Origin of the sequence: Pseudoalteromonas piscicida, assembly GCF_000238315.3 — a bacterium.
Classification (GTDB): Bacteria; Pseudomonadota; Gammaproteobacteria; order Enterobacterales; family Alteromonadaceae; genus Pseudoalteromonas; species Pseudoalteromonas piscicida.
The window spans coordinates 3,402,501-3,517,843 of record NZ_CP011924.1 but is presented as its reverse complement, the minus strand read 5'-3'; the positions used below and the strand labels follow the sequence as shown (position 1 = coordinate 3,517,843).

General features: G+C 45.0%; 72 protein-coding genes, 2 rRNA genes and 3 pseudogenes (2 of these 77 cut by a window edge). 37 read left to right on the top strand and 40 right to left on the bottom strand.

All coding sequences use genetic code 11. The annotated features are described in order from the left end of the window. The 4 genes from PPIS_RS16000 to tesB all read right to left on the bottom strand — a co-directional run. On the bottom strand, positions 1-346 hold the 5' portion of the coding sequence (locus tag PPIS_RS16000) for a DUF799 domain-containing protein (RefSeq protein WP_010374489.1). Its footprint begins 311 nt before the window's first position; 346 of the gene's 657 nt are visible here — the first part of the coding sequence; it begins with the start codon at positions 344-346; the stop codon falls past the left edge of the window. Between the two features lies 1 nt (position 347). Next, the gene (locus PPIS_RS15995; RefSeq protein ID WP_010374488.1) at positions 348-692 is read right to left on the bottom strand and encodes a DUF4810 domain-containing protein; all 345 of its coding nucleotides are present in this window, start codon (positions 690-692) and stop codon (positions 348-350) included. Positions 693-728: 36 nt separating this feature from the next. Continuing rightward, positions 729-1,397 (bottom strand): CsgG/HfaB family protein, encoded by a 669-nt coding sequence (locus PPIS_RS15990; RefSeq protein WP_010374486.1) that lies wholly within the window; start codon positions 1,395-1,397, stop codon positions 729-731. Positions 1,398-1,731: 334 nt separating this feature from the next. Further along, entirely contained in the window at positions 1,732-2,589 is an 858-nt protein-coding gene (gene tesB, locus PPIS_RS15985) for an acyl-CoA thioesterase II (RefSeq protein WP_010374484.1), read from the bottom strand. A gap of 153 nt (positions 2,590-2,742) precedes the next feature. On the opposite strand from tesB, the gene PPIS_RS15980 reads away from it, so the two are divergent. Next, positions 2,743-3,204 carry an EVE domain-containing protein gene (locus PPIS_RS15980; RefSeq protein WP_010374483.1) on the top strand — a complete coding sequence of 154 codons (462 nt, stop codon included), beginning with the start codon at positions 2,743-2,745 and terminating at the stop codon, positions 3,202-3,204. On the opposite strand, the gene PPIS_RS15975 is transcribed toward PPIS_RS15980, so the two are convergent. Both PPIS_RS15975 and PPIS_RS15970 read right to left on the bottom strand, forming a co-directional pair. Continuing rightward, entirely contained in the window at positions 3,201-3,383 is a 183-nt protein-coding gene (locus PPIS_RS15975; RefSeq protein WP_010374482.1) for a hypothetical protein, read from the bottom strand. The two genes, PPIS_RS15980 and PPIS_RS15975, sit on opposite strands and share 4 nt — an antisense overlap. After that, positions 3,383-4,462: a potassium channel family protein gene (locus tag PPIS_RS15970; RefSeq protein ID WP_010374481.1), complete on the bottom strand. Its 1,080-nt coding sequence runs from the start codon at positions 4,460-4,462 to the stop codon at positions 3,383-3,385. The genes PPIS_RS15975 and PPIS_RS15970 overlap by 1 nt, the downstream gene beginning before the upstream one ends. 122 nt (positions 4,463-4,584) lie before the next feature. On the opposite strand from PPIS_RS15970, the gene PPIS_RS15965 reads away from it, so the two are divergent. From PPIS_RS15965 to PPIS_RS15945, 5 genes are all read left to right on the top strand, one after another. Next, on the top strand, positions 4,585-5,529 hold the full coding sequence (locus PPIS_RS15965; protein ID WP_010374479.1) for a chemotaxis protein CheV: 945 nt from the start codon (positions 4,585-4,587) through the stop codon (positions 5,527-5,529). A 145-nt stretch (positions 5,530-5,674) separates the two neighbouring features. Beyond that, complete coding sequence (uvrD, locus tag PPIS_RS15960) at positions 5,675-7,840, top strand: DNA helicase II (RefSeq protein WP_010374477.1); 2,166 nt, start codon at positions 5,675-5,677, stop codon at positions 7,838-7,840. Beyond that, entirely contained in the window at positions 7,818-9,887 is a 2,070-nt protein-coding gene (locus PPIS_RS15955) for a GNAT family N-acetyltransferase (protein WP_010374475.1), read from the top strand. Before uvrD ends, PPIS_RS15955 begins: the two co-directional genes overlap by 23 nt. Further along, positions 9,868-10,962, top strand: coding sequence for an ABC transporter substrate-binding protein (locus PPIS_RS15950; RefSeq protein ID WP_010374474.1), 1,095 nt, complete (start codon positions 9,868-9,870; stop codon positions 10,960-10,962). Before PPIS_RS15955 ends, PPIS_RS15950 begins: the two co-directional genes overlap by 20 nt. A 44-nt stretch (positions 10,963-11,006) precedes the next feature. Beyond that, a complete protein-coding gene (locus PPIS_RS15945) occupies positions 11,007-11,855 on the top strand; it encodes a CZB domain-containing protein (RefSeq protein WP_010374472.1) in 849 nt (282 codons plus the stop codon). Between the two features lie 106 nt (positions 11,856-11,961). On the opposite strand, the gene typA is transcribed toward PPIS_RS15945, so the two are convergent. Next, the gene (gene typA / locus PPIS_RS15940) at positions 11,962-13,782 is read right to left on the bottom strand and encodes a translational GTPase TypA (protein ID WP_010374470.1); all 1,821 of its coding nucleotides are present in this window, start codon (positions 13,780-13,782) and stop codon (positions 11,962-11,964) included. 381 nt (positions 13,783-14,163) lie between these two features. Here typA and PPIS_RS15935 point away from each other — a divergent pair, with 381 nt between their 5' ends. From PPIS_RS15935 to PPIS_RS15870, 14 genes and pseudogenes are all read left to right on the top strand, one after another. Continuing rightward, complete coding sequence (locus PPIS_RS15935; protein WP_010374468.1) at positions 14,164-15,918, top strand: ABC transporter permease; 1,755 nt, start codon at positions 14,164-14,166, stop codon at positions 15,916-15,918. 29 nt (positions 15,919-15,947) lie between these two features. Then, complete coding sequence (locus PPIS_RS15930; protein ID WP_010374467.1) at positions 15,948-16,607, top strand: FtsX-like permease family protein; 660 nt, start codon at positions 15,948-15,950, stop codon at positions 16,605-16,607. Positions 16,608-16,649: 42 nt separating this feature from the next. Beyond that, a complete protein-coding gene (locus PPIS_RS15925) occupies positions 16,650-18,011 on the top strand; it encodes a sigma-54-dependent transcriptional regulator (protein ID WP_010374463.1) in 1,362 nt (453 codons plus the stop codon). Then, positions 17,998-19,293 carry a sensor histidine kinase gene (locus PPIS_RS15920; protein ID WP_019647420.1) on the top strand — a complete coding sequence of 432 codons (1,296 nt, stop codon included), beginning with the start codon at positions 17,998-18,000 and terminating at the stop codon, positions 19,291-19,293. Before PPIS_RS15925 ends, PPIS_RS15920 begins: the two co-directional genes overlap by 14 nt. A 148-nt stretch (positions 19,294-19,441) precedes the next feature. Further along, positions 19,442-20,692, top strand: a complete 1,251-nt coding sequence (locus tag PPIS_RS15915; protein WP_248694169.1) for an efflux RND transporter periplasmic adaptor subunit — start codon at positions 19,442-19,444, stop codon at positions 20,690-20,692. Positions 20,693-20,715: 23 nt separating this feature from the next. Continuing rightward, the gene (locus PPIS_RS15910; RefSeq protein ID WP_010374457.1) at positions 20,716-21,438 is read left to right on the top strand and encodes an ABC transporter ATP-binding protein; all 723 of its coding nucleotides are present in this window, start codon (positions 20,716-20,718) and stop codon (positions 21,436-21,438) included. A 26-nt stretch (positions 21,439-21,464) separates the two neighbouring features. Then, the gene (locus PPIS_RS15905; RefSeq protein WP_010374455.1) at positions 21,465-23,921 is read left to right on the top strand and encodes an ABC transporter permease; all 2,457 of its coding nucleotides are present in this window, start codon (positions 21,465-21,467) and stop codon (positions 23,919-23,921) included. 643 nt (positions 23,922-24,564) lie between these two features. Continuing rightward, positions 24,565-25,431, top strand: a pseudogene (locus PPIS_RS15900) (glutamine synthetase beta-grasp domain-containing protein); the annotation flags it as partial. 378 nt (positions 25,432-25,809) lie between these two features. Further along, positions 25,810-27,216 carry a glutamate--ammonia ligase gene (glnA, locus tag PPIS_RS15895; protein ID WP_010374454.1) on the top strand — a complete coding sequence of 469 codons (1,407 nt, stop codon included), beginning with the start codon at positions 25,810-25,812 and terminating at the stop codon, positions 27,214-27,216. Between the two features lie 265 nt (positions 27,217-27,481). Further along, a complete protein-coding gene (locus PPIS_RS15890; protein ID WP_026345584.1) occupies positions 27,482-27,988 on the top strand; it encodes a DUF4124 domain-containing protein in 507 nt (168 codons plus the stop codon). A gap of 538 nt (positions 27,989-28,526) precedes the next feature. Then, on the top strand, positions 28,527-29,609 hold the full coding sequence (gene glnL, locus PPIS_RS15880; RefSeq protein WP_010374448.1) for a nitrogen regulation protein NR(II): 1,083 nt from the start codon (positions 28,527-28,529) through the stop codon (positions 29,607-29,609). Then, positions 29,606-31,003, top strand: a complete 1,398-nt coding sequence (gene ntrC / locus PPIS_RS15875) for a nitrogen regulation protein NR(I) (protein WP_010374447.1) — start codon at positions 29,606-29,608, stop codon at positions 31,001-31,003. Before glnL ends, ntrC begins: the two co-directional genes overlap by 4 nt. A gap of 316 nt (positions 31,004-31,319) precedes the next feature. Next, a complete protein-coding gene (locus PPIS_RS25165) occupies positions 31,320-31,496 on the top strand; it encodes a hypothetical protein (protein ID WP_019647418.1) in 177 nt (58 codons plus the stop codon). Between the two features lie 160 nt (positions 31,497-31,656). Beyond that, positions 31,657-32,118, top strand: a complete 462-nt coding sequence (locus PPIS_RS15870) for a cyclic nucleotide-binding domain-containing protein (protein WP_010374445.1) — start codon at positions 31,657-31,659, stop codon at positions 32,116-32,118. A gap of 33 nt (positions 32,119-32,151) precedes the next feature. Here PPIS_RS15870 and PPIS_RS15865 read toward each other — a convergent pair. After that, positions 32,152-32,466 (bottom strand): annotated as a pseudogene (locus PPIS_RS15865) (aminotransferase class V-fold PLP-dependent enzyme); the annotation flags it as partial. Positions 32,467-32,489: 23 nt separating this feature from the next. On the opposite strand from PPIS_RS15865, the gene PPIS_RS25160 reads away from it, so the two are divergent. Together PPIS_RS25160 and PPIS_RS15860 are read left to right on the top strand one after the other, a co-directional pair. Then, positions 32,490-32,666 carry a hypothetical protein gene (locus tag PPIS_RS25160; RefSeq protein ID WP_019647418.1) on the top strand — a complete coding sequence of 59 codons (177 nt, stop codon included), beginning with the start codon at positions 32,490-32,492 and terminating at the stop codon, positions 32,664-32,666. A 160-nt stretch (positions 32,667-32,826) separates the two neighbouring features. Next, the gene (locus PPIS_RS15860; protein WP_010374445.1) at positions 32,827-33,288 is read left to right on the top strand and encodes a cyclic nucleotide-binding domain-containing protein; all 462 of its coding nucleotides are present in this window, start codon (positions 32,827-32,829) and stop codon (positions 33,286-33,288) included. 33 nt (positions 33,289-33,321) lie between these two features. Here PPIS_RS15860 and PPIS_RS15855 read toward each other — a convergent pair whose 3' ends face one another. The 8 genes from PPIS_RS15855 to PPIS_RS15820 all read right to left on the bottom strand — a co-directional run bounded on the left by PPIS_RS15855 (position 33,322) and on the right by PPIS_RS15820 (position 45,300). Next, a complete protein-coding gene (locus tag PPIS_RS15855) occupies positions 33,322-34,557 on the bottom strand; it encodes a cysteine desulfurase-like protein (RefSeq protein ID WP_010374444.1) in 1,236 nt (411 codons plus the stop codon). 9 nt (positions 34,558-34,566) lie between these two features. Then, entirely contained in the window at positions 34,567-35,199 is a 633-nt protein-coding gene (locus PPIS_RS15850; protein WP_010374441.1) for a 2OG-Fe dioxygenase family protein, read from the bottom strand. A gap of 245 nt (positions 35,200-35,444) precedes the next feature. Further along, positions 35,445-38,042 (bottom strand): bifunctional aconitate hydratase 2/2-methylisocitrate dehydratase, encoded by a 2,598-nt coding sequence (acnB, locus tag PPIS_RS15845; RefSeq protein WP_010374439.1) that lies wholly within the window; start codon positions 38,040-38,042, stop codon positions 35,445-35,447. Between the two features lie 310 nt (positions 38,043-38,352). Continuing rightward, on the bottom strand, positions 38,353-39,402 hold the full coding sequence (locus PPIS_RS15840) for an OmpA family protein (RefSeq protein ID WP_010374437.1): 1,050 nt from the start codon (positions 39,400-39,402) through the stop codon (positions 38,353-38,355). 151 nt (positions 39,403-39,553) lie between these two features. After that, positions 39,554-41,332, bottom strand: coding sequence for an ABC transporter ATP-binding protein (locus PPIS_RS15835; RefSeq protein ID WP_010374436.1), 1,779 nt, complete (start codon positions 41,330-41,332; stop codon positions 39,554-39,556). After that, positions 41,333-42,754, bottom strand: coding sequence for a protein adenylyltransferase SelO (locus PPIS_RS15830; protein ID WP_010374434.1), 1,422 nt, complete (start codon positions 42,752-42,754; stop codon positions 41,333-41,335). Between the two features lie 18 nt (positions 42,755-42,772). Beyond that, positions 42,773-43,453, bottom strand: coding sequence for a DNA-3-methyladenine glycosylase I (locus PPIS_RS15825; protein WP_026345583.1), 681 nt, complete (start codon positions 43,451-43,453; stop codon positions 42,773-42,775). A gap of 212 nt (positions 43,454-43,665) precedes the next feature. Beyond that, the gene (locus PPIS_RS15820; RefSeq protein WP_010374430.1) at positions 43,666-45,300 is read right to left on the bottom strand and encodes a cyclic peptide export ABC transporter; all 1,635 of its coding nucleotides are present in this window, start codon (positions 45,298-45,300) and stop codon (positions 43,666-43,668) included. Positions 45,301-45,399: 99 nt separating this feature from the next. Between PPIS_RS15820 and fhuF the strand changes: the two genes are divergently transcribed. From fhuF to dhbA, 6 genes are all read left to right on the top strand, one after another. After that, positions 45,400-46,149 (top strand): siderophore-iron reductase FhuF, encoded by a 750-nt coding sequence (fhuF, locus tag PPIS_RS15815; protein WP_010374428.1) that lies wholly within the window; start codon positions 45,400-45,402, stop codon positions 46,147-46,149. 85 nt (positions 46,150-46,234) lie between these two features. Continuing rightward, entirely contained in the window at positions 46,235-47,449 is a 1,215-nt protein-coding gene (locus tag PPIS_RS15810) for an isochorismate synthase (protein WP_010374426.1), read from the top strand. Then, a complete protein-coding gene (locus PPIS_RS15805; RefSeq protein ID WP_010374423.1) occupies positions 47,436-49,052 on the top strand; it encodes a (2,3-dihydroxybenzoyl)adenylate synthase in 1,617 nt (538 codons plus the stop codon). The genes PPIS_RS15810 and PPIS_RS15805 overlap by 14 nt, the downstream gene beginning before the upstream one ends. Before the next feature lie 9 nt (positions 49,053-49,061). Beyond that, on the top strand, positions 49,062-49,928 hold the full coding sequence (locus tag PPIS_RS15800) for an isochorismatase family protein (RefSeq protein WP_010374421.1): 867 nt from the start codon (positions 49,062-49,064) through the stop codon (positions 49,926-49,928). Then, positions 49,928-51,232: a condensation domain-containing protein gene (locus tag PPIS_RS15795; protein WP_010374419.1), complete on the top strand. Its 1,305-nt coding sequence runs from the start codon at positions 49,928-49,930 to the stop codon at positions 51,230-51,232. The genes PPIS_RS15800 and PPIS_RS15795 overlap by 1 nt, the downstream gene beginning before the upstream one ends. Beyond that, positions 51,222-51,986 carry a 2,3-dihydro-2,3-dihydroxybenzoate dehydrogenase gene (gene dhbA, locus PPIS_RS15790; RefSeq protein WP_010374416.1) on the top strand — a complete coding sequence of 255 codons (765 nt, stop codon included), beginning with the start codon at positions 51,222-51,224 and terminating at the stop codon, positions 51,984-51,986. Before PPIS_RS15795 ends, dhbA begins: the two co-directional genes overlap by 11 nt. On the opposite strand, the pseudogene PPIS_RS15785 reads toward dhbA, so the two are convergent. The 7 genes and pseudogenes from PPIS_RS15785 to PPIS_RS15750 all read right to left on the bottom strand — a co-directional run bounded on the left by PPIS_RS15785 (position 51,961) and on the right by PPIS_RS15750 (position 77,820). Beyond that, a pseudogene (locus PPIS_RS15785) lies at positions 51,961-53,304 on the bottom strand (PepSY-associated TM helix domain-containing protein). The gene dhbA and the pseudogene PPIS_RS15785 sit on opposite strands and share 26 nt — an antisense overlap. 53 nt (positions 53,305-53,357) lie before the next feature. Next, positions 53,358-55,418, bottom strand: coding sequence for a TonB-dependent siderophore receptor (locus PPIS_RS15775; protein ID WP_248694168.1), 2,061 nt, complete (start codon positions 55,416-55,418; stop codon positions 53,358-53,360). A 102-nt stretch (positions 55,419-55,520) separates the two neighbouring features. Further along, positions 55,521-59,477 carry a non-ribosomal peptide synthetase gene (locus PPIS_RS15770; protein ID WP_010374408.1) on the bottom strand — a complete coding sequence of 1,319 codons (3,957 nt, stop codon included), beginning with the start codon at positions 59,475-59,477 and terminating at the stop codon, positions 55,521-55,523. A gap of 88 nt (positions 59,478-59,565) precedes the next feature. Continuing rightward, positions 59,566-62,676, bottom strand: a complete 3,111-nt coding sequence (locus PPIS_RS15765) for an amino acid adenylation domain-containing protein (RefSeq protein WP_010374405.1) — start codon at positions 62,674-62,676, stop codon at positions 59,566-59,568. Positions 62,677-62,691: 15 nt separating this feature from the next. Continuing rightward, positions 62,692-63,753 carry a TauD/TfdA family dioxygenase gene (locus PPIS_RS15760; protein ID WP_010374403.1) on the bottom strand — a complete coding sequence of 354 codons (1,062 nt, stop codon included), beginning with the start codon at positions 63,751-63,753 and terminating at the stop codon, positions 62,692-62,694. A gap of 226 nt (positions 63,754-63,979) precedes the next feature. Next, entirely contained in the window at positions 63,980-73,060 is a 9,081-nt protein-coding gene (locus tag PPIS_RS15755; RefSeq protein WP_010374401.1) for a non-ribosomal peptide synthetase, read from the bottom strand. Between the two features lie 143 nt (positions 73,061-73,203). Beyond that, on the bottom strand, positions 73,204-77,820 hold the full coding sequence (locus PPIS_RS15750) for a non-ribosomal peptide synthetase (RefSeq protein WP_010374399.1): 4,617 nt from the start codon (positions 77,818-77,820) through the stop codon (positions 73,204-73,206). Positions 77,821-78,014: 194 nt separating this feature from the next. Here PPIS_RS15750 and PPIS_RS15745 point away from each other — a divergent pair, with 194 nt between their 5' ends. Then, the gene (locus PPIS_RS15745) at positions 78,015-80,180 is read left to right on the top strand and encodes a TonB-dependent siderophore receptor (protein WP_010374397.1); all 2,166 of its coding nucleotides are present in this window, start codon (positions 78,015-78,017) and stop codon (positions 80,178-80,180) included. A 65-nt stretch (positions 80,181-80,245) separates the two neighbouring features. Here PPIS_RS15745 and PPIS_RS15740 read toward each other — a convergent pair whose 3' ends face one another. The 4 genes from PPIS_RS15740 to PPIS_RS15725 form a co-directional block, all read right to left on the bottom strand. Continuing rightward, a complete protein-coding gene (locus tag PPIS_RS15740; protein ID WP_010374395.1) occupies positions 80,246-82,666 on the bottom strand; it encodes a penicillin acylase family protein in 2,421 nt (806 codons plus the stop codon). Positions 82,667-82,790: 124 nt separating this feature from the next. Continuing rightward, positions 82,791-87,182 carry a type I polyketide synthase gene (locus PPIS_RS15735; RefSeq protein ID WP_010374393.1) on the bottom strand — a complete coding sequence of 1,464 codons (4,392 nt, stop codon included), beginning with the start codon at positions 87,180-87,182 and terminating at the stop codon, positions 82,791-82,793. Between the two features lie 3 nt (positions 87,183-87,185). Next, positions 87,186-92,411: a non-ribosomal peptide synthetase gene (locus PPIS_RS15730; protein ID WP_010374391.1), complete on the bottom strand. Its 5,226-nt coding sequence runs from the start codon at positions 92,409-92,411 to the stop codon at positions 87,186-87,188. A 148-nt stretch (positions 92,412-92,559) separates the two neighbouring features. Then, on the bottom strand, positions 92,560-92,763 hold the full coding sequence (locus PPIS_RS15725; protein ID WP_010374390.1) for an MbtH family protein: 204 nt from the start codon (positions 92,761-92,763) through the stop codon (positions 92,560-92,562). Positions 92,764-93,047: 284 nt separating this feature from the next. Here PPIS_RS15725 and PPIS_RS15720 point away from each other — a divergent pair, with 284 nt between their 5' ends. Next, the gene (locus tag PPIS_RS15720) at positions 93,048-93,560 is read left to right on the top strand and encodes an RNA polymerase sigma factor (RefSeq protein ID WP_010374388.1); all 513 of its coding nucleotides are present in this window, start codon (positions 93,048-93,050) and stop codon (positions 93,558-93,560) included. A gap of 294 nt (positions 93,561-93,854) precedes the next feature. On the opposite strand, the gene PPIS_RS15715 is transcribed toward PPIS_RS15720, so the two are convergent. Beyond that, positions 93,855-94,295 carry a tellurite resistance TerB family protein gene (locus PPIS_RS15715; RefSeq protein WP_010374385.1) on the bottom strand — a complete coding sequence of 147 codons (441 nt, stop codon included), beginning with the start codon at positions 94,293-94,295 and terminating at the stop codon, positions 93,855-93,857. A gap of 54 nt (positions 94,296-94,349) precedes the next feature. On the opposite strand from PPIS_RS15715, the gene PPIS_RS15710 reads away from it, so the two are divergent. After that, positions 94,350-94,724, top strand: coding sequence for a hypothetical protein (locus tag PPIS_RS15710; protein ID WP_010374383.1), 375 nt, complete (start codon positions 94,350-94,352; stop codon positions 94,722-94,724). Positions 94,725-94,935: 211 nt separating this feature from the next. Here the strand turns inward: PPIS_RS15710 and PPIS_RS15705 are convergent, their stop codons facing one another. The 6 genes from PPIS_RS15705 to fabR form a co-directional block, all read right to left on the bottom strand. Beyond that, the gene (locus tag PPIS_RS15705) at positions 94,936-95,496 is read right to left on the bottom strand and encodes a hypothetical protein (RefSeq protein WP_010374381.1); all 561 of its coding nucleotides are present in this window, start codon (positions 95,494-95,496) and stop codon (positions 94,936-94,938) included. Between the two features lie 121 nt (positions 95,497-95,617). Next, complete coding sequence (leuD, locus tag PPIS_RS15700; RefSeq protein WP_010374379.1) at positions 95,618-96,217, bottom strand: 3-isopropylmalate dehydratase small subunit; 600 nt, start codon at positions 96,215-96,217, stop codon at positions 95,618-95,620. Next, positions 96,214-97,617, bottom strand: coding sequence for a 3-isopropylmalate dehydratase large subunit (gene leuC / locus PPIS_RS15695; protein ID WP_010374377.1), 1,404 nt, complete (start codon positions 97,615-97,617; stop codon positions 96,214-96,216). The genes leuD and leuC overlap by 4 nt, the downstream gene beginning before the upstream one ends. A 15-nt stretch (positions 97,618-97,632) precedes the next feature. After that, positions 97,633-98,709 carry a 3-isopropylmalate dehydrogenase gene (leuB, locus tag PPIS_RS15690; RefSeq protein WP_010374375.1) on the bottom strand — a complete coding sequence of 359 codons (1,077 nt, stop codon included), beginning with the start codon at positions 98,707-98,709 and terminating at the stop codon, positions 97,633-97,635. Continuing rightward, complete coding sequence (leuA, locus tag PPIS_RS15685; RefSeq protein ID WP_010374373.1) at positions 98,706-100,253, bottom strand: 2-isopropylmalate synthase; 1,548 nt, start codon at positions 100,251-100,253, stop codon at positions 98,706-98,708. Before leuA ends, leuB begins: the two co-directional genes overlap by 4 nt. 377 nt (positions 100,254-100,630) lie before the next feature. Then, on the bottom strand, positions 100,631-101,254 hold the full coding sequence (gene fabR, locus PPIS_RS15680; RefSeq protein ID WP_010374371.1) for an HTH-type transcriptional repressor FabR: 624 nt from the start codon (positions 101,252-101,254) through the stop codon (positions 100,631-100,633). Positions 101,255-101,379: 125 nt separating this feature from the next. Between fabR and PPIS_RS15675 the strand changes: the two genes are divergently transcribed. Both PPIS_RS15675 and sthA read left to right on the top strand, forming a co-directional pair. Then, positions 101,380-102,507, top strand: coding sequence for an acyl-CoA desaturase (locus PPIS_RS15675; RefSeq protein WP_010374369.1), 1,128 nt, complete (start codon positions 101,380-101,382; stop codon positions 102,505-102,507). A gap of 35 nt (positions 102,508-102,542) precedes the next feature. After that, positions 102,543-103,979: a Si-specific NAD(P)(+) transhydrogenase gene (sthA, locus tag PPIS_RS15670; RefSeq protein WP_019647413.1), complete on the top strand. Its 1,437-nt coding sequence runs from the start codon at positions 102,543-102,545 to the stop codon at positions 103,977-103,979. Positions 103,980-104,029: 50 nt separating this feature from the next. Here the strand turns inward: sthA and PPIS_RS15665 are convergent, their stop codons facing one another. Together PPIS_RS15665 and PPIS_RS15660 are read right to left on the bottom strand one after the other, a co-directional pair. After that, entirely contained in the window at positions 104,030-105,271 is a 1,242-nt protein-coding gene (locus PPIS_RS15665; protein WP_010374364.1) for a hypothetical protein, read from the bottom strand. After that, positions 105,252-105,899, bottom strand: coding sequence for a methylamine utilization protein (locus PPIS_RS15660; RefSeq protein ID WP_010374362.1), 648 nt, complete (start codon positions 105,897-105,899; stop codon positions 105,252-105,254). Before PPIS_RS15660 ends, PPIS_RS15665 begins: the two co-directional genes overlap by 20 nt. Before the next feature lie 201 nt (positions 105,900-106,100). Here PPIS_RS15660 and PPIS_RS15655 point away from each other — a divergent pair, with 201 nt between their 5' ends. Both PPIS_RS15655 and PPIS_RS15650 read left to right on the top strand, forming a co-directional pair. Further along, on the top strand, positions 106,101-108,134 hold the full coding sequence (locus tag PPIS_RS15655; RefSeq protein ID WP_026345582.1) for a glycoside hydrolase family 97 protein: 2,034 nt from the start codon (positions 106,101-106,103) through the stop codon (positions 108,132-108,134). Positions 108,135-108,249: 115 nt separating this feature from the next. After that, complete coding sequence (locus PPIS_RS15650) at positions 108,250-108,450, top strand: hypothetical protein (protein WP_010374359.1); 201 nt, start codon at positions 108,250-108,252, stop codon at positions 108,448-108,450. A gap of 125 nt (positions 108,451-108,575) precedes the next feature. On the opposite strand, the gene PPIS_RS15645 is transcribed toward PPIS_RS15650, so the two are convergent. After that, complete coding sequence (locus PPIS_RS15645) at positions 108,576-109,988, bottom strand: glycosyl hydrolase family 18 protein (RefSeq protein WP_010374357.1); 1,413 nt, start codon at positions 109,986-109,988, stop codon at positions 108,576-108,578. A 281-nt stretch (positions 109,989-110,269) separates the two neighbouring features. On the opposite strand from PPIS_RS15645, the gene PPIS_RS15640 reads away from it, so the two are divergent. Next, positions 110,270-110,923 carry an XRE family transcriptional regulator gene (locus PPIS_RS15640; RefSeq protein WP_010374355.1) on the top strand — a complete coding sequence of 218 codons (654 nt, stop codon included), beginning with the start codon at positions 110,270-110,272 and terminating at the stop codon, positions 110,921-110,923. 34 nt (positions 110,924-110,957) lie between these two features. On the opposite strand, the gene PPIS_RS15635 is transcribed toward PPIS_RS15640, so the two are convergent. Next, positions 110,958-112,130, bottom strand: a complete 1,173-nt coding sequence (locus tag PPIS_RS15635) for an MFS transporter (RefSeq protein WP_010374353.1) — start codon at positions 112,128-112,130, stop codon at positions 110,958-110,960. Positions 112,131-112,210: 80 nt separating this feature from the next. Between PPIS_RS15635 and PPIS_RS15630 the strand changes: the two genes are divergently transcribed. Then, positions 112,211-113,023 carry an AraC family transcriptional regulator gene (locus PPIS_RS15630; protein WP_010374351.1) on the top strand — a complete coding sequence of 271 codons (813 nt, stop codon included), beginning with the start codon at positions 112,211-112,213 and terminating at the stop codon, positions 113,021-113,023. 317 nt (positions 113,024-113,340) lie between these two features. Here PPIS_RS15630 and rrf read toward each other — a convergent pair. Beyond that, positions 113,341-113,454, bottom strand: a 5S ribosomal RNA gene (gene rrf / locus PPIS_RS15625). A gap of 166 nt (positions 113,455-113,620) precedes the next feature. Next, positions 113,621-115,343, bottom strand: a 23S ribosomal RNA gene (locus PPIS_RS15620); it runs 1,162 nt beyond the window's last position.

The window sequence follows — 115,343 nt, the reverse complement described above, 5'->3', positions numbered from 1 at the left end:
CTTGAATCTCTATGTATAAAGCAGCGTCGGCAGCAAAGATTTCATAGAGCTTGTCTATCGCAACATTGTGAACATCCTGAGCCACAGTTAAGCCGTTATTTTTAAAAGTCTCGTTTACCAAAGATACTGGAAAAACATAATAGCCAGAGTCTGCAAGTGGCTTTACAACCGTCGCCATAACCCCAAAAGGTGCAACAATTTCATTGGAGTTATTGATAGGCGGTAACACCAGTATCGACTTAGGATCGCTTTGGATAAAGGCACTATAATCCTGTTTAGGTGCTGTCGCACAGCCATTCAATAAGGCAAAAGTCAAAAGCACCAAGCTCGCTTTAATCCATTTCATCTTATTCTCCCTGTGCATTTTTTAGTAAAAAGTCGATATATTGTCGAGACTCAGGATATAGTTGTTTTTCCTGTTCAAAATACGCAAACCCTTTGCTGTCATCCCCTTGCATCAAATATAAGTAACCGAGATGCGCATACATGCCTGGTGCTGGACTGATCTGAGTTGCTTCGGCGCGCGCTATGCTTGACTCTAACTGACTGATCTGCTGCTCAAGCGACTGCCCATCACCTCGAAAGAACTCATAGAGATTACGTTCGTAAGAACCGTAATAATATTGTGGTGTCGTACTCTGACATCCAGACAATATCAATAGTAAAGTCGCCACAAATATCGTTTGCTTCATAATTTACCTGAGGTTTAGATTAGCTGTGGGGATTGTCTATAATGGCTTCCAATCGCCTTTCTCGATGCCGCTAACCAAGTTATTAACGGCCTCACGAATGGCTAAATCAAGTACCTTGCCGTTTAGCGTTGAGTCATACCCTGCAGTGCCACCAAAACCAACCACTTCGCGATTAGATAAGCTGTATTCTCCAGCACCTTGCACCGAGTAGACGACTTCTGAACTAGTCACATCAACGATATTCAGATTTACCTTAGCGTAAGCAATTTGCGATTTTCCTTTACCTAGGATGCCGAATAATTGTTTATCACCTACTTCTTTTCGGCCAAACTCAGAAACATCTCCCGTGATCACAAAGTTAGCACCCTTAATACTTTGTTTTGCGCCAGCAAATCCAGCTTCTTGGGCGATCTCTGTCATGTTTTCTCTATCTAAAACAATAAAGCGATTACTCTGCTGTAAATGGGTGGTCAGAATAGTTTTAGCCTGAGAGCCCAAGCGGTCCGGCCCAGAACTAAACACACCATTGTGAAAAGCTGAACGGTTTTGCAATTTACCAACCGCTAACTGACTTTTTGGCCCATTGTAAGCCTGATTATATGAGGCCACTTTTGGTGCTTCTACCGTTCTTGATGCTTCCGTTGCGCAACCCGCGGTTAATCCGACAAACGTCAATGCAATTACAGTGGCGAGCGGTTTATTCATTATCATTCTCCTAGAGTCATATGCGCCTTGCTGTGACGCGACGATTCGTTTTGTAAATAACAATGTAGATAAATTTAGCTGACTTTAGTGTTAATTTTTGTTTGGGAAAAATGCAATAACGCTACATCTAGATGGAATTTTAAAGATAGTGCAAAATCAAACCGAGTACAGCACCGGAAAAAGTAGTGCAAACGACTTTAGAAGCGGCCATCAATAAACAGGAAAACCCTCTGTAAGCAATGGCTTATGATTTTATAAGTTTATACTTTGCTTAGTGCTGCACAAAGCACCAAGCAAGATTACTGTTAAAAAGCGCCATACACTTTCCAACAAATTAGCGTTGACGCATCACGCCTTCTTGAATAGTCGACGCAACTAACTCACCTTGACGGTTGAAAAATTGACCTCGTACTAGGCCTCGGCCATTAGACGCGCTCGGACTATCAACGCTATATAAAATCCATTCATCCATTCTAAACGGACGATGGAACCACATCGCATGGTCAATTGTCGCGACTTGCATATTTGACTGCATAAACGACAAACCATGTGGTTGTAGTGCTGTTGGTAAAAATTCAAAATCTGAGGCATATGCCAGCAAATAGTTGTGGATCCTTCTGTCGTCCGGCATCTCACCATTGGCTTTAAACCAAACATTTCTCACCGGGTCCTGTTTTTTAGGTTTAAATGGATTTTGAAAGTTTACAGGGCGCATATCCAGCGGCATTTCTTGCGTAAATTTCGCTCGAAGTGATTCTGGAATGAGGTCCGCATGTTCTTGATAAAAGTGGAGTGATGACTTTAACGTTTCAGGCTCTGGCACATCCGGCATCAAAGATTGATGAGAAACGCCCGGCTCATCCCCTTGGAAAGAGGCAGTCATGTAAAATATCGGCTTACCATATTGAATGGCACTGATCCTACGAGTGCTAAAACTGCGACCATCACGAATGTTTTCGACATCGTAGACAATGGGTTTGCTCGCATCACCAGGACGCAAAAAGTAAGAATGCAGCGAGTTAACAAAGCGCCCTTCTGGTAAGGTGTATTTTGCTGCGGACAACGCTTGCCCCATCACCTGACCTCCAAACACTTGAGGAAAACCAAGGTCTTGGCTTTGACCTCGATATATCCCTTGCTCAATTTCTTCAAGGCTGAGTAAATCCAACAGATTTTGTAACACTTGACTCATGTTGCACTCCGAACGTCTAGTAGAACTGGCGATAGTCGTTATAATGAGATAATACTTTTATCAAATCCAAGTAAGACTCGGACTGATAGCAAACCAAGTACATTGCTCAAATGAGTATAATACATCATAACTCAAACTATTGGACTAACCCATATGGCTTATTGGCTGTTTAAAACAGAACCCGATGCATTTTCCATTGATGACTTAAAAAACGCGCCTGAGCAGCAAACTTTTTGGGAGGGAATTCGTAATTATCAGGCAAGAAACTTCCTGCGCGACGAGGTTAAGGTGGGTGACTCAGTGTTTATTTACCACTCAAGCTGTAAACTGCCTGCGGTTGTCGGTATTGCCAAAGTGGTGAAGGCAGCAGAGCCAGATCCACACCAATTTGACTTAAGCAGTGATTATTATGATGCCAAATCAAGCACCGATAACCCTCGCTGGGTAGGCGTCACGCTAGCATACGAGCAGCACCTACGCCCGGTGACCCTGCAGGCGATAAAAGCTAACACTGCGCTCACCGAGCTGGCTTTAAAAAAAGGGGGGCGATTATCCATCATGCCCATCATCGAACTTGAGTGGCAGGTTATTTTAGAGATGTCGGGGCAAAGCTAACGTTTTGCTTTGCCTTTTTGTCGCCCGTGCTTAGGCACTATGCTGATATATAGCAGCAAAGCGACCCAAGAAAACAGTAGCGTTCCTATCAGCCAGCCGTTTTTTTCATGCCCTTTGCTGCGCTTGCTTCCTGCAACCAAAGCGACAGGAAGTAAGTAAGCGCACACAACAGCAATCATCAAAAAGAGTTCTTCGAACATAGTGATGACCAGTCAACCTCTGATGCAAGCACTCGCTGTGGTGCAATATAGTGCAAAATATCTCCCCCTGTGATGTTGTAATCCAGAGGTGGGTTTAGATCCATATTTAGCGCATTTATATCGTGCGCAACACCGAGCAGCGTCGCATCATGATGCTGTTTAAAATAACCAAAAATATCACCAAAGGTTAAACAGCTTACCTCTGCAGGTAAGGCTAAGCTAAATTGCGTATCGCCGTGTAGCGTCGACAGCAATTCCTCTTGTACTCGGCTTGAGCCTGGGTCTTGCATGGCTCGCACTAAGATTTCCGCAGACATAGATGCTGAGCATTCAACATTTTTACAATGCTCTCTTAAAAGTAGTGCTTTGTTATCGTCCAAGAAGTGCGCGCTAATATGTGCTTCGGGTTTTACTACCCGACTAAGCTTTAGCGCGGTGGTAAATGTCTGGTTATCATCATCGCCATCAATGATGATTTTGTCAGCCCGCTCAATGTTAATCCGACTTAGCTGTTCGTCATCAGTAAAGCTGGTTAAACGCGCAAATGCGACTTCCGGATAACTCAACAGCGGATGCTCCATGGCCTCAGTGACGGCCAATACGATTTTTCTATCTTCGCGTTTATTGTCACCTAAAATGTAGTCCACCATTTTTTTCGTTCTCACATCATGCCAACCAAAAATTACGATGTGGTTTTGCAAATGTGCAAAGTCTTTTTCCCCTGTCATGCCTCTTCTCACCCAATACGTCACAAATTGTCCAGCTTTTCCCAATAACACACCAAATAGCGCAAGGCCAAATGGGATCTGTATAATGGCAACGACTAAACGGCCAAAATCCGTTGTTGCACTAAAGTCTCCGTAGCCAACTGTTGAAGTCGTCACTACGTAGTAATAAAAGAACGTGCTCAGTGGCAATAATGCCGATTCATTGCTGAGCCATAACAACCCCCAAGTCACCGACATATGAATGAGCGTTGCCATAAATAACAGTTGCCAGCTGGCCTTATCCACATGAGCCCGCATCAAAACAACTAAACGCTTAAAAATTATAGGCATATTGCTTCCCTATCAAATACATACTGCTACCTTACTGCAGATTTTAGCCAAAAAACAACACGACATATCGACTTCTTTGATATAGTCTTAGAAAAGGTTACAAGAAGTAATGAGGGGTTAACATGGCTGGCGTATTGGCCTCAGTAGATCAACGTACACAACTGGTGGGTGAAAACCGCCTTGAGTTGCTATTGTTTCATCTTCATAGCCGCCACTTTTTTGCGCTCAACGTCTTCAAGGTAAAAGAAGTTGTTAAGCTCCCTCATCTCAATAAAATGCCCAATGCACACCCTAAAGTATGTGGCGTAACCAATATTCGTGGCGAGTCTATTCCGGTTATCGATTTACGACAAGCGATATGCATGCCCCCATGCGACCGAGACAAAGACTGCAACCTTGTGATCACAGAATACAACCGCTCAGTGCAGGCCTTCTTAGTTGGTAAAGTTGACCAAATCGTCAATACTACGTGGTCCGATATTATGCCAACCCCTAAGTCTGTTGGCCGCAATCACTACCTCACCGCACTGACTAAAATCAAACGTGACGGCGTTGAACACATCGTTGAAATTATCGATGTAGAAAAAGTACTTGCCGAAATCGTTGAGTACAAAGTTGAGATCCCGCAGGACATTCTAGATAAAGATATCATCAACGAGTTTCATGGCCGCAAAATTCTACATGCCGATGACTCGCCGACCGCTCGTCGTCAAGTTGCCGATACCTTGGCACAATTAGGCATAGAAATCATCCCAGCAACTGACGGCCAAGAGGCGCTCAATGTGTTAAAGCACTGGGCCGACGAAGGTATCGACGTACAAAAAGAATTACTTGCGGTGATCACCGATGCAGAAATGCCAGTTATGGATGGTTATCGACTCACCTATGAAATTCGCAATGACAGTCGCCTGAAAGACCTTTATGTCATTCTCAATACCTCACTCAGTGGCAGCTTTAACAATGCCATGGTCGAAAAAGTGGGTTGTAATGCGTTTCTATCAAAATTCCAACCCGATTTATTGGTAACAGAGGTACAAAATCGGTTGAAGGACGTTTTGCAAAAATAAATATAAACACTGTATAAAAAACCAGTTTATGTTTCTTTATAAATCATAATGTTACCTTTACTCGGTTAGGTTTGCTTTGCGATATGCTGGGATTTACGGCAACGACTCGGTATACTTGCCATCATTTGAGCAAATAGGCAAAGCAATGGACGTATCAGAATTACTCGACGGCCTCAACGACAAACAGCGCGATGCAGTCGCCGCACCTCTGCAAAACATGTTAGTGCTCGCAGGTGCGGGGTCAGGTAAAACACGAGTACTGGTTCATCGTATTGCTTGGCTTATGCAAGTTGAGCACGCCTCTGCATTTAGTATTTTCGCGGTAACCTTTACCAATAAGGCAGCCAAAGAAATGCGTGCTCGTGTTGAAGCGACGCTCAATGGCCCTGTTGGTGGCATGTGGATAGGCACTTTCCACGGCCTAGCCCACCGCATGTTACGCGCCCATCACCGTGAAGCTAAATTACCAGAATCATTTCAAATTCTAGATAGCGATGATCAGCAACGAATGATCCGCCGTTTGCTCAAAGCCATGAATATCGATGAGAAAAAGTGGCCACCTAAGCAGTTAAGCTGGTACATCAGCGCGCGTAAAGACGAAGGATTAAGACCCAAAGATATTCAAGCATACGATGTCAATGAACAGCTGATGTTGAATGTATATAGTGCTTACCAAGATGCCTGTGATAGAGCCGGTCTTGTTGATTTTGCCGAGATCCTATTGCGCTGCTACGAGCTATTACAGCAACAACCTACCTTGCTACGTCACTATCAACAACGCTTCCGCCATATGCTAGTGGACGAGTTCCAAGATACCAACAGCATTCAATATTTGTGGTTGCGCCTGCTTGCAGGTAGTGACAACAATATCATGATCGTAGGGGATGACGACCAGAGTATTTACGGCTGGCGTGGTGCAAAAATAGAAAACATCAAACGTTTTCTGGACGACTTTAACGCCGAAACCATTCGCCTTGAACAAAATTATCGTTCTACCGCAACCATTCTAAAAGCATCCAACGCGCTCATTGAAAACAACGCGGAACGAATGGGTAAAAGTCTCTGGACTGACGGAAACCAAGGCGAGCCAATTTCAATTTATGCCGCTTTTAATGAACTTGATGAAGCACGCTTTGTGGTTGGCAAAATTAAATCTTGGCTACAGGCTGGCAATGCACTTAGCGACAGCGCCGTACTCTACAGAAACAACGCACAGTCCCGGGTGTTAGAAGAAGCCCTACTTCAAGAAGGGTTAAAATACCGTATTTATGGCGGTATGCGCTTCTTCGAACGCCAAGAGATTAAAGATGCCCTGTCTTACCTTCGTATAATCAGCAATCGCAATGACGACGCGGCATTTGAGCGTGTAATAAACACGCCTGCCCGTGGTATTGGTGATAAAACGTTAAGTCATATTCGCGACTGTGCGCGTCACGAATCACTCTCACTTTGGGATGCAGCCAAAGCTGTGCTTGCGCAAAAGCATTTAGCTGGAAGAGCTGCTACGGCGGTGACAAAATTTATTGAATTAGTCGAGCAGCTCGACGATAAAATTGCCGAGCTTGAACTGGTACAACAAGCGCAGACAGCCATTGAGCAGTCAGGTCTCATGGCAATGTATCAAGCCGAAAAAGGCGAAAAAGGCCGCGCTCGAGTGGAAAACTTGGAAGAATTGATCAGTGCTTGTGGTCAGTATGAGCTGCCTATCGATGAAGATTTTACTTCACCATTACAAGGCTTTTTAGCCTATACCTCTTTGGAGGCAGGCGAAGGCCAGGCTGACGAGCACGAAGACGCGGTACAAATGATGACGCTGCACTCGGCCAAAGGTCTCGAGTTTCCATTGGTCTTTATGGTTGGGGTCGAAGAGGGCATGTTCCCATCGCAGCAAAGTAATGAAGAGTCGGGCCGCTTGGAAGAAGAGCGCCGTTTGTGCTACGTCGGTATGACGCGTGCCATGGATAAGCTATACATTAGCCACGCAGAAAGTCGCCGCTTGTATGGTCAAGAAAAACATCACAGCCCTTCAAGGTTCTTACGTGAAATTCCTGAAGACTGCATGGAAGAAATCCGGATTAAAACGCAAATATCTCGTCCGGCTAACTCGGGCCGATTCAGTCCATCAATCAGTCACGCGACCTTTGAAGATAGCGGTTTTAATTTAGGCCAGCGTGTCCTCCATGCCAAATTTGGTGCAGGCACAGTGCTTAACTATGAAGGTGCGGGTGCTCAGTCACGCATCCAAGTTAGCTTTGATGATGTTGGTAGTAAGTGGTTAGTTACCGCCTATGCAAGACTTCAAGCACTCTAATCTGCAACTATTACGTTCTCAGCTTGCCGATGCCCGCCATCGGCAACTCTTGCTTATCACTGGCAGCCAAACTTGGTGTTACACGCAGTGCCAGCAGCTATTAGCAAACTCAAACGATAATCTAATCCTAAGTAGCAGTAAGACATTAGAAAATGCCGTTTGGCCCGAGCATTTACACCAAATACTCGGACAAGAATTTAGTAATCTAGTCTACGATGGCTTTAGCGGTATTGTGCCTAACAAAATCGCAGCTGCTGCGGGCACGGTAAAGGCAGGCGGCTTACTCCTACTGTTACTTCCCGAGTTAGATGAACTCGACCCCTGGCTAGACCCTGCAATTACCCGCTGGTGCTCAGAGGGGCAAACGCCCATACGTAGCTACTTTTTAAAAAGGTGGCAACAACTCTGGCAGCAACAACCAGCTTGGCATATCAGTGAGCACTTTGGGGTTCAACTGCCCTTAGCGTATCTTGCTGCAAGTTCGGCGGTTTGTGGTATTGAGGAGCAACAAAACGTACTGACACAACTCTCCACAGCATTGGAAAACCAGCAAACACCTGTATTACTAAGCGCTGACAGAGGCAGGGGAAAGAGTGCGCTATTAGGCCTCTTGGCATCAAAGCATCCTACGCAACAATTTGTTATTTGTAGCCGTCACCTTCATGCTCTGCATAGTTGCTTTAGCATGCTTGCTCAAGCACTCAATACCGAGGTTGATGTAAAAACGAAGAAGCTGGCTAATCTCAGCTATGTGGCACCAGATGCGTTACTACAACAAGCCTCTGCACTTGATAGCAATACGGTTATTTTGGTAGATGAGGCAGCCGCCCTGCCAGTTCCATTTTTAATACAAGTCGCTCAACTTGGCTTTCGCTGCATTTTTTCCAGCACCTTAGTTGGTTATGAGGGTAATGGTAGAGGCTACACCTTACGGTTTAAACGCTACTTAGAATCACATTACCCAAGTTATCTTGATTTCACCTTATCGACTCCTATTCGTTACGCATCGAATGATCCACTGGAGCAGCAGATCAGGGATTTATTTGTACTCGAGTGTAAAGCGACATCACCCATACTCACTTCCTCAACCACAATGCGTGCTATTTCCCAGAGTGAGTTGATAGAAAATAGCTCGTTACTTGAGCAAGTTTTTTCACTGCTCGTATTAGCCCATTATCAAACCAGCGTGGATGATTTAAGGCAATTATTAGATGCACCCGATCTGCATTTACGAGGTGCATTTTGCAATAACGAGCTAATAGGAATTTGCCTTGCTGTTATCGAAGGCGGACTCGCTTCAGATCTCGCAGAAGATATTCTAGCGGGAAAGCGAAGACCCGCAGGCCATCTCATGGCGCAGCAGCTAACAACAAGCTTTGGTGATAGCCAGTTTGTCACCGAAAAAAGCGTAAGGATCGTTAGAATAGCCGTGCACCCGGATGTACAACAGCAAGGGATTGGCCGCCGCCTACTGGCGTTCTTTGAAACCACATTACCAGAAGATATCTGTTACATAGGAACCAGTTTTGGCCTTACAGCGCCATTGCTTTCGTTTTGGTCACAACATCACTATCAGCCAATGAAACTGGGTTTTAAGCAAGATAAGGCCAGTGGTGAGTATGCGGTTTTGATGTTCAAAAAAGTCCGAGGCGACATAGGCAACACCTATACTCGAATATTTAAACAAGCTTTTTTCTATCAGTTACGCTCGCACTATCAACAACTAGATACTGAGGTGGTGAGCGCACTATTAGCGACCTTACCCTTTGAACATATAACTAATGAGCAGCTGGATTATTTGCACTATTTACGTAACAGCAATCCGGTTGAGCAACAAGTATGTCCTTTTATATGGCAGCTGATCACAACCGATCCTCGATTACTTAAAAACTTAACTAAAGTTTCCAAAGCATTAGTAATTCGTCTAATATTACAGCAACATTCGACCCAAGTCGTAATTAATCTGCTTGGATTATCTGGTAAAAAGGCCCTCACCACAACGCTAAGAGAGACAGTGCAGCAAGTATATGAGTATTTTCGGTGTTAAGTTTTTACTATTCGTTTTTGCTTCTGCTGTACTGAATTTTACAGTATCTGCTCAATCTGTGGTGAAAGTTGGCATGTCTACTGCCCTTTCAGGGCCCGCAAAAGAGATCGGTCAACAACTTAAAGCGGGTGCCGAACTACACTTTAACTTTTATAATCAGCACAAAGCGAATGGTGCTGCTGCGATTGAGTTGCAGGTATTGGATGATGGTTATGAGCCACACAAAACCGTAACCAATGCGCGTAAGCTCGTCTACGAAAATAAGGTCGATGCATTGTTTGGCGTCATGGGCACCCCCACATCTTATGCCATAAAGCCGATTTTAGAGCACTCTAAGGTTCCCTTTCTTATGCCATATACTGGCGCTGAGTTTCTTCAAGAGCCACATACATTTAATGTCTTCAACCTCCGCACTAGCTACAATAAAGAAGCACAAGATATCATCCGCTACTTTATTGATGAACAAAAGCTAAAGCGGGTGGGTTTACTCATTCAAGCCGATGAATTTGGTCTAACCGTAGAAAAAAGCCTTACTAGAGCGCTTGCGGAACGTGGATTAAAACCCGTTGTGATAACGCGTTTTAGACGTAATACCGATGATATTGAACGAGCCCTTGAACAAGCACAGCAGCATAAAATAGAAGGCTTCGCGATGGTAGGCACCTACACGCCACTGTCTAAGTTTATTAATCGTGCCATGGAGGTTGGCCTTGAAACACAATACGCAACGGTTTCATTTGCTTCCTCAAATGAGCTATTTGCTAGACTCAAAGGCAAACCCAAAGTTTTAGTCACCGAAGTTGTACCCGATCCTGCGATTTGCAAGGGCAAGCTTTGTGATACCTTTCGCGAGGCAGTTCGCAATACCACACTTTCCCATAACGAACAGGTTTTTGAGGGCTATCTCAATGCCTACTTATTGACGACTGCTATCCAGCAATGTGAGCTGCCCATTGATAGCGATTGTCTGCTAAACGCATTACAACAGGAGTTGGAGCATAACACCGTTATTCGAGAGGTATTTATGCTCCAACCAGCGCAAAAGAAATTGCCAGTTTACCGCTCCTTTTTCTAATAATGTTCTATGCTTAGTTGATACTGACCATATGCGAGGCTGACATGGATTTAATTAACTTTCGCGTCGGGAAAAAAACAATATCACTGCAAATCCTCGATATTCTATTAACTGAACGCTACGAAGAAAATTTAACCGATTTACCCAATGACAACCCCAGCTTTTTGGGTGTTAAAGATTACATGGGCGCACCTACCCCTATTTTTGATTTAGGGATCATATTGAACAAGTGCTCGTCTTACGAAACCAATCAAGAATTGGTCAGCATGCTAAAGCAGCGAGAGCAAGATCATAAAGAATGGCTTGTCGCACTCGAAGCAAGCATTTTTAACGATGTCCCCTTCACTAAAGCCAAAGATCCAAAACAATGTGCTTTCGGGCAGTGGTATTACGGCTTCAAAACTGACAATGACGACCTCAAAGCGCTTCTAAAACGCTTCGAAGAACCGCATGCAAAGCTACATTCATTAGCAGATAGGCTATTAGTGATGTGCGCACAGGGACACAAACAAGAGGCTATAGATGCGCTCGCTCGTGAAAAGAGCACCACTTTTAATAAACTCATGCGATTATTTGAATCCGCTCGTGATCAGATCATGCTCGACCATAAACCAATCATCGTCTTTACCACTCAAGATGGCCAAAGTCCGCATATCGGTTTGCTTGTCGATAAGGTAGAAGATAACGTTCACTGTGATGAAAGCGATATTAAATCACTGCAGGAAATGACCAGTATTGGTTTTGAAATAGATGCGCAAACCAAAAAATTGATGAAAGGCTTGGTCAAGATGGGAAAACGCCACAGCGTATTGATTGACCCTAGCGCCATTTTCCGCCCTGAGCATCTACAAAATTATGAGCCAGAAGAAACGGAAGAGTACGGCTTGTTTTAGAGTTAGTAAATGGAGCACAAAAAAACGCCGCAAAAATTGCGGCGTTTTTTGTATTCTAAGTAACCTGCCTTCGAGATAAGTTGTTATCTCAAGTCCAGGTCAATTATTATTTAGCTTGGCGGCTAGCGCGTTTACGCTCGCTTTCAGTCAATAATTTCTTACGAATACGGATGCTTTCAGGCGTTACTTCTACAAGCTCGTCGTCATCGATGAACTCAAGTGCTTGCTCTAAAGACATAACAACAGGTGGCACAAGGTTTTGTGCTTCATCAGTACCAGATGCACGTACGTTGGTTAACTGCTTACCTTTAAGCGCGTTTACCGTTAGGTCGTTATCACGGCTGTGAATACCAATAACCATACCTTCGTACACTTCAACACCGTGACCGATAAATAGGCGACCACGCTCTTGTAGGTTAAATAGTGCGTTTGTTAGCGCTTTACCTGCTGCGTTAGCGATTAGTACACCGTTCTTACGCTGACCGATGTTACCGCCTTTGTGTGGACCGTAATGTGAGAACGTGTGGTACATCAAACCAGAACCAGACGTTAACGTCATAAATTCAGTTTGGAAACCAATTAGACCACGTGCAGGCATCATGAAGTCCATACGCACACGGCCTTTGCCGTCTGGAGACATGTCAGTCATTTCTGCTTTACGCAGACCAAGCTGTTCCATGATAGAACCTTGGTGCTCGTCTTGACAGTCAATTGTCACTGTTTCGTACGGTTCTTCTAGCTGACCATCAACATGGCGCAAGATTACTTCTGGACGAGATACTGCAATCTCGTAGCCTTCACGACGCATGTTCTCGATAAGAATACCTAAGTGAAGTTCACCACGACCAGATACACGGAAGCTATCTGGGTTATCTGTTTCTTCAACGCGTAATGCAACGTTGTGCACAAGCTCTGCTTCTAGACGCTCAAGGATATTACGAGAAGTTACGTATTTACCTTCTTGGCCTGAGAATGGTGACGTGTTTACAGAGAAAGTCATTGTTACTGTTGGTTCATCAACAGATAGTGGTGGTAGTGCTTCAACATTATTCTGACAACAGATAGTGTCAGAGATCTTCAGCTCACCAAGACCTGTGATTGCGATGATATCACCCGCCGTTGCTAGCTCAACTTCGTGACGGTCAAGACCTAAGTAACCAAGTACTTGGCCAACTTTACCGTTACGCGTCTTACCATCAGCACCCACGATAGTCACTTGTTGGTTAGGTTTAACTGAACCACGCGTGACACGGCCAACACCGATAACACCAACATATGAGTTGTAATCAAGCTGAGAAATTTGCATCTGGAACGGACCTTCAGGATCCGCGTTAGGCGCTTCAACTTCGTCTACGATAGCTTGGAACATTGGTTCCATGTTGTCAGACGGCTCATCTAGGTCAAGTGTCGCCCAGCCGTTGATTGCTGATGCGTAGATCACTTTAAAGTCTAGCTGTTCGTCAGTTGCACCTAAGTTATCAAATAGATCGAAAACTTGGTCCATTACCCAATCAGGACGAGCGCCCGGCTTGTCAATTTTGTTGATTACAACAATTGGCTTAAGACCCTGAGCAAACGCCTTTTGCGTTACGAAACGCGTTTGTGGCATCGGACCTTCTTGTGCATCAACTAGTAGTAATACTGAGTCAGCCATCGAAAGAACACGTTCTACTTCACCACCAAAATCGGCGTGTCCCGGAGTATCTACGATATTGATACGGTAGTCGTTCCACTTGATTGCGGTATTTTTTGCAAGGATGGTGATACCACGCTCTCTTTCAAGATCGTTTGAGTCCATCACTCGCTCTTCATTACCACCGCGCTGCTGTAGTGTACCTGATTGCTCAAGTAGCTTGTCTACAAGCGTTGTTTTACCGTGGTCTACGTGCGCGATAATCGCGATATTTCTTAACTTTTCGATGCTCATATTATTACTCAGTGAAGTTGGCCCTCAGTGATCCTAGTCGATCTACGCAAAAATGCGCGTTGAGATTGCCCGATTGAGAATTAAAGGTCGCGTATTATCTACTATTAATGTGACAGATGAAAGTTTATCCAACATTTTTTTCAATAATCCTGAGCGGTGCGCGCATAAATCAACACCCAGTGTGGCTTCTGCACGGTCTTATGCAGCTAGAGTCCATTTATGGTCTTTTATCGTCCGATTATGGACTGAACACTTGTAAATGAAATACAAATATTATTAATATCAATAAGGTAAGTTTGGCATAGGCGTTGCTATTTCCCTATAGAGGAGAATAACTATCACAACATACCAATACACAATGTGAGCGGATTTGGAGTAAATATGGTAACGCATTCACTTAAAATGGCCTGGCAAAAACTTCGCTGCCATATCAGTTACACCCTAACAATAACAATTACCCTAGCGCTGACACTCGGTGCGCTAGTGGCAATGTATAACCTAAACTACCAATTGCTCGCAGCTCCGCTCCCATACCCAGATGCAGAACGCTTGGTATTAATGCGTGGCGCGTTAGTAGATGACAATAATGAAGTGAAGCAACGCAATTTTATTCCTCATGCAGGCAGTATAGAGGCGTATGACAAGCAAGCACAATTTTCCGATATCGAAGTGATGGCCATTCAGAATATCAGTATTGATGTTGAACAAAGTTTACCGAGCAGCCCAACATTTAATACTGGCGCGATCACCCCTGAGTTTATGTCGATACTCAATGTACCACTGGCACTGGGACGGTACTTTTCAGTAGATGAAGGGATGGATAGCCAACAACCTGTCGCGATCGTTTCGTACCAAGTGTGGCAACGTTATTTCGGCGGAAATACAAACGTTTTAGACCAAACATTGGTATTTAAGGGGGTGAGTTTCAAAATTGTTGGCGTCACCGACGAGCGATTCATTGAACCGATATTATCCACACCTAACTGGCACACCGATGTATGGATCAGTTATGACTATAATGATTCTCCAACGCCAACATGGCAAAGGAATAATATCCAGACATATCAATTGCTAAAGTTGCATGATGTGCAACATGCACGTCGCGCAAAGCTTTCTCTCGAAAACTGGCTTAATGAACAACTACAACAACAAACCGCAGGCGAGCAAACTTTCGCTAATAGTAAAGTACAACTCGAATTTGTACCGATAAAAACGCGCATTATTGGTGAAGCATCACAAGTGAGTATAATGATGCTACTCGGAAGCACAGTATTACTATTAATCGCATTAAGTAATATTTGTAATTTAGTGCTTTCTCGTGCCGCCGAGCAACAAAAAAGCTTTGCCGTTCAGGCTGCCTTAGGTGCCAAGCCTAATCATCTATTTTTTCACATTACGATAGAGTTGGGGCTGTTATTTATCAGCGCAGCAGCATTATCGCTTTTAATCGCTGAGGGGATCATAGGGCTACTAAAATCAGGGATTGTCGGCCCGCTCGCTCGGTTACAAGAGCTACAACTCGAAGCGCATACTATTGCTTTCGCCTTTACCGTCAGTACCTTATTATGTTTATTACTTTCTTGGATAGTAAGCCGTCAACTTAACTACCGTCATATTATTCAACAGCTGCAAAGCAGTGGTAAAGGCACTGGCGTTCAGATTTCCGCGATGACCCGCACTTTATTAATATCATTCCAATTATTTGTTTGCCTGTCACTGCTCACTATTTGTCTTGGGATATTCCAAACAAGCTGGCAAAACTTGCAGCGTGATACAGGGATACGAGAACACAATACCTATCAAGTAGCACTAAACTTAGGTACTTTGCTACAGCAGATGAGCCGCGAGGAGCGTTCACAACTGCTTTTATCTGCCGTTGACTCGTTAGCAAAGTTACCGCAGGTAACCAAAGTAGGCATTGGCGGCTATCCCCCTTTTTCCTATTGGCTGCCGGGCTTTTCAAATCGTCAAATGCAATTTGAACCGGGTATAGAAAAAAACACGTTTGAATATCAAAGTACAGCTGGTACTTGGCCATACTTTGACACCTTTGGGGCAAAACTTATCGACGGTAGGGCTTTTACTCATGAAGAAGCCATTAATAATGCCCCGTTGTCATTGTCAATCAAACCCTAGCTGCGCAATTACGCCAGCAAGGACAAGTATTGGGCGCTAAACTATATCCCCGAAATGGCCAACAAAGCGTTGAGGTGATTGGTGTTGTAGAGGATATTTATCTTCCCAAACAATCTAATATTGCAAGGGTTTTTATCCCCTCAGTGCCAACTGGTTACCCCTTTGTGTTAATTGAAACTCAAGCACATGCCGCAATTAGTCGAGCGGAAATAAATCAGGCACTCACAGGTATCCACCCGCAAATGCGCGTCTATAACTTTCAGTCCACGACCATGCTTTTAGCTACGCACTTACAGCAAGCTCGTGTCATTAGCATGTTCACTTTGATGCTATCGATATTTGCACTTGCGCTTGCGGCACTTGGTATTTACGGTGTATGTAAGTACAGCGTAGCGTTACGTCGGTTTGAGTTAGGCGTGAGAATGTCAGTTGGTGCAACACCGGTTGCCGTATTTAAACTGGTATTACAAGATAATTTGCGCCCCGTTATTGCAGCAGCGTGCGCTTCTATCTTGGTGTTATTGAGTATTTCGATACTTCAAGACACGCTTGTACCTATTACAATAGATAGCGCTATCCACTGGTTAATTTCACTAGCCACTGTTATCACCTTAGTCACAGGTGTTACGCTACTATCTTCAAGAAATATTATTGCCCGCCCCGCATTAAATGCACTTCGCGGAGGGTAATGTAGTGACTGGGATGATAATAATAAATCAAGGAAGCTTACTGTGAGTGCTAAACCACAAATATTGCTAATAGAAGACAACAGAGAAGTAAGATTAGCTGCGCGATTTGTATTGGAAGATTTAGGTCTAGCCGTCGAAGAAGTCGAAAATCCAGTGCAAGCACTCAGCCTTCTTGAACAGCACCAGCCTAGCTTGATCCTACTCGATATGAACTTTGAGTTAGACTCTACATCGGGGCAAGAGGGACTCAGGTTTCTACGACAGCAACAGCAACTTGGCAATACCACCCCTATTGTCGCTATGACGGCATGGTCACATACTGAGCTTGTAGTTCAAGCCATGCAACTGGGCGCGGCAGATTTTCTCGAAAAGCCATGGAAAAACCAGCGCTTTGAACAAGTTATTAGAGGCCAGTTACAACTCAATAAACTAAAAAATAAAAGCCAATCTTTTCAGCATGCGCTCGCTGGAGATGCTAAACCTGTGTTATGGCGCAGCAAAGCCATGCAACACCTGATGACGCAATTAGAAGTCATGGCTCCCACGGATGCCAATATTCTGTTAACCGGAGAGAATGGAGTTGGCAAAAGCTTAATAGCCCAGTGGATACATCAACACTCGCTGCGTGCAGCGCAGCCATTTATTTCCGTTAACATGGCAACCATCCCTGAGCAACTGTTTGAGAGTGAGCTTTTTGGTCATACCAAAGGCGCATTTACTGACGCCAAATCAGACCGTGCAGGACGGTTTAAATTAGCGGATCTTGGTACCTTATTTTTGGATGAAATCGGCACTCTCCCGCTTGCACAACAAAGTAAGTTGCTGCGGGTGCTAGAGTCTCGAGAATATGAAGCAGTCGGCTCAAGCGTCACTGAAGTCGCTGACGTGAGGCTCATCAGTGCAACGAATGCAAAATTAGAGCAGTTAATCGCTCAAGCAGAATTTCGCCAAGATCTTTTCTACCGCATCAATACCTTTACAATCGAAATCCCCCCCTTGCGAACACGTCCTGAAGACATTGAATTATTAGCGGAGCACTTTATCAAAACCCATGGTCAGCGGTATGGAAAAACACAATGTTGGCTTACACCCACAGCGCTAAATCAGCTAAAACTTTACGATTGGCCAGGTAATACCAGAGAACTTGGGCACTTGCTCGAACGCGCCGTGCTACTAACACAAACGGGTGAAATCGGCCCCGAGCACTTACATATGAGCACGCCTTCACAGCCAAGTGCGAATAATTCCATGTCGCTGCCACTCATCACATTGGAGCAAGCAGAACAACAACTGATTACTCAAGCTTTGACTAATACGGCAGGAAACAAACAACAAGCTGCTGAGTTACTGGGGATCACTAAGCAATCACTCTACCGACGCCTTGAAAAATATGCACTTATTTAAAGAACCCTTGGCGCGCTATTTCGTAGGTAAGTTTTTGCTACTCATCGCCATTGAAATTGCGGGAGTGTGTGTCGTCAGTTGGCAAATGGGGATTCGCATACCTATTTCCATGCCTCTACCTACCTTACTCTTAATCGTTGGCCTGATTGCCTGCCAAGGATTATTACTAAAACAGCTTTACAATCGCTGTAAGCTATCGTTTGAACGCTGTGGTTACCAAGCCGAAGCGTGGCTTAAGCGCGACTTTAGCCTAAAAGCCAAATCGACATTTTCTTCGGGCGTTGTCGCCCAGCTGCACAATCAGCTGAATGCGCTCTCCGATATGCTACAAAGTGAAAAAACCGATGAAGATATGCAATCTTTCCTCGTTGCTGAACTGATCAGTGTGTTAAATACCCCGATGCTTATTTTCGACCAACGTATGCAACTGTGCTTTGGCAATGACGCCTGCTTTCAACTATTTCAAAGGCCATGGCAAACCCTACGATATAGCCACCCAGAGGCGATAGGGTTAACTCCTTCTCCACAGTGGCATTTTATCGATATACAGAACAACAAGCGCTGGCAAGTTAGACACAGCACCTTTACTCAGCAGAGTCAGTCATATCATCTTGTCGTCTGTATCGATATTCAGCAAGCACTGCGCGATCAGGAGCTTCAAGCTTGGCAACGCTTGATCCGAGTGATTAGCCATGAAATAAGAAATTCCCTCACCCCAGTGTCCGCCATACTGGAACGCCTACAAACTCGCGCAAAAGACCCAAGGGATCACGAAGCATTTAATATCGTACTTGAGCGGTGCTTCCATTTGCAGGATTTTATCCATAAGTACAGCCAGCTCAACCAACCAATAAAAGTAGAGATAAAACGTCTGTCGGGGTTAGAAGTAAGCAAAACCGTTCAAGGCCTTTTCACCGATGTAGCGTGGCAAATTGAACTTTCTCCGGTCTACTTCCATGTTGATCCGACCTTATTTAATCAAGTGCTAATCAATATCATCAAGAACGCCATAGAAGCGAGCCCCGCGGGCTCTGTGATTACACTGAAGCTATATACCAAAGACAATATTGCTATCTTGGAGGTGCTTGATGAAGGTACCGGCGTTGCCAACCACGACAACTTATTTGTACCATTTTACTCCACCAAACAAACGGGGGAAGGTATTGGCCTATACCTTAGCCGCTATTTTGTCGAGCAAATGTCTGGCTCCATTAGCCTAACCAATCGTCAGGTTAAACAGGGAGCGATTTGCCAACTCGCCTTTCCTGTGCCACTAAACTGACCCAATATGCTCAGTCCAGTTTTTGAATTCTCACGTCCACTATCGGACCTTTCGGTAAAAAAAAACATTAAATACCAATAAAAACAAAAGGATAAAATTTGGCATATCGTTTGCTCTCATTGGTTAACCGATTAAAGCAAGGTAACTGATGATGGACGTAATAAAACAAAAACAAGCGAAGCCGCTACATAAGCTAGGACTTGTAATCGCAATCCCCCTAGTGCTGATATTCGCTTGGCTTAGCCTTAAGCTATTCTCAACATCGGACGAGTTCAAATTACCAAGACAAGCCATCATTGTTGGACAAGTTAAGCAAGGTGATTTAGATGTTAGCGTTGACGGCTATGGTGTGCTTCGCTCTAATAAACAAAAACTGATCACCACCCAAGATCCTGCCACCGTCTATGAAATATTAGTACGCCCCGGTGGTGAAGTTCAGCCTGATACCATCATTTTGAAGATGCAAGACCCTGATCTCTTGCAGCAATTAGAAAGTGCTGAAATGGAGCTAAACCGTCAACAAGCAAACTTTCGCAGACAAAAACTCGCAAACCAGCGAGAGTTATTAATGGAAGTCGCCACCCTTGCCGAACTTACCAGTGAGCATCAATCGCTAGTCATGCGCCGAGAAGCTCAGCAAACCCTCAGAGACCAAGGAGTTGTTCCCGCCATTGATGTAAAAACCGCAGAGCTTGAAGAGCAGCAGCTGTCAGAAAGAGTACAGCTCCAACAACAACGTATAGAGCAGCTAAAGCTATTACATTCGGAAGATTTAACCATCTCGCAAGAACTGATCAACCAAGCTCAGTCTCTTTTCGCCCGGTTAAAAGAAAGAGAAGCGAAACTAACAGTCCGAGCAGGTACAGAAGGCGTGTTGCAACGGCTCGCAGTTGAACTTGGACAAAGTGTTGTGGCCGGCCAAGAACTTGCTCAAGTTGGCAGTACCAACGACCTTCAAGCGCTGGTCAGAGTATCTCAGTCTAAAGCAGAACAAATTCAGGTAGGTCAATTTGCTATGGTCAATACACGCCGCGAACAAGTGCCAGCAAAAGTCACAAGGATCAGCCCGCAAGTACAAGAGGGCACCATTGAAGTTGAGCTCACTTTTGTCAATGGCGTTCCTGATTCTGCGCGTCCAGAACTTAACGTAGATGCGCAAATTAGTACACATCAGCTGAAGAACGCACTGTATGTTGAGCGTCCAAGTAACACTCAATCACACAGCCAGCAAACGCTCTTTGTGTTAGACAATGACATCGCAACCCCTCAGATAGTGTCATTTGGTATTGATGCAGGCAAATTCTTGCAAATTGAAAGCGGTGTCACCCCAAATCAGCAAATTATACTCTCTGATACAAGTACTTATAAAAACGCTAAACAAGTACGGATCATTCAATAATAAATCATCATTAGGATACGATTATGAAAGAAACTATTTTAACCATGTCAGGGATCACCAAAGTTTTTAGTACCGAAGAAATGGAAACTCATGCATTGCGTGGGATTGACTTGGAAATATATAAGGGTGATTTCGTGTCAATTTGTGGCCCTTCTGGATGTGGTAAATCTACCCTGCTGTCAATTCTTGGTCTGTTAGACATGCCAACAGATGGTAGCTATAAAATTGAAAATCTTGAGGTTAGCCAATTAACTTTAGCGGCGGCTGCACATATTCGAAACGAAAAAATTGGCTTTATCTTTCAGTCATTCAACTTAATTGATGAGCTGACAGTCTACGATAATATCGCGCTGCCATTGCGTTATCGTAAAACCCCGATGAGTAATGCCGATATTGATCACGCAGTAATGAGCTGTCTGACAAAAGTAGATATGGCACACCGCGCAAAACATCGCCCAAACCAGCTTTCAGGTGGTCAACAACAAAGGATTGCTATTGCCCGCGCACTCGTCGGCAACCCCGCATTACTGCTTGTTGACGAACCTACAGGTAACCTTGACTCAAAAAATGGTGATGCCGTTATGGACATGTTGAAAACGCTAAACCTAGAAGGGACGACATTATGTATGGTGACGCACGACCCTAGATATGCCGATATGGCGACACGCAAACTACACCTTCTAGATGGCAAAATACTGGCCCCTCAATCACACGCTAACGCCAACGCAGTCGTTGACACGTTTTAGTCCATGATGGAAACGAGGAAAGTAATATGCTTGTCAAAGACATGAGTGCCAGTCTGTACTCTCTGAGTAAAGTAAAGGTATTTACCATCACGATTATCTCTACGCTAGCACTCACACTAGGTACGCTCGTGGCGATGTTTAATTTAAACTTTACTATTCTCTCTGCGTCGTTGCCTTACCCCAATGCTGAGCAGCTTTACGTTTCAAAAGCAGTGCACTATATCAAGGATAGAGTGGAGTTTGATGATTTCACTCCGATACCTATGCTGCTTGAGCTCTATGAAAATGAAAAAACGCCGGAGTCACAAACCGCCCTATTTGGCTATTCCGAAGAGGTGATTAGAAGTAAAGTTGAAACGCCGCAAGTCAATACTACTTACACAACCCCTGAATTTATGCCGATGCTAGGATTTACTTTTCACTTAGGTCGTGGACCGAGCGCAGACGAAGGCCTTCATTCAATGCAGCCAGTCGCGGTATTGTCCTATCAAGCTTGGCAAAAATATTATGGTCAAGCAGCCGATATCGTCGGTCAATCGATTCAAATAGACCAAGTGAACTTTAAAATCATTGGTGTGCTATCAGAGCAAAATCGCGAACCTGAAATGCTTACTCCGGGTCGTCTGACTGACGTATGGTTACCTTGGGATTATTATTCATTCCAACGCCGCGATGCTCAGCACTGGGGGATCACAGGTCCTAATCGACACGTGTTGATTAAAAAAGCGGGGGCGGTAGACATTCCCACTATCAACCACCAGTTATCCACGCATTACAATAGCCGTTTTAAAACCCAAACAGCCAGCTCTTCTTTTTTTGATGATATGACCATTACGTTGGAGCTGTTACCGCTGCGAGAAAAAATCCACGGTGATAGTGCCAGCAAAACTATTTGGCTACTGTTAGGCGCACTTTGCCTGCTACTCATTGCTTGTGCCAACATTGCTAACCTTATTCTAGCCAGAGCGGTAAATCAGCAACGTGATATGGCTATCAAAGCTGCACTTGGCGCTGGACGCGGCCACTTATCTCGGGGCATATTTATCGAGCTCTTAATCCTCACAAGCTGCGCCGCAATACTTTCCTTCGCGGTGAGTGAATTATGCTACTACTTACTTAGGCTGGTGGCTGCAGATAGCCTACCTGGCGTACTCAACCTCAGCACAAATTTCATCACGGTTGCCTTGTGCTTAATTCTTGCCGTGTTATTGGCATCGCTCGGTGCATGGCTTGTGAGCAAACGCATTAACTTTAAGCAACTCAATAGCCAACTTCAAAGCAGCGGAAAAGGCACCGGGATCCAAATCAAAACAGAAACCCGAAAAGCCTTAATTTTTAGCCAACTATTTCTAGCCAGCCTATTATTACTCGCTTGCTCGCAAACTTTTATCAATGCATGGGGATTACTCAACCAATCACCTAATTTCTCAACCTCTGAACGCTATGAGGTTGAACTCAACCAACTTGTAGAGCAACGTCCAGCCCGTGAACAAAGAGATGCATTTTATGCCGAGCGCAGACAACAATTACTAGATGTTACCGCTGCGCTCAAACAAAACCCACAATTCAAAGCGGTCAGCTTAACTACTGGCACACCGATTGAATTTGGACTCAGTACCTTTCTTGCAACTGATTCAGGATTCCAGACGCAGTATTCAGTGTCTGGTAACATCGTTGATGAATCTTACCTGCCACTGATGGAGATTAGTCTGCTACAAGGCCGCAATTTCACCACTGAAGAAGTGAATAGCCAATCAGCTGTGCTTATTGTTAATCAAGCCTTTGCAGAACAACTTGCGCCACAAGGAGACGCTATAGGTAAACGCTTTTATTGGCTCAATGGCCGTCGTCATGTTCAGTATGAAATCATAGGTATTAGTGAAAATTTAGCCATTCCAGATAAGCCTGATACCGCTCGCATGTGGGCTGTGGACAGACTGTCAGCCTATACACCAGCGTTTATTATTCAAACGCACACAGGGCAGCAGATACTTCCCCAATCCATAAACCAGACCATGGCGCAAATATCTAAACGCTGGCGCGTTGCTGAAATTCAACCTTTGTCTCAACAGCTATCTAACTCGCTCGCAATTCACCAAGTTGCAGGTTGGGCTGCGCTATCTCTGGCAACCATCACCTTACTTATCGCACTAATTGGCATATATGGCGTACTCAATTACGGTGTTTCTATGCGTCGCTATGAACTCGGAGTGCGTATGGCAATTGGTGCGTCGCCAAAAAGTATTGTACTTGGATTACTAGGAGAAAATACTAAAGTTATCTTTACGGCTCTTGGATGTGCGACATTTGCAACCGTTGCAGCGATGGCATGGCTGGCAAACTCGGAGGTCATGTTTAGTGTCTCCCTGCTTGGATTCGTATTACCACTGTCGCTTATCATCGGAATTACCGCTGCAACAACTGTATTAGCCGCCAGCGGGGTTATTACTAAGCCCGCGTTATACTCGCTGAGAAGTAACTAGGGCCTGTTTACCTTTCAATTTTGTTTTTGCAGCAGTTTGATTGGTATTTGTACAAGGCAGAGCCTGCGTAGCATAGTTATTCTATGTGAGTCAGGCGATAACACAGTAGAAATGCTAATCAAGCGCTGCCCTTTGGGTTCACCTGAGTGCGCTTTGTTCATTGTTGCTCAACTTTTGCCTAGATTACTAGGCGGCAAGTCGAGCGTCGCGACCAAAACACACTCAGGAGAACAAAAATCAAACAGCAAAGATCAACAGGCCCTAGCCTGAGCTTCGATAAAGTCAACTCCCTGAAGGCATGGCGTCTCCCTCAAGGCGCCTTGCTTTTTTATTAAAACACGACCCCTGATCCCAGCTATCGCATTAAATTAATTTTTGCTTTGTTGCACTTCATAATCTATACCAATACTCCAAACACTTACTCGAAGATAAAGTGACTATCACAGGGAATCGCTTGCACCAACATTGCGCACCATAATGAAACATTTACGCACCAAGTTAGTGCAACAAGCTAATCCCTAAATTTCCCAAAAGTTAAAAATCAATACTTATCAAAAACTTAAAAACATGGCACAGATCAAGCTTATCTGTGTGCAATTGCAGTACATTGCAGCAAAAAATAACCCAACGAGTCGGAGGACACATGTCACAATCGGTTTTAGATTTTATTAAAGAGCACGACGTAAAATTTGTTGATTTACGTTTCACAGATACAAAAGGTAAAGAACAACACGTATCGATCCCACATCATCAAGCCGATGAAGACTTCTTTGAAGACGGCAAAATGTTTGATGGCTCATCTATCGCTGGTTGGAAAGGCATCAACGAATCTGACATGGTACTTATGCCTGATGCAGAAAGTGCAAAGCTAGACCCATTCGCAGAAGAAACAACGCTTATCGTTCGTTGTGACGTGGTTGAACCAAACACACACCAAGGTTACGAGCGTGACCCACGTTCAGTAGCTAAACGCGCTGAAGAGTTCATGCGTTCAACAGGTATTGCAGACACCGTATTATTTGGTCCAGAGCCAGAGTTCTTCTTGTTTGACGATGTTAAATTTAAAACTGACATGTCTGGCTCTATGTACAAAATCGATGCTGAAGAAGCAGCTTGGAACTCAGACAAGCACTACGAAGGCGGCAACACAGGTCACCGCCCTGGCGTAAAAGGTGGTTACTTCCCAGTAGCACCGGTAGACTCGTCTAATGATTGGCGTGCAGCTACTTGTTTAGTACTTGAAGAAATGGGCCACGTTGTTGAAGCGCACCACCACGAAGTAGCAACTGCTGGTCAAAATGAGATTGCGACTCGCTTTAATACGATGGTGACTAAAGCAGACGAAATCCAAGAGATGAAGTACGTTATCCACAACATGGCTCACCTATACGGTAAGACAGCAACCTTTATGCCTAAGCCAATCGTTGGTGATAATGGTTCAGGCATGCACTGCCACCAATCACTTGCTAAAGACGGCAAGAACATCTTCGCAGGCGACAAGTACGGCGGTCCTGAGCTTCGATAAAGTCAACTCCCTGAAGGCATGGCGTCTCCCTCAAGGCGCCTTGCTTTTTTATTAAAACACGACCCCTGATCCCAGCTATCGCATTAAATTAATTTTTGCTTTGTTGCACTTCATAATCTATACCAATACTCCAAACACTTACTCGAAGATAAAGTGACTATCACAGGGAATCGCTTGCACCAACATTGCGCACCATAATGAAACATTTACGCACCAAGTTAGTGCAACAAGCTAATCCCTAAATTTCCCAAAAGTTAAAAATCAATACTTATCAAAAACTTAAAAACATGGCACAGATCAAGCTTATCTGTGTGCAATTGCAGTACATTGCAGCAAAAAATAACCCAACGAGTCGGAGGACACATGTCACAATCGGTTTTAGATTTTATTAAAGAGCACGACGTAAAATTTGTTGATTTACGTTTCACAGATACAAAAGGTAAAGAACAACACGTATCGATCCCACATCATCAAGCCGATGAAGACTTCTTTGAAGACGGCAAAATGTTTGATGGCTCATCTATCGCTGGTTGGAAAGGCATCAACGAATCTGACATGGTACTTATGCCTGATGCAGAAAGTGCAAAGCTAGACCCATTCGCAGAAGAAACAACGCTTATCGTTCGTTGTGACGTGGTTGAACCAAACACACACCAAGGTTACGAGCGTGACCCACGTTCAGTAGCTAAACGCGCTGAAGAGTTCATGCGTTCAACAGGTATTGCAGACACCGTATTATTTGGTCCAGAGCCAGAGTTCTTCTTGTTTGACGATGTTAAATTTAAAACTGACATGTCTGGCTCTATGTACAAAATCGATGCTGAAGAAGCAGCTTGGAACTCAGACAAGCACTACGAAGGCGGCAACACAGGTCACCGCCCTGGCGTAAAAGGTGGTTACTTCCCAGTAGCACCGGTAGACTCGTCTAATGATTGGCGTGCAGCTACTTGTTTAGTACTTGAAGAAATGGGCCACGTTGTTGAAGCGCACCACCACGAAGTAGCAACTGCTGGTCAAAATGAGATTGCGACTCGCTTTAATACGATGGTGACTAAAGCAGACGAAATCCAAGAGATGAAGTACGTTATCCACAACATGGCTCACCTATACGGTAAGACAGCAACCTTTATGCCTAAGCCAATCGTTGGTGATAATGGTTCAGGCATGCACTGCCACCAATCACTTGCTAAAGACGGCAAGAACATCTTCGCAGGCGACAAGTACGGCGGTCTATCTGAAGAAGCGCTTTACTACATTGGTGGTATCATTAAGCATGCTAAAGCAATCAATGCATTCACTAACCCAGCAACAAACTCTTACAAGCGTCTAGTACCAGGGTTTGAAGCGCCAGTTATGCTTGCATACTCAGCACGTAACCGCTCAGCATCAATCCGTATCCCTGTGATCCCATCAGAGAAAGGCCGTCGTATCGAAGTACGCTTCCCAGATCCTGCGGCTAACCCATACCTAGCTTTCGCAGCCCAGCTGATGGCTGGTCTTGACGGTATCCGCAACAAGATCCACCCTGGTGATGCAATGGATAAAGATTTATACGACCTACCAGCGGAAGAAGCAGCAGAAATCCCAACTGTTGCAGCATCACTTGATGAAGCGCTTGCTTCTCTAGATGCTGACCGTGAGTTCTTAACTCAAGGTGGCGTATTCACTGACGACCTAATCGATGCATATATCACACTTAAGTCGAAAGAAGTTGAAAAATTAAACATGACAACTCACCCAGTTGAGTTCGAAATGTACTACAGCGTTTAATCGCTAACCGACTACTACGCTCAATACTGCCGTATTGAGCTTGTAGAGCCAAAACTCATTATGCGTTTCTGGCACTCTTAATCATATGTGTTCTCAAGCCCGTTGTTACGGGCTTTTTTGATGCAATTCAAAGCTTAAAGAAAGTCGCCTTTATGTTGTCATTATGGGAATTATTCATTTGCAACTCGCAATTCCAACTGCGCTATACTACAGTATGAACAGTAGTTTGCTCTGGAGATTTGTGGTGCGTCAGTGGTTTCTTATAATGTCGGTTAGCATGACGCTAGCCCTAACAAGCATTGATGCTGCAGCAGAGTCCAATCCAAAAATCTATCGCTGGAAAGACAAAAACGGCCATTGGGTCTATTCGGATGTACCGCAACCTGGCTCGAAAGAAGTCAAACTCAATGCCAGCGCCTTAACCATGCCAAGTGTTGATACTAAAATTCTCGAGCAAACGGATACAACACCAACGATTCAATATACAGCTAAAATCACTTCCCCAGCGCATGAGCAAACAATCCGTGATAATAGTGGCAGCGTATATGTGACGGGCACCATTGAGCCTAGATTTACCCAAGGTTTAAGCGTGCAACTCTTTCTCAATGGAACAGCCACAGGGCCAAAGCAAACGAATACTCAGTTTGCTTTGCGTGGCATTGATCGCGGCGAACATTCTGTGGTTATGAAAGTGTTTAATCAAAAAGGTATGTTAGTCGCCCAAAGCGATGCTCATAAGTTCTTTTTGCACCGCAATACCGTGAATAATTAAAGCAATATTGCTTACCTACACTGACTTTCAACCAGTAGTTGCAAACATACTGTGCTCATTTCCTCTGGTATTGAGGAAGCCAAATTCGACATGTCATTGTGTTCAATCCACAACCTTTGCTCACCAACCTGAACTTGATAGTAGACCTCGGCCTTTGTTCGCAATAAATATTTATCTCGCCAGTTAGGTTGGACGACCCGCATCACACCTGTAAGGGTGGCTTTCTCGCCATTCGTAGCTCGATGTACACTCGCAGCTTGAGGAGGAAAGCAGTCACCCTGTTCGGTAACATACTTAGCGCTTTGAAAGTCACACCCGCTCATGCAGAACGTGACAAAAAGGCTCCCCCCACAGACACGAGCTAGATGTATTTTTTGACACAAAGCACTAAGACCTTAAAGTTGGCATGCTTTATTAATAACAAGTTTAGGATACGAGTTCGAAAACCCCTAGTTTCTGAGCTTAGGTAATAATTTACTTCAATGGATGCAAAGCTATGCTATTCTCATTGCACCACATTGGTGCACGGTGAACATATATGGATCAACATAACTCGATTGACTTGGATAAAGTTTGGCAATCTCTCTCAACCGCGATTTTAGTGCTCGATCAAAATTTAATGATCCACTATGCCAATTACAGCAGTAGTGAACTACTGGGACTCAGCACTAAACGGCTTGTTGGACTGGCAATTGATAGTGTGTTTAATCATCATCATATAGACCTGCCACGGCTCTCTAAATACGTGCTACAAGATGGCGTAGACTGCCAGCAACACAGGGTAGACGTGGTATTCGTAGATAATCGTGTTGCGACACTAAGTCTGCATGCCAGACGAGTTTACCTTGCAGAAAAGGCGTATATTTTAGTGGAATGTCGCCGTGTTGATGATGCCCTGCGTTATGACCAAGCATCCAATCAAATGCACCAATTTCAGGCAGCTCGAAACCTCATTCGCGGTCTTGCCCATGAAATAAAAAATCCACTTGGTGGGATCCGCGGTGCGGCGCAATTATTGCAGTACGAAACTGATCAACAAGAACGGGAAGAATGTGCCACGCTCATTATTGAGCAAGCAGATAGATTGCGCGAGTTGGTAGATAGATTACTTGGACCCAATCAGTTACCACAAAAAGAGCCGTGTAATATCCATCAGGCGTTAGAGTCGGTGATAAAGTTAACCACCTTGGAGCGCGATGCCGATATCACCTTGGTAAAAGATTATGATCCCAGTATTCCGGCCATTGTGATAGATCAAGCCAAAATTCAGCAAGTTCTGCTGAATATGCTACGCAATGCTCAACAAGCGCTACAGCATGACGGTACGATCACCATAACAACGCGCATTAAACACCGTCTTCATCATGGTGAGCGACTATTGAAAAAAGCATTACTCATCCGTATCAGCGACAACGGTCCAGGGATCGCCGATGAGGTAAAAGAGACATTGTTCTTTCCGATGATCACGAATAAAGAAGGAGGCTCTGGACTTGGGCTCTCTATCGCGCAAACTTTGGTAGAGCAACACCAAGGATTTATCGAATGCGATAGTTGGCCAGGACACACTGAGTTCAGTATCTACCTTCCCTTTGACAACACCGAAACAGGAAACGTGCAATGAAATCAGTTTGGTTAGTCGATGATGACGCTTCAATCCGATTTGTTTTAGAAAAGGCATTAAAGCGAGCTGAGTTTGAAACCGAGAGCTTCGCCAGTGGTCAAGATGTATTGACCGCGCTTGAATATGAGCAACCCGCGGTGCTGATCTCAGATGTACGTATGCCAGGTATCGATGGCATGGCCTTGTTAGATAAAATTGCAGGGCTCTACCCAAACTTGCCGGTGATCATTATGACCGCGCACTCGGACTTGGACTCTGCGGTCAACGCATTTAAAAAAGGGGCGTTTGAATATCTCGCCAAACCTTTCGACTTAAACGAGGCCGTTTCCCTTGTGCAACGTGCATTTCGTGCAGGCCAGCAAACTAAAAAGCAAAAGCGCCAAAGTGAAAAAGCCAATAGCCCCGACATTATTGGTGAAGCCCCAGCGATGCAGGAAGTGTTCCGCGCCATCGGTAAACTTTCCGCTTCAAGCATGAGTGTATTGATTAACGGCGAATCTGGTACGGGTAAAGAGCTTGTAGCAGGCGCACTGCACAATCACAGCCCGCGCAAAGAGGCTTCTTTTATCGCGCTCAATATGGCCGCCATCCCCAAAGATCTCGTCGAGTCTGAGTTGTTCGGCCATGAAAAAGGCGCTTTTACTGGCGCTGACAGCATGCGCCGTGGCCGCTTTGAGCAAGCCGACGGTGGCACCTTATTTTTAGATGAAATCGGTGATATGCCACTGGACGTACAAACTCGGCTATTGCGCGTACTCGCCGATGGTGAGTTTTATCGGGTTGGTGGACACAACAGCGTGAAGGTCGATGTCCGTATCGTCGCGGCTACCCATCAAGACTTAGAGACACTGGTCAAGCAAGGTAAATTCCGTGAAGACTTATTTCACCGCCTCAATGTCGTCAGGTTAAAACTACCAGCCTTACGTGAACGCCCTGAAGATATCGCCGCCCTGTGCGATCACTTTCTTGCAAAAAGCGCCAAAGAGCTAAAAGCCGAGCCAAAAATCATCTCCAAACATGCTCTGCAAAAAATGCAGGCGTATCATTGGCCTGGCAACGTTAGGCAATTGGAAAACACCTGCCGTTGGTTAACGGTAATGGCCCCGGGTGAACTTGTCACCCCTGCGGATCTGCCCGAAGAGCTAGAAAAGCCACAACAGATTGACGCCTTAGAGCATGGCAATTGGCTGGACGCATTCCAAACTTGGTTAGACTCAGAGTTACGTAAAGGAAAAGACCATATTTGGCCCGATGTACAGGCACAATTAGAAACACGGCTGATCAAATCCGCACTCAACGCCTGCCATGGCCATAAACAAGATGCGGCGTTAAAGATAGGTTGGGGACGCAATACGTTGACCAGAAAGCTAAAAGAGAGAAATATTCAAGATTAGACGACAAGCTGAGTATTATGACTCAGCTTTTCCCCCACTACTCCAGTTCCCAAAATGAATAATATCTGATTGAAAATCACACAAATAACCAGTAGCTTGGACTATGCCGTATCTTGTTACTCGGCATAATACCAATTGAATTAATTCTCTAATCAATTTGAAGGGTGAAATAGCATATTAGCTTCGTTAAAAATTTCTCATTTAGAACAACTAAATAGCAAAATTTTTGCCTTGCTACTAAAGCTATTTTCCCGCTTCAAGATAGATCATTTACTTAATACAACTGGTATAACTTACATTTTGTAAAGGAATCGCTATGAAAATTACATTGAATAAAAAACCACTAAAACACCTATCTAACAGCAAGAAGCTAGCAAATGAGCTTACACCGCAAGCAGCTGGTGGTTATGATGTTACCTCACCACACAATAAAGGCTGTATCAGCTATCAGGGGATGACATGCCCTACTTCGCCGTACGATCCCACTTGCTAGAATGATTTAACTCATGTCGCTTATCGTTATATACCAATCCACATAAATAGTTGGCGACATAATCGAGTAGATTGGTGTAAGCGACAATAAAAAATCATTGCTCTAATCAAAAAAAGTCGCCACTATTTAATAAAGACAATGTACTAACTTATGTAAGCCTGTGAAACTGCTTGAAAATGTCCCACTGTTTAAACAACTAGAGATCATCAATCGCTTAGCGTTTTTTAAAGAGTTTACGCTTGCCGAGCGCCAGGTGTTGCTTGAGTCTTTTGGTCACTTATATCTGGTGCAACAAGAGCGTCATGCTTTCAAACGCTTTGAAAAAGACAATCGCCTGTATATTGTATTAAGCGGTGAGTTTTTGATTTTTAAACAAGATGCGGCCCATGATTTAGGTAAAGTTGGTCCTGGAGAGTTTTTAGGTGAAGGTGCATTTATCACTAACCGAGAACGCAGCACTAGCGCACAAGCGTTAAAAGACAGCATCATATTGGCGATAACCCCAGATGCATTAACACGCTTGCCCAATGTGATCCGGGAAAAAATCAAAGATAAGCTCATTGAAGGTATGAGCCATCGCATTGCTAAGCTCAATGCATTTATTGAAGGGCAAGAAACCTAAATGAGCAGTGGGAGCCGTAGCTCCCACTTTGTATTATGCTAACAACTCACTAAATGCATCAAACAAGCTATCTAGTTCTTCTATGGTGTTGTAATGCATACAACCGATGCGAACAACCCCACCTTTATCCATGACCCCTAGCTGCTCGCAAAGCCCTTGGGCGTAGAAATTACCATCCCATACGCACATGTGCTTCTTACCTAAGAATTCCGACACGGTACGTGGCTCGATGCCATCAAATGTCAAAGCAAACGTTGGTGTACGCTCAGCGAGTCGCTCACGTGACTCGATACCAAAAAGTTTAATCTTTTTAAATTCGGCTAAACGCGTTAAAAAGTGTTGGCTAACTTACATTTTGTAAAGGAATCGCTATGAAAATTACATTGAATAAAAAACCACTAAAACACCTATCTAACAGCAAGAAGCTAGCAAATGAGCTTACACCGCAAGCAGCTGGTGGTTATGATGTTACCTCACCACACAATAAAGGCTGTATCAGCTATCAGGGGATGACATGCCCTACTTCGCCGTACGATCCCACTTGCTAGAATGATTTAACTCATGTCGCTTATCGTTATATACCAATCCACATAAATAGTTGGCGACATAATCGAGTAGATTGGTGTAAGCGACAATAAAAAATCATTGCTCTAATCAAAAAAAGTCGCCACTATTTAATAAAGACAATGTACTAACTTATGTAAGCCTGTGAAACTGCTTGAAAATGTCCCACTGTTTAAACAACTAGAGATCATCAATCGCTTAGCGTTTTTTAAAGAGTTTACGCTTGCCGAGCGCCAGGTGTTGCTTGAGTCTTTTGGTCACTTATATCTGGTGCAACAAGAGCGTCATGCTTTCAAACGCTTTGAAAAAGACAATCGCCTGTATATTGTATTAAGCGGTGAGTTTTTGATTTTTAAACAAGATGCGGCCCATGATTTAGGTAAAGTTGGTCCTGGAGAGTTTTTAGGTGAAGGTGCATTTATCACTAACCGAGAACGCAGCACTAGCGCACAAGCGTTAAAAGACAGCATCATATTGGCGATAACCCCAGATGCATTAACACGCTTGCCCAATGTGATCCGGGAAAAAATCAAAGATAAGCTCATTGAAGGTATGAGCCATCGCATTGCTAAGCTCAATGCATTTATTGAAGGGCAAGAAACCTAAATGAGCAGTGGGAGCCGTAGCTCCCACTTTGTATTATGCTAACAACTCACTAAATGCATCAAACAAGCTATCTAGTTCTTCTATGGTGTTGTAATGCATACAACCGATGCGAACAACCCCACCTTTATCCATGACCCCTAGCTGCTCGCAAAGCCCTTGGGCGTAGAAATTACCATCCCATACGCACATGTGCTTCTTACCTAAGAATTCCGACACGGTACGTGGCTCGATGCCATCAAATGTCAAAGCAAACGTTGGTGTACGCTCAGCGAGTCGCTCACGTGACTCGATACCAAAAAGTTTAATCTTTTTAAATTCGGCTAAACGCGTTAAAAAGTGTTGGCTAAGCTGCATCTCATGCGCTTTTGTGCGTGCAAACGCCTCAACCAGTTTCTCACGGCGTGGTGCATCTACACTCATCTCGCTAAGTGAAGCAATGTAGTCAATCGCCGCAACAACACCCGCTAGTCCTTCGAAACTCTGCGTACCAGTTTCCCAGCGGCCTGGGATAATGTCTTTTGCCGGCTCCACCTTATACGGAGTAAAACCTTCTAAATGCTCACGCTTACCATAAACAATGCCCACATGCGGACCAAAGAACTTATAAGCAGAGCACGCAAGGAAGTCGCAATCCAAACCTTGTACATCGATTAGCTCATGAGGTGCATAATGCACAGCATCAACATATACCAATGCACCAACTTGGTGCGCAAGCTCCACAATGCGTTTGATATCGTTGATTGAGCCCGTTGTATTCGATGCATACGTCACCGCAACTAACTTAGTCTTGGCATTTAGTAGTGATTCAAAATGCGCAAGATCAAGCGTGCAATCGGTTTCATTAATACGCACCGCATGTACCGTCGCACCTTTATCTTCGGCAGCTTGACGCCATGAAGAAACGTTTGAATAGTGATCGGCATTGGTCACAATAACTTCATCACCTGCTTGCCATTCGCGAGATAGCGCACGGCTAAAGCTAAAGGTTAAGCTAGTCATGTTGGCACCAAATACAATTTGATCTGCACTTGGCGCATTGAGTAAGTCCGCAACCGCTTGGCGCGCTTCACTCATCAAACTGACGGTCTTATCGCTCGAGAAAAATGCACCACCTAAGTTAGAGTTAAAATAACCAAGGTAAGCAGACATCGCGCTCAATACGGATTGCGGTACTTGAGAGCCACCCGGACCATCAAGGAAAATTGGCGCGGCTCCACCAATACTTTGCATAAGCGCAGGGAACTGACGACGCACTTGATTTAAATCCATACTACCCTCTTAGGCTGTAAATACGAAGCAGTCTAGGTAACCGACTTGCTCGGCATCTAGCTTGTTCATCGGTGTTGCGTTATGCCACACTTCACGGTCATTCACCAATGCAAATAAACCATCTTTGATTTCCATTTTGAAGCAAGGTTCGGCTTCTTTGTGCTCATATACCAATAGCTCACCACCGGCGATATTTTCGTGAGAAACACCGCAAACACACACATGGTCAAAACCATCTTGGTGCACACCTTCTGGCGCTGGAGGGGTATCGCTTTCAATCGCTAACATGCGAAACTGATGCACTTCTATGCTGGTATCGTCTGCAATTCCTGTCATGGCTTTAAATTCAGCAAGCATATGCTTAAAGCCATCAGTGTTTAACATGTCCAGCTCAAGGTTTTCGTAAACACGCTCAATATTACCTTGGAAAGTATTAATTGAATCGTCTTGAACGAAAGCCTTAGTCGGCTGCAATGTCACTTCACCGCCAGTGAATTTAACCACAGAATAGCGGCGCTTTCTGAATGCACCATCGGCATAAGGGTTATCTGGAAGTTGATTGAAAAAAGGCTTAACTGCGTCGATATGTGACTGCGGTAAAAAGCGTAGTTGTAATAAATTCTGGTTGTTTACTGTTGTCATGATCCTCTCGCCCATTGATGAGAATTTGCCGACAATTCTAATAAAACCAGAGAAAATTACTGTTTAAAAAAACGGGATTTTAATTACCAATACGCAATAAAAACCCAATTATTACCATTTTAGTAGATTACTTATCTAGGTTTAAAATAATGCTTGATAACAACATTTAACTTGAGCGTTTTATGTGCATAAAAAAAGCCAACATACGCTGGCTTTTTTCTTTCAATGTATTCTAGAGCGAGTAATTAAACCGCTTGTTGAATGATCACTGAGTCTGCCTTTTTAGTGTACTGAGGCATCTTGTGGAAGTTCAAGTAACGGTACGTGTCCGCAGCCGTTGCATTGATCTTCTCTGCATACTCTTGATATTCAGCAGGCGTTGGTAGTTTACCAAGAATAGCAGCTACCGCTGCAAGCTCTGCTGATGCAAGGAATACGTTTGCACCTGTACCTAAACGGTTAGGGAAGTTACGAGTCGAGGTAGAAACAACCGTTGCTTTATCAGCAACACGTGCCTGGTTACCCATACATAGTGAACATCCAGGAGTTTCGATACGAGCACCTACACGACCGTAAATACCGTAGTAACCTTCGTCAGTTAACTGATCGCGGTCCATCTTCGTTGGTGGAGCAACCCATAGTTGCGTTGGTAGACGACCACCGAAATTATCCAGTAGTTTACCCGCTGCACGGAAGTGACCGATGTTAGTCATACAAGAACCGATGAATACTTCGTCGATCTTCTCACCTGTTACCGCTGAAAGTAGACGTGCGTCATCAGGGTCATTTGGTGCACAAAGGATTGGCTCTTTGATATCAGCAAGATCAATCTCAATGGTGTGCGCGTATTCTGCATCCGCGTCAGCAGTCATTAGCTCAGGATTCGCTAGCCACTCTTCCATCTTAGTGATACGACGCTCAATGGTACGTACATCACCATAGCCTTCAGAGATCATCCACTTAAGCATAACGATGTTAGAGTTTAGGTACTCTTCGATAGACGCTTGTGAAAGCTTAACAGTACAACCTGCTGCGCTACGCTCTGCAGATGCGTCAGATAGTTCGAACGCCTGCTCAACCGTTAGGTGCTCAACACCTTCGATTTCAAGGATACGACCGGAGAATTCGTTGATCTTACCTTTTTTCTCAACCGTCAATAGACCTTGCTGGATTGCATAGTAAGGGATAGCGTGTACTAGGTCACGTAATGTGATACCCGGCTGCATTTCACCTTTAAAACGAACAAGGATTGACTCAGGCATATCCAACGGCATTACACCTGTTGCGGCTGCGAATGCTACTGCACCTGAACCTGCTGGGAATGAAATACCTAGTGGGAAACGAGTATGCGAGTCACCACCTGTACCTACCGTATCAGGAAGTAGCATACGGTTTAGCCACGAGTGGATAACACCGTCACCAGGGCGTAGCGATACACCGCCACGGTTCATGATGAAATCAGGAAGTGTGTGGTGTGTGTTTACATCGATAGGCTTAGGATAAGCTGAGGTATGACAGAATGACTGCATAGTAAGATCAGCAGAGAAGCCAAGACAAGCAAGGTCTTTAAGCTCATCACGCGTCATTGGACCCGTAGTATCCTGCGAACCTACCGTTGTCATTGTTGGCTCACAGTATTGACCTGGGCGTACACCTGTCATGTTACATGCTTTACCAACCATCTTCTGTGCAAGCGTAAAGCCTTTACCAGAATCAGCCACTAACTTAGGCTTACGGAAGATGTCTTCTGCTTCAAGACCAAGAGACGTACGAGCTTTGTCCGTAAGGCCACGACCGATGATCAGAGGAATACGGCCGCCTGCACGCACTTCATCAAGAATTACGTCTGATTTCAGTGAGAACGTTGAGATAACTTCGTCAGTACCATGACGCTTAACCACACCTTCGTAAGGGAAGATATCGATTTGGTCGCCCATGTTTAGTTCGTCAACTGGAAGCTCAATTGGTAGTGCACCAGAATCTTCCATGGTGTTGAAGAAGATTGGCGCAATCTTGCCACCTAGACACACACCGCCAACGCGCTTGTTTGGTACGAATGGAATGTCATCACCCATGAACCAAAGTACGGAGTTAGTTGCAGATTTACGAGATGAGCCTGTACCAACAACGTCACCTACATACGCTAGCGGTAAACCTTTACCATTAAGCGCTTCAAGTTGTGCAATTGGACCTACCTCACCTGGCTTATCAGGGTTGATACCATCACGCTCGTTTTTAAGCATAGCCAGCGCGTGTAATGGGATATCAGGACGAGACCAAGCATCTGGTGCTGGAGACAAGTCGTCTGTATTTGTTTCGCCAGTTACTTTAAATACAGTCACTGAAATCTTGTCTGCAACGGCAGGCTTCTCAAGGAACCATTCTGCATTTGCCCATGACTCAATCACTTGCTTAGCAAACTCATTGCCCGCTTTTGCTTTTTCTTCTACATCGTAGAATGCGTCAAACATCAGTAGCGTGTGAGACAAACCTTTAGCAACGATTGGCGCGATAGCAGCATCATCTAGAAGGTCTATCATAGGCGCGATGTTGTAACCACCAAGCATAGTGCCAAGTAGTTCAGCTGCATACTCTCTTGAAATGAGCGGTGATTCCGCTTCGCCTTTCGCTACTGCAGCCAAAAAGCCTGCTTTTACATAAGCGGCATCATCTACACCTGGCGGTACACGGTTGATAAATAGATCAACGATGAACTCTTCTTCACCTGCAGGTGGAGTTTTTAGTAATTCGATAAGGTCAGCAGTTTGCTGCGCGTCTAACGGCTTAGGCACGATACCTTGCGCGGCACGCTCTTCTACGTGTTTACGATATTCTTGAAGCACAATATTGCCCTCTTGGTGACGTGGACAGACAAGTAAATGATCTGGCTGCGATTATTGATGCAATCGCCTGAACCATTCCCTTGACCATAAAATATAATGAACAATTATAAGGTCTTTGAGTATAGATGAAAATCTTGCATGCGATACCTCGCCTTATAGTCACTATAAATACAATGAATAAGCATACCGAAACAAGTATATTTTGATGAATATTAGTCAAACGAGAATCATTTTAATTTTGCGAAAAGGTATGCTTGGTGGGATCAAAAAAGGCTCCTGAAGGAGCCTTTTTGCATAAGCTAAGTGAAAATTAACGCTTAACTTTTACTTTCTCTTTAGAAGAAACGTGCGCTTCTACACGACGGTTTTCCGCATGTGCTTTTAGCGTGTTTGCTGGATTTTTTAAACGCTCTTCACCGTAACCAACCGTGGTAATACGCATTGAATCTACACCCATATCAACGAGTTTCTCAGCAACGTTTTTCGCGCGGCGCTCAGAAAGCTTCTGGTTGTAATCCGCATCACCCACAGCTGACGCGTGACCTTCAATCACAACATCTGCATTTTTATGCTCTTTCAGGAACTTAGCAACCGCGTTGATATCATCAACATACTGCTGTGAGAAAGTTGCATCGTCATGCGGGAAGCGGACTAGCAGGCTTACTTTGTCTTCTTTAGTCTCGTACAAAGTACAGCCAGACGCATCAACAGCATCCGTCATTGGTGTGTTAGCACATTTGTCTTCACTATCCACAACACCATCTTTGTCACTGTCTTGCGGAGCTTCTGCAACTACAGGAGCTGGGGCTGGCGCAACCTCTTCCGATTTACCAGCGCTACCGAACGAGTAGTTAAGACCAATCTTACCACCAACATCAGTAAAACCAGCTTCCAAGCCTTGGTAAACTGCCGCTTCTGCATTTACGAACAAGTGATCGGTGAAGTAATGACGAACACCAGCACCTACGTTAGCAAAGGTGTTATCTGAGATCACATCTAGGTTCATCTTTTTGATACCCACCAGACCGTAGAATGGACCACCATCAAAGTGGTACAAACCGTCGATACCGTAACGCTCGGCGTCCAGTGAACCATTGCTGATACCGCCAAGGTCAAAATCCATATCTGCATACTCGATACGACCACTCCAAAACTTGTCAAAGCGGTAGCCAATTTCAGCACCCCAGCCTGTAGAATCTTCTACGTCTAGACCAGCCATATCACGGTGATTCTGCCAATCAGCATCATAGTAATCACCAAACACTCCAAGATATACACCTTCTGTAGGCTCAGTAGTGTTTGCATTTGCATTGGCTGTCACTGCCATCGCAACTAGTAAGCTCAAAGTTTTAATTTTCATCATTCCTTCCCATCTCTGTTAGTTTACGCATTGAGTATCGACTCGGATAGTCTATCAGAAAATGCGTCTACCGATTACGTTGCATAGATAATATTAGCTCGTCTATTAATGTTTACTTAACGTTACATAAGGAATTTTTGCTATTTATGAATTAATTTTGATGACCAAATAGGATTTGATACAGACCTTGTTCCTTTAACAAATCCTTGTGTTCTCCATACTGGGACACTTCACCATCATCTAAAACATAAATTAAGTCGGCTTGTTTTATTGCGCTCAATCGATGTGCAATAATCAAAGTCGTTCTATCAGCCAAAAACGCTTGCAAATTGCGATGAATTTTTGCCTCAGTCTCAATATCAAGTGCCGAGGTTGCTTCATCCAGCACCACCACTTTAGGGTCGGCAACAACCATTCTAGCAATGGCTAACCTTTGCTTCTGTCCTCCGGACAATTTAATTCCATTGCGACCAACTTGCGCATCTAATTTGTCGGCCAGAGCAAGTACGGTATCTGCTAGCTCTGCAACGCTGAGTGCCTGCCACAGTACTTGGTCAGATACCTCTCGTCCCATTGCTAGATTTTCACGGATGCTGGTATTAAAGAGTATCGGCTGCTGCAATACGGTTACTATATTATCTCGCACTGCTTCGTAACCAATTTGCTCTACTGGCGTGTCATTTATATGAATCTCGCCACTTTGCTTTTCATACAATCCCAAAAGCAATTGCACCAAAGTGGATTTACCACCTCCAGACACCGCTACTAACGCTACTTTCTTCCCTGCTGGAATATGCAAAGATACCTGCTTGAGCACGGGTTGCTCTGCAACGTAAGCGAAGTCTATATTGGCAAATTTGATATCAACCTGAGATGAATCAAAGACGGTTTTCGTAGCGGGATATTGTGCTTCTGTCGCAAAATTAAAGACCTGATTTAACCTACTAAGCGCTGCCGAGGCACCATAGTACGCATATTGAATACCAAGAATTTCCTGCACCGGCCCCATCATGAACCAAAGGTAACCAAATACCGCAAATATCTGGCCGACCGTTAAATCAGAAAACACCACCATAAACATAGCGACAGCACGGAAAAACTCGAACCCCACCAAAAACACGGTAAAGCTTAAGCGGTTAACCGCGTCCGTTTTCCATTGTGACTGCACCGCGTAATGTTTGAGATCTTTGGCGGCTACTTTAACCTGTGCAAAGTAGTTACCCTCTCGACGAACAGCTTTTAACTGAGAAATAGCATCTAGCGTCTCGACTAGTGAAGTTTGCAGTGCTTCAAATGCAGCATTCTCTTCCTTTTTCAGCTCTTTAACATGTTTGCCAAACTGCCGAGAAAAATAGATGACCGCCGGATTGAGCAACAGGATCACCAGCCCCAACATCCAATCAATCCAAAGCAAAATCGCCGCAGTGCCAATGATTGTGAGTAAACCGATTAAAAAGCGTGACAAGGTTTGGCTGATAAATTTATCCAAGGTTTCTACATCGGTAATACAACGAGAGCTAATTGCAGCACCACCTTGGCTTTCGTACTCCTTAAGTTGAACTTTAGGTAAATGCGTAAGTAAGCGCTCACGGATTTGATAACTAATGTCTTTGCCAATAATAGTAAACTGGCGTGACTGCATCACCCCTAGCACCAAACTGGCCAAGCGCATGGTTATTACAGCCAACAAAATAACCACGATATAGCCACTGGGGCCATGCCATTGCTCGGGCAATACTGAGTTCATCCAAGCCACTGCTCTGCCTGGTGTATCTAGTAAGACTTCATCTACCAGCAACGGCATCATCAAAGGAATAGGTACACTCACCAACGCGGCAAATAAGGCGATGATATGCGCATTAATAAGTGGCCGTTTGTGCTCAAGGACTTTACGTTTAATTTCTTGCCAAGAAAGCTGCTGTTCTGCCATTTAGGTTCCACAAAAAGTTTGATAGTGGGCCGGTGTAGACGCGCTGGTCCACGATTCAGGATAATCTTTGTAATCATAGGGCGACGTCAACGCGGTTAGCCAACTTTCTAGCGTTTGACTCATGCCTTGCTGATTAAATAGCGCAATCTCAGCCTCCACCAACGCATTACGGGGGATTAGTATCGGGTTAGCTTGACTCATCAGGTTAGCCGCAACGTCATCGGCAGCACGCCTTTGTGCCCATTGTCGCCCCCAGCTCTCCAACTCCGTTGGCACGGATAAAGCTTTGTTTGGATGACCAAGCAAACTATTGGTTAGTGCCGCAAAGGTATTGGTAAAGTCTAGTTCATGCTCCGTCATCAACTTGAGTAAGTCACTAAGGAGCATGTCGTCTGCGTCGCTCCATTCATCAATACCAAGCTTAGCCGCCCACATATCTTTGTACTTGCGATTAAACGATTCAGAAAACTCCGCCAAAATTTGACTAAATGCTTCAATTCCCGCTTGCTCATCTTGCCACAACACCAATAAGGCCTCGGCAAGTCGCGCACAGTTCCAATTCATGATGTTTGGCTGATTACCAAACGCATAGCGGCCTTGGCGGTCGATAGAGCTAAACACGGCGTTAAAATCAAACTTTTCCATCATTGCACAAGGGCCAAAGTCTATCGTTTCACCACTGAGCAAAATATTGTCGGTATTCATCACGCCATGAATAAAGCCAACCCGCATCCACTCCACGACTAAGTCAACCAACTGTTCACACACTTCACGAAACAATTCGAGTACATCCTGTTCGGTTTCAACTTTAAAACCCTCGAATAATTGCTCGCCCAGCAAGTTGAGCAGGCTCCATAGCTCATCTTTATCTTGCTGTGTAGCCAGATATTGCAAGGTACCGATGCGGATATGACTTTTTGCGACACGACACACAATCGCGCCAGGTACTTCACCTTGACGATACACATGGTGTCCAGTGGTTACAACAGCAAGGCATTCCGTAGTTGGAACACCCAAGCCAACCATAGCTTGGCTCATGATGAACTCACGTACCGCAGGCCCTAGCGCACAAAAACCATCACCGCCTCGAGAAAATCGCGTCGCTCCAGAGCCTTTCAAGTGCAGGTCGTATTGACGTCCGTCATCAAGTTTCACCCCTCCAATTAAATGCGCTCGGCCATCACCAAGTAATGGGTTAAATTGCCCAAACTGATGACCACTGTAGGCTAAGCTCGTAGGCTCAATATTGTCTAAAGGGCGTTGACCACTTAACAGCTCAGCAAGCGCTGTGGTGCCGTATTTCTCTAGCTCAAGCTTAACTAGCAACGGCGTATTGGATAGTAGTAATGTGGGCTGATTAAATCTTGCTGGTTGCTCCTTAAAGAGCAGAGCAGAGCCTTGATAGGGCTGAAAAAATACCATGCGGTCACCTCCATTTTACTAGCGAATATTATCACCAACACTCATTGACACAATTTGACTTAACTCTTGTAAGCTAAGCCCGCTATATTGACGCATTTCATTGAAAAATTGCTGCGTCGCTTGCAGTGACTTCTGACTTTGCAAGCCACCGTCGATAATCTCCTCAGCACGCAGTACCGTTTCGACATCTTTACTCAGTAAAAACGTATCTTTACCTAACACACGAAGTGCGTAAGGACCGGTATTCCCGCCGAGTCTCGAGCCATGCTTTTTCAAGTACAGCCACAAACCAACAATATTGTCTTCCGGCCAGTTTGCGACGAATTCACTAAAACGACCATGCTGTTGTTGCACTTCAAAAATCATATGGCAATTGTCAGCGATACTTTTTACCTTTTTAGCATTACGAATGATCCGCTCATCCTGACTACGTTGCTCGTACATTTCAGGAGACATCATTAACAGCTTCTCGATTGAGAATTGCCAAAACACTTCTCTAAAGCCGTCCCATTTATTATCAACCACCGCCCAATAAAACCCGCTTTGGAATATCTTTCGCGTAAATTCTTCTAGCCATTGATCATCACTTAATGCCAATAACGATGCGGTACTCAATGGTTGACTAAGCTTCGCTTTTAGCGCCACCTCAGAACCTTTACGCTCAGCAGCCCTATGATAAATTTTTTCGAATACTTTCATGCTCATGACCGAGTTTGCTTGGTATTGTATATAGGGTAACTTATCTCGCCTAAGCTCGGAATAACAACCTGTTCTCTAACGGTAGTTTTTCCTTACTGCGACCTGAGCCAGCCATTAATGTGAGAGGTTTTGATGAAATCTTAATGAAGGGCTAGGCCTAGCCGCGTTACTGACTGCGGCTAGGTTGATGTTTCATGTATAAAAAAATCTAATTAGGCTAATGCAGGAGTTTGAGTTACAGGGAGTTGGGAGACTTCGGTTAGGCAACCATTTTCCATTTTTAATAACCTGTCAGCCAATGAGAAGTATTTATCATCATGGGAGATCACCAAAATCGTTTTTCCTTTGTTTCTTAGCTCAGGTAGAAGCTCTCGATAAAATACATCTTTAAAGACCGGGTCTTGGTCCGCTGCCCACTCATCAAAGAGATAAAATGGCCTATCCTCAAGGTAAGCAACAACTAAAGCAAGACGTTTTCGCTGGCCTTGTGATAGACGTTGTGTTGTGAAGCGGCCCGATTCAATACTCACTTTATGGTGTAAATTAAGCTTACGAATTAGTTCATTTCCTTTTCGCTCCAGCTGATCGCAAGGCACATTTAACAAACGATCGAATAAGTAGTAATCACCAAACACCGTACTAAAAAGCTGGCGATAAGCATCTAATCCAGCGCCGCTAATCGGCTGGTTATCTACTACGATCTCTCCTTCGTCTGCTTCATACAAACCGCACAGCACTTTAGCGAAGGTTGTTTTGCCACTACCATTGCCACCAACAAGATAAATGAGTTCGCCTTGTTTAAACTCAAGATCTATTGGCTTCAGTGAAAATATATCGTCGCTTTGCTCGTGATAGTAACGGTGACACAGTGCGTGTAATTGGATACTGTTAAACTGCGTAAAAACTTGCACACTATTTCCATCATCACTCATCAACTCATCAGTTAGTGTTTTGATGGTATTCGCTGAGGCTTGCGCGGCGAAAGCTCTGGGTATATTTGCCAGTAAGGTTTCTAATGGCGTTAGCATATAGAGAAATAACAGTGCAAAGCCAGACATAATGCGCTGACTCTCTTCACCAGTTTGCTGAGATAAAAAATATAACGCCCCACCAATGAAGGTAAAAATCAAAAAGCCACCCCAAGAGGAGGCCATATGTAGAATAGAAACCCCCTCAATACGTTCTTTTCTTAAAGCGTTTATCGCCGGATGCAGTACTTCTAACTTAAAAAACGCTCGCTTACTGCGATTCAGTTTAAGCTCTTTGATGCCGTCAGTGATCGCATCAAACTGTTGAAAAAGGCTGTCTTGCATCGCAGCAGCATTCGCTATTTTTTTAAACGCAACATTGTTCGCAAAACTATAGCTCACCGAACCTAAAACCAAGGTCAGTAATGCAAAAAGAAATATTAACCAGTCTAACCAAGCCATATATACGAAAGCACCAAGCACTATCATGGCATTCGTCAATATACCCGGCATACTCATGAAAAACCCTGCTACCTTTAAACTATGCTCAGTTAAGCAAGATTTGATCTTCGCGTCTCCCTGTAACTCTATGTGACTGATTTTTGCTTCTATCGTTTTATCAGCAACGAGTTTTCTTAACTCGGCTTGGCTATGCTCACTCAACTGTTCAGCAACTAATTTAGAAATTAGCTGTACCACGACTCCTGATATTGCCAGCGCCGCAAAAATCCAAAAGAACTCCGTCTGACGCTCGCCTTTGGCATTTATGATTTCGTTAATAAGTGCCACCAGTGAAACACTAATAATGCCGAATATAACGCTGCTCAGCGCAGTGGCCACAAAGCGTTGCCAAGTCTTTTTTATCAGAAAAACTAACACGATTTCTCCCAAGGATGATCAAATCCCTTACAGGACGACTTTGAACTAAAAAAACTCACTTGGATCGCGTCTTATATTAAAAACTCAACAACCTTGACTATGTTGCCAATTCTTAAACCTTACCTGTCACCACCGCTTGATAACTATGCTAGAGGTGTTGCACTTATTTCTGGAGATAAATCCTCTTTTGCTCAGCAAATCAAAAATATAACCCCTTTAAGTGACGCGATCTCTCGCTTTAGTTCAACAAAGGGAGTGACGAATAAAAAGGCGCAGGCCTCAGTTTGGCACATGCACTACACGCTACGTATTATGCCCGCTATTTTATTTACACACAGTGTGTTGGGCCGTGCACTCCCATTGGCTTTAGATAAAGTCGTGATCGACATGGAAAGCTGGCAACTACAGCTGCCTAATCAAGGGAAAGCCGTGGAGTGTCACGATACGGCTACGCACTATGCCGAGTTTATTAACGCGCATTTATCTCCCTTACATGCCTTTTTAAATCAGCAATTTGGGGTTGCTGAGCATGTTTTATCGAGTAATTGTGCTTTTCGTTTGAGGCAGTTTTTTCCAACTATCATTCATTATGTCGGTGAACGCCCTAAGGTAAGCGATGACTATCACACTTTGTCTCAGGCAGTGAAGATCGGGGAACATGTAAACCCTTTCTATACCCCAAAGCTGCAACTCTGTGACGAGCGAGGCCCCTATCAACTGAGGGAGTCATGCTGCCTGTTACATAAAACAAGCGATGGCAAGCTTTGTCGCGACTGCCCAAAGCACCCTCATCACTTTGACGCCCATCAACAACAACGAACTTTGCGCAGGACTGTTTTAACAAACTAGATATAAATCTAAATCTTTATTGTTTACCTTCGTCTTGATTTCAATTAATTCGTTTTCACTGCTGTGATATCAGCTAGGTGTGCTTATGGACTTTAGCCAAGTTATTCAACTCGAACAATATGCAAAAGCCACGCAATTTAACCCGGAGAACAACTGCCTGTTTACAACGGGTACGCATTGCTTAGTTAGCCAAGGGATCAAGAAACGCGTCACTTTACCGATTGGTGATACTAAGGATTTAGTCGCTGCAATTGACTCTCACATGCATAATGAGCCGGACAACACTATCGCCTTTGCCGCTTTGCCATTTTGCAAAACAGAGCACGCGCAAATTATTATTCCAGAGCAAGTTTCTCGTTGGGAAAAAGCGGCATTCAGTGCCTGGTTTGACGCTGAGTTAGCGTCATGCCAAGGCGTACCAAACTCGCTATTAGAAATTACCGATTTACAGCCTCAAGCTCAATTTGAAAACGCTGTTTCTCAAGCCAAAGAGCTATTTGATACTGGGCTACTAAATAAAATTGTTTTGAGTAAACAGACTCAACTGCGCTTTGCAGAACCAATTAATTCCCAAGCCGTACTGCGGAATTTGCTACAACAAAGCCAATCTGGCTACCACTTTTCATTCCCTACAACCGACAACGCAATTTTAATGGGTGTCAGTCCCGAGCTATTACTGCGCAAGCAAGCTGAGAAATTAACCACTAACCCGCTGGCAGGTTCAATTCCAAGGGATACTTGCCCAAAGGAAGAAGCACACCGCCGCAGTGTATTGTTTGCCTCTAAAAAAGATAGATATGAGCATGCCGTTGTCATTGAAGACATTCAGCAAGTATTGACGCCACTTTGCAGTGCACTACATATTCCAGCTCAACCTGAGCTGTTGAGCACCGCCACTATGTGGCATTTATCTACAGTCATTTCAGGGGTCTTAAAAGAATCAGCAACCCATAGCTTGGCAATTGCAAACCAATTACACCCAACCCCCGCACTCTGCGGTAAGCCAACTGCTGATGCTTATCCCAAAATAGCAGAACTAGAACAGCGAAGCAGAGGATTGTTTTCGGGGATCATTGGCTGGTTTGATAAGCACGGTAATGGCGAATGGGTAGTGGTGATCCGCTGCGCAGAATTACGCGATAAGACCGCTAAGTTATTTGCTGGAGCGGGTATTGTCGCTGCATCAGACCCGCGCTCTGAATGGCTAGAAACAGAAGCAAAACTCAATACCATGCTAAACGCACTCGAAACCAAGCAAGCATATTACGCAATGAGAAATACATTCCATGAAGCAAATTGATTTTACTCCTTGGCCAGCTGAATTAGCCGAGCGCTACCGCGAAAAGGGTTATTGGCAAGACCTACCGCTAACTTGTGTTATTAGCGATCAATTAATACGGCATGCAAACAAGCATGCTGTCATTGATGAACATCGGTGCTTAACTTATTTGCAGCTTGATCAATATAGCAATCACTTAGCTGCTTATCTCTCAGCACAAGGGGTTCAACAAGGAGACACAGCACTTATCCAATTGGCTAATCAGGTCGAATTTTATATCAGCTTATTCGCACTTCTCAAGCTTGGCGCAGCCCCAGTGTGCGCACTATTCAGCCATAAACAGACTGAAATTAGAAGTTACTGTGAACAGCTAGCGCCCAAGGTGTTAATCGTTTCTTCAGCACATGAATTGTACCGAGATGAGCAGTTTATATTATCGTTACAAAAAGACTACCCTAGCATACAAGCAACACTGATAGATCACCCAAAAGGTAATAGTCAGCTTAAACAAGCTTACTTGCAACCGCGACCATTTTCAGCGCCAGACTTAGACCCGACTCAGGTAGCATTTTTCCAGCTATCAGGTGGAAGTACTGGCACGCCAAAGTTGATCCCAAGAACTCACAATGACTACTTATATTCCGTGGTGGCAAGTAAAGGCATTTGTGAATTGACGGAGCAACATGTTTATCTTTGTGCTCTGCCAGCCCCACATAACTTCCCGCTTAGCTCTCCGGGCGCCTTGGGTTTTTTTGCTGCGGGTGGCACCGTTGTCTTAGCCCCAGATCCAAGCCCCAGCAGCTGCTTTAGTTTGATTGAAAAATATCAAGTAACACACTCTGCATTGGTTCCTCCAGCTTTGCAGCTATGGTTACAACATGCCCCAAAAAGCCAATATCGCCTAGACAGCCTTGATGTCATTCAAGTGGGTGGCGCTAAATTGAGTTTAACGATTGCACAACAAGTCAAACCTGTTCTTGGCTGCCAATTACAACAAGTTTTTGGCATGGCTGAGGGGCTAGTTAACTACACACGTTACAATGACGACCTATGGCACATTCTCAATACTCAAGGATGTCCAATTAGTGAAGATGATGAAATCAGAGTCGTGGATGAACACGGCAACCCCGTGCCCGATGGTGAAGAGGGGCGATTGTTAACACGAGGACCCTATACGATTCGAGGATACTATCGCTCACCTAAGCACAATCAAACTGCATTTGATGAGCAGGGATTTTATAGCTCTGGAGATTTGGTAAAACGCCTGCCATCAGGACATTTAATCGTTACAGGTCGTGTCAAAGATCAAATCAATCGAGGCGGGGAAAAAATAGCAGCGGAAGAAGTTGAAAACCTGTTACTCAGCCACCCAAATATTCAACAAGCCGCCATTGTTGCAATGCCTGACCCAACCTTGGGAGAAAAAAGTTTCGCTTTCCTGACCGGTATACCGCTGAAACCATTAGCTATTCGCAAATACTTACGTGAACAGGGAATTGCAGATTACAAGGTACCGGATAAGTTTAAGTTTATAGATAACTTACCACTGACTCCAGTGGGTAAAGTCGATAAAAAACAGCTCCGTAGCGAAACCGAAGCACAACAAAAATCCATTCAACTTTAGAGAAGTAAAATGACTATACCTAAATTAAATCACTATTCTTTACCTCGCGCAGCTGAACTTGCGCCAAGTCGAGTGGATTGGCAACTTGACTCGCAACGTACTGCGTTACTTATCCATGATGTGCAACATTACTTCGTCTCTTTTTATGGTGCAGATAATCCGCTAGTACAAGCCATGATAGAAAACATTCAGCGAATTAAAACGTATTGTTACCAACATGATATTCCGGTCTATTATACCGCCCAGCCGATCAAACAAGGTCGCAATGAACGAGGGTTACTGCTAGACATGTGGGGAGCTGGACTACAAGATCCGAGTCAACAACCTATAGTTGATGCATTAGCGCCAACCGAACAGGATATTGTCCTGACAAAGTGGCGATATAGCGCTTTTCAAAAATGCGATTTTGAAGCGCAGCTAAAAGCGCAGCAACGAGATCAACTTTTGATTGTCGGTATTTACGGCCATATTGGTGTGATGACCACAGCTATTGATGCATTTATGCGTGACATACAGCCTTTCGTTGTCGCTGATGCAATTGCAGACTTCACCAAAGACGAGCATATGATGGCTCTACACATCATAGGTCAACGTGCAGGAAAAGTGATCACGACAGCAGAAGTGGTTGGCGAAGCAAGTATTGACCTAACTACGCTCGCGGGACTTAAAGCATTCATTTTGCCTTTGATCGACTGTGAGCCAGATGAGTTTGATGAACACGAAAGCTTAATTGATTACGGTCTAGATTCAGTGCAAGTGATGAACTTGATTTCATTATGGCAACAACAAGGTATTGAAACTAACTTTATTGAGCTAGCACAAGTGCCAACTCTCGCAGCTTGGGTAGAGCTGATTGAATCTCGGATGGCAGAGTAATGGCATTGCCATTAACTGCCTCTCAACACGCGATGTGGCTACTACATACGATTAGTGGTCAAGGCAACTTATTTAACGTCGCAGAGTGCTTAGAGTTTCAAGGTAAAATAGATGCCGAGCAATTTTCCATCGCACTCCAGCATGTCTTTGGGCAAAGTGATTTGCTGCGCAGTAACTTTATCCATAATGATGATTTTATTCCAAGTATAGTAGTTGGACAATCGCTGCCTCTGCTGATCACCGAATATCTTGATCATGATATTGCTTCTCTAGCTGAGTTTATGCCACAACAAGTAGCGCATGAGCTGGCCAAATCTTTTGACTTAAGCTCTGGTTGCTTGATGCGATTTAAATTGGTGCGCACCCCTAGCCAAGATTATTGCTTTATTGTTGCCCATCACATTGTCCTTGATGGCTTTGGCTTTGGTTTATTTCATCAAGCGTTAAGTCGCAGTTATCAGGCTTTAAACACAGGGAAACCTCTGCCAAATTGCCATTTTGCTTCACAGCAACAACTGCTAGATCTGCATGGTGGCGAACTCTACCAAAAGCAACTATCTGAGGCCGCAAGCTCCCTTAATGAATGGCTTGATGAATACCCAGTGGCGCAAAGCTTTAGTGACAGCAAAGCTGCGATTACCGAACCAAATCAACGCTACCATTTCGCGTTAGCTCGAACTCAGTGGCAAACGTTACAATCGGCAGCGAACCAGGTTCAAGCCACCCCCAGTGAAATACTGCTAAGTGTAGTTGCCATAGTGTTAGCGGCTAAGTGCAACAGCCATAAAGTGACATTAGGATTGGTGATGATGAATCGCCAAGCTCCAGTGGAATTTTCATGCCCTACCGTACAAAGCAATGTGTTACCACTGCCGCTAACTTTGCCAACGTCTGGGGGATTGGCAGATGTGGCCAAGTACATCAATAGGCAGATAAAACGTGTGAAGCCATTGCAATGCTATCGTGTTGAGCATTTGAAACGAGATCGCAAACAACAAGGTAAAGCGATTGAAGTTAGCGGCCCGACAGTCAATATTTTGCCCTTCACTAGCCACCCACGCTATGGCGAAGTCAAAAGTCGCAGCCATATTCTTAGTGCAGGAACGACGGACGACTTTATGCTGCAAATCTATTTAAATGGTGATGATCCCGTGCAGTTTGATATTGATTACAATCCAGCAAGGTATTCCCCAGAGCTGGTTGTATCTATTGCAGAAGCAATGCAGGATGCTGCTAATGTCTGGTCGAACACACCGTCTTTGCCTTATCTTTCCGTCATAGAGGAGATGAACAATGTGCTTTGATGACAGCCTCAAGCAAGAGTATCACAACAAAATTGTTTGGGTGACTGGTGCAGGGCAAGGCATAGGACTAAGTGTCGCAAAGCAGTTTGCGCAGCTTGGCGCTCGTGTCATAGGTTTCGATAAGCAGTTTGCAACTACAGAACCGCTATTTAAAGCCATACACTGTGATCTAGCAGACCTCGCAACATTGGAGCATACGCTAGCAACATTAGTGCGACCAGATCTCGCTCCATATAGCTTAATTAATGTTGCGGGCGTACTCGAACTTGGCGCGCTAGAGACATTATCACTTGAGCAGTGGCAACACTGTCAGCATGTTAACGCTGGCGCCGTATTTGTTTTCCTGAAGTCTTGTGCAGCTCATTTCAAACAGCAACGTAGTGGCAGCATAGTGACAGTTAGCTCCAATGCGAGCCATACGCCCCGCCAAAACATGGCAGCCTATTGCGCGTCGAAATCCGCCTCAACCCAATTAACCCTTACAGCAGGGTTAGAATTGGCTGAATATGGCATACGCGCCAATGTGATTGCTCCGGGCTCTACGTTAACGCCAATGCAAACTGGTATGTGGCGAGATAGCTCAGGTGCAGAGCAAGTGATCAAAGGGTTCCCGAGTCAATATAAACTTGGGATCCCACTGCAAAAACTTGCAACACCTGAAGAGATCGCACACTCGGTGCTATTTTATGCCTCATCCCTAAGCTCACATACCACTATGCAAGTGGTCACTATAGATGGTGGTGCGACACTTTAGGTTTACTAATAAGCGTTGCTTCGCGACATAAGTTAAGTAACGCGCCTCCCCATACAACAATGATAAAGCAAGTGACTAACGTCCAAATCGACAAAAACAGCGCAGAACCTGTTGGTAGCACGGGAAACTGACCTGCGACTCCATAGTTCATAAGCGTTTGATAGGCGTAGTAAGCAATACATATCAAAAGGCTTAAACTAAAAACCAAAGAAGCTTTCACGCCTCGTAGATCTTCTTTTCGGCGCAGCTTGAGCTGGCGTTTAACATACATATAGGTGCCGCTAAGCACCAAAAATGAAAGTGCAACCCCAAAGGTGCACCACAATATTTTTACCCATATGCCGGCAAAATTACCAAAATGCAAAGGATCCGCGGTATCAGATAAACGCCAATATATTCCCTGACTAGACGCAGTTTGGCTATATACGACTTCCCCAGTATAAGGATTCACATACGCCTTATTTGCTCTGTCCCTAACCAATACGTCACTGGATTGACCTTCAACATAAAAATACCCTCCGGAATATCTAATCGCTCTAATTTCCAGATCTGGTCTCGCTTCTCTGACTTTTGCAGCAAGCGCCACAACAGAGAGCTGAGGCTTATCTTGTGGTTGCAATTCAGGTAAGGGGTTCACAGCAAAATCACCAACATCAGTAAACGCAGTTTTACCATCAGCCAAGTCCATTCTGACAAACTCAAACAAGTACCACATACTGGTTATCGCAATCACCACTGCTAACCACAAACTCCATACTCCAGCTAATTTGTGTGAGCTTGCAACCTTAGCGCGAGTATCGCCGCTAAGTTTTAATGTAAATAACTTTTTCCACCAGCCTCGATACAAATACAAAGCACTAATCGTGGATACGCATAGCGGAATGGCAAATAGCAAAACCAATTAATAAGACACAATGCTGTCGAACACACCAAAAAAATGCATATGAAAATCTCGGAAAAACCGCTGAATATTCAAAAAGCTCGTTTTTCCTTGTATATTTCCAGTGTATGGATCAACGTAAATATGCTGCCATGGATTATCTGGCAAGCGAACCACAAAATCGTGAGCAAAATACGTTTCTGAACCCGCAAAAGCGATCCCTATTCGTGCGTCTGGATAGGTTTCTTGAACCTTTTCGTAAGCACTCGCTAAACTGACTTGTGGACTACTTTCTGCCGCTCTCACTGTGTCATCGAATAGCCAATCTAATTCGTAAGAAATGGTCGCAAATGCCCCTGTCCAACAGATCACGAACAATAGCAAGCCGAACCAAACACCGCTTAAACTATGCCAACTGAACCATTGTTTTGCTGTCATTCTTTTCTCCTAAAAAGAGCAGTTGGCTAAAAAGCCAACTGCTCTCTCCCTGTTTAAAATCGATAGTCGACCGTTAAGCTCGCACTACGTGGATCGCCTGGAAACAACTGACTATAACTATAGCCACCGGTCCAATGTACTTTGTCGAACACATTGTCAATCACCAAGGAGGTCTTCCAACTGTCCACCTGATAGTACACACCTGCGTTGTAGATCAGATAGCTAGGCAATATTAACCCTGCAGAGGAGGTTGCTCGCTCCCCCACATAGCTTGCCCCGATCCCAAATGCCCAATTATCATCTAACTGGTAACGTGACCATACAGTGGCCATATGTTTAGCTGCGCCCTCTTTGCGTTTGCCCACTTCACTATCATTCAAATCTTTGGTTACTTTCGCTGAGTTATAAGCATAATTGGCAATTACGGAAAGTTGTTCCGTGATTTGACCATTAAGATCGAACTCAAATCCACGCGCTTGCTCGGCACCACGCTGACGATACATATATCGAGCAAAATCGATTTTGGCTGATGCTTCAGCGTCATATAACACGACATTTTCACGGGTTATTTGATAGATAGCTGTGGTTAATTGTAAATCATCGCTAAATAAACGCGCTTTAAAGCCGACCTCATATAATTCGCTATCTTGCGGTTTAAATGGGCCACCTTGTTCAGGATTATTTGAGTATAGAGGAGGAGGCTCAAAGCCCTGCATCCAACTCGCATAAAGGCTCTGAGTATCTGATAGCTTATACACAGCTCCCAATCGCGGTAGCAGTTGGCTATCTTTCGAGGAGCCACCGCCGGTATTATCTAGATCAAAACTTTCTTCACGTAAGCTCGCCAGTACCGACCATTGACCAAATACCATACGGTCTTGAATATAGATCCCTTCACTTTGTAGGTTACCACCAAACACAGGTCGCTGAGTTGCATTGTAGCTATCAGTATCGCGGCGCTTGTATTCAGGATTTAGAATATCGAACTGCATCGCATCGTTGGCTACTCGCTGGCTGGATTCTCTAAATCTATCAATATAGTCATAGCCAATCACCACATTGTGTTCGATATCACCGAGGTAAAAGTTGCCATTTAGATAACTGGACAAGGAGTCTGATTGTGCTTCTGAAGCACGCTCAATGTAGTGTAAATTGACGATAGAGTCTGAATTATCAGCATAATTTCCAATACCGTGCTCGACTAAGTCTTGATCACTATTTTGATGCATATACTGCACAGCTAACCACCAAGCATCGCTAAAACGATAGTCAACTGCTAAGCTGCTGATCAAGCTTTCTGTATCTAGCTTATCCCCTGGCTGTGTTGCCGAAACTTCAATCGGTATCGTGCCCAAACGCTGGCTACCACGGATATTCGGCTGCCCTCGTTCTAAGATCCCTTCACTGTCTGAATACACCAGTTCGAGGTTAAGCTTAAGCGTGTCACTGGGAATAAAAGTGACACTAGGTGACACTAATAGCCCTTTATTAAATGCTTGGTTTCTAAAAGAGTCAGAGTCTTCATAACCCACATTGAGTCGATACAGCACTGACTCCGATGAATTTATTGCACCTGTGGTGTCAAGTGCAACATACTTCTCTTGGTAACTCCCAACTCGAGCACTCAATTCATGACGACTAGTCGCTAATGGCTTTTTAGTTACGGTATTGATTACACCACCTGGGCTGGCATCACCAAAAATAGCTGAGGCAGGGCCTTTAATCACCTCTACTCGCTCAACATGTGCAATGGCGGTTTGTGACCAAAAGTCATTATAAGTTCGCATACCATTGAGGCGGCGATCATCTTGACTGCGAAAGCCTCGGATGGTGATGTCGTTATACACTGAAAATTCGCTCGCTCCGCTGACAAAAGGCGTCACGTCGTTTAGCCGCATCAATCCTTGTTGCTTGATTAATTCTTTTGTCACGGCGCTAATTGACTGCGGAAGGTCTAAAATATCAGCAGCCGTTTTTGTCGCTGAATACGTGTAGGTGGCAAAGTTTTTTTCCGAGTCCCGCCCCAACACTTCTATCACTTCAATGTCTTCATTTGCCAGTGATTGCTCAGCAGACCAAGCTGGTGCTGCGATACAACTGACTAGTATAAGCACTCGCTTACCTACAAAATGCATGGTAATAATCTCCCTTTTATATTAACCACGGGTTAATTACCTGCAATAGTAACGAAAACAGTTATCATTTACAATTTGATTTTATTCAACACTCATTACTTTTTGTACAGTTTCAATAACACTGGGATGCGAGATAATCTGCATATGATCAGCATCAACATAATCCGAGTGTTGAATATCCAGACGCTGACAAAATCGTTTTGCAACTCCTACATCACGCTCGTTACTCCACACAGTGTAATAGTCAACACCATCACCTTGCCGATAGTTAAGAGCATGACGACCAGCACAGCGCAATAAATAAGTCTGCTCTAAGGTTTGCACTATTTCGGTGGTAGGCATAGCTGCAACACTTTCTTCAAGCACATCAATATGCTCTAGAAGAAAACGCGTGATATCGTCAGCTCTTTCTGCCACTGAACCTCCATCAGACCAAGGAAACTGAGCAACCGCTTGATAAAACTCAGCTTCAGAGTTTGGAGCAGCGATGCTCTCCGAGAGCCTTGTTAAAATATAATCACGCCAACTTTCTGGTTGGGCATTGGTTGGTTCGAACGGGTCCCAACTATCAATTAACAGCATACTGTTTACGCGTGTATTTCTCCCTGTTAGCGCTTCAACCAACTGTAATGCTATCGCTCCTCCCAAAGACCAGCCAAGTACATAAATGTTCTGATACTGGCTAAGATCTCCGAGCTGATCCGCATAGCGATGCGCCAAAGTACTAAAATCATCTTGTTGTGATAACGCAAGATCAGGGGTAATGCCGATACAGCGAATATATTCAGGCAACGCCATAGCAAGCGGTCTGTATGACATAGTAAAACCGCGACCGTCATGAAGACATATCAGCAAATCGCGATATGACTTCGATGATGCAGATTCAGGTAAAATGTCACAAATATTAGATTGTTTGGAAAGCGCAATTTGCTGAGCCAAATCACGCAAGTTATCTGCTTGCCAAATAGCTTGTGCGAGTAAAGGCTCTGGTCGAGCTAATTTTTGCCATTGATGCACCATACGTAACGCATGAATGGAGTTTCCACCCAACGCAAAGAAGTTATCTTCTCGATATACTTGGTTAACCTGCAGCACTTGCTGCCATACTCTAGCTAGCGCTTGTTCCAGATGACCTTGAGGTTGCGTTCCCTGACGACTTTCCTGCAACGGTTTGGGTAACGCTTTTCTATCCACCTTGCCACTGTGATTAAGCGGTAACGCTTCTAACAAGATGATTTGTTCTGGCACCATATAACTGGGTAACAAATCACTGACAGCTGCTGTTATTTGGCCGCGACTTAACGTCTGCGTGCAAACATAAGCAACAAGTCGTTTATCATTATCATCACCATGCGCGACCACTACCGCTTGATTGACTCCTTCCACCCTTAACAACTGGCTTTCAATTTCCCCCGTTTCTATACGGTGTCCACGGATCTTCACTTGATGATCTGTCCGCCCCAGAAAGCGCAGCTCGTTGTGTTCGTTACGCTCAACCAAATCTCCCGTGCGATAGAGTCGCTCGCCGACACTGGAAAAAGGATTTGCAATAAATAGCTGTGCAGTCAACGCTGGTTGCTCCATGTAACCTCGCGCTAACCCTGCACCACCAATGTAAAGCTCTCCGGCAACTCCCGCTGGGCACACATTCAGATAGCTATCTAAAACATATAACTGTGTATTACGAATTGGGAAACCAAGATGAATATTATCCTGTACCCGATGGCATGAAGACCATACCGTGGTTTCAGTAGGGCCATACATGTTATAAAGCACAACTTGCTTGGCTTTTAATGCTTGAGCCAACACAGGAGGTAATGCTTCTCCACCGCATAACCCAACGACAGGATGTAAAAGCAGTGCTTTAGCCAGTAGCCCCTGCCATCCCGCAGGAGTGGCTTGAATATGACTAACTCCCTCCAAGTCACATGCTTTCAAACTGAATACAGAATCTGCAATCCTAACTTGTGCACCGCAAACCAATGGCAGATATAACTCTAAGCCCGAAATATCAAAACCAAGCGCAGTTAAAGCCAACCATTTTGAATCTTGAGTGAGCGAAAATTGGGATTTCATTGCTAAGATAAAATTAACCAGATTGCCGTGGGTAATTGCGACCCCCTTCGGCTGTCCTGTGGAGCCTGAGGTGTATAAAATATAAGCAACCTGCTGGGCACAGACCGGCGGTGACGTCTTATGGTCTTGATATCGTGTTCGATTCACTTTTGCAATCGACCAAACCGGTAATCCACTTGGGTTAAATATATCTTCTAAGTTGGTCACGATAGCCCTTGCAGCACTCGATGCAAAGATTAATTGTTGCCGCTGATGAGGCATATTGGGATCTACGGGGACATAGACCACACCTGCCTGCATACATCCGAGCAGTGCAACAACCATATCTACTTGGCGCGAGACGACCACCGCCACTCTATCCTCGGATTGCACGCCTTGTTCGATAAGGAAGTTTGCAAAGTTGTCACTTAGTTGCAGTAACGTTTCGTAATTCAGCTTGGCACCGCTGTCATCTTGCAATGCAATTGCAGCCAAAGGGATCTGTTGCTGTTTAATCAATTCGACGACTGTAGCCACTTCGTTAGTTTGTCGTGATGCACACAATGTAGCGTCTGGTTGATAGACAACTATGTCATTAATGGCCGTTTCAGGCTTGCTGATCAATGCATCCAGTAAGTTCAGGTAACAGGTTAAGAGCTGATCTAATAAAGCCGCGCGATACATAGCACCATCAGCTTCGAAGTAAAGCTCGATATTCCCATCTTGCACGCTCACGTCCAATGATAATTCAAACTTAGCAACCTGACTCTCAACATTTATTGGGCGTAGTGCCAGCGCCATGTCATTGCTTGGAACAGTGTCACTTTGTAAGTAATTAAACAGAACTTGAAAGTGCGGATGCCTATCCGCTAATACAGGCCAATCTAATTGCTCTGCAAGCCACTCAAACGGAACTTGATCTTCGTTTATCAGCCTTAGGGTATGGCGCTGGTTTTGGTTGACGGCATCGGTGAATGTCACTCCCTCACGAACTTCATTTTTATAGAGCTGCGTATTCATAAAGCAACCCACTACATCAGCGAGTTCAGGCAGATTTCGAGCAGCGGTTGGCGAACCAATCAAAAAGTCTTGCGTGCTGCTAAAACGGCTTAATGTTGCTTGCAATAAAGTCATAAAAACGGCCGCTGAAGTACAGCCATGACGCTGACAAAAAGCGTTAACCTGCTGGACTTGCTGCTCAGATAGCCGGTGACTGAGCATTACAGGGAAAGAGGAAAGCGTTGTCGTTGATTCCTTGCTCGGCAAGTTGATTGGCTGAGGCTGCTGTTTAATGTACTCCCGCCAATAAGTCAGCGTTTCATTGGCACTGTCATGAGCAAGGTATTCACTTTGCCACGTTGCATAATCTAAGTAGCGGCAACTTGGTTTGACCAATGCTTTTCCCTGATATGCGGCTAATAAATCTTTTAATATCAGTATTTTTGACCAAGCATCACTGACAATATGGTGATTCCGTAGTAATAAATACCCACCCTGTGCAGTATTCACCCAAGCGGCTTTTAAAAGTGGTACCTGACTTAAATTAAACGGCACATTACACCATGACTTCACCGCAGCTTGTTCAAGGAGTGATTGGCTATCTAATATCGAGTCTATATCAATAATGGTGAGCGGCACCTTACATGCAGAGGCAACGACCTGAGTTGCAGTGCCATCGAACTGATAAAAGGTACGAAAGATCTCATGGCATTCGACTAGTGCGTCCAATGCTGATTGCAACCGAGTAAGATCTAATGCAATAGGCGCATGATATGTACGTAATACGTCGTAAGCATTACTTTGTGGGTCTATTTGCTGGAGCAGCCATAAGCGTTTTTGTTGCAATGAAAGTACACCCGAAACCCTCTCTGTTGCAACAACCCCTGTCACTTCATCCTCTACTTCAGGTTCATTCCATAACTGCGCCAACAGGTCCAAATCAAGTCCATCTACCAATTCATCCGCTAACTCATTATTTGACATACACATACTCATAAAAATAAAAGTGGGAGCCGCTGGCTCCCACTTCATAGTCTAAAGATCATCGAAAGCTACGCCTTCACTTTGATATTTATGTGGCTTTCAGACCCATTTTTTCACGCAATGCTGCTTGCTGCTCAGGGGTCAGCGTTGCCAGTTTAATTTGCGTCAATGCTAATTTCTCCAATCTAGACGGATCGCCACTTAAGTTATTTAGTGCTTGCGCCAAAGATTGAATACTTGGATTGTCAAAGACCACACCAGGCTCAACGTTGAGTAATAGTAATTTCTTAATCCGCGTCGCAAATTTGATGGCTGATAGCGAATGACCACCCAAATCAAAGAAGCTCGCATCACAACTGACTCGTTCCACTTCTAAAATCTTCGCCAGTGTTGACGCCAGCAAGGTTTCCAACTGACTATTCGGGGCTACATAGGTAGACAATGTAAGATCAGCAATCTTAGGTAGACCTTGGCGGTCCACTTTACCATTAGCCAGTAAAGGCAGCTCAGCTATGCTGACAAAGAATGCCGGTACCATTGCATCAGGCAACACGTCACGTAGTTGCGTTTGCAGCGCCAAATTGTCTTGTCCTGTAAGCAGCTCTGCCGGGGTAGTTTGTTTGTCCAGATACTGAGTAAGAAAGGCAACCAATACAGCCTCGTTGCCATAATGTTGTACAGCAACAAAGCAATCGATACTTGCCAAGTGCTGAGAAATTGACTGTGCCACCTCGTTAGGTTCCACCCTGAATCCACGGATCTGAACTTGGTCATCTTTACGACCAGATAAGCTAATGGAGCCATCCGGTAGATAACGAGCGAGATCTCCAGTTCGATAGACTCGCTCAGCCCATTGGCTGTTACTTACAAACGCATCGTCGGACCCCACGTTAATGTAGCCGGGAGACAATTGCTGACCAGCGATACAAAGCTCACCCTGCTCACCAGTAGCACACAGTGCATCTTGGGAGTCTAAGATAAAAATTTGAGTACCAGAGAAAACATGACTTAATCTAGGTACCGCAGCATCAAAGCGCACATTATTTTCGTATTGGTGTGACATCACACCGACCGTCGTTTCAGTTGGGCCGTAGTGATTAAATACCTGTGCCTGTGGGGCAAGCTTATGCACTTTTTGGATCAACGTAGGTTTTGCCGCTTCCCCACCAAGGATCAATTTACTTGGAAGACGCGCCGGTACGACTTCTAGTAACGCTTGCAAGTGAGAAGGTACTATTTTTACGCAATCAACGTCTTGCTCTGCCACAAAGCGACCAAATGCCTCACCATCAAGCATTTCTTGCTCATTCGCTACAACTAAACTTGCACCGTTGTAAAACGCATTAAACAATGTTGTATTGCCAATATCAGCCGCTACGGTCGACGTTAAGCCAAAGCGTTGATTCTCTTGTAAGCCTAAAGCATGGGATGAGGCCGCACAGTACTGCGCAAGTTGTCGGTGTGCAATCGCCACGCCTTTTGGTACCCCCGTCGAACCCGACGTAAATAGCACATAGGCGGTGTTATCCAAGCTTATTTCTGGCAAGACACCCGCATCAAGCTCAAGTTGTTGCGCATCAAGTAGTAACTGCTCAATATTTTGCTCATGGATATGAATTGTGGCACTGGCAGCTTCTAGTACACGCTGCTTACGCGCTTCTGGCCAACTCGGGTCGATAGGGCAATATGCTGCACCAGCTCGCATCACGGCCAACAGCGTAACGACCTGCTGCCAACCTCTAGGCAGTGATAACAGCACAATATCACCCTGCTTTATACTTTGAGCTTGTAATGTTTGAGCCAATTTATTAACTAAAGTCACGAGCTGGTTATAGCTCAGAGCATGCGCGCCATCGACCAAAGCCACATGCTCACTGTTAGCATCAGCAAAATAATCGAGCTGTTCAAAGATATGAGAGGCTGTTACCCCTTTATCGGCATTCAATTCAACAAAACGCTGCTGCTCCAATGGCGTAACTAATGAAATTTCACTCACTGGAGTCGCCAACTTTTGCGGTGCCTGAGCGAGTAAATACACAAATTGCTCCAGTAACAAGGTAGCAGCTTGATGAGAATACGCAGCACTATTAAATTGCAACCTAACGCGGTCATCAGCAATGGTTAAACTCAACTCAGCATTATCAGCCGTCACTGCTGTGGCTTCAACACTCGCAAGTGTAGAAGCGAACTGAGTCATCATGCTACTTGTTGCTAAGCCCTCAGGACTTTCAAAACATTCAGCCCACTCATTATGTTGTTCTAGCGTGAAAGCAAACTGACCTATCCATTCTTTCAGTACTTGCATCGCAGCTGCAGGTACTTGAACGGGTAGTGCTTGGGTATAAACCCCGAGCGCATCAGCCAGGTCTTCACTCATTCTGCGAGGATCATAGCCAATACTAGTAATAAAGCTTTGCCCCGAAATACGTGCTAATAACAACCACCAAAGTGACAAATAAACACTTTCGGCTTCGACTTCTAACTGTTGTGCCAGCGCTGTAATGCCGTCAGCAACCGCTTGTGGTAAGTCATCATCAACGCATTGCAAACTTTGTAATGTACCTTGCTCAGGGGCCTTATGATAAGGCAACGCGAAGTGATCTTTTGCCGTGCTAAGTTGACTAATATATTGCTGCCAATAGGCTTTACCCTGAAGTGATTCTTCACTGCTGGTCAGCTCTTCAAGCCAAGCGAGAAAATCTGGATATTGAACACTTTCCTCACGCTCAACGTTCTGCGCTAGCAATCGTTGCGCAATGTTTTCAGTACTCACAAGATCAACACATAGCGCATGCGTGCGCACCAAAAGGTAAACCTCGTCTTGATGAGCGACTCTTATTACTTGTAGATTCTGACCCGATGCCGGGTTTAACGACAGCGGATATAAACTATCTAATGTTGCTAAGTTGATGCTGGTGCTCGATTCTAGCGTCACTGACTCAACCACTGGTTTGGCGACCTCTTGAGGTAACTGCCTTAACCCACGAAAGCCTGGGACTTCGGTAAATGCAAAACTTAGTACAATATTGTCATCGATTACTTCGTTTAATCTTGCCTGTAGCTGCTCAGCGCTATACTGAAAATCCAGCCGTAAGAGCGTACTATTAAAAGCCAGTGGCTCTAATGAATTACCTTGGTTTTGCTGCTGTGCACTAAGTGAAATACCTTGTGGATAAGCAGAAATATATTCTTGGATCATAAGATACACTACCTTTTACTTTACGTTATTTGCGTGTTGTAACTCTTGTTGCGTATAGATGTCCCCCATCGCAACAACGATTTTTCGTGGACCCTCGAATGGATCTCTTGCGTGTGCAGCAAGCATATTATCTAGCATCACGACATCTCCTTGCTGCCAGTCAAAGCGAACGGCACAGGTTTCGTATGCGGCACCAATAATCGCCATTTCTTCCTCACTAATCGCGCTTCCATCGCCAAAGTAGACATGCCTAGGTAATCTTTGCTCACCCACCAGTTCAATTAGACTTTCTTTAACCTCTGGCTCCAAACAGGCGATATGATGTAATTGAACTTGGTTAAAGAACGACCTTTCTTTCGTAAGCGGATGGACTATTACCCCATGGGTTTTAGTTTTGGTTTGTAAGCCATCGTTTTCTAACCAGCTGTATTCAATACCTGCTGCGCGGAGTCGCTCTTCCACCTCAATTTTGCTATCGGTCTTATAGAAGTGTTGCCAACTTACATCCACACTTTTGTGGAAATTGCGAGGATAGAGCAGGCCTTTTTCTTCAATTTTCTTAACCAACTCACTTGGCAACACAGATAACATGCGACGACAATCGACAATCGGGGTTGTACCGCCAACAGGTGAAGGTAGTTCACAAAAAAACCACTGTTTACGAGGCCACTGCTCTAAGTGAGAGCTCTCGTTGTGATAAAGGATCATTTTGTTTTCAGGGTAGGGAGTCGATTTATACGTCTTCTTGCCGCCCTCTTTTTTGGGCAGATCACCATAGTTACCATAAAGCCCAGGTTGGATCGCACTGGCAAATTGCTCAAAGTCCTGCGGTGTTTTTAGGCCAAAACCACGGAAGACCAACCCTGAATATTTCAGCAAGTTAGTTTCTATAAAATCTCGATTTGCTTCAGCCCAAATGTACGGGTCTAAATCTTTACTGGTTGGTTGGATCACCGCAGGAAACCCTTCGGCTCCTGGGAAAAATGTCGTAGAAGTTGCAGCCTGAGTAGCGCTAGCTGCGGGTTTTACCCCTTTTTTAAGTGATGAAAATTTACCTTTTCGCACAGTGGACGTCATCGTTTTCTCCTGTCATAGACTCATACCAATCCGCGGTAATGAACTATCGGACCTCCAATAGAACATCGCCCTGCCACCTTGAGTTGGTCTGCTTAGCGATATGACGTAAGGCAAATTATTTTCTTTACTACAAAGTAGAAGATTTACTTGATTTGAATCAAAAATGAGGTGCATCTCGCACCTCATTTTTATACAGATAGTTAAACCGGTTATGATCTGGAGTTCGCTACTTCTTTAACTTTGCAAACTTCGTTGATTTAAACTTATTCTGACTCGCTTGTTTGCTAATTTGCGGTCTGAACGTCGCTAAGCTTAGTGCGGGCTGTTGCACTAACTGCCCAAGCAACGCTAGCCATCTATCCAGTGCAACTTGCATTTTATCTCGTCGATATAGTCCGCTCTTGTAATAACAACGGCCTTGATAAGCGCTCTTTTGAGCATCAATAAAGATTGCTGAGTCAAACTTGCTCGATGTATCTGTAGAGGAGAGCCCTTCCATATTGAGCCCTTCAATTGGCCAATCCGGCTTTGGCGTATTTTGCATTACAAAAAGCTGTTGGAATAATGGCGACAACCCCGCAGTTCTTTGTACGCCTACCTCATTAATCACGCCGTCTAAGGTAAACAACTGATTGCTTTGTACATCGAGTAAGGTGTGTTGAACATGCGCACACAGCTCAGCAAAGCCCATAGCGCCAGTAAGGCGGATACGCAATGGAAGTACCCTAATAAAATATCCGATCAAAGGTTCTAGGTCGGCATGTTCTCGTCCCGACAGATCAGTGCCTAGCACTAAATCTTGCTGCCCAGTTATTTCATATAACCATGCAGCATAACTTGCCAGCAGTACACTAAAGACAGAACACTGCTGATGTTGCGCTAACTGCTCGATGGCTTGGCGCACCTCGGCCACGATGGTAAAGTCGATAACTTCACCTTTTGTATCACTATTTTCAGGACGCGGTGAATGCAGAGGGATCAGGGTTTGCATAGGTGCATCGGCCAATTGAGTTCGCCAATATTGAGCAACCTCGCGCGCCTCATCACTTGCCAAGCGCAGCTGCTGCCACTTAGCATAATCACTATATTGAACTTGCAGCGCAGGTAAAACGGTTTCGCGTTTCTCAACCTGTGCCAAATAAAACTCACCAACCTGCTGCACCAGGTTGCCCATAGACCACCCATCACTGACGATGTGATGCATGTTAATGGTTAACTGATAGTGTTTATCCGCAATTTCGACCAGCAACACTCGTAGTAAAACATCTTGTGCTAAATCAAACGGTGTACGCTCGAAGTGTTGACGCAACTCGGTCGCCTCTTGCGTATTTTGCTCTAAGCCATCAGTCAGTTTCACGAACTGCCAATTCAGTTCATTTTCCTCACTGTAAAGCGCAACCACATCGCCTTCTTGCTCAATAAAGCGATAACTGAACGTACGATGCCACGCCAGTAACTGAGTAAATGCTTGCTGCAGGCTTACCACATCAAGCTCACCAAAGAGATTCACACTCGTAGTGATGTTATAAGCCGCTTTATCTTTTTCTTCACTTAATTTGTCCGTGATCCAGAGACTACGCTGCTCCGCCGATACGGGCACTTGCTGCTCAAAAGGCAGTGCTTGTAGTACAATCGCTTCAGCCTCCCTATTCGCTTGATGCTGCTCAGCGATATATTGTGCCAACGCAGTAAATTCACTGTGTTCAAAGATTTCCCTGACCCCTAGATTCAACCCAAATGTTTGATTGATTTGCGAGGTCAACCTCATAGCTAGAATAGAATCCCCACCCGCATGGAAAAACTGGCTATGGGATGATGCTTCAACGCCTAATAACGCCTGCCAAATCGCCGCCAGTTGCTTTTCGTGAGTGTTCATTGCATGGCTTTCAGTTTGGCTTGCTTGCCGTGAGGGCTGAGGTAACGCTTTTACATCTATTTTTCCGTTTATAGTCAACGGAAATTGGGCCAATGCAAACCAATAAGCCGGTTGCATATAATCAGGTAACCTCTGTTGAGCTTGTGTTTGCAGCGCATTGAGATCCAGATCTTCTCCTATCACATAAGCAACTAGCTGTGCCCCTTGCTGAGTTTCTTGCAGACGGACCAGTGCACTATTTACGCTAGGCATTGCCGTGATTTGCTTTTCGATTTCAGCCAATTCAATTCGATAACCGCGTACTTTAACTTGTTGATCCGCACGCCCGTGATAAACAAGTTCGCCTTGCTTGCCCCAACGCACCAGATCACCTGTACGATATAAACGCTCGCCTTTATCGCTAAATGGGTTTGCGATAAAGCGCTCTGCGGTTAAATCCGCTCTAGCAAAATAACCTTGTGCCAACGTACCTGCAATGTACAACTCACCAATTCCACCTTGCGGCGTAAGGTTAAGCTCTTCACTCAACACGTAGGCATGACGCTCGCCAACGACTGAACCAATCGGCACATAAACACTGTCGAGCAATGAAGTGTTATCGTCTTGCCAAATGGTTGGCGTGATCACTGTTTCTGTTGGCCCATAAGCATTGATAAATTGTGTGTGAGGTGCACGCTGGCGCCATTGAAGTAGTTCTTGCACTGGCCAAGCCTCACCACCCACAATGCACAAGCGAACCGCATCAAGATGCGGCAAGTGCTGTAAATAGCCGCGTGGTAAGTCAACGATATTGATCTGCTTGGCTGTGATGAGTTCGCTACACTGCTCTGGTAATAGCGTTTTACCATTCACCATAGTGAGTTGGGCACCCGTTAACAGCGGCACAAAAACCTGCTCAAGCCCTGCATCAAAGCCCAATGAAGCAAATGCCAAAGCATGATCGGCGGCCTTATATTGGTAAGCATCGGCGATTGCCAAACAATGGCTCAATAGTGCAGCTCGTGTGACCGCAACCCCTTTTGGTTTGCCAGTAGAGCCAGAGGTAAACACCAGGTATGCCAATTGCTGTGGATGCTGTATAGATACTTCTCGCTTAGCGTGGCTCGCTAAGTTTATGATACTGCTGAGAGAAATTTGCTCAACAGCACAGTGCTCAAGCCCTTTCCCTTGATATAGCACCAATCGCGGTTCACTCACTGCAAGGATATCATGCAGACGGGAATCTGGAGAGTCGGAATCAAGAGGGACGTATATTGCACCAAGCTGCCAAATGGCTAAGATACTCGCAAGCGTATCGAGTCCTGTCCTCATCAATAATGCAACACGATCTTCACGGCGGATCCCTTGGCGTTGGAGACCATCGGCTATCTTTTCGCTATGTGACAACAGAGCCTGATAACTTAGTGACTGGTCTTCAAAGTGGATCCGTGCACTATGCTGATGCATCTCAGCTTGCTGGTATAAGCACTCCATAATATCGACTTTTTGTGTTTCCTGCCTGCTTCGGGGATCACCAAGTTCAAGTAATGCCTTTTCCTGCTCCGCACTCAATGCGGTTATACTGCCAAGAGGCTGCATCACTCCTTGCGCCAACTGCGAAATAATAAGCACAAAACGCTCAAGTAAGTGCTTTGCCTCAACCTTATTTAATGCTGCGAGTTGGTAGTGAAAAGCAATGTCGATGGTCTCTTGCTGTGAAATCGATACCGTCAGTGGGTAATCCGTCTCTTCGCGGCTAGCCACAAGCTCGAATTGCGTGGATTCCTTATCAGCTTGCTGAAGTGCCTCCGCTATCGGGTAGTTTTCAAAGACAACCAATGTATCAAATAATCCATTTGGGCAGTCCAATCCTCCTTCTCTTGCCCATTTTTGAACATCACTTAAGGGAGTGTATTCATGTTCACGTGCAGCTATGCTTTGGCGTTGTAGCTGCTGCAACCATTGTCCAACGGGCAATTCTGGTTCCAGCGTTACTATCGTCGGTAACGTATTTATAAACAAACCGAGCATGCTATCACTTTGGGGAAGCTGCGGTGGTCGTCCTGAGGTCACCGAGCCAAAACATACGGCATTGCGCCCGAGAGCGGTTTTCAATACCAATGACCATGCGGCTTGGATCAACGTGTTTACCGTGATCTGCTGGTGACGACAAAAAGACAGGAGGGTTTCGGTCTGTGTGGAGTCAATTATCCAGCTTGTTTGACCAGCTTGGTTTTCTGCTACATGCAATTTTTCCGCTTGATTGAACAGCGTACAAGGCTCACTCAATAGTTGTAATTGCTGTTGCCAATAACGGCTATTCTGCACTTGGTCTTGTGCTTGTAAAAACGCAATATAACTGTCGTACTGACCAGTTACAGCTGTCAGCGCTTGTCCTTGATAGGCACTCAGTAGTTCGCCCATCATTCGAGAAGCACTCCAGCCGTCAGTGAATAAATGGTGATTGGTCCAAATAACTCTGTATTGCGTGGCATTGAGCCGAACGATAACCACACGGTTAAAGCCAATGTCTTTCTCTAAATTAAAGCCTGATGCCACTTGCTGCTTTGCCAGCTGACCGAGTTCAGCCTGTACATTTCGGTTTTTCATAGACCAGTCAAGTACCGTGATATCAGCCTGATGTGATGTAACAACATATTGATGTGGCGGCGTGACCTGAGTGAGCAAGCCCGTTCTTAACGCATCATGGCGATCTGTTACTCGTTGCCAAGCAGCGCTAAATGCGTCTATATCTAAACCGGTTACAGCGAACTGCATTTGATTTATGTAAGCACTATTGTCACTGTACAAAGCGTGGAAAAGCATGCCTTCTTGCATCGCTGAAAGAGGATAAACTTTGCTGATTTTCTCAGCATCTAACTGCCGTAATGTGTCGTCCGAGAGTTGCGCTAGTGGCACATCAGACCGACTTAGTTTTGCGGTTGCTGTTTCGCAGTGGCTTACCAACTCCTCCAAGCATTGCTGGAACAATCTCATAAAATCATTCACTGCGCCTGCGCTCAGTCGAGCCTCAACAAAACTTGCGCGGATCTGGAGTTGCCCTCCTAAGACCTGTGCTTGTATCGCCAGCTCACTCGTCACCTTTGCCAAGCCATTATGGCTTGCCCCTGTAGACTCAACGGCGGGTTGCCATATATCATCACTGGTAAAGTTATTGTCTAACTGGCCTAAATAGTTAAATTCTATATCCGCAATTTCTGGCAAGTGTGTAGGTGTGGCGGAATTGCCATACTTAAGTGCGCCATAGCCAATTCCTTTATTTGGGATCCTACGCAAAACCTCTTTTGTGCCAGTGATCGTGTCGAGCCAGTTGCCGTGGCGCGATAGTTTCAGCGGGAACATAGCGGTAAACCAACCCACCGTACGACTCAAATCAATCTCTGATTGCCAAGGTTCTCGACCATGTCCTTCCAAATGGAGCACATATTCATCTTTTCCTAACCAGCGATACACCGCTTCGCTCAGCGCACTTAATAATAAGTCATTAACTTGGGTGCGATATGGCCGACTTGCTTGGGTCAGTAACTGTGTTGTGAGTTCGACAGAACATTGTTGTTCTGCGGTTGCTACGCTGGCTTCAACTGCACTTGCTTCCACATCCTGATAAGGGAAAGGTAAAGGAGATGCGGTTTGCATATGCCAAAAATTAGCTTCATCAGCAAACGCTTCACCATAGTGCTGTAGCGCTTCGGCCCACTTTTTCACACTGCTCGACTTGGCTGGTAGCTGCCAATCTGCAGAATTCAGCAACTGCTCATAGCCGGTTGCTAAATCATCCAACACAATGCGCCAAGACACGCCATCAATCACCAAGTGATGAACCACCAGCAAGACACGATAGCTGCCGTCGGCTACTGTCATCACTGCCGCACGCATCAAAGGCCCATCTTGAATATTCAAGCTTGCTTGTATTTCCTCTGCCAGCGCAGTGATCTGCTCACTCTCCACTTGATACATTGTGAAAACCTGCGCCAGCATCGACTCGTGATAATCACCAAAAGATTGTTGCCAATAACCTTGACTGTCCTTGCTAAATGTCAGCCTTAGGGCGTCATGATGCTGAATGAGTCGACCTATCACTTGCTTGAATACACGCCAATCTAACGCTTGCTCCAAGCGTAACATGACCGCTTGGTTGTAGTGATGTGGTGCATGCTCTCGCTGCTCAAAAAAGGCTTGCTGAATAGGCAAAAGTGGCGCCTGCCCTTTGACTTCTTCCTCGTCGCCCGGATTTGGCTCAGCTAACTGGACGGCAAGCGCCGCAATACCCGCTATGGTTTGCGCTGCAAACACATGTCCAGGTGATACTTCCCAGCCAGCTTGACGACACAAAGACACCATTTGTAGGCAAATTATCGAGTCGCCACCGAGGGCAAAAAAGTTATCATCTCGGCCTATTTGCTCCAGATTAAATAATTTGCACCAGATTGCAGCGATCGATTGTTCAGCCTCACCAACACAGACCGTGATTTGCGTTTGCTCTTGGTGCTTGGGTGCTGGTAAAGCTGAACGATCCACTTTGCCATTGGCGTTCAGCGGCAGACTATCCATTAGTGTAAATACTGCAGGAACCATGTATTCGGGTAGCGCCGCCCTGGTATCGGCTTGAATGTCTTGTGCCGTTCTATGTGAACAGAGATAAGCGAGTAACCTAGTTGTTCCTGCATGCTGCTGAGCAACAACAGCCACATCACTTACGCCTGCCATCGCACGCAATTTAAGCTCAACCTCTTCAATTTCGACCCGGAAACCACGGATTTTGACTTGGTTATCGACTCGACCAATAAACTCAAGTTGCGCGTGTTCGTTCCATCTCACCAAATCTCCAGTGCGATATAAACGCTTACCTGAGTCACTAAATGGGTCGGCCACAAAGCTTGCAGCAGTTTGGCCGGCTCGGCCAAAGTAACCCTGAGCCAGAATCTCGCCTCCAATATAGAGCTCACCCGCTTGCCCTTGTGGTACCAAGTTCTGCTCTGCATCTAGTACATAGAGTTTACGCTCTGCAATAGCAGTCCCAATCGGAACGGAGTCGATATGCGCAACATCGAGCTTAGTACAATCAAAGATTGCGGCCTCCACCACAATTTCGGTGGGTCCATAGGTATTGACCAATTTTACGTCTGCCAAGCCTGCTTGTCGCCAAGCGCTAATAGCTTGTTTTGACATGGCTTCGCCACCGGAATGCACCTGTCGTAACGCCGGTAAGCGCCAATTGTGCTTGGGCATTAAATAACACCAATCTTCAGCTACTTGGCGCCAATAAGCGGCACTTAAGTCCATAACACTGATGCGATGTTTGCGGGCCTGCTCAAATAATTGTTGTGCATCCCACAAGCTATCGTCTCGAATAACCAGTGCAGCGCCAACCACCAAGGTTGGAAAGACCTGCTCAACAAAGGCATCAAAGTTCGCCGTCGCAAACTGTAAAACCACATCTTGTTGCGAAAGATTGATAAAATCAGCTGCCGTAAATATATAACGGCTAAGCGCCCCATGTGCTACCGCTACCCCTTTCGCTTGACCCGTCGAGCCAGAAGTGTAGTTAAGATAAGCGATATGCTCAGGATGGACGTCAATAGTTAAGTCTTGTGCAAACCAATCAGAGGTATCCGAGCAAACTAATGCGTCTTCTGCTATCAAAGGAAGCGATGTTAAGTGCAATTGCTCGCCCAATACCAAAACACAGCCGCTATCTTCTATCATGTGAGTTAGCTTATCTTCGGGCAGCTTAGCGTCCAGTGGTAAATAGGTCACTCCAGACTTAAAACACGCGAGCAAGCTTGCCACCAAATAAGGCGACCTTGGCAATGCAATACCCACGACTTCCCCAGCCTTTACACCAACAGTTTGAAGTTGCGAAGCAATATAGTTGGCATGTGCTTCTAACCATTGATAATCAAAGTGATGATCTTGAAAAATCATTGCGGTATTTGTTGGCGTGGCAAGAGCCTGTTGACGAATCAAGGTGTGCGTTAACTTCTCAACGTGAGCCAAGGTTTTACCCTTATTCGCGTTACTTTCAGGCAAATACGGGCGCTGGTTTTCGTAGGCCACATCAATCCAATTACCAATGGTCTCATTTTCATGTCCCAAAGCTAAGGTAAGCAGTAAACAGAACTCTCGTTGTAGTGTCTGTATATATTGGAGATCAAACTGTGCGAGATCGTACTCAATTTCACACGCTATATTGGCCTCGCTAGTTTGCACCGATAGTGCAATGGCAAACTTGCTCTGGGTACTGCCACCCGCGACAGGTTCTAGCGAGAAATCAGCGAAGTTGAGTTGTCCTTGTAACTGCGGTTGGCAATCAAACCCCACTTGAAAAAAACTACCTTGATACTGCTCAGTGCGATGTTCTGGTAACACCGACAACACATATTCAAACGGTACATCACTGTATTGCGTGCAAGTAAGTGCATGTCCTTGTATTCGTTTCACAATATCAATAAAAGATCGGGCTGCATGGGCCTCACAGCGATAGGCTTGCGTGGTAATAAAGCAGCCTACGATGTCTTGCACTTGCTCTTGCGAGCGACCCGCGTTGGGGACTCCAACAACAAATTGATCATTCCCATGGTGGCGAGATAACAATAACTGCCATACCGCCAGCAAGGATGCAAACGGCGTGACCTGATTTCGTTTACAAAAATCATTAAGCTCCACACTTAACGGCGCATTGAGCATAAATTGTTGACGCGCGCCTGCTGAGCTTAACTTATTAGACGTGAAACGCTGCTGGTGTAATCGCACTGGTTGTCGCGGGGCATTTAAATAATGCAGCCAAAAACCGACAGCAGGATGCGCGTCGGACAATTCACTGCGCTGCCAATGTGCAAAATCAAGATAGCGTAGTGTAGGCTTAGACAGGGAAAGTCCCTGATAGGCGCGTTTTAAATCGGCCAAAATCAGGTTATTAGACCAACCATCAGAAACTAAGTGATGATAACTTAATGCAAGAATTTGCAACTGATCGGCGCAACTGATGAGTTGAGCTTTGAGTTGCGGCACTTGTGTTAAATCGTTAGCTGTCATTAACCAAGTGTTTAATTCTTCGCTCGCCAGGTAGCTAGCTCTACATTTATCACTATGAACTTGCTCTAACGAAAAAACAGCACTGTCCAGCTCAACTTGTGTTGGCTCATTACCATTTGCGATAAATTGCGTTCTAAATACACTATGATTGGCAATCACAGCTTGTAGAGCCAACTCTAACCTGACTGCATCGACTTGACCATGGACTTCAAAGACGACAGGCATGAGATAGCTTGTATTCGACTCATCTAATGCTTGCAGCGTCCAAAGCTGTTGCTGTAAATATGATAAGGGTGCGGTATGACCGGATAGATGAGGGATCCCTTCGCTGGCATCTTGCTCTAACAGTAAACTCAATATATCGCTATCAATATCCGCTAAAAAATCATCTTGCATATTTACACCATGCCTATCTTCAAAGTTGACACCGCGAGGCGGCCAAAGTATCAGTAAGACGGTATAGCGCTATTGAAATTTACTTTTCATTTTAAAAGCCAAGTCTACCCACTTGGCTTTTATCGTTATCGCTCAGTAATCACTTACCGCGATTTAAATTTGGCAAACTTGTTGAGCTTTGGCCTATTGTTTGTAGCAGATGACATAGAACGATAGAGCTCACTAATCACCGTATTTGGCTTTGCTGTGAGAGATAATAGAAGCTGACTCCATTGCTCCAGCCAAGCCGCCATAGCGGGTTGATCATAAAGCGCTTTTCGATATAACCAAGTACATTCAATTTCGTCATTAGGGGTAACAAATAACGCATTGGCAAACTTGCTGTACTTAGGCAAATCAATATCGGCGGGGGAAAATGAGACACCCTTTACTTGCCAACTTGGTTTTGGCGCATTTTGCATTACAAATAGTTGCTGTAGGATCGGTGCATTGAACTGGTTTCTGGGTGGATTCACTTGCTTAATTATTTCATCTAAGCTCATCAATTGATGTTCCACCGTCACAGCTAACGCATGGTGTACTTCTTTCAGTACTTCTTCCATGGTGGCGGCTGAAGATAGCTGGGTTCTAACAGGGAGAACTTTCACAAAATAACCTATGATAGCTTCCAACTCTGGTATTTCTCTGCCAGCGAGATCAGTCCCGATCACTAAGTCTTGTTGTTTGGTCACAAACTGTAAGAACAATAAGTACGCGGTCATCATTACCGAGTTTAGAGAAACATTCTGTGCTTTGGCAAACGCCCTAAGCTGCTCACTTTGCTCAACAGATAACACCAATCGTACTTCTTCTCCCAGATCGCTAGCCTGCTCAGATAAAGGCTTATGCGCAGGAAATAACGAAAGCGCAGGTGCATCACGTAATGTATTGCGCCAGTAGCTTTGTTGCTTTGTTGCTTCTTCACTTAGTAAGCGCCGCTGTTGCCAATACGCAAAATCAGCATAGTCATAGGGAATTTCAGCCCCCTTCACTTGACTAGTATCACCATAAAATTGACTCAATGATTCAATAAAAATCGCAATGGACCAACCGTCAGAAATAATATGATGCATATTCACCAGCAAACGTAGATGGTCTGGCGCAAGCCAAACGGCCTTAACTTTAATAAGGGGAAGTGCTGCAAGGTCGAATTGGTGCGCGGACAGTTGCTGTTGTTGTTCTGCGAGCGCATGCGTTTTTGCACGCTCAGTCAATGCAATTAAATCCTGTTGTTCAATCACAATATGATTGTGAGCAACGGTCACTAGCCTAATTTCACCATCTATTTCTTCAAACCGCGTCCGCAGCGCAGATTGTTGCTCAACTAACTTATCTAATGCGTATTGTAATTTGTCTATATCCAAGTGGCCGCGTAAATCAACACCGCCAAACATGTTGTAACTCATGGCTTGGCCCTTGTTTGCTGCAAGCTGATGCGCAACCCATAAACTTCTTTGCCCTGGCGACACTACAACAGGGAAATCCTTTGGCCTTTTCTCGAGCGCTGTAATAGTCCCTTGTTCCAATTCAATCGCCTCGGCAAACTGTGACAGTACAGGGCTGAGCAACAGCGTTTTAAGCGCTATGCTATAGCCAAGCGCTTGATTGAGCGCAGCGATAAAGCGCAGTGCAATAATGGAATCTCCGCCTAGTTTAAAAAAGCTATCGTGTCGACTTACTTGATCAAGACCAAGCTGGGCTTGCCATAACCCAGCAACCAATTGCTCTACTGCTCCTTGTGGTGCAACAAAGTTGATGTCAGCTTGAATGTCCACTTTAGGTAGTGCCGCTTTATCTACTTTGCCATTCACCGTAAGTGGTAAGTGATCTAAAGCGATAATGGTGGATGGCAACATGTATTGAGGTAGCTGCTTTGCTAATTGAGAAAGTACTGCTTGCTCGTCAATTTCACTGGCCACAACATACCCGATAATACGTGAGGAATTTGCGCTTGCATCAACTATTACGGTTGCTTCATCGATGTTTTGCAAAGCGCAAAGCTGCGCTTCTATTTCTGCAAGCTCTATACGATAACCACGAATTTTTACCTGATTATCACTGCGTCCAAGATATAACAAAGTCCCATCCGCTTCATAGCGCACGATATCTCCTGTGCGATATAAACGGCTACCATCATCACTAAATGGGTTCGCAATAAAGCGTTCAGCGGTCAGATCAGCACGTCCAACATAACCTTGAGCAAGCCCTGCCCCTGCAATGTAAAGCTCCCCAACCGCGTTGGCGGGACAATGATTTAGATACTTATCCAGCACAAATAGCTCGGTATTGTTTAGCGCATTGGAGATAGGCTGAACGGTATAATCTGTACACGACTTGGGCGTCACCGTATATGCAGAGCATCCTACCACCGTTTCTGTCGGGCCATACTCATTAATGAATCGGCTATTGATTAGCTGGCGGCGAAGCTTACTCACAGTACCAGACATCAACTTATCACCACCTATAACAAAACAATGATGGCATGAAGAAGTGATGTCACGGCCAAGGCTTAATAGCCCATCAAGGTGCGCAGGTGTGAGTTTAAATAAGGTATCTTCAGTTGCGTGTTGAATGCTATCTGCAACATGATTGAGCAGTGCGTCATCTTGATTTATCAGCTGCACGCTTTTACCCGCGTAGATAGGCACCAGTAAGCTTGTGATCGTTGCATCAAAAGACAAGGTCGAGCTCACTACTGCACGCTGACAGTCATGCATATAACGCGAGCTTGCATCTGCTAAGTAGTTGTTTAGTCCCGATAAGGTGACAGCTACTCCTTTTGGTAATCCCGTAGAGCCCGATGTATAGAGCACGTAAGCAAGTTGTTTGCCATCACGTGATGGCAACACCAGCTCTGTGATCGATTTAGTCATTAGTTGCCGATAACTCAATTGCTCACAGCTTATCTCTGGTATGGCTTCAACGTCGCTCACCACCAGTGCAAGTTGACTATTCTCAACAAGATACTGCTGTCGTGATATAGGCAATGAAGCATCAATGGGGACGTACGCCATTCCTGCTTTTAAGATACCAAAAATACACACTAATGATGCGATATCACGGGACATTCTCAACCCCACTAAGCTTTGTGGTTTGAGGCCTTGAGCTTGCAGTAATGCAGCAACTTTATCACTATGTTGCACCAGTTCTTTGTAGGTGAGTGCCCCTGATGCACCTGAAACCGCTATCGCTTCTGGCTGCCGATTACCATATCGCTGCAGCTGAATAAGCAAATCATCAGGCGCTTGAACACGCGGACCACTTGGCAATCGACTCACAACATCACCTTGCCATAAACTTGCCTGTGTCACGGGCACCTCAGCTGATGCACTAAGGTGAGTAAGCGCAGACAAAAATGCAGTTTGCAATTGCGTGATAAAACACGCTTGATATAGCTCCTTAGCGTAATAAAAGTGGCACTGAACGCCCTCACCTTGAATATCAATAATGTCTAAATGCAAATCAAACGGCATAGTAAAGCGATGCGCTTGGGTATGGGTTAACGCGATATTATTTAGCTTTTTGGCACTTTGTTTATCACGACGTAAATAGTTAAACATCACCTGAAAGAGCGGATGTGTGCCATTGACTCGCTCGACAGCTAGCGCGTCGATAAGCTGTTCAAATGGTAAATCTTGATTAGATTGCGCGAAGTGATGATGATCTTTTGCTTGCGCTATCAGTGTCGCAAAGCTATCGCTATCTTGAATTCGTAGGGCGCTGACTTGAGTATTGACAAAAAAACCGATCACCCCCAACGTTTCGGCTAAATGTCGGTTTGCAACGGGTACGCCGACTAACACATCCTGTTGACCACTATAACGTTGTAGTGTCATTTGGAAGACTGTAAGCATCACCAGATAAGGCGTCGTACCAAAGCGCTCTGCTGCTGTGCTAACCGTCTCAGCCACGCTTTGTGATAAAGTGATACTATGAGTCGCCATTGTATAGGTGTCTAACCGCCTTGCTGACTCCGTTGCCGGTAAGGTGATTGCTTCTATCCCCTTTGGTAACCGTGCTACCCAGTTATGTTTTTGCTGTTCGAGTTTCGCGCTATTTTCTTGCTTGGATTGCCACAAAGCATAATCAATATAGTCGACTTTTTTCTCAATTGACGGCCCCTTATTAAGGGCAATCAATTGATAAACATCTACAAACTCATCAAACAAGATTTGCATTGAAGTACCGTCGGTAATGATATGATGCATGACAATTAACAGTTCGCAACGCTTACCTTGTGTGATCAATACCACACGTAGTAACGGGTCCGACAACAAGTCAAATGGCCGCATTGCTTGCGTAAGCGCCTCAGTGATCAATTCTTGGCTTGATTGCGCTTGCGACAGCGCAACAAATTCAAACGTCAGTTGGGGATTTTGCTGCTGAAAAACACCTTCAAGCGTTTCAGTAAATTGGATTTGTAATGCACCATGTCGAGCCTGCAGTACCGCAAAGCTTTGTTTCACCAACTCAGCGTCTAACTGTCCATCGAAATACAAAGAGCCTGCCAAATTATAAGCTTTATCATTCGGTGCAATTCTCCAAGCATACCAAAGCCTTTGCTGTGCGGCTGTTAACGGCGCTTTAGCCTGCAATTCAGAGCGGCTCGGTAAACTCATTTGAGTTGTATTTGCCCTTTGTTTTATCAAGTCATTTAGCTGTTGGGCTGATGTCGAGTGTAGCCTAGATTTTCGTTGGCGTTTTCTCGTTGGTGCTTCCACTTTCGGTCTCCAGTTTAGGACAATGCAACTGCCACTTTTACTTGGCAAGTAGACGAGTGAAAAAATGAAAAAAACAGTCGCAAATAAAAATGATTCCTTTTACTAAATTTTTGTTTCGACTTTTCGTCCTTGGGGAAGCGCACTCAGTGCGCTCAATTATTGCCAAAATAACAAAATCAGGAATGGAAAAACCCATGCGAAGCAAAGCTCATCAATCAACAGCATTAACGCTCATGCTGTCACTGGTATACTTCTCTCCAAACGTTCAGGCCAACACTGAAAAAAATAGTAACAACATTGAGCGGATCGATGTTGTGGGCCAGCCCATTAAACGCAACTCAGGCCCTACTGGCCTAGATCTTAGTATCAAGGAAACACCTCAATCGGTTACTGTGCTAAGTCACCAGTACATGGATGACTTTGAACTAGACGATTTGGAAGATGTGCTGGTTCAAACAACGGGTATCTCTCGTTATAAGTTTGGAGCCGGTGATAATACCGAGTTTACTTCTCGCGGCTATTTAATTAATGCACTTGTTAAAGACGGCCTACCGACTTCTATCGCAGGCCCGCAGGAAAGTCGTCTAGATACCATAGTCTATGATCGTGTTGAAGTGCTCAGAGGTGCGGCTGGCTTAATGGCGGGAGCAGGACAACCCTCAGCGACATTGAATGTTATTACCAAACAACCCGATCGCGATGGCTTCGTTGAAGTCGGCGCGGAATTTGGTTCTTGGAATAAAGTTCGCACACACGTTGACGCCACAGGCGCTCTTAGCGATGATAAAGCGCTCGCAGGCCGTATTATTCTCGCGTATGAAGACAAAGATAGTTACGTAGACAAAGAGAACAGCAATAAAATCGTTGCTTACACTCAGCTACATCATTACTTTTCTGAAGATACCGAAGCGTCATTTACCGTACACTATCAAGATAATGAGCTAAAACTATCACCATGGGGACTGCCAATTTTTTATTCTGATGGTTCTTCTGTTGAGGTAGATAAAAAAACCAACCTCTCTTCTCCGGATAGTTACAATGGTAATACCCATCAAAGTTATCACTTCAAGCTTTCTCATCAAATCAACTTAGACTGGGAACTTAACTTTGGTGCACAGTACAGCAAAACAGAAGCTGACATTACTATGACCTATTTTAGTGGCAATCCAGATAAAGAAACCGGACTTGGTTTGCAAGGTGGTGATCGCCGCTGGATTGAAACCGTTGATGGTACCAACTTTATTTTAGGCTTGGTTGGCCGATTTGAGCTGTTTGACCGCGCCCATCAAGTGAATGTAACTTATCTAAACGCTGACTTTGAGTCTACTGATGATCGTTATGAAGAGTTAGATGAAAATGCCAGAACTATCTTCTATCCGCTGCAATCCATCAATAATAACCTTCATCCAGCATCACATTTAACCGCTACGGACAAGCAATTTATTGGTTATTGGGATAAGACAACTAAAGAGCAAAGCTTAGCGATTAGTAGTAAGCTCGTGCTAACCGATGATTTACATGCCATTGCGGGTATCAAGTTTTTCGATTACGAGCGCACCAATGAGCGAGATTTCGCTTGGAGTGGATTCTCTAGCGATAAGGGTGACGAAACAGGGGAAAGCTTATACCTAGGCCTCGTCTATGACATCAATGAACAGGTCAGTACGTATGTGAGCTATACCGATGCGTATGAGCCTCAGCTAGACAAAGTCGACGTCAACTTAAAGCAACTTACTCCTATTACTGCACGCAATGTCGAAGTCGGGTTTAAAGCAAACTTAGTTGATAACCACTTACGCTTAAACATGGCTTACTTTGACAGCTTGAAGGAAGACTTTGGCGTTGTGATTCCAGAATATGCCGATCAGCGACCTGCAAGATATCGTCCGGTAGATGGTGCCGAAGCGGATGGCTTTGAAATCGAACTGGATGCCAACATTACAGAAGATTGGCAGGTCAATATTGGCTACAGTGACTTTGATGTGGTTGATGAAAACGGTGAAGACATCAACTTATACGCACCAAGACAAACGCTTAACGTTAGCACTAAATATACTTATGACGCGTGGAGCTTCGGCTTAAATGCAACATGGGATACAGACCGAAAAGTAGATATTTTAAATGTGCCAGGTGTTGATCTTGGCCTCCCTGCAGGTGGTCGTCGCGGGGCAGTACGCGCAGAGCAAGACAGTCAAACGCTAGTAAATGCTCATATCAAGTACGATCATTCAAAACAGTTAAGCTTTAAATTGAGTGTCAGCAACCTCACGGATGAAACGTTTTACGATACCTATGGATTCGTTCCTAAAAAGTATAGTGAACCTCGTGCATATAACTTAAGCATGAAGTATCGTTTCTAATATAACAGCTATATATTGAAACATAAAAAGGGGCTGCAAAGCCCCTCTTTATGATCAGTGTATTATCACTGTTTTATGATTTGCGTAGAAACGCGTTTTGCCGCAATTTCAGCTTTGCTAAAAGGCAGTGCTACCAGCTTATTTTGCTCACTATAGAATTGTGTTTGGTCATTCGCATTGAGCGAGTTTGGATGCTGTGATTGAGAGTAAGTTAACAAGCCTCTCGCCTTCACCCCTGACTCATCAAAGTCAACAACCATCATCCAACTTGAACCAAAGTGCAACTCATAGCCTCGTTGCGATAACCCACTCCACAGCGGTCTATCGTTGTACGGTGTCATCACTGACGGCGTTGCAACCGGAGCAAATGTCGTTTGATCGAGGCGATTTTGCGTAGCGAACACGTTAAGTCCACCTTCAACATTCATATTTCCCTGCCAAGCAAAGCGCTTCCCGTGCTGTTCAAAAAACTGTATATCACCAAGCGGCGCATCCAGCGCAAAGCCTGCATGGCGAACAATTTCTCCTGCAATGGCTAGTTCTTTAAAAAGCGCTTCATTGATGCGGATATTTCGTGGGGTATTTACTGGATCCTGCGGGTTGAAACTAACCTCGAAGTCTTCTCGGTCATTGACTCTTGCGACAAACTCCCTCACCAAATGTGCAGCCAATGAAGACTGCTCAAAACGCCCGTCCCACTTTTTAAGAGCTTGGCATGTCGGGGCTAATGCAAAAATTTGACCATTGACTGTAACCTCTTTGGTTTGCCAGCTTTGCTCGCACGCTGCAATGACAGTATCAATAATCGGGGAGATTTGTGCGGTATTGGCTAACAGAATTGCGGTGACTTCATCAGCATCAAATTTTTGCTCGTCACCAATTGGATGACTTATTTGCGCCAAAGAATACCTCGTTCTACGACTTTGTAAAACACTGTGCTGACCATAAAGAGGGGAAACTTCAGCGATAGGGGCACTAGCATTTGCAAGCCAATATGAATCATTGGCATTTTGCACATAGTCCTTACGTTCAAGCTTAGGTTTTTCTGCATATGGTACACTTTGCTGATAATAATAAGCGGAATCATCACCGGGAAGCACTGGTACCCTAAACTTTTCAAAATACTGTTTTGCCAACACATTCTCATTCAAATAGCGAAGCGCTGTTGATGATAAATGCGGTACATTGGCAGCATCAATATAAAATGCGTGTCCATCTTTATCTGTATAAATCGCGTTATTGAACATTAAGCCATTATGATCTTTAAAGCTTTGTTGAAATTCCTGCAAAGTTTGCGCTTTATTTATCGCAAGCCAATGATCGATAGCAGAAAAATTATCTAAATTCGTATTTTTTAAAATATACGCGTGCTGCTCTGTCCAATCTAATACACCTGGGATTTCAATCAGCACCCCGCCCTCAGCTTTATATACAGGCTTATGTAAAGATTGCATCTCACCCGACGCACTCAATACCTCGACAACGATGTCCTTTTCCACTATCCGTTTAGATTCACCATCTAGCACATAACCAAGTGGGGTTGTGTTATCCAATGTTAAACGGTAAATCACACTTTGTGTCGATGCTGAGTAAGTATGGCTCCACGCAATATTATGATTGAAGCCAATATTCACTACCGCAGGAAAGCCCAGCAATGATGCTCCCATCACATCTAGTTCGCCAGGGATATTGGCGTGATAGGCCCAAAAACGCATCTGTCCTGTCATAGGAAAATGCGGATTCGCCATTAGTATCCCTTTACCATCATCACTAAAATCAGCACCGATAGCCCAAGCATTTGAGCCTTGTGTCATAAGCTTGTCGCCGTCAGGGACTGCAGCTAACGGCGAGGTTAGTTTCATAGGTTCTGATGCACTGGGCAGCCAAGCATTACCTTGCTCAGGGTGTGCTTGCAAAATTGCGGTAGCAAACTGACCAAGACTCGCACCGCTTCCCGCTGCGGCAATGTTAGCAAGTACATCAACGGCCGTTATGGGCTGTACCCAGCTTTCACCTTGGCAAGTTGGTTCTAACCTAGCCTTACCTTGTTGCACTTCGGTGAGATACAAATTAAAACCAGCAGCAAACCCTTCTGCAGCAGCTTGAGTATCTTTGGATAACGTCGGAAAAGCGAGCTTAGCCTGCCCATAAATATCAGCAATTTTATATAGATAATCAGACATTACATGGCGGTTATCACCAGTTTGATAGTGATCAGCTCCAAAATACTTAGCACGCTCTCCTCGAACTCTTAGATAGCTATCAGCAAGCACACAGCCATGATCTTGCGCTTGAGCATACCCAGTACCAAAAGCTAATGAACGTAAGTTGCTGGCTTTAACATGGGCAATACCAAATTCGGTTCGGGTGATTTTGGCTTTTAGATTCGAAGCGTGTTTTATATTACTTTGTGCTGCCGAATGATCAGCTTGGCAAGCCAATGGGCCAAATAATAGCAAAGGGATGAGCAGTATATTGGAATTCATAATTGTCCTTTTTATTAAGTGCTGTTTAAAAATCAAATCATTCATTGACGAATAGGGTAAGTAAGGCGGACTTAAGTAAGAGGTGAAGCAAATACAAAAAACGGGTGATAGCCACCCGTTTTAATTATTGATTTTCTATCTCTGCGAGCAGCGCTTCTTCAATAAGAAACGCTAGGTTATCGATAGTTGGGTCTTCAAAAAATGCAGCTGGAGCTATCTCAACAGCGAAAGCCTGTTTAGCCTTTGCTATCATTTGTATTGCAATAAGCGAATCACCACCCAGTGTAAAGAAGCTGTCAAAAATACCCACTTCACTATAGCCAAGTGACTCACTCCATAGTGTTGCAAGACGTTGTTCGAGCTCACTTTCTGGCGCTTCAAATTCAACATCCATAACAGGACGAGATTTTCCCTGTTGCACGGTGTTAGTGCTAGGATTGGCAATCACTGCTGTAGAGAGTAACTCTTGCAACTTAGCTTCTCGTTGTGCCCAGCTCATTGCTGCAGCGTAGAGATGTGGCAAGTCGGCAGAGATAGCTTGCATAAATAGCGTAGCACCTTGTTCACGATTGAGCCCTAAGCCACTCGCCACTTGTTGCCCGGCAGCCATACCTATGTTATCCCATCCATCCCAATTGATTGTACATACTGGGAATGGTAAAGATTGATGAGGCAGCGCATCTAGATACGCATTTGCAGCACAATAGTCACCTTGCCCAAAGGCGCCAAGCACAGAGGCGAGCGACGAGCAAAATATCATCTTCGCTAGTTGATGATGTGCGAATGCCTGTAATAGATTATTGGCACCAGATACTTTTGCAGCTAAGGTTTCAGATACTTGCTGCGGGCTTAACTGAGATAACACACCACCTCCGGCTACGCCGGCTGCATGAACAACGTGACTGATATGACCGAGCTGCGCTTCGGCTTGGGCTATGGCACGGGTTAATGCTGCCAAGTCTGTTACATCCCCTTGCAACACCATCAGATCTGGTGCGAGTGCTTTTAACTCGTTCAACTGAGTAAATAATGCCTGCTCTTTTGAGTTTTCGTTATTAACAGCGAGTTCAGGCCATTGTTGCGCAGTGGGTATAACTCGGCGGCTCAACAGCGCGATTTTATGTCCTTGCTGTGCCAGTTTATTCGCGAGAATAAGCGCCACACCTCCTAGCCCCCCTGTAATAAAGGTAACCGGGTTATCAGAGCCCGACACTGTTGTTACCACCTCAGGTACTACTTGCTGTGACAAGCTAAAAGCATTTCTACCACGCACGGCAATCTCTAAGCTGCTTTTCTGTGCTAAGTTTTTCAGTATTGCTGAAACCAAGGTTTTAGTGTTCGTTAATGACTCTACCTCAGCGACTTCAACCACCTGTACAAACAACTCAGGGACTTCATGACACAAGGCTCTAGTTGCACCTAAAATCGTCGCTTTTGATGGTGATACCGCTTCATTGCCTAACACAGAGAAAAGCCCAGTAGCAACTAAACTTACCCCTATTTTATGTTCCGAAGCCCATTGCAATAACGCCAAGTGGCTAGTAAACGCTAGGGTATCTGCCCCAAGTAACCTTAAATCAACGACTCGAACAATATCACCAAATTGCGACATAATGGTCTCAAACGTTTCGATTTGCTGAGTATCTCCGCGATAAACCTGCTCTTGTTGCTGAACAAAAGTATTACCATGCCAAAGCTGTAGTATGGAAACTTGTTCTACATTCAATGCCTCCATTAAGGCTTCACATAATGGGCTATCATCACAAACGACCAGCCATCGCTGACCATTCAAAGGTGCGCTTGGCGCAAGGTTTTGCATCGCCTGTTGCCACACTGGAGCTAATAGCTCAGGCTCAGATATTTGTGCGTCAGTCACAGTATCATGATTGCTATGTGCCGCTTGCCAGAAACTTGTGGTTGCAAATGCATACTCTGGTGCAAGCATCTTTTGCCCATGCGGATATTTCGTAACTTTGTGCCAATCAACACGCTGACCGCACTGCCATAATATAGCAAGGGTTTTCGCAAACGGTGGTACGCTGGACTTTAGGTCTCTTACATGGGCAATTGAGTGTAGGACTAGTACTCTCTCACCGAGATTTTGACTACTCAGTTTTTGTAAGGTATCGCCGGGGCCTGCTTCGATTAATACTTGGCATGTTTGTGCCAGTGTTTGAATTCCTTTAGCAAAATCAACTGGCTGACGGATATGATCAAGCCAATATTGTACTGAGGTTGCTTGGCTATCTGTGATCCATTCCCCGGTGATATTAGAAACAAAAGGAATTTTCGGCGCTTTTAGCTCAATCTTTGCAAACGCCTGTGCAAAAACTGCTAATACAGGTTCAGTTAGATGACTATGGAATGCGTGTGAGACGTGTAAACGGGTACAACTGACTTGCCTCTCTTTTAATTCACCTTGCAGCATTTTAATCGCCGCTTTGGTTCCTGCCACTACCGTATTTTGCGGGCTGTTATAGGCTGCAATATCCAATTCAGCATTGAGGAAAGGTGCAATAGTATTGGCATCTGCCATAACAGAAAGCATCGCGCCTTCTGACATTTGCTGTAACGCTTCCCCCCTTGCAACAACGAGATGAATGGCATCATCTACAGACATTACCTCCGCTAAACAAGCCGCAACATATTCACCAATACTGTGACCTAACATCGCATGGACTTGTACTCCATGCGCTTGATAGCATTTAGCCATAGCATAAGCCACAACAAACAATGCCGGTTGCGTTACCCTAGTTTGATTTAAGAGTTGATTGGCCGCCAATATTTGCTCATCGGAAGGGAAAAATACCGCTTCTAGTTCTGCACGTAATTTACTTGGGAAACGTGCTAGTACGTCATCGAAGTGAGTCTTAAATTCTGTAACATGACGATATAAAGGCTGTGCCATCGTCACATACTGTGAGCCCTGTCCTGAAAACAACAAGCCTATCTGCTCAGCTTTCTTCACTATCTCATCGGCATATTCACGATTTAACAACTCGATTGCCTGCGCTTCATCTTTTGCGACAATAGCCTGATTTGCAGGCAACCTACGCTTTTTATGCTGTAGCTGTGCAGCTATAAGCGTCAATTGCTGTGGGTTCTGCGTTATGGCTTTTGCAAGCTGTTGACGCTGCTTAGCCAAACTGGCTGTATTAGCCGCTGAAATAGGTAAAATGTGCCATGCGTCGGGGGCGCTTGCGACCTTTTCAGTTACAGGTAAATACTCCTCCAAAATAACATGTGCGTTGGTCCCCCCCATTCCCAGCGAGCTGACTGCGGCACGGCGAGGACCATCACAATCCCATGTTTGCGCATGCTTCGGTAAATAAAACGGACTATTTTCGAAATCAATTTTACTATTTTGAGGCGAGCTATGAATGCTCGGCGGGATCTCTTTGTGGCGCAAGGCTTGAATAGCTTTAATTAAACCAGTCACACCGGCCGCTGAATCTAAATGACCAATATTTGCTTTAATTGAGCCAAGAGCACAATATTGCTTTTCAGTGTGCTGATAAACCTGTGACAGTGCTGCTACTTCAATTGGGTCGCCAAGCTTTGTGCCGGTACCATGGCTCTCAATGTAGCCTACGGAGCGCGGCTCCACATCTGCAAACTCCAAAGCGGCACGTATCGCATTAGCCTGTCCCGTGACGCTTGGCGCGGTATAGCCAACCTTGTCTCTGCCATCATTATTAATCGCAGATCCCTTAATCACCGCTAAGATGTGATCGCCATCTTCTATCGCTTCTTCCACACGTTTTAGTACCACAGCAGCAGTGCCACTGCCAATTAAGATGCCATCGGCGTGTTCGCTAAATGCACTCAACTTACCACTGGTTGATAAGCTGCCACCAGCTGGCGCAAGATATCCTTGTTCGTCGAGTAAGTTGAGCCACACACCACCAGCAAGAGCTGCATCACACTCATAGTTTTGCAACGCTCGACAGGCCATGTGTACGGCAACTAAAGAGGTTGAGCAAGCCGTTTGCACCGTTACCGCGGGTCCAGTTAAATCAAGTTCGTAACTAATGCGAGTAGCCAGCGCGTCTTTCTCATTGCCATTGGTGAGTGCTAAGAGGCTAGTGATGTCATTGTCTTGCTGCTGCGGCAATAAATGTTTAAGTAAGTATGCTGGCACACCACAACCGGCAAATACGCCAGTGAACTGGCCATTCGCTGATAAGCCCGCATGCTCCAAAGCGTGCCAACACGTTTGCAGAAATAGGCGCTGTTGAGGATCTAATTGTGTTGCTTCTTTTGGCGTATAGCCAAAAAACTCCGCATCGAACTGAGCTTTGTTTGCAAATGGGATGGACGCGTTGACATAGTCAGGGTGGCTGCGCTGTGCTTCACTTACCCCCGCAGCCGTCAGCTGTTCTTCTGTCAAAGTCTCAATAGCGCAATGACCATTGCGAACGTTTTGCCACAATGCTTCAACGTTATCGGCGTCAGGAAAGCGCCCAGCCATTCCCACCACTGCAATATCTAAAGGATTAAATGTTTGCTCTGTCATTAGTTACATTTCTCTTGATTTACGCTTCTTGGCAGCAAAGGCACTCATAGCTTGCTTTTGTTTTTTATTATTTGACGTCGGCAGTGACGTGCTTTGCGCACTGACAGTTGTCGTCAAATAACTCGCTAAGCTGGCAATACTTGGGTACTGGAATAGATCCGTTAATGATAATGATGGATGATCAGGCTTGAGTTCATCGTATATCGCCATCAGTAACAGGGAGTGACCACCTAAGTCGAAAAAGTTTTGTTCTATAGCAATGGAGTCTCGTTGTAGGTGGCGAGAAAATACTTTGATTAACTGCTGTTCTAACTCACTTGCGTTTGCTTTCGGCGTTTCACTGCTCTGCATCACTTTGATATCCGGCAGTTTATGACGCTCTAATTTGCCACTTTCAGAAAGAGGCAGTTTATCTAACACCAAAATCGCATCAGGGATCATATAATGAGGTAATTGCAGCTGTAACGCTTGTTTCAATTCAACTTCGGTTACACCATCAGCCTCAACATAAGCGACTAAACTTGCTGAGTTTTGCGTATCCCTCAGCCGTACCACCGCGTGTTTAACTGTAGGTAGGTTGCAAAGTTGTGCTTCAACTTCTGATAATTCAACTCTAAATCCTCTTATTTTCACCTGGTGGTCTTGACGACCTATGTATTCCAGCTGTTCTCCCTGCCAACGCACCAAGTCGCCAGTAGCGTACATACGAGCGCCATCTTGGCTAAATGGATCGGCGATAAACTTACATGCTGTCAATCCTCGTTGCTGCCAATAACCTCTCGCTAAAATATCACCACCAACGTACAACTCACCTACTTCACCTTGTGGCACTAACTGCAATGCACTATCTAACACATAAAGCTGTCGCCCTTGGATAGCATTACCAATCGGTACATTGGCAGATGGTTCAAGTGCGGTGCAATCAAATACACTTGCTTCTACAACAATCTCTGTAGGCCCATAGGTATTCAGCAATTTGACATGACCTAACCCTGCAGCTCGCCAATCAGCGACGCCAGTTGTCGACATCGCTTCACCACCGGAATGCACCTGACGAAGATAAGGAAGCGCCAGCGCACCATGATGTTTAGCTTGTTGCGCCCACGAAGCGGCGATCGTACGCCAATAAGCCGCACTTAAATCCATGACGGTAATTCGATGTCGTTGCGCCTGGGTATAAAGCGTTTGCGCATCCCATAATGCATCTTCTCGAAGTACTAAGGTCGCACCCACAGCCCAAGTTGGGAACACTTGCTCCACAAAAGCATCAAAGTTTGCAGTCGCAAATTGCAACACCACATCCTTTGCAGTTAGTGCCATAAAGTCGATTGCTGACGTAATGTATTTTGCCAACGCCCCATGCTCTATCGCTATTCCCTTAGGTGTTCCAGTCGAGCCAGAGGTATAATTTAGATACGCCACAGCAAGATGATTAATATCACCAATATCCTTTATTTCATCCGCCAGTCCTGAGGTGTTGAATAACTCTGCAGGTGTAAAAACATCGCCCTGCCATACCAAGTTAGTTGAAACATCTTCACTAATAAGTTTGCAACAGTTGGCATCTTTTAGCATGAATGCTAATTTGGCGTCAGGGAAATTGGCATCCAATGGTAAATAACCCGCACCAGCAAGCAGACATCCTAGGGTACAGGCCAGCATGTCAGGCGTTCGAGGTAACAGGATCCCCACCACGCTTTCCGCTCCAACGCCCGCAGCGGAAAGTTTCTGTGCAACACTAGATGCGCGTTGCCACAGCCAGCTATAACTATAATCTTCATTGCGATAAATAATGGCAGTTGCTTCAGCGCTTACATTCGCATGCTGCGCGATTTGCGAAAGCCAGTCGATTTTTTCTTCAGTGCTCGCTTTGCCCTTCCCAAGCGCTAATAATGCGTCTTCTTGTGTCACCATCACTAACTCTGCAATCGCTTCGTTAGGGTGTCGAACTGCCTGCTGTAGCAGGGTGAGCCAGCTTTGCATAAAGTTTTGCATCTGCGCTTTTGAGAACAGACTACCGTTATACTGCAGCTCTAAATCAAGATGGCCTTCATTAAACAATCTAGAATCTAAGCTAAAGTCAAACTGTACTTCTTGATTGAGCGCTTCCACAGTACTTGCTTGCACAGATGCACTTTCACGCCAAGGGTTTGCTTGGTACTCAACATGGTTAAACATGAATTGGAATAACGGATTGTGCCCAAGCTTGCGATCTGGGTTTAACAGCTCGACTAGTTTTTCGAAAGGGTAATCTTGATACTGTTGCGCCTCTAGCGCGCGCTGTTTTACCTGAGCTATCACGTCCCCGAACGTCATGGCAGGGTTAATATCTACAGTAAGCACTTGCGTATTAACAAAAAAGCCTAACATTTCTTGAGTCGAGGCACTGCGTCTATTTGCAACCGGAACGCCAACTCGTGGCTTTGACTTACCATATAAACGATAAAACGTGACCTGCAAAGATGCTAACAACAACATGTACAAACTTGCACTTTGCTGATGTGAAAAGGCTTGGAGTTGCTGAACTTGGCGATAATCTAATTGCTCACATAACAATCTAGACTGTAACCCTTGCTGCGTATTTTCACGCTGCGTAGTGATAAGTTCCTCATCCCCATCACCTGATAACTGTGCTAGCCAGTAAGTCTGTTGCTGCTTTGCATCCGCACTCTCGAGCCAATCTTGCTGCCATTGAGCAAAGTCACCGTACTGCAGTAAACTCTGCTCAACATTTACTTCAGTACCTTTTTCAAGCGCATGATATATATCAGCTATTTGCTTTATCAACAGCTCGAAGGACCATGCATCCCCCACAATGTGATGCATCGCTACCAATAAAGTAAACTGTCGCGGCGCAACCTCCACCAGTGCAACCCTGAAACAGTCTCCCTCCATAAGGGCAAAGGGAGTTTGATACCATTTAGCAATCCAACTGGATTGGTGCTCCTGAGATAAATGTGACATATCTTCAACACACCAGTTTAATGGACGAGATGACGCAGTCTGTCGCCATTGCCCACTTCCACTTTTCATAAATTGCTGTCTCAAGATTGGGTGGCGGGCAAACACCACATGGCAAGCCTGCTCTACATGCTCAATTGACACTGAGCCTAATAAAGTGGTTTTTGCCCCAATATGATAGGCGTTGCTTTCAGGCTGCAGTTGCCATAAAAACAGTTGCCTTTGCTGTTGGGCGCTCAAAGGATGATCTATTTGATGCGTTGGGAGTAACTGAAGCCTGTTCGTGTTTTGCGCCTTACTGTGTTTAACAAGCTCGCAAAAATCACCAAATTCAGGGGCATTAAATAAACAAGTCGTCTCCAGCTGACAATCAAACTGTGTTTGAACCAACGCAATTAAACGTACCGCTTTTAGTGAATTCCCGCCTAAAGAAAAAAAGTTAGCTCGGTTATTTGTCACTGGATAGTTGAGTACCTGCTGCCACGACTTAGCGATCGCTTGTTCAAAATCAGACCATGCCTCTACCGTACATTCTACTTGCCCAAGATTGCGCAACGCTTCGCTATCAAAAGCACCGTATGGCACCAACTGTGCTCTTTGATATAGTTTAAGACAGGCACTACGCTGCAATTTTCCGCTAGATGTTTTCGGCAAGGTGCCCTGATCAAGCAGTAGTACGAGTTCGGGACTGTGGCCGAATTGCGTGCTGATAAAATTTCTTACTACTTCAGCAGTGAGCTCCGCCGCAACAGTGTTTCGATAGCTGTTCGTGGTCTCGATAGCAAGACCAATCCCTTCTCCAGTTTCCGCGCTTGGAACAGGAAATGCTGACACTCGACCTTTACGCACAAAGCTCAATTCAGCTTCAATCACTCTTTCGATATCTTGGGGATAAACATTGTGGCCATTCATGATGATCAAATCTTTTTCTCTTCCTGAGATAAAGAGTTGACCATCAAAGATGTAGCCTACATCACCTGTTCTTAACCAACGCTTGCCATCTCGCTCGATAAAGGTGGCCCGTGTCGCTTCTTCGTTTTGCCAATATCCTACTGCGATACTGGGACCTGCAGTCCATATTTCTCCAATCAAACCATCTGCAAGTTGCTGATGGGTTTGTGGATCGCTAATACGTAAGAAATGCTCACTGGCGACGACACCGCAGCCGACTTGATGGCGGTAATGTTCTGTATTTCTCCAGTCCTGACTTGGAACCGACTTTGCAATACCTGCGGCTAATTTAGCGCTATCAAATGCCGTCACATACGCGCCTTGATTGGCGTGACTGCCAGTCACCATCAATGTTCCTTCAGCGAGGCCGTAGCATGGGTAAATAGCCTGCTTGTTTAAACCACAAGCGGAGAAGCGCTCAGCAAAGTCAATGAGTGTATCGTGTCTGATAGGTTCAGCCCCAGAGTATGCAACTCGCCAATGACTCAGATCGAGCTCTTCTAGCACTTTTTCCTTTACTCTCTCCAAACACAATCGAAATGAAAAGTCAGGGCCTCCAGAGATAGTCCCCTTGTACTGACTTAGTAGTTGCAACCACCTTACAGGCCTTTCCATAAAGTAACGAGGAGAAGTCAATACCAGAGGAAACCCCATAAATAAAGGTTGTAGTAAGCCTCCAATTAACCCCATATCATGAAATAGCGGCAACCAGCTAACCATAACATCGCTGCTCGTCGTCTCCATCCGCTCGCTAATCGCTCGCTCATTCGCAATTAGGTTCTCATGACTAACCATCACCCCTTTAGGTGTTGCTGTTGAACCTGATGTGTACTGCAAAAATGCAATGTCATTTGGCGCTGTATTGGCACGTTGAGCTGGTATATTTATCTCCTGCAACTCATCAACACTTAACATGGACGCACCAGAAGTTTGTTCGGTCAGAGCTTGCACCGTCTCACTGAAACGGGCAGTGGTAAGAATTAAAGTCGCACTGGCGTCTTTGGCGATCCCTATGGTTCTCGCGAGATGTTGTGGCTTCGTCGATTCAGGAGGAAAGCTAGGAATAGCAGTGATCCCACAATACTGACAGGCTAAAAAGCTGGCAACGTACTCAATACCAGTTTCCATCAAAATCAGGGCTCTATCCCCTGGTTTTGCATACTGTTGAAAATGACTGGCAACAAGCATCACTTTTTCAAGTAGCGTTTGATAAGTCCACTGCGTAGTCAATTTGCGTTCAACACAGACCAGCGCAAGTTGATTCGGCTGGGTTTCAGCATGATGTATAAGATGGTCAGTTATTGTAATGGCGGACATAGTTTACTCCGTAAATCACCGACGTTTGAATGGTATCCAGCCACGTTCTAACGCCTGCTAACGAAAAATCGGATAAATAGGCCGATCTATTGCAACATAAAAATTACAAAATCATCGATACTAAATGGATAACAGGTAATTAGGGCAATCAGCTTGTTAAAGCTTGACGTAAGCTCAGTGGTCTCATATCAGTCCAATGTTGATTGATATAATCAAGACAAGTCTGCTTGTCTCCTTCACAGCCTACTTCACACCATCCCCCAGGAATTGATTTATAACTTGGCCAAAGAGAGTATTGTTCTTCATGATTAATCAATACTTTAAATGTGCTATTTTCATTATCAAAGCTCATAACTTTTACCCAGACTGTAAATAAACGAAGTTGCTAGCAATGACGCCTCAACTGCAAAATTATTTAGTTTTATTTCACTCAAAATTAAATCCAGACGCTCAGCATTGCAGTTTCGTTGATGGTTAAATCCCCAAAACCAATACTTTTGTTAATCATAAGAAAAAAATAAAACACAAAAAGTAAACTTTGCACTTGACAGCCCTCCTTTATAAAAAATAGAATAACTGATAATTATTATCATTTGCGTTGTTGTTATTTTTGAAATGCTTAAGGAGTAAGTAGCTGTGTCTCAATTTGCGGTTAAGTGGTCGCGTGTTATTTCTGAAAACGAGTCAAAATTACTTGTATACCTATCCAGTATTTTACGCTGTCCGTATTTAGCTGAAGATGCCTTGCAAGATACCTATATTCGGTTAGCTGGCATGTCCACAAGCCAGAATGAAGCCATCAAAAATGCAACTAGTTTTTGTTATCAAGTTGCACGAAATATCGCTATCGATATGTTGAGGAAGTTCAATCGTGAAAATTTAGTTGATATTGAGGCCAGTCATTTTGAACAACTGACTGACCACCAAATAGATGTTGAATCTAAATTTGAGAGTGAGCAGCTAAGTGGAAAGATCAACGATACAATTGGAAAGCTATCTCGCCGCCATCAAAACATTCTTTCTTTTTATCGTCATGGGAGACTTAAACAGAAAGAAATAGCCAACCTTTATAAAATCTCTCCTACCTTAGTCAACTTTATGATCAAAGAAGCTATCAGTAGCTGCCAAACGGAGTTAGTTAGCCATTAGCGATTGATTAGGGCCTGTTGACCTTTGCTGTTTGATTTTTGTTCTTCTGAGTGTGTTTTGGTAGCGGCGCTCGACTTGCCGCCTAGTAATCTAGGCAAAAGTTGAGCAACAATGAACAAAGCGTACTCAGGTGAACCCAAAGGGCAGCGCTTGACTGGCATTTCTACTGTGTTATCACCTGACTTACATAGAATAACTATGCTACGCAGGCTCTGCCTTGTATAAATACCAGTCAAACTGCTGCAAAAACAAACTTGAAAGATCAACAGGCCCTAGTATAAAACAGCGCACCGATCACTCTGGCTGTGCGCGAAGCTTTGCAGCGATAAAATCGGCATGGGCAACATAAAACAGCCCGGCTATTTTCCGAATGATATGGTCTTCATGGCTGTCGAGTTCGCCATCTGCATAAGCTACGTGCCACAATAGCTCAATGACCTCGATGCGCTCAATGTCGCTGGTGTGGTTATTCACTTGCTTGGCAAAAGAATACATATCTACTGCCTGTTCCACCAGTTGCTGCGCTTGTGTTATCAGTGCACTGACTTGCGGTTCAGGCAATTCACAACGCGTTTTTAGCAGCTCCGCAATTTTATCGAACTCCGACTGTTGTAGTTTGCCGTCCGCTCGCATCACTTCGACCAGTAATGCAGCAAGCGCGGTATTAAAGTCGATTTCTTGTTTCGGTGATGATTCCTGCAAGCTTTGAAATAGTTTTTTAAGTTGGTTAAGCAAGTAGCTAATCTCCCATGTGATATACTGTAAATGTAGCAGACTAAAAGGACAGTTATGCGTAAGTTATCATTGAGACTAAATCCATTAAAGCTAAGTTCCCTAGTTGTAGGTGTAACACTGCTCTCGGCGTGCCAATATACACCGGTTCCACGAGGCGAACCTGAAAAGCTCTATGACTTTGACCACAAAGTACATTATGAGCAAACCACGTATAACGATGACCACTTTCGACTGGCAATTAAGCCAGATAGTTATGCGCATTTTAGGCAACAAAGCGTATTTTTGCTGCGCCATGCCAAACGCTTATGCCAAGGTAGTAACCCACAGTTGACATTACTTGGTGGCGTTCAAGGCTTTGATAAGATGCCATTAGAGCCACGACCTTATCAGAATGACTTAACGGTAGACGTAAAATGTGTGGCCAAATAGCCACACATTTTTGTTAGCGCTATAAATCTTTTTCAGTAACCCGCTCTGGGTTTAGTCTTTATACCAGTTGTATTAAGTAAATGATCTATCTTGAAGCGGGAAAATAGCTTTAGTAGCAAGGCAAAAATTTTACTATTTTGTTGTTCTAAAAGAGAAATTTTTAACGAAGCTAATATGCTATTTCACCCTTCAAATTGATTAGAGAATTAATTCAATTGGTATTATATCCCCAAGGCGCTGTTGGTGCAGCGACAGGTTTCGTTAAATCAAAGTCCACTCGAAACTCTCGCCCTTCACGCACCAAACGATAGGTAAACTGCTCTGGGTAGATATACATCTGCCATGTATTTCCGACTGACTGTGGGATCCCTTGCTGGACGAATAACTGTTTTGAATATTCGTCAGCTGGGAACGACTGCACGGTATTAAATCCCGCATCTAGGGTATGACCACCATACATAGTAGAAACGTCGTCGCTGCCATCTTCATGGCGGTGATCGTGCTTTAAGCTCAAACCACCCCCTGTTTTGGTGATGATCCAAGTTCTTGAAGCATCTTTTCCTACATGAAATGGAACTTGAAGCTCAGCGTCACTGCATTTACGAACGTGCATCACAAGGCGCGCATCACTAAAGCTGCTTGGCCCTTGATTATCCACCGTTACTTTACCTTCGTAGGCTTTACCACAATGCGCTTTAATAGCGTCAAAAAATGCATCATGGCTTGGGATGGAAACCAGCGGGGCAGGACGCGCGAAGGCTGCGCAGCTCAAGGTTGCGAGTAGCGCTAAAAGTTAATTTTTTCATTGGAGACACCTAAAATAAATAAAGCCAGAGCTTAATCAGCTTCTGGCTTTGTGGCAAAATTATTCGACCAAATTGAGTAAACAGCTATTATTGCCAAGGTCTTGTCGTAGCAAGCTGCTGCTCAAAGGCATCAATTTGAGCATTTAATAATTCGGTCTCACCGATAAAGTCAAGGCCACTCAAGAGGCGTGCTTTGATGTCTTCTCGCACCTCAAAGTCAATTGGTGCAATACCCGCTCCGCTTATCTGCTGCGCTTCTAGGTCAATACTCAAATGTACTTGTGATTGTTGCTCGCATGCATCGAAGAGCGCATCTAACGTGCTGGCTGGTAACGCAATGCAAAGCATTTGGTTATTACCACAATTATTAAAAAAGATATCGGCAAAGCTCTCGGCTAAGATCACCGTAAAACCATATTGCTTTAGCGCCCATGGAGCATGCTCACGAGACGAACCACAACCAAAGTTGTCACGGGTTAACAAGATTGACGCGCCCTGATATTGTCGATAGTTAAGCACAAAGTTCGGATCTGACTGGCCATCTTCAAGATAGCGCCAATCATAAAACAGCGCTTTATCAAACCCATCGCGGCTGGTTGAAGTTAAAAACTGCTTGGGAATAATTTGGTCTGTATCAACATTGTTTTTGTCTAATGGCGCAACTAGGCCCTGATGAAACACGCTCATGACGCCTCTCCTCGAATATCAGTAAAGTGACCTGCAATTGCCGCTGCGGCAGCCATTGCTGGACTCACCAAATGCGTACGACCGCCTCGCCCTTGGCGCCCTTCAAAATTACGGTTTGAGGTCGATGCACAGCGTTTTTCTGCGCCAAGACGATCATCATTCATCGCCAAGCACATAGAGCAGCCCGGTTCACACCACTCAAACCCCGCAGCTTTGAAAATATCGGCTAAGCCTTCTTGTTCGGCTTGCTGTTTTACTAATCCTGATCCCGGGACGATAAGCGCTTCAACGCCTGCCGCTACGTGCTTGCCCGCCACCACTTGTGCCGCCGCACGCAAATCTTCAATACGGCTATTGGTGCAAGAGCCAATAAATACGGTGTCGACTTTGGCATCGCTTAGCCTTTGTCCTGCTGTGAGGCCCATATATTTCAGCGCGCTGCGCATCGCATCCGCTTTGACTAAATTAGGTTCATCGTCAGGGTTAGGTAATAGATCATTAATCCCAATGACTTGTTCTGGGCTTGTCCCCCAAGTTACTTGAGGTTGCACACTGTCAGCATCCAGCTCCACAACACGATCAAATTCAGCATCCGGGTCGCTATGCAGGGTTTTCCAGTAGTGCACCGCAGCGTCAAAGTCTTCGCCTTGAGGTGCAAATGGGCGACCACGTAAATACGCAAAGGTTTTCTCATCAGGTGCGATCAAGCCAGCTTTCGCCCCCATTTCAATACTCATATTACACAGCGTCATCCGCGCTTCCATCGACAGCGCTTCGATCCCCGTCCCACAAAACTCAGCCACATAACCAGTGCCACCAGCTGTGCCCAATTGCCCAATCACAGCGAGGATCAAGTCTTTTGCAGTCACGGTCGGACGCAACACGCCATTCACCTGAATTTTTAACGATTTGGCTTTTTTCTGTTGTAATGTTTGCGTGGCCAGCACATGTTCAACCTCTGATGTACCAATACCGTGAGCCAGCGCTCCAAATGCGCCATGCGTTGAGGTATGGCTATCGCCACATACAATCGTTGTACCCGGCAAAGTGATCCCTTGCTCAGGTCCCATTACGTGCACTATGCCTTGGTTAATGGAATTCAAATCGTAAAGCACAATGCCAAACTCTTCACAGTTTTGTGCCAACGCTTGTAGCTGGTTTTTGCTCACCTCACTGGCAGCATCAATCGAACGGCTCTTGGTCGAGACATTATGATCCATTGTTGCAAAGGTTTTTTCTGGACATCTTACCGGACGATTCTGCTCTCTTAATCCCGCAAACGCCTGCGGTGAAGTGACTTCGTGTACTAGATGACGGTCAATGTACAAGAGATCGGTTTGCTCGTTTAATTTAGCAACCACATGGGATTGCCAAATTTTATCGTATAATGTTTTTGCCACTTTCTCTTACCTTTATTAAACCCTGTCGACGATCGCTTGCGCGACATCCATAGTAGTAAACCCTGCTTGAGGATAGATATCCGGTGTACCTACACCATCTTTCACCGCCTCTGCTACTGCCTTTTCAATTGCGCGTGCCGCTTCGTCTTGCGCCAATGAATAACGTAGCATCAGCGCGACACTTAAGATTTGTGCGATTGGGTTTGCCACCCCTTTACCAGCGATATCTGGTGCTGAGCCGCCCGCAGGCTCATATAAACCAAAGCCCGATTGATTTAGACTTGCCGATGGTAATAACCCCATGGAACCCGTGATCATTGCACATTCATCAGAAAGGATGTCACCGAACAGGTTGTCGCACAGTAGCACATCAAACTGGCTTGGTTGCTTTACCAGCTGCATCGCAGCGTTGTCGATATAGATGTGATCAAGCGCCACATCTGGGTATTCTTTCGCGACTTCATTGACCACTTCACGCCACAGTACACTGGTTGCCAGCACGTTGGCTTTGTCTACAGAAGTCACATGATTGCTTCTAAGTCTCGCTGCATCAAAAGCAAAACGGGCGATGCGTTCGATTTCTTTGCGCGAATAGGTTTGCGTATCAAACGCCGACTCGCTTTCGCCCTCACCTTGGCGACCTTTTTCGCCAAAATAAATCCCGCCAGTAAGCTCACGGACGCATAAAATATCAAAGCCTTGCCGGCTAATGTCACTGCGTAGTGGAGAGGCGGCGCTCAATGCGGGCAATAGCTGCGCAGGACGCAGATTACAAAATAGCTGAAAGTGCTTTCTAAGCGGTAATAAAGATGCCCGCTCTGGTTGCTCATTTGGCGGTAAGTGCTCCCACTTAGGCCCACCCACAGAGCCAAATAGAATCGCATCAGCAGCTTCACACGCGGCTAATGTCGCCGCGGGTAGGGCTTCGCCAAATTGGTCTATGGCCGCACCACCTATCGCTTGTGGTGACTTTTCTAAAGCAAAGTTGAACTTAGTCGCCACTTTATCTAATACCAGCTCAGCGGCTTGCATCACTTCTGGACCAATTCCATCTCCAGCTAGTACGGCGATTTTGTAGTTTGCTTGACTCATCCTGCTTTCCTTTGTTGTTTTAGGCTAGACACTTTTTGTGCTCTATCAATTAGGTTATATACTCGGATCATGGCTCTCACTGACGCTTCGACAATGTCGGCTGCAAGTCCCACACCGTGATATTGCTTACCATCAAATTTGGCAATAATATCGACTTGGCCCAGTGAACTTGCTCCTTTACCCGTCGCATCAAGGTTATATTCCACCACTTCCACCGCCATGCCAGTGATACGCTCGATAGCTACAAACGCCGCTTCCACAGGACCGTTACCGGTTGCCGCTTCTTGCTTAAGCTCACCATTCAAGGCAATCCCCACAGTCGCGCTCGCGATAGATTGAGAGTTAGAAGATGCATTGACGAACTGTAATTGGTAGCGCTCGTCTTTGTCTTTGATTTGGTTGAAATAAATCATCGCTTCAAGGTCATAGTCGTAAACCGTGCCCTTTTGATCGGCTAACGCCAAGAAGCTTTCATACAGGCTATCCATATCGCAATCCGATTTCTGGTAGCCAAGCTCGGTAAGACGATGCTCGATAACATGTCGGCCAGAGCGTGAAGTCATATTTAACTGATTACTCGGCACACCAACGGTTTCTGGAGCCATGATTTCATAGGTGTTTTGTGCCTTTAAGACGCCGTCTTGGTGAATACCCGAGCTATGTGCAAAGGCATTTTCACCCACAATTGCCTTGTTTGGCTGCACCGGCATATTGCAGATTTTAGCAACTTGGCGCGACGCGCGATAAATCTCTTCGCTACGAATATCGGTATGTACTTTTAGGTGGTCTTGGCGCATCTTCATGATCATCGCCACTTCTTCTAGTGAGCAGTTACCTGCACGCTCACCAATACCATTGATGGTACATTCGATTTGTCTTGCACCGGCTTGTACCGCCGCGATTGAGTTTGCCACCGCAAGTCCTAAATCGTTGTGACAATGGACGCTTAGTCTGGCTTTGTCGATGTTAGGCACATTATTTCGAATATGGTAAATCATCGCTGCATACTCGTCTGGCGTGACATAACCTACAGTATCAGGCAAGTTAATCGTAGATGCACCGGCATTAATCGCCGCTTCAACAATACGACACAGATCAGAGTGTGGCGTACGGCCAGCATCTTCACATGAAAATTCAACATCATCAGTATACTTTCTGGCTTGAGTTATGGCCTTAATCGCCATGTTAGTCGCATCATCTAAACTCATTCTTAACTTATGTTCTAGATGCAGAGGACTGGTTGCAATAAAGGTGTGAATGCGGCGCTGCTCAGCACCTTTAAGGGCTTCGCCACACGCGTCAATATCTTTACTAACCGCACGAGCAAGGCCGCAAATTGCGGGGCCTTTCACCTCGGCAGCGATGCGTTGTACCGCACGAAAATCAGCCGGACTTGATACTGGAAAACCCACTTCCATGACATCCACATTGAGACGACTAATGGTATGCGCCAGTTGTATTTTATCTTCTTCTGTTAAGCTGGCTTTTAACGCCTGCTCACCGTCCCTTAATGTTGTATCGAAAATCCAGACTTTATCTTGCATACCCTTATCCTCAGCCAAAAAAAAACCCCGCAAGTGCGGGGTGTCTACAGTAAATGTCGCTCAATTTGCGCAATTACACCCCACCCCTCTGGTTTACCAGTAGGAGGTTAAGAAGGAGTGAAATACGCGCAGTCATTTTCATTGAGCTTAGTGTTCCTGTTGATGAATTGGTTATGTTTTAACATGCTTTAAAAGCGACAATCAAGCATAAATTATCCCAAAAATAGAGTTTAAACCTCAGTTTTTTGGCAATTTAAATTAAAAAAACACCAGATTTAGAAAATATATTTCAAGATTAGGAGTGAACACAGATAGGATATGAAATGAGCAGGATAATTTTGAATTTTAATTACCAATAAAAAAATAGCCAATTTAGGCTATTTTTTTATTGGTTCTGGATGTTTTGCATAACCAGAGGCACCTTTTGCGATATACCGCAACTGCCACTTCAAACGCTCGGTCAGTTCAGCGCGTTGTGGGGGATCTTGATCCAAAGCCTCAGCACCAGAGCTAAATACTAAGGTAACCATTGCTTCAGCTTGCATGTGGGCGTGATGGGTATCTACTCCAGTTTCCGTTTCAAGATAATGAGCAAGCTCTAAGATAAAATGTTTGATTTCTCTAGCCACGGCGGCTCGAAACGCAGGCGACGTGCCCGAACGTTCACGCAATAATAAACGAAATTGGTTGCTCGACTGCTCAATAAATTCCATAAAGGTGTGCACAGAAGTATTGATCACGCTACCACCTTTAGCGATGCGACGCCTTGCTTGGCGCATTAGTTGTCGCAAGGTTAAACCCGCTTCATCTACCATAGTCAGCCCGAGCTCGTTCATATCCTTAAAATGTCGATAAAAAGAAGTAGGTGCGATACCCGCCTCTCGTGCGACTTCACGCAGGCTTAAATTCGAGAAACTATGCTCAGCACTTAGTTGATTAAATGCCGCTTCGATAAGCGCTTGACGGGTCTTCTGTTTTTGTTGGGCGCGTACACCAGCCATGGACTTTCCCCAATTCGCTTCGAAAAATAAGAACAATAAACCGCAGTCTAAACCTTGACGCAGCAAGAATGAAATACTATTTTAGCGTACAGTTGTACGCTGAAATTAGATTTTGAGATTAATTGATGAAAAAACCACCCATTTTATGGACCAATGTGCTGTTCTTTAGCTTATCGTTTTTAGCTGCGATCACTTTGGTGCCTTGGTATGGCTTTGAATACGGTTATACCACCAGCCACTGGGTAGCTTTTGTTGCCTGTATGTTTTACGCCGGTCTGTCGATCACCGCTGGGTATCACCGCTTATGGGCCCATAAAGCCTATGACGCCCATCCTGTGATCCAAGTTATTTTTGCGTTGGGTGGCGCATTCGCGTTACAAAACAGTATATTACATTGGAGTAGCGATCACCGTGTGCACCACGGTCAAGTCGACGACCCAGTAAAAGATCCGTACGCCGCAACACGAGGCTTCTGGTATAGCCATATCGGTTGGATGCTGAGAGATTATCAAGGCGAGACTTACGGTGATTATAATAACGCCAGAGACTTACAACGTAACCCTATCGTGATGTGGCAACACAAGCACTATATGAAATTGGTGTTACTTACGAATATAGGCATCCCGTTAGTGCTAGGATTATTACTCGGAAATGTGTTTGGTATGTTGTTACTTGCAGGCGTACTCAGACTCGTACTCAGTCAACACTTTACCTTCTTTATCAATTCACTGGCACACATTTGGGGTAGTCGTCCTTACACCGAAAAAAATACCGCGCGAGACAATGGTTTGCTAGCCCTATTCACTTACGGTGAAGGCTACCATAACTTTCATCATATTTTTGCCAGCGACTACCGTAATGGTATTCGCTGGTATCACTATGACCCAACTAAATGGCTGATCCGCACTTTTGCAGCACTGGGCCTTGCCAGTAAGCTAAAACGCACTCCGGTTGAGCGCATTGAAAAAGCCAAAGCGGAGACCTTGTTGAATAAGACTAAAGTCAGTCTCGCAAAATTGCCTTTGGCGCAAGATAAGCTTACATTGTTACAACAAGAGTATGATTTACTTCTTAAAAAGCTTCAAAACTACTGTACTGTACAAAAGCAGGTACTCGAAGCGAAGAAAGAGGCAGTACTTGCACAGTGCGAACATTCCGCACTGATGCAACAATATAAAGAGCTAGAACAAGCTTGGGAAAGCCAAAAACAAGCTTGGATTGCACTAAATTCGAGGCTACTGAAAACGGCATAACGTTCAGCGGCCTCAATAACTAAAGGGGTGAGGCCGTGAGCAAAAAAGCTGCAGAAAAAACCGAAACTGTTCCACAATCCTATCAATACGATGCCATTATTATAGGCACCGGACCTGGCGGCGAAGGCGCCGCCATGAACCTCTCTAAAAGTGGTAAGAAAGTCGCGGTTATCGAACGCCAGCATGCGGTTGGCGGTGGCTGCGTGCACTGGGGCACCATTCCCTCAAAAGCGCTTCGTCATTCTGTCAGTCGTCTAATTGAGTATAAAGCAAATCCACTTTATCGTTTTACCGAGCGCCCGCAGCGCCATACCTTTCAAGATATTTTGCACCATGCCAGTGATGTGATCTCAAAACAGTCAACATTGCGTTCTAGCTTTTATGGTCGTAACCGCATTCACTTATTCCAAGGCGATGCCAGCTTTGTTGACGCAAATACGGTACAAGTCATTCATCAAGATGGTTCGCAAGAGTTACTCACCGCTAAAACCATTGTGATCGCCACAGGCTCGCGCCCATACCGCCCACCAGGCGTTGATTTTAACCACCCTCGCGTCTACGACAGCGACACTATTTTAAGCCTTGAGCATAATCCTCAGCGCGTATTGATATACGGCGCGGGGGTCATAGGCTGTGAATATGCCTCAATCTTTAAAGGACTGGGCGCAAAGGTAGACCTCATCAACACCCGCGACCGCTTATTGGCCTTTATGGATGCCGAGATCTCTGACGCACTCAGTTACCATTTTTGGAATAATGGTATTGTTATTCGCCATAACGAGGAGTTTGCGAAAGTAGAGACCCATGATAAGGGGGTTATTGTGCATCTACAGTCTGGCAAGAAAGTACGTGCTGACTGCATTTTATGGGCCAATGGCCGCTCCGGTAATACCGAAACACTCAACCTTGCAAGTGTAGGTCTAAAGGCTGATAGCCGTGGCCAGCTTAAAGTCAACGAACACTATCAAACTGAAGTAGATAATATTTTCGCAGTAGGAGATGTGATTGGCTATCCAAGCCTAGCCAGTGCAGCGTTCGATCAAGGGCGTATTGCAGCCAATGCGATTGTGCATGGTGCCTGTGATGATCGTTTGATAACCGATATCCCAACCGGCATTTACACCATTCCAGAAATGAGCTCTGTTGGTAAAACCGAGCAAGAACTCACCGCTGCGCGCATTCCCTATGAAGTGGGCCGCGCCCAGTTTAAACATTTGGCTCGTGCACAGATCACAGGCACTGAAGTTGGCAGCTTGAAAATTTTGTTCCATGCAGAAACCAAAGAAATATTAGGTATTCACTGCTTTGGTGAACGTGCATCCGAGATCATCCATATCGGCCAAGCCATTATGGAGCAAAAAGGAACGGGTAATAATATCGAGTACTTTATCAATACTACCTTTAACTATCCAACAATGGCCGAAGCCTATCGCGTTGCAGCACTAAACGGCATTAATCGTCTACTGGATTAATGCATCGTATGGCATAAATAAGCGTGACACCTTGAGCGTCACGCTTATTGTTATAAATTAAAGCGATACTCCGCGCTGAGTCGCCACACATTATCGCTTTGCTTAGGCTTACCGTTAAAGGCCTCGCGGTTTGCAACTGTGGTTGCCAGACTCAAAAACTCTCCGCCCACAAGCCAATTGCTATTAATTCGATACTTCACTGTAGCGGTCAGTGCATGGCCATCACTTTGATTAGGGTCGAACTGCCAATCATCTTTGTCGATGACTTTGAACTGCTCCCCCCGTAAGGCAAAGCGCCACTCATCGCGCTGATGTGTGAGTAGCAAAAACCAGCTATTAAAGTCATTATCAACGCCTCGATTGGCACCCATTGCGGTATTACCCAGCATGCCTTGTGCGAGTATATGGGTCTGCGGTGTTAACTTGTAACGCCAAGCTGCACTAATAAATTTAGTGTCCCACGCATACTGCCCAGTTCGGTAGTTGATCTTACTTGGATCGCCATTATTATCGTACCAATAGACATTGATCTCACTACGGTTTGAAAAGTCGCGATGATACCCAAGATAATAACCAAATCGGCCATCTACTTCCGAAAACGGTTCAACATGCTGTGCTTGATGTTGTAGCTGCGGTGTGTTCAACGACTCTACCGCGGCAAAGGGGAGACTTTCGTTAAACACCGACTGCCTATCATGCACGGTAAAACCTCGCCATGCGAGTAAAGTGCCAGCCGGATCATTCCCCTTAAAAACACCAAACACACCTTTGAATCCCTGACCGCGGCTACGACGCGTCTGCGGCTGCTCAATCGCGACTTCACCTCCAAATACCCGCACTTCCTCACCAATCCAAGCGTTGATAGCCGAATACTGGTAGATATAGGGTGATGACCAGCCAATATCTGGGTTCTCAATAGAAAACTTCGGATAAAAGCCACCTGCTCGCATAATAAAACGGCGACCATTTTTGGGTAGTGTTCGATATTGCAAATACAGTTCTGTAAAACCGAGCTTGTCATCTGGGTCTGGCACATACTGTGTTACCCCGTGCAAAGACCAAGCGCTGGCAAAATCTACACGCCAATCAATAGCGCCTCGACTAAGCGTAATATCTGACTCCCCTTTCCCAAAACGCGTAACGCCCCACCCTGGCTGATACCAAGCTTTACGATTATCATCATGCTGCCAGGTCGTTTGCAGTTGTCCTTGTCCTGAAATTTCAACGGCACCTACTTGCCCTATGGCGAATAATGCCAGAGCGGCACTGAGCTTAGTAATCATCGAAGCCATCGGAGAAATCCTGAAGTGGAGCAACCAGAGTTTGCTTAATTTGATAGGTAATTGCTTGAGTGTTGTTCACAGCAGAGAGCGCATGCTGTTCTATTTTGTCTATATTTTCGAATCTTTCATGCCATACATTCAGCTTTAGTGCGCTGGCTTGCTGAGCACCTAAGTCAATTGATACTTTGCCGCTGCTATCCGTTACCGCAAATAATGGGCTATCTACAACCACGATATAGCCCAGCATCCAATCGTGAATATTACAACCAAGCTCAACCACACCGGTTTGATCAAATAATACTTGTTTCGGGTCATCGCGATACAACTTAAGCTCGAATGGCTTTGCAGCAGAGAACGAATAGACGTGGTGCAGAATGGGATCTAAATTCGGAAACGAGACTTGTGTGCCTGCTTGCACCATCAAAATATGTGGCACAAACGCTTTATCCTTTTGCTCCATTTTATAATCTAACGTCGTTCTTTTGTTATCAAAGCCATCTCCTTGCAACCACACCGCGACATTCGCGAGTGGCTGTTTATCAGCATCGACTATTTGCACTTCAAGGGCATTGACTAGACCGGCTTGTAGCATTGCCATCATAACAGCAATACGCCCAAAAATTGTTAGGTTTAGCATAAGCAGTTCAACCTATCCTTATTATTTTTCTTAGCTTGTCTACACTAGACCGAGCGGAATAATTATTACATTCATCGCATTTACAGCATGAATACGTATGCAACTTTTACGTGAACGTTAGCATACAACAGTAAGCTTAGCTGATGTGCAAAAGAACACGAATTTTCGTGCCGACAACAAGAAGGAAAAACTATGCGCCCCATGTCACTTTCCCTGATCGGATTAAGCTTGTTTACGACTACGAGCTTTGCCGCATCTTTAGCTGTGAGTTCGCCAGATGGCAAAATCACTTTTACCTTGAGTGATGATAATAGCCAGCCGATCTACCAAGTCAGCTTTAACGACAAAACCATTATTCAACCGTCTAAACTTGGTTTTGATTTCGCAACAGCTGCATCGATGCGCGATGGCTTAAGTATCACCACACATCAGCGCAATAGCGTCGATAGCAGTTGGCAACAGCCTTGGGGCGAAGCCCGGGTGATCCAAGATAAGCACAATGAGCTTGCAGTCACCTTTGCTAAGCAGACAGACAAGTCGCCGCAATATACTGTGCGTGTAAAAGTATTTGATGACGGTGTCGGCTTTCGTTATGAGGTTGCTCAAAATCAAGCGCTTTATATCACCAGAGAATTAACCGAATTCGCCTTTGCACAAAGTGATAAAAGTACCGCGTGGTGGATCCCTGCTCGTGGCTGGAATCGCTATGAATATGTATACAACACCACACCACTGCACGATGCCCCACATGTGCACACCCCGTTTACCTTAAAGAATCAAGACGGAGTTCATATCAGTGTGCATGAAGCGGCCCTAATTGACTATGCGGGTATGACCTTAAACCAGCGTCGCCCGGGAACATTTGTTGCTGATCTAACACCTTGGTCAGATGGCGTTGCAGTAAAAACCAATGGTAAGTTCAATACACCTTGGCGCACCCTGCAAATAGGCGATAAAGCCACCGACTTGTTGAACTCTCACCTTATTTTAAACCTCAACGAGCCAAATAAGCTCGGTGATGTATCTTGGGTTGAGCCGGGTAAATATATCGGCATTTGGTGGGGCATGCACATCAACAAAAATACCTGGGGCAGCGGCGATAAACATGGAGCCACTACGGCGCGCACTAAAGAATATTTGAGCTTTGCCGCTGACAACGGCTTTGATGGCGTGTTGGTTGAAGGTTGGAACATCGGCTGGGATGGCGACTGGTTCTTCAACGGTGATGTCTTTAGCTTTACCGACGCCTATGCTGACTTTAATATTGACGAAATAGCCAAGCACGGAGAAAAAGTAGGTGCACGCCTAATTGGTCATCACGAGACGTCTGGTAACGTCAGCAACTATCGCAATCAAATGGAGGCGGCCTTCGCACTCTACGAAAAAGCAGGCGTTCGCCAAGTTAAAACCGGTTATGTAGCCGATGGTGGCAACATCAAACGCATTGATGCCAAGGGCAATGCCAAATTCGAATGGCACGATGGTCAATTTATGGCAAATGAGTACTTAGACAACGTCAAACTCGCGGCCAAACACAAGATCAGTATCAATACGCATGAACCAATCAAAGATACCGGCCTGCGTCGTACCTATCCAAACTGGATTGCGAGAGAAGGCGCTAGAGGGCAAGAGTTCAACGCATGGGGCACGCCACCAAACCCACCAGAGCATGTGCCAATGCTCGCCTTTACTCGCATGTTAGCAGGCCCAATGGACTTTACTCCGGGTATTTTTGACATGGGCTTCAACGGCCTTGGCGATAAAACCAACCGCCCACAAACCACCCTCGCCAAACAATTAGCGCTTTATGTTGTGCTTTATAGTCCAATTCAAATGGCGGCCGATTTGCCAGAAAATTACCTCGCTAAGCCAGACGCCTTCCAATTTATCAAAGACGTACCCACCGACTGGGAACACAGTATCGCACTTGCAGGAGAAGTGGGTGATTATGTTGTTTTTGCCAGAAAGGAGCGCAAGCATAAACAATATAGTGGTAACGATTGGTTCTTGGGCGCAGTAACTGACGAGGAAGCGAGAGAAATTCCTATTACTTTAGATTTCCTTGAGTCAGGTAAAACCTTTGAAGCGCAAATCTACGCGGACGGTAATAAAGCCGAATGGAAACAAAACCCGTATGAAATGAATATTTACCGTAAAAAGGTAACAAGTGCCGACAAACTCACATTAAAACTGGCTGCCGGCGGCGGTGTTGCTATTCGCTTTAAATCGCTTTAAACATAAGGTGACTACCCAGCAGCTGGGTAGTCACCGCTTTGATCTGTACATTTAGTAAACTATACAGTAGGGTGAAATAGTCAATTAAGACATTCTTATTTCAAAGGAAAATAATATGAAACTTACCCTAGCAAAGAAAAAACTAAAACAATTAGACTATCAACAGAGCCAACTTGCCGTAAAACTCACACCGCAAGCAGCTGGTGGTAGAGGACCAGAAACCGGCGTTATGTGTGAAACGACTAATAACGATTACTGGTGTCAACGTCCAAGTTCACCGGCTGTTACCTGCAGCGTAATGGAACGCTGTTTATAAACATTTCCCACCATATATAGGCTAGATATTATAAAAATATGTAGTTAGCCTATTTCTCAGTCAAACTCTCTATATGCTCAACGGCCAGCTCTCACTCCCCGCCGAGCTGAGTTATAAGTAATAATTTACTGACATTGATAGCTTGGTGTTACACCATTAGCAACTTCCCATTTCGCCGTTAATAGCGACGCAGGGCCATTACTGTCATGGGATAGCTCCCAATTCATAATGCCACCGGCATTGAGCTTAGCGTACTGCGTTTTTGCGCGGATCGTCGGGATACCATTGTAGTAGCTGCTACCATCACTATCGCGACAGGCATTGGCAGGGTTCTCTTGTAGTAAGGTGCGATACGCTTTCCAAGTAGGTCTTGCATAAAATGGTACGCCTAATACCGTTTTTTCTTTACTGAGCCCACGACCTTGCCAGTAAGCTATTGAGTCTTTGGCGTATTGCATAGAGGCATGATCAGTATTGTTCGCGTCGTACGCCATCAAATTTAAAAAGTCGATATCTTGGAATACAGATTCCAACACGCCACCACCGGTATAGCCAAGCGCCACCACAGCTGCCGTCAAGAATTTACCTCTGGCGCGTAACTCAACGCTCAGTTCCTTCATCAGTAATGCATAGTTATTTGCCGAAGCTCCGGGATCTGGGTATTCCCAATCCATATCAACGCCATCTAGATTATGCTGCTCTACAAACGCAATGACCTCTTGCACGAAACGGGCTCTGCCTTGCTGTGAACTGGCGAATGTCTCAAATGCACTATCGTCGCCTCCGTTCCAGCCGCCAATGGCAATCCCCACTTTTACATTGTTGGCATGCGCCGAATTTACTAGCGCTGTCATTTTGCTTAAATTTTCAAGCGGTCTCAGTGTGCCATCTGCATTGGGTAGTAAAAATGAGTAATTGATATGGGTGAGTTTATCAAACTGAATATCACTCACGGCTCCCTGCCAACTTGGGAAATAGCCGACAATTTTAAAATTAGGATCGCCAGGAGGAACCTCGTCAGACACGACACTGAAGTTCACCGCACTCGATTCACCTCGTGCCCCAGACACATCAGTTGCATAAACAGTTAATGCGCGATTACCTAGTCCCTGCGCTTGCCACATCACCTCATAAGGTGCACTGTTGTCAGAGGCGACAAGCGTGCCATCGAGATAGAATTCAACACTGTCGATTGCGGTGTTTTGCGGATGGCTTACTACCGCCGCTAGGCTAACTGATGAGCCCACTAACACTCGTGCGTTACTACTTGGGGAAGTGACCGAAACTTGAGGCAATGGCGTTACAGGATCACAACTGCCATTGGCTTGCCAGACATCATAAGTATTGGAATTTTGCGCTGGGTTTTGGTTTTGTGTCCACCATTTCGCGGTGTATTTAGCTGACTGATAAGTGACTGCGTCGCCACCTGTATATACCTGCTGTGATTGCCATTGCGTTAAGTTGCTACAGTCTACCGCCAGTGCAACTTCCATCGCGCCCAAGAGCGGAAGTGCAATTAATAAATTTGTATATTTCATTACCTTTTTCCATGTTGTATATCGGCTAAAGCAAGTCGTGCCGAGTTTAAATAAATGTTAACTTGCGATTCTAGCCTACCAGCATGAACAAATTTCGTACAACGCAACTCACTACGACCTTAGTCTAATGAAAATAGAAAATACTTCTTCTCTTTACACCATTTATCCATCGGTGATAATGCTCGTTTATAAAATGTCCAACTAGTGCAGCGAGACTGTACAGATAAGGCTTAGCTCAGTATGCTTGCGGGTTTAGGCGCTATAAAGAGAATAATTAAGAGATGAGTACGGCATTTTCAAGACGATTTGTAACCTTAGTCGAGCAATTTTCAGGTGGTAATAAACGCCAATTTGCCCAGCTAACAGGTAAATCCCCTTCCCATATTTACCGTATTTGTCGCGGCTTAAGTCGTCCTTCAATGATATATCTTGAGCACCTTTATAGCCTATTTGCCGTTGATCTGAACTGGTTACTTACCGGTGAACAACCCTTAGATAAACCACAAGGTCAGTTTAAAGATGAACTTACCCTCATACCTAAACTTGATATTGAGGCCAGTGCAGGTATGGGTAGTGTAATTGGTCATGAAGAAGTCACCGAGCAGTTTGCACTCAACCGTCGTTGGCTAAACTCCCATCTTGGCGTGTATTCTGAGAAGCTCGCCTTTGTCTCTATCCGTGGTGATAGTATGCAGCCCACCTTGCTAGACGGCGATATGGTACTCGTTGACCTTTCACAGAATCAACCTAGTAAAGATGCAGTTTATATCGTTCAAACGGATGAGGGTTTAATGGCTAAGCGAGTGCAACAAAGGCATAACCAGCTCAAAGTGATCAGTGATAACCCTGATTACCCAAGCTGGGAGATCACCGCTGATAATGCCGACAGTCACGGCATTGCAGGGCGTGTTGTTTGGTGTGGTCGCAGTATCTAAACTGCAACGTCACTATCCGTGTGATGCTGGAGCATCACACGGACTTAGCCAGCTTTTCCTGCACATTTGCTGTATTCACAAACTGGCTCAACACCAATGAGCACACCGCAAGTGCAGCACCAAAGTAAAATACTAAGGATTGATCGTATAACCATACTAAGCCAAAGCTTGCAGGGATCACTACTGCAGCAATATGGTTAATGGTAAAACTAACCCCAGCTGTTGCTGCGATATCTTCTGGCCGAGCAATTTTTTGAAAATACGTTTTGAGTGCAATAGCCATCGCAAAAAACAGATGGTCGATGACATAAAGCGCTGCTGCAAAGCTTGCTGACTCTACCAATGCATAACCAATAAATACAAAAATGAGTCCCACATATTCGATTGTCAGTGTTTTACGCTCACCAATATGCCCAATCATTTGACCAATCTTGGGGGCAATAAATATGTTTATCAAATGATTCAACATATAAAGCGTGGTGATCTGTGCAACATCAAAACCAAACTTTTCTACCATTAAAAAACCCGCAAACACCATAAATATTTGTCGTCTCGCACCCGAGAAGAAAATCAAGGCATAATATAGGCCGTACTCTTTTCTCAAAATAAGCTTTTTATGCTGCGTAGTATGCATTTCAAAGATAGGAAAGCCGATAAACATAAATAGCGCAATGATAAAGCCAACCCCTCCAATAAGCAGATACATCCACTGATAGTCTGCAGAGAAGTAGCTAAAACCCAGCCATATCACCGCATAGGTGATCAGAGAGGCGATGGATTTAATAGAAAGCAAGATACCCAGTTTGGCCGGCGCCTCATCTTTATTGAACCATTGTAAACTGAGTGATTGATTCAGCGTCTCGAAGTAGTGAAAACCTATCGACATTAACACTGTGGTTGCATACAAACCATAAATAGTAGGCAACAAGCCCGTAATCGCGACGCCAAGCGATAACAAACATAAACTGATCAGTGCGAAGGTTTGCTCCTTTAACACCAATAAAACAAATACCGCTGTAAACGCTAAAAACCCGGGGATCTCACGCAGGGATTGCAACATTCCCATATTAGCGCCATTGAAGTTTGCGGCTTCAATCGCAAAGTTATTGAGCATAGCCATCCAACCTGCGAACGTAACGGCCATAACTACAGTAGCGAGCACTAAGAAATTAAAAGGACTTTGCCATCCTTGAGAAGCATTCTTCATGATTATCTCCACATAAAGCACAACTATTAAAAAGTTATGGCTATAATATGGCCACACGTTAATTTCTGATATACATAATTATGCCAAGTTCTTTATCAAAACAGACAACTTCTCCTTGGCGTATTCAGCCCAAATATAAGCGCTTCTTAAAGCCAAGCCTTGGCCGACCAATCCTGCCAAGAGCGGTAAAAAAAGCAGAGTGGGAGCATGTTCAAAGACACCAACATGAGTGGGGGCAGCTTGCATATACAAGCAATGGAGTCATCACAATTGTGACTCCTGAAGGCACTTTCGTGATCCCGCCAGACCAAGCTTTATGGTTACCTCCGGGCCTTCCACATGAGACATATTGTCGCTACGGTGGGGATTTTCGTAGTGTCTATATCGACAATAAATACACCGAGTTACTAGGGAATAAAGCGAAGCTAATTGCGGTAGATGAACTACTGAAGCAATTTATACTGGAGATCTGTACTTGGCAGGAAGAGTACCACTTAGATGAAAAAACAGAGCGATTTATTACGGTCTTTATTGATAGGCTAACGTCGGCTACAAGTTGCCATTTTTTTATTCCAAGTGCCCAAGACGCGAGAATTTTGCCCATTGTGACAGAGTTGCACAATAACCCAGGATGCAAAATAAATTTAGAAACATGGAGTGAACAGGTCGGCGCATCAACCCGTACACTCAACCGCTTATTTCATAAATGCTTTATGATGGGGTTCAGTGATTGGCGCCAAAAACTAAGAGCTATCAAAGCGATTGAGCTTTTGAAAGATGGATATTCTCAGCAACAAGCAGCTGAATATTTGGGTTTTGAATCTACCGCTGCATTTAGCAATGCGTTTAAAAAAGTCTTTGGCAAACCACCGGGACAGTACATTAAAAAGTAATGGTAATTTGGGATCAATAAATACTTTCCCACTAAATATTATGAATGCACAAATCGGCGGGTAAACCACCTAACCGTGTTGTACTGTGGTGGGAGCGAGTTTACCTCGCGAGGTTTTTTCCGGAATTTCATTGCAACCCATCGGTGGGTGAACCACCTAACCGTGTTGTACTGTGTTGTACTGTGTTGATACTGTGGTGGGAGCGAGTTCACCTCGCGATGTGTTGATTAGCTTGCGAGATTTTTTATATCTCAAATTTCTATACCCCAAACAGCAAAAAACCCGTCGCATTGCTGCAACGGGTTTCTCTTATTTGGCCCTGGCGATGTTCTACTTTCACATGGGTAATCCACACTATCATCGACGCTGTTTTGTTTCACTTCTGAGTTCGGCATGGGGTCAGGTGGGTCCAAAACGCTATAGTCACCAGGAAATTCTGTTCATCAATGAAGTCTCCCTCATTAATGTAAATCCGGAAAAAGCTATTAAATTCTTTGTCTACTTTAGTCTATTAACTTCTGTTAGCTAAGGCCTCCATGGATGGAGGTCATGCTAGGAATTGTCTGGAACAATTCTAGTAAACCACTTTGGCGTTGTATGGTTAAGCCTCACGGGTAATTAGTACGAGTTAGCTTAATGCCTCACAGCACTTCCACATCTCGCCTATCAACGTTGTAGTCTTCAACGGCCCTTCAGTTGACTCTAAGTCAAAGTGAGAACTCATCTCGATGCCTGCTTCCCGCTTAGATGCTTTCAGCGGTTATCAGTTCCGAACGTAGCTACCGGGCAATGCAATTGGCATCACAACCCGAACACCAGCGGTTCGTCCACTCCGGTCCTCTCGTACTAGGAGCAGCCCCTCTCAATTCTCAAACGCCCACGGCAGATAGGGACCGAACTGTCTCACGACGTTCTAAACCCAGCTCGCGTACCACTTTAAATGGCGAACAGCCATACCCTTGGGACCGACTTCAGCCCCAGGATGTGATGAGCCGACATCGAGGTGCCAAACACCGCCGTCGATATGAACTCTTGGGCGGTATCAGCCTGTTATCCCCGGAGTACCTTTTATCCGTTGAGCGATGGCCCTTCCATTCAGAACCACCGGATCACTATGACCTACTTTCGTACCTGCTCGACGTGTCTGTCTCGCAGTTAAGCTTGCTTCTACCATTACACTAACCGTACGATGTCCGACCGTACTTAGCAAACCTTCGTGCTCCTCCGTTACTCTTTGGGAGGAGACCGCCCCAGTCAAACTACCCACCAGGCACTGTCCTCAACCCCGATTCAGGGGCCTAAGTTAGAACATCAACACTACAAGGGTGGTATTTCAAGGTCGGCTCCACAGAAACTAGCGTCTCTGCTTCAAAGCCTCCCACCTATCCTACACATGTAGGGTCAATGTTCAGTGCCAAGCTGTAGTAAAGGTTCACGGGGTCTTTCCGTCTAGCCGCGGGTACACAGCATCTTCACTGCGATTTCAATTTCACTGAGTCTCGGGTGGAGACAGCGTGGCCATGGTTACACCATTCGTGCAGGTCGGAACTTACCCGACAAGGAATTTCGCTACCTTAGGACCGTTATAGTTACGGCCGCCGTTTACCGGGGCTTCGATCAAGAGCTTCGCCTAAGCTAACCCCATCAATTAACCTTCCGGCACCGGGCAGGTGTCACACCGTATACGTCATCTTACGATTTTGCACAGTGCTGTGTTTTTAATAAACAGTCCCAGCCACCTGGTCACTGCGGCTCTCGTTTGCTTACAGAGCAAGTCCTTCACAAACAAGAGCGTACCTTCTCCCGAAGTTACGGTACAATTTTGCCTAGTTCCTTCACCCGAGTTCTCTCAAGCGCCTTAGTATTCTCTACCTGACCACCTGTGTCGGTTTAGGGTACGATTCAGTATGAACTGAAGCTTAGAGGCTTTTCCTGGAAGTAGGGCATCAACAACTTCACCACCTTAGTGGCTCGTCTCGACTCTCAACCTTAGCAACCCGGATTTTCCTAAGTCACCAGCCTACAGCCTTTCACATGGACAACCAACGCCATGCTTGCCTAGCCTGCTCCGTCCCCCCATCGCATTCATACCGAGTACGGGAATATTAACCCGTTTCCCATCGACTACGCTCTTCAGCCTCGCCTTAGGGGTCGACTCACCCTACCCTGATTAACATGGGATAGGAACCCTTGGTCTTCCGGCGGAGGAGTTTTTCACTCCTCTTGTCGTTACTCATGTCAGCATTCGCACTTCTGATATGTCCAGCATGCCTCCCGGCACACCTTCAGCCACTTACAGAACGCTCCCCTACCCCGCATA

What these genes read in the sequence shown, in the direction of transcription:
- PPIS_RS15995 (WP_010374488.1), bottom strand. Translation starts at nt 692, where the DNA reads ATGAAGCAAACGATATTTGTGGCGACTTTACTATTGATATTGTCTGGA.
- PPIS_RS15990 (WP_010374486.1), bottom strand. Translation starts at nt 1,397, where the DNA reads ATGAATAAACCGCTCGCCACTGTAATTGCATTGACGTTTGTCGGATTA.
- tesB (WP_010374484.1), bottom strand. Translation starts at nt 2,589, where the DNA reads ATGAGTCAAGTGTTACAAAATCTGTTGGATTTACTCAGCCTTGAAGAA.
- PPIS_RS15980 (WP_010374483.1), top strand. Translation starts at nt 2,743, where the DNA reads ATGGCTTATTGGCTGTTTAAAACAGAACCCGATGCATTTTCCATTGAT.
- PPIS_RS15975 (WP_010374482.1), bottom strand. Translation starts at nt 3,383, where the DNA reads ATGATTGCTGTTGTGTGCGCTTACTTACTTCCTGTCGCTTTGGTTGCA.
- PPIS_RS15970 (WP_010374481.1), bottom strand. Translation starts at nt 4,462, where the DNA reads ATGCCTATAATTTTTAAGCGTTTAGTTGTTTTGATGCGGGCTCATGTG.
- PPIS_RS15965 (WP_010374479.1), top strand. Translation starts at nt 4,585, where the DNA reads ATGGCTGGCGTATTGGCCTCAGTAGATCAACGTACACAACTGGTGGGT.
- uvrD (WP_010374477.1), top strand. Translation starts at nt 5,675, where the DNA reads ATGGACGTATCAGAATTACTCGACGGCCTCAACGACAAACAGCGCGAT.
- PPIS_RS15955 (WP_010374475.1), top strand. Translation starts at nt 7,818, where the DNA reads ATGCAAGACTTCAAGCACTCTAATCTGCAACTATTACGTTCTCAGCTT.
- PPIS_RS15950 (WP_010374474.1), top strand. Translation starts at nt 9,868, where the DNA reads ATGAGTATTTTCGGTGTTAAGTTTTTACTATTCGTTTTTGCTTCTGCT.
- PPIS_RS15945 (WP_010374472.1), top strand. Translation starts at nt 11,007, where the DNA reads ATGGATTTAATTAACTTTCGCGTCGGGAAAAAAACAATATCACTGCAA.
- typA (WP_010374470.1), bottom strand. Translation starts at nt 13,782, where the DNA reads ATGAGCATCGAAAAGTTAAGAAATATCGCGATTATCGCGCACGTAGAC.
- PPIS_RS15935 (WP_010374468.1), top strand. Translation starts at nt 14,164, where the DNA reads ATGGTAACGCATTCACTTAAAATGGCCTGGCAAAAACTTCGCTGCCAT.
- PPIS_RS15920 (WP_019647420.1), top strand. Translation starts at nt 17,998, where the DNA reads ATGCACTTATTTAAAGAACCCTTGGCGCGCTATTTCGTAGGTAAGTTT.
- PPIS_RS15915 (WP_248694169.1), top strand. Translation starts at nt 19,442, where the DNA reads ATGATGGACGTAATAAAACAAAAACAAGCGAAGCCGCTACATAAGCTA.
- PPIS_RS15910 (WP_010374457.1), top strand. Translation starts at nt 20,716, where the DNA reads ATGAAAGAAACTATTTTAACCATGTCAGGGATCACCAAAGTTTTTAGT.
- PPIS_RS15905 (WP_010374455.1), top strand. Translation starts at nt 21,465, where the DNA reads ATGCTTGTCAAAGACATGAGTGCCAGTCTGTACTCTCTGAGTAAAGTA.
- glnA (WP_010374454.1), top strand. Translation starts at nt 25,810, where the DNA reads ATGTCACAATCGGTTTTAGATTTTATTAAAGAGCACGACGTAAAATTT.
- PPIS_RS15890 (WP_026345584.1), top strand. Translation starts at nt 27,482, where the DNA reads ATGTCGGTTAGCATGACGCTAGCCCTAACAAGCATTGATGCTGCAGCA.
- glnL (WP_010374448.1), top strand. Translation starts at nt 28,527, where the DNA reads ATGGATCAACATAACTCGATTGACTTGGATAAAGTTTGGCAATCTCTC.
- ntrC (WP_010374447.1), top strand. Translation starts at nt 29,606, where the DNA reads ATGAAATCAGTTTGGTTAGTCGATGATGACGCTTCAATCCGATTTGTT.
- PPIS_RS25165 (WP_019647418.1), top strand. Translation starts at nt 31,320, where the DNA reads ATGAAAATTACATTGAATAAAAAACCACTAAAACACCTATCTAACAGC.
- PPIS_RS25160 (WP_019647418.1), top strand. Translation starts at nt 32,490, where the DNA reads ATGAAAATTACATTGAATAAAAAACCACTAAAACACCTATCTAACAGC.
- PPIS_RS15855 (WP_010374444.1), bottom strand. Translation starts at nt 34,557, where the DNA reads ATGGATTTAAATCAAGTGCGTCGTCAGTTCCCTGCGCTTATGCAAAGT.
- PPIS_RS15850 (WP_010374441.1), bottom strand. Translation starts at nt 35,199, where the DNA reads ATGACAACAGTAAACAACCAGAATTTATTACAACTACGCTTTTTACCG.
- PPIS_RS15840 (WP_010374437.1), bottom strand. Translation starts at nt 39,402, where the DNA reads ATGAAAATTAAAACTTTGAGCTTACTAGTTGCGATGGCAGTGACAGCC.
- PPIS_RS15835 (WP_010374436.1), bottom strand. Translation starts at nt 41,332, where the DNA reads ATGGCAGAACAGCAGCTTTCTTGGCAAGAAATTAAACGTAAAGTCCTT.
- PPIS_RS15830 (WP_010374434.1), bottom strand. Translation starts at nt 42,754, where the DNA reads ATGGTATTTTTTCAGCCCTATCAAGGCTCTGCTCTGCTCTTTAAGGAG.
- PPIS_RS15825 (WP_026345583.1), bottom strand. Translation starts at nt 43,453, where the DNA reads ATGAAAGTATTCGAAAAAATTTATCATAGGGCTGCTGAGCGTAAAGGT.
- fhuF (WP_010374428.1), top strand. Translation starts at nt 45,400, where the DNA reads ATGTTGCCAATTCTTAAACCTTACCTGTCACCACCGCTTGATAACTAT.
- PPIS_RS15810 (WP_010374426.1), top strand. Translation starts at nt 46,235, where the DNA reads ATGGACTTTAGCCAAGTTATTCAACTCGAACAATATGCAAAAGCCACG.
- PPIS_RS15805 (WP_010374423.1), top strand. Translation starts at nt 47,436, where the DNA reads ATGAAGCAAATTGATTTTACTCCTTGGCCAGCTGAATTAGCCGAGCGC.
- PPIS_RS15800 (WP_010374421.1), top strand. Translation starts at nt 49,062, where the DNA reads ATGACTATACCTAAATTAAATCACTATTCTTTACCTCGCGCAGCTGAA.
- PPIS_RS15795 (WP_010374419.1), top strand. Translation starts at nt 49,928, where the DNA reads ATGGCATTGCCATTAACTGCCTCTCAACACGCGATGTGGCTACTACAT.
- dhbA (WP_010374416.1), top strand. Translation starts at nt 51,222, where the DNA reads ATGTGCTTTGATGACAGCCTCAAGCAAGAGTATCACAACAAAATTGTT.
- PPIS_RS15770 (WP_010374408.1), bottom strand. Translation starts at nt 59,477, where the DNA reads ATGTCAAATAATGAGTTAGCGGATGAATTGGTAGATGGACTTGATTTG.
- PPIS_RS15765 (WP_010374405.1), bottom strand. Translation starts at nt 62,676, where the DNA reads ATGATCCAAGAATATATTTCTGCTTATCCACAAGGTATTTCACTTAGT.
- PPIS_RS15760 (WP_010374403.1), bottom strand. Translation starts at nt 63,753, where the DNA reads ATGACGTCCACTGTGCGAAAAGGTAAATTTTCATCACTTAAAAAAGGG.
- PPIS_RS15755 (WP_010374401.1), bottom strand. Translation starts at nt 73,060, where the DNA reads ATGCAAGATGATTTTTTAGCGGATATTGATAGCGATATATTGAGTTTA.
- PPIS_RS15745 (WP_010374397.1), top strand. Translation starts at nt 78,015, where the DNA reads ATGCGAAGCAAAGCTCATCAATCAACAGCATTAACGCTCATGCTGTCA.
- PPIS_RS15740 (WP_010374395.1), bottom strand. Translation starts at nt 82,666, where the DNA reads ATGAATTCCAATATACTGCTCATCCCTTTGCTATTATTTGGCCCATTG.
- PPIS_RS15735 (WP_010374393.1), bottom strand. Translation starts at nt 87,182, where the DNA reads ATGACAGAGCAAACATTTAATCCTTTAGATATTGCAGTGGTGGGAATG.
- PPIS_RS15730 (WP_010374391.1), bottom strand. Translation starts at nt 92,411, where the DNA reads ATGTCCGCCATTACAATAACTGACCATCTTATACATCATGCTGAAACC.
- PPIS_RS15725 (WP_010374390.1), bottom strand. Translation starts at nt 92,763, where the DNA reads ATGAGCTTTGATAATGAAAATAGCACATTTAAAGTATTGATTAATCAT.
- PPIS_RS15710 (WP_010374383.1), top strand. Translation starts at nt 94,350, where the DNA reads ATGCGTAAGTTATCATTGAGACTAAATCCATTAAAGCTAAGTTCCCTA.
- leuD (WP_010374379.1), bottom strand. Translation starts at nt 96,217, where the DNA reads ATGAGCGTGTTTCATCAGGGCCTAGTTGCGCCATTAGACAAAAACAAT.
- leuB (WP_010374375.1), bottom strand. Translation starts at nt 98,709, where the DNA reads ATGAGTCAAGCAAACTACAAAATCGCCGTACTAGCTGGAGATGGAATT.
- leuA (WP_010374373.1), bottom strand. Translation starts at nt 100,253, where the DNA reads ATGCAAGATAAAGTCTGGATTTTCGATACAACATTAAGGGACGGTGAG.
- fabR (WP_010374371.1), bottom strand. Translation starts at nt 101,254, where the DNA reads ATGGCTGGTGTACGCGCCCAACAAAAACAGAAGACCCGTCAAGCGCTT.
- PPIS_RS15675 (WP_010374369.1), top strand. Translation starts at nt 101,380, where the DNA reads ATGAAAAAACCACCCATTTTATGGACCAATGTGCTGTTCTTTAGCTTA.
- PPIS_RS15665 (WP_010374364.1), bottom strand. Translation starts at nt 105,271, where the DNA reads ATGGCTTCGATGATTACTAAGCTCAGTGCCGCTCTGGCATTATTCGCC.
- PPIS_RS15660 (WP_010374362.1), bottom strand. Translation starts at nt 105,899, where the DNA reads ATGCTAAACCTAACAATTTTTGGGCGTATTGCTGTTATGATGGCAATG.
- PPIS_RS15655 (WP_026345582.1), top strand. Translation starts at nt 106,101, where the DNA reads ATGTCACTTTCCCTGATCGGATTAAGCTTGTTTACGACTACGAGCTTT.
- PPIS_RS15650 (WP_010374359.1), top strand. Translation starts at nt 108,250, where the DNA reads ATGAAACTTACCCTAGCAAAGAAAAAACTAAAACAATTAGACTATCAA.
- PPIS_RS15645 (WP_010374357.1), bottom strand. Translation starts at nt 109,988, where the DNA reads ATGAAATATACAAATTTATTAATTGCACTTCCGCTCTTGGGCGCGATG.
- PPIS_RS15640 (WP_010374355.1), top strand. Translation starts at nt 110,270, where the DNA reads ATGAGTACGGCATTTTCAAGACGATTTGTAACCTTAGTCGAGCAATTT.
- PPIS_RS15635 (WP_010374353.1), bottom strand. Translation starts at nt 112,130, where the DNA reads ATGAAGAATGCTTCTCAAGGATGGCAAAGTCCTTTTAATTTCTTAGTG.
- PPIS_RS15630 (WP_010374351.1), top strand. Translation starts at nt 112,211, where the DNA reads ATGCCAAGTTCTTTATCAAAACAGACAACTTCTCCTTGGCGTATTCAG.